Genomic DNA, 115,343 nt, shown 5'->3' with positions numbered 1-115,343 from the left:
GACTGTCATACTCATTCATCTGACACCCTTGCGTTTCGATATACAGTTTTTTCACTGATCCGTCGGCTAGGGTGTGCTGTGGCTGGGTAACAGTGTTTTCTGAAGCAGCTTGGGCACTATTTGGAATGAAAGTTTGAACCGTCATGTAGGCTCCTAAAGGATAAATCGAACAAATCACAATTTAAGATTTTCCCTATTTGAGGATAGGGCTAGCAAATTTTCTTTTTTCATTTCAATTCTTAATTGAAACTTGTTGAAGAAGAAAAAGCTGGCTTAATCTTTTAAGATCGTAATTTGAATACAAGAAAGGCGCATATTTTAGCAGGAATTGAAGCTAAACTTATACAGATAAATAAACCAACAACGAGATTGATTTGTGTAGTAAAAATGATTGAAAATTAATATTGCCTAATCATAAGGTTACACAACAGAACAGTAGAGTAGTTTAATAATATTTAAACTATTAAAAAATGATGAGATGCGACCAAGGCAACATGAAATGACGGAAGGCAAGCATATGTGCAATCAGGTAATCATTAAAAAATATTATAAAATGCTTGCTTTAGGTTTGGCATCAACCGGTTTCGTTTCTATTTCCCATGCCGCAGATGAGGACTTTAATGCGGCTTTACAAGCGGCGAATGCTGGAAATGTGGGATTATTACAACAATATCAAGCCTCAATGCAAAATGATGTGCTCGGCTATTATCCTGAATATTGGTCTCTAAATACCAATTTATCTGCACAACCTTCCAGTAATATTGTGAACTTCGCCCAGCGTTATCCGCAATCCGCCATGGCCGAAAAACTGGCAGCAGATTATGTCGAAGAAAAAGTAAAACAAGCCGATTTCGCCCCAGCGCAACCGGTTTTGCAGTATGTCACCAATCCCGATCAGGCTGAAAGTTGTGCCGTGGCCCAAGTTCGCGCCAAATCAGGTGATCCGCTGGTCTTTGCTGAATATAAAGATGTCTGGCTGACCACCAATACCCAACCCGAATCCTGTACCGGTTTGGGACGCATGATGCTTTCCAGTCCACTTATGACCGAGCAGGATAGACAGCAACGTCTATGGGGACAGCTGCGTGCCGGTCAATCGGGTCAGGCTTTGGCTACAGCACAGACCTTGGGTGTGAGTTTATCGCTAGCGCAACTTAATCAAATTCAAGCCAATCCCTTAAATTATTTGTGGTCTGCACCAAAGTCATCCACAGCTGAGCATGCCTATTTGATTTATGCGATGGGACGTTTAGCAGATAGTGACCTAAATACTGCAATAGCTTCAGTACAGAAGGCGGCCCAAGGCACACCAGTCCAAGTGCAAAAAGCGTTATACCGGGCTGTGGGTTATATTGGCGGTACCACGGTGATGAAAAATAACTTTAACCGTGAAGTGCTGAATTATCTGGATGCCAGTTATGGACTGCCGTTCAGTTCAGAAGAAGCAGAAATTTATGCGCGTCAAGCGATTCGTTTCAGTAGCTGGGAAAGTTTGATTCGTGCCATTGATGCCATGAGCGTGACGCAAAAACAGGAAGATCGCTGGCAATACTGGCTGGCACGCGCATCAGAACAGCGTGGAGATGCCGGTTCTAAACGTACTGCACAGGAAATTTTTAAAAAATTAGCGCAAGGTGATGATTATCATAACTTATTGGCCAAAGACAAGCTGGGTCAGCGTTATAATAATATTCCGAATAATGTTCAACCTTCCAATAGTGATGTGCAACGTTTAAGCCAAGACATTCATTTTAGTCGTGCTTTTGCGTTACGCCGTGTCAATGCACCTGAAAATTACATTAACCGCGAGTGGAACTGGGCGGTTCGTCAAGCCTATTTAAAACATGATGATGGTTTATTGCTTGCTGCAGCGAAACGCGCAACCGATATGGGCTGGTATGACCGGGCAATTTATGCAGCAGATCGGACTGAAAATAAACACAATTATTCTTATCGTTATGCTATGCCGCACCAGAATTATGTGGTGAGTCATAGCCGCAATGCCGGGATCGATCCTGCTTGGGCCTATGGGCTGATGCGCCAAGAAAGCCGTTTTAATACAGGTGCACGTTCACATGTAGGCGCAGGCGGTCTGATGCAAATTATGCCGGATACCGCAAAACTGGTGGCACGGCAAATGGGTGAAACCTATAATCCGGCTGCCTTGACGGATATGAATACCAATATTCGTTATGGCACTTTTTACTTGTCCATGATTCAGAGCCAATTGAGCAATAGTCCAGTTTTAGCCACAGCAGGTTATAACGCCGGTCCAAACCGCGCGCGTCGTTGGCAACCCGATTCTCAGCCTATTGCTGCGGACCAATACACTGAAAGCATTCCATTGACTGAGACTCGTGACTATGTAAAACATGTCATGACCAATGCAACTCATTATGGGGTATTGCTTGGACAAGGCGCACAATCAATTGAAAAAAGAATGAATATCATTCCATTGAGAATAAATCCTTAAATTTTAATTTTGTTGATGGGGTCTAACTTATTAATGATAGTTTTTGACTACACACCAGTTTTAGCAAGATTGACACTATTCGTAATGAGTGGTGCAGGACTGGGGCTCTATTCATCTCAAATTTTTGCAGCGCCAGTGCAAGGGTATGTAATGGTGGTGCAAATGACACCTGCCGTGTGTATGTTAGATACTCAAAAATCAAAAAAACGAAAATGTTTAGAAGGCTATGCGCTTAATATTTCAGGTTTATTGCCCGAAACCTCAGAAACAGAGTGCAAAACGGCAGCTTCAGCAGCTTTATCACCTTTGCAAGCGAAAGTGGTGGCACGGGTCATGCCGGATGAAAATGCCCGCGTCCAACTTTGGCAAGCGATTGGCGGTTGTGTGCCAATGAATGCAAGTCAATATTTTCGTACCATCATTAATTATGCAGAACGCTTGAAAATACCTTCGGAACTCACCAGTCCTGAGAATCGGAGCATGCATATGAGTAATCTCCGCTTACAGTTCTTGCGTTTAAATCCGACTTTACCGGTAAGTGCAATTAGATTTAATTGTGCAGCGCTGAATGGAACACCTACTCTTACAGAGGTCAAACTTTGTTATAAACCGAATGGACAGTACAAACAGTGTTCAACAACAGTTGAAACTAACTGTCCAAACTCCTTTACTATAAAAGGTTCTTACTAAGTTTTTTGTCACATTTTATTTGTATTTCCTATCAGACTTTTGTTGAAGTTCTATCTCTTTTGCATGCATCAGGCCAATGATTGGAGTACAATCTTTGGCGTTTATGATTATTAGATTAAATGGACTAACTATTTAATCGCATTGACTATCCTCAATTGGAGATAATTAGATGAAGCAAGCCGTTCGTGTTGCCGTTACTGGTGCTGCAGGTCAAATTGGTTATAGCTTACTATTCCGTATCGCAAGCGGCGAGATGCTAGGTAAAGATCAACCGGTTATTTTACAATTGTTAGAAGTTCCTTTTGAGAAAGCTCAACAAGCGCTTAAAGGCGTGATGATGGAACTTCAAGACTGCGCATTCCCTCTTTTAGAAGACATGATCGGTACTGATGACCCTAAAGTTGCATTTAAAGATGCTGACTATGCGTTATTGGTTGGTTCACGTCCACGTGGTCCTGGTATGGAACGTGCTGACTTGTTGAAAGTGAACGGTGAAATCTTCATCGGTCAAGGTCAAGCACTCAACGAAGTTGCTAGCCGTGACGTTAAAGTACTTGTTGTAGGTAACCCTGCAAACACGAATGCTTACATCGCAATGAACTCTGCTCCAGATCTTCCAGCGAAAAACTTCACTGCAATGTTACGTCTTGACCACAACCGTGCAGCATCTCAAATTGCTGCTAAAACTGGCAAAGCGGTTAAAGATATTAAAAACCTTACAGTTTGGGGTAACCACTCTCCAACCATGTATGCTGACTACCGTTTTGCAACTATCAACGGTGAAAGCGTTAAAGACATGATCAACGACCAAGAATGGAATGCAAACACATTCCTTCCGACTGTTGGTAAACGTGGTGCTGCGATCATCGAAGCACGTGGCTTGTCTTCTGCTGCTTCTGCTGCAAATGCTGCAATTGACCATATGCGCGATTGGGCTCTTGGCACTAACGGCGAATGGGTAACTATGGGTATCCCTTCAGACGGTTCTTATGGTATTCCTGAAGGCGTAATGTTCGGTTTCCCTGTAACCACTGAAAACGGTGAATACAAAATCGTTCAAGGTCTTGAAATCGATGAATTCAGCCGTGAACGTATCAACGTTACGTTGAACGAGCTTGAAGAAGAGCGCGCAGCAATTGCTGACATGCTTAAATAATTTAATCTTCAAAGATTAAGTTAAAAAGCACTCCACTGGAGTGCTTTTTTTATAAAATACAAATACTTCATAACAAAAGGTAACAAGAAGACATACCTCCGTAATTCTAATTTTTCCTACATTTGTTAAGTTATAAAGATCATTTCATAACAGCAGGAGATAATCGCATGATACTCACGCAACAACCGACATTAGAATTATTATTTGAACAATTGGGTTTGTCTGCAGATAAAGCTGCGATTGAACAGTTTGTTAAAAACCATCAGTTACCTTCTGAAGTGATTTTGCCAGATGCAAGCTTCTGGAGCGAGGGTCAAAGTGCTTTTTTACGTGAGCATTGGCACCAAGATGATGAATGGATTGTCATTATTGATGAACTTAATCAGCTCTTGCATATGGAAAGTGACAAGCTTTCTCCACAATAAATTTTAAATGGATTAGGCCCCTCAACAGGGGGGCTGATTTTTTGCTACAAAAATATACAACAAGCACTAAGTGAAAGCTGGGCTTTGTGCCGCAACTCTTATAACTTGATAGTGAGATAATCATACAAGTTACCGAGGAGAACAGCATGTTTGATCAGCAACCCACACTAGAACTCTTGTTTAGCCAATTGGGTCTCGACGCAAGCCCGGAAGCCATTGATCAGTTTATAGAAACTCATCAATTGACTATGGATATTCCTTTGCATCACGCTCCATTCTGGACGCCGGCACAGCATGATTTCATTATCAGTCATTGGAAAAAAGATGATGACTGGGCAATCGTGGTAGATATCTTAAACGAGCAATTGCATAGTGATTCTCAGCCTCATAAATAAGATGATTTTTTAATCACAAATTGAAACAACATAATTAGAGTGAGGCCTATTATTGTTCGAATATTTCTTATAAGTTAATTGAATAATAAATGACAATTTAACGAATAAGGAGTTTTTAATGATGATGAGTAATAAACCATCCTTAGAATTATTGTTTTCGCAGTTGGGATTGGCCAATAGCCCTGCAGCCATTGAGCTTTTTATACGTACGCATCAATTACCTTCAAACCAAAATTTACATGATGCATCTTTCTGGAATAAGTCTCAGCGTGAATTTCTGATCCGTTATCTGGTTGAAGATGCTGATGAATGGGTGATGTGGATTGACGAGCTTAATCAGCAATTGCATATGAATGCCAACAAATTACAAATGGCTTAAAGTTGGAATATATTTTTTAAGAAGTATACTCATATATAGAAAAGACTCTCCATTTTGGAGAGTCTTATATTTTTTTAAAATTAGTGCAATTTACTTTGTAAGAGTTCTACAAACCAGATTTCTTCGCGTAGCACCCTAAATGAAGGATGTTTTTGTAGTAGTTCTAAATCAAAGTCCACAGATTTACTGTATTTAGTTAACCAGTGTCGAGTCAATGCAGTCTGATTTTTAGAAACTGAGGCATAAGCAAGGAAAAAATAGATATCACTGTGTCCATGTTGTGATAGCGGTTTTAAAATCTGCTCGGTAATTAAAGCAAAACGCTGTTCCTTGGTAATTTCGAAATACAGCATATAGGCTTTAGCCAGATGTAAAGACAGATTCAAATACAAGCGCATTGGCATTTCTTCATATTCAATTCGGCCCTGTTCTAATAGAACCACGGCCTCTTGCAGAAAATGAATCTGTTCTTGACGTGAATTGCTTATAACCACCAGTTGTAAACGTAAATCAGCACGTTCTAAGGCAAGCTCAGGCGTATTGTTTTCCAAATACAATTGATCCGTCTCACCGATACGCTCGATAATTTTTTTTGTATTTTCAAACATTAGCCAATACCTCATTGATGAATAATCAGTATATAGGGGCAAAATCAGGAATTTAAAGGTGAATACAGTATCCTGATTTTATAATAAACAATTAGAACAAGACATTAGCACTACGTAACCATGCGGTGATTGATAAGCGTTGGTGCTTGGATTGAATTACTTCATGCAATAAATCGCTTTGAAACATTGCAATACGATTCGGTTTGGGTTGAATAGTATGCCATTGTCCACTTTTATCCTGTAAGTGGAGCTCTCCACCCCAGCCATCTTGCCAGTCTTCATGTAAATAATAGACTGTAGAAATAATACGACCATTTTTCTCCTGAGGATTGTCACGATGCAAAGCGTAATATTCTCCCGCGTTATAACAGGCAAAATGAGCTTCAACTTCTTGGATGCCTAAATAAAAATTGAAATTTAAGAGTTGAGAGATGTTTTTAAGGGTTTCAATGTGATGTTGTGCAGTTTCTAGTTCTTCGCTAATCCACAGAATATGGTCACTACGGATATTACTGACTACGCCATTTTGAATGGCTGCATCACGAAAACGGTTTAAATTAAATGTGCATTCTTCAGCTAAAGCCTGTACATAATTTTGAGGGTAGGCATCGTCTATGAGCGTAAAACCATGTTGATCTAAATCTTCAATAATTTGATCAACATTCCATGACTTTGGGAGCTGAATTGCATCCATATACATATACTCAAATACAATCTGAAAAAAGGTGGCGTATTCTAGAGCAAGATATCCTTCGGAATGAAACATTTTTTCATGCTAAAATATCCGTTGATTACAGGAATTAAAGAAACATGAATTACCGTCACCATTTCCATGCAGGCAACTTTGCCGATGTTATGAAGCATGTGTTATTGCTCCAACTTTTAACACGTTTAAATGCCAAAGATAAACCGTATCGCTATATAGATACGCATGGTGGTGCAGGTAAATATGATTTATCTACATCTGCTGCACAAAAATCAGGTGAATTTTTAAACGGTATTCATCGTTTAGTAAAGCTTGATGATTCAATTATTCGCAATGCTCCTGAAGGCGTGAAGCAATATCTTAAAGTGGTTGAAAATATGCGTGCCGGTTCAGGTAAGGGTGCTTATCCAGGCTCGCCTTGGTTCGCACTGGAAGGTATGCGCGATATTGATAAAGCAACGATCTTTGAAATGCAGAAAGAAGTTTTTCAAGAATTGTATTTCAATATTCGTGACCGCCGTGCAGGTTTGCATGAACGTGATGCTTATGAAGGCTTGTTGGGAGTTATTCCACCGAAAGAAAAACGTGGTTTGGTGATGATTGATCCTCCTTACGAATTAGAACGTAAAGATTTCCCTCAGTTAGTAGAATTGTTGGCAACTGCACATAAAAAATGGCCTACAGGGTGTTTTGCAGTTTGGTATCCAATTAAAGATCGCGCCATGATTGATCGTTTCGAAAAGAAAATGATGAAAACCGGTATCCGCCGTCAATTGGTGTGTGAAATTTGTGTATGGCCAGATGACACCCCGGTAGGTTTGAATGGTTGTGGTTTACTGGTGATTAATCCACCTTGGAAGTTTTCTGAGGATGCAGATGAGGCATTGCAATGGCTGTTCCCGCATTTGCGTATGAGTGAAAATGGTGGGCATGCTGCTGTACGCTGGTTGGTTGGCGAATAATACAGACGTTTAAAAAAGAGATACGGTTACAGTTAGGATCGATAAGAATGACAAGTATAAATAAACCTGAAAGTGAATCTTCTACACGTGATGAACATACTTTTGATGGTATCACTTTTGAAGTGGAAGAAGAAGAACAAACCCATGAGGGACAAAAGGTAAAACGTCGTGGAATCTATCTGTGGCCGAATCTGATCACGACAGCAGCATTGCTGTCGGGGTTTTACTCTATTATTGCCAGCATGAATGGTGATTTCACCCAAGCGATTTACGCTATTTTTCTTGCAGCGTTGTTAGATGGTTTAGATGGTCGAGTCGCTCGAGCGATTGGCGCACAAAGTGCTTTTGGTGAACAGTATGACTCTTTATCCGACTTGTTAGCGTTTGGTGTAGCACCAGCTATTTTAATGTATAGCTGGAGTTTGCATGATTTGGGTCGTATTGGCCTGGCATGCTGTTTTGTCTATACGGCATGTGCGGCATTCCGGTTAGCGCGTTTTAATGTACAAATTGGCGTAGTTGATAAACGCTACTTTATTGGTGTGGCAAGTCCGTTGGCAGCCATTTTGATTATTACTATGGTCTGGGTAGGGCGTGATTTCCCTGCAATTTTTGATTTACGGGAAGTTGGTATTCAAATTATCAATGCTGTGCTTATAGTAGCAGTGGGTTTGTTGATGATCTCGAATATTAAATATTATTCATTTAAAACATTGGATCGTAAACGTGTTCCTTTTGCGGTGCTGCCAATCGCTGTATTTATCTTTGCCGCGATTACTTATAATATCCCAGTAGGAATCTTGGTGATTTCTATTATCTACGCACTTTCTGGTTTCGTAACGACATTTATAGCTAGAAAAAATAACCCTATATAAAAATGAGACATCTATACCTAAAATAAAAAGGAGCACGATATGCAGTTGTTTCAAGATTTATTTGACCAGTCTAAACAACTCAATCAGGCTCCCTCTCAGGCGCAGTTGGCTTATCATGCGCAAAAAGGGCGATATAAAATTATTCATCAAGGCTTGATGATTCCGAATTTGCCAGCGCCCTTACATTACTTAAACTTTTTAAGTGTGATTGGTCAGCCCAATGTTCCTATGCTTCGCAACGAAAGTGCAATTCATTCCACTGCTTTAGACACAGCAACCATTATTGCCAGTGTTAGTCCACATATGATGGGACAGTTAAATTCCTATTCTGTTGAAAAAGAATGTCAGTTCAAAAAAGAATATTTTAGGTTTGCAGATCGGGAAATGCTTTCTGGAAGTTTTCCGCATTTTCGTATTCAGCGCGAAGATAAAGAACTAAGTTTTGATTTATCTATAACCACTAGCAATCTCATTTCTTATTTTACCAAGTTGCGTATGGGATTGGCAGATCACTGGTCAATAGTATGTCAGTGTGAAGGTCAAATTACTTATAAAGCGCAGAAGTTTGAAATTCAGCAAATGGGCTGTTTTGAATATGCACGCTCCATAAACTTTTCCTATTTACCACTCGCATTTTTTACTTATCAGATTATTAATCTGGAAAACAATCGTCAGCTTCTGTTAGCACAAATTCGTGATCCTTTTAATCGCATTGTGCAATCTCGTTTGTATTTACGGGACGCCCAGACCGGAATAGCACAAATGTTTGATGATAATGTCCGTTTCAAAGTCCATCGTGTTTATCCGAAGGTGAAAACGCCGAATGGACAATACATGTATTTGCCGCGTGAGTTTGAATGGGCTTATATTGGTAAAGATGGCACCTGTATTTCAATTCAAGCACAAAGTCGCGGAGATTTTAAATTTGGTTTGGGTGCCGGTTATGTAGGTAGCTTTAAATATCAAATTAAAATTAATCATCAGGAAGAAATGGGTGAAAGTGGTTACTGCGAATATACGGATTGTCGTTCATTGAACTGGCAGGAAAAAGATAAAGAAGAAAAAATGCGTGATGAATTAGTCAATACCGTACCTTTTGCGTGCAAAAAATAAGAAAACCCCGTCATTTTGCAGAATAAATAAGCGGTCATTAGGTTTTTGCTGAATTATTTGAAAAAGGGGGTTGCAACCCCTCTGAAATACTGTAGAATGCACATCCATCGGCGGTGATGTTGATTAAAACTTGTTGAGAAACAAGGATTTAGCCTAAAGGGTTTAAATCTGGAAGTCTTGAAGAAGTTGAAAATTAATCAATAAAACCTGTTGACTTTCTTTAGATAGAGAGTAATATAGCCGACCTAGCTTGCTGCTGATGAAGTTGCAAGACACTCATTAAGAGATTATGAAGAACAACTTGTGTGGATTTTTACCGGTTGATTGATCGAAATTATTTTCATTGATTGATGGTAGAAATTACTCGAAGTTTATTTGAGAAATATTTGTCAGAAAATTGATGAGCCAAGATTGGTGCCCTTTAAGGCACTAAGCAATATTAAACTGAAGAGTTTGATCATGGCTCAGATTGAACGCTGGCGGCAGGCTTAACACATGCAAGTCGAGCGGGGAAATGTAGCTTGCTACATTACCTAGCGGCGGACGGGTGAGTAATGCTTAGGAATCTGCCTATTAGTGGGGGACAACATTTCGAAAGGAATGCTAATACCGCATACGCCCTACGGGGGAAAGCAGGGGATCTTCGGACCTTGCGCTAATAGATGAGCCTAAGTCGGATTAGCTAGTTGGTGGGGTAAAGGCCTACCAAGGCGACGATCTGTAGCGGGTCTGAGAGGATGATCCGCCACACTGGGACTGAGACACGGCCCAGACTCCTACGGGAGGCAGCAGTGGGGAATATTGGACAATGGGGGGAACCCTGATCCAGCCATGCCGCGTGTGTGAAGAAGGCCTTTTGGTTGTAAAGCACTTTAAGCGAGGAGGAGGCTACCTAGATTAATACTCTGGGATAGTGGACGTTACTCGCAGAATAAGCACCGGCTAACTCTGTGCCAGCAGCCGCGGTAATACAGAGGGTGCAAGCGTTAATCGGATTTACTGGGCGTAAAGCGTGCGTAGGTGGCCAATTAAGTCAAATGTGAAATCCCCGAGCTTAACTTGGGAATTGCATTCGATACTGGTTGGCTAGAGTATGGGAGAGGATGGTAGAATTCCAGGTGTAGCGGTGAAATGCGTAGAGATCTGGAGGAATACCGATGGCGAAGGCAGCCATCTGGCCTAATACTGACACTGAGGTACGAAAGCATGGGGAGCAAACAGGATTAGATACCCTGGTAGTCCATGCCGTAAACGATGTCTACTAGCCGTTGGGGTCTTTGAGACTTTAGTGGCGCAGCTAACGCGATAAGTAGACCGCCTGGGGAGTACGGTCGCAAGACTAAAACTCAAATGAATTGACGGGGGCCCGCACAAGCGGTGGAGCATGTGGTTTAATTCGATGCAACGCGAAGAACCTTACCTGGTCTTGACATAGTAAGAACTTTCCAGAGATGGATTGGTGCCTTCGGGAACTTACATACAGGTGCTGCATGGCTGTCGTCAGCTCGTGTCGTGAGATGTTGGGTTAAGTCCCGCAACGAGCGCAACCCTTTTCCTTATTTGCCAGCGGGTTAAGCCGGGAACTTTAAGGATACTGCCAGTGACAAACTGGAGGAAGGCGGGGACGACGTCAAGTCATCATGGCCCTTACGACCAGGGCTACACACGTGCTACAATGGTCGGTACAAAGGGTTGCTACCTCGCGAGAGGATGCTAATCTCAAAAAGCCGATCGTAGTCCGGATTGGAGTCTGCAACTCGACTCCATGAAGTCGGAATCGCTAGTAATCGCGGATCAGAATGCCGCGGTGAATACGTTCCCGGGCCTTGTACACACCGCCCGTCACACCATGGGAGTTTGTTGCACCAGAAGTAGGTAGTCTAACCGCAAGGAGGACGCTTACCACGGTGTGGCCGATGACTGGGGTGAAGTCGTAACAAGGTAGCCGTAGGGGAACCTGCGGCTGGATCACCTCCTTAACGAAAGATTGACGATCGGTAAGAATCCACAACAAGTTGTTCTTCATAAAGATGTATCGATGGGTCTGTAGCTCAGTTGGTTAGAGCACACGCTTGATAAGCGTGGGGTCACAAGTTCAAGTCTTGTCAGACCCACCAAGTCTACTAACTGAAGAGTTGAAAGATGAAAATCTGGAGATGAAGTTACAAACGAAGAGATACATCGATCTAATGATAAGCTGGGGACTTAGCTTAGTTGGTAGAGCGCCTGCTTTGCACGCAGGAGGTCAACGGTTCGACTCCGTTAGTCTCCACCATAATTACAGAACTTAGTGAAAACTGAATTTAAGATTTAGATTTTATTAACTTCTGTGATTTAAGTATCACGGTATTAAACCTGACCTGACGAAGGCAAGTTTATTCATTAACAGATTGGCAAATTTGAGTTGAAATAAATTGTTTAACTCGTTTCAAACAACCTAACAAGCAATTGTGAAAGTTGAATGAAATGAGAACTAGCGATTAACTGAATCAAGCGTTTTGGTATATGAATCTAATAGAAGCTGTGCAGTGATTAAATTCACAGTACTTCAAACTGTATGTTGGTTGATCTCCTTGTAGGATCAAGCGACTGTTTGGGGTTGTATAGTCAAGTAATTAAGTGCATGTGGTGGATGCCTTGGCAGTCAGAGGCGATGAAAGACGTAATAGCCTGCGATAAGCTCCGGGGAGGCGGCAAATATCCTGTGATCCGGAGATTTCTGAATGGGGAAACCCACTTAGCATAAGCTAGGTATTGCATGATGAATACATAGTCATGCAAGGCGAACGAGGGGAAGTGAAACATCTCAGTACCCTTAGGAAAAGAAATCAATTGAGATTCCCTTAGTAGCGGCGAGCGAACGGGGAAAAGCCCATTAAGTCATATAAGTTCTAGTGGAATGCTCTGGGAAGTGCAACCGTAGTGGGTGATAGTCCTGTACACGAAAGGGCTTATATGATGATGTCGAGTAGGGCGGGGCACGTGAAACCTTGTCTGAATATGGGGGGACCATCCTCCAAGGCTAAATACTCCTGACTGACCGATAGTGAACCAGTACCGTGAGGGAAAGGCGAAAAGAACCCCTGTGAGGGGAGTGAAATAGATCCTGAAACCGCATGCATACAAGCAGTGGGAGCCGGCATTGTGTCCGGTGACTGCGTACCTTTTGTATAATGGGTCAGCGACTTACATTCAGTAGCAAGGTTAACCGTATAGGGGAGCCGTAGAGAAATCGAGTCTTAATAGGGCGTTCAGTTGCTGGGTGTAGACCCGAAACCGGGTGATCTATCCATGAGCAGGTTGAAGGTTGGGTAACACTAACTGGAGGACCGAACCCACTGTCGTTGAAAAGCCAGGGGATGACTTGTGGATAGGGGTGAAAGGCTAATCAAACTCGGTGATAGCTGGTTCTCCCCGAAAGCTATTTAGGTAGCGCCTCGGACGAATACCATTGGGGGTAGAGCACTGTTTCGGCTAGGGGGTCATCCCGACTTACCAAACCGATGCAAACTCCGAATACCAATGAGTACTATCCGGGAGACAGACTGCGGGTGCTAACGTCCGTAGTCAAGAGGAAAACAATCCAGACCGCCAGCTAAGGCCCCAAAATTATAGTTAAGTGGGAAACGATGTGGGAAGGCATAGACAGCTAGGAGGTTGGCTTAGAAGCAGCCACCCTTTAAAGAAAGCGTAATAGCTCACTAGTCGAGTCGGCCTGCGCGGAAGATGTAACGGGGCTAAAACTATATGCCGAAGCTGCGGATTTACACGTAAGTGTAAGTGGTAGGGGAGCGTTCTGTAAGCCGATGAAGGTGGATTGAGAAGTCTGCTGGAGGTATCAGAAGTGCGAATGCTGACGTGAGTAACGACAATGCGAGTGAAAAACTCGCACGCTGAAAGACCAAGGGTTCCAGTCCAACGTTAATCGGGGCTGGGTGAGTCGACCCCTAAGGCGAGGCCGAGAGGCGTAGTCGATGGGAAATTGGTTAATATTCCAATACTTCTGTGTAATGCGATGAGAGGACGGAGAAGGTTAAGTCAGCCTGGCGTTGGTTGTCCAGGTGAAAGGTTGTAGGCATGTATCTTAGGCAAATCCGGGGTACTCTATGCTGAGAACTGATAGCAAGCTGCACTTGTGCAGTGAAGTGGCTGATACCATACTTCCAGGAAAAGTCTCTAAGCTTCAGTTACACAGGAATCGTACCCGAAACCGACACAGGTGGTCAGGTCGAGTAGACCAAAGCGCTTGAGAGAACTCTGCTGAAGGAACTAGGCAAAATGGTACCGTAACTTCGGGAGAAGGTACGCTGTCGACGGTGATGGAATTTACTTCCTGAGCGGTTGACAGCCACAGAAACCAGGCCCCTGCAACTGTTTATTAAAAACATAGCACTCTGCAAACACGAAAGTGGACGTATAGGGTGTGATGCCTGCCCGGTGCTGGAAGGTTAATTGATGGGGTTAGCGTAAGCGAAGCTCTTGATCGAAGCCCCAGTAAACGGCGGCCGTAACTATAACGGTCCTAAGGTAGCGAAATTCCTTGTCGGGTAAGTTCCGACCTGCACGAATGGCATAATGATGGGGGCGCTGTCTCCAGCAGAGACTCAGTGAAATCGAAATCGCCGTGAAGATGCGGTGTACCCGCGGCTAGACGGAAAGACCCCGTGAACCTTTACTGCAGCTTGACATTGAACTTTGATCTTACTTGTGTAGGATAGGTGGGAGGCTTTGAAACCAGGACGCTAGTTCTGGTGGAGCCAATCTTGAAATACCACCCTGGTAATATTGAGGTTCTAACTCTGCTCCATAATCTGGAGCGAGGACCATGTCTGGTGGGTAGTTTGACTGGGGCGGTCTCCTCCTAAAGAGTAACGGAGGAGTACGAAGGTGCGCTCAGCGTGGTCGGAAATCACGCGTAGAGTATAAAGGCAAAAGCGCGCTTAACTGCGAGACCCACAAGTCGAGCAGGTACGAAAGTAGGTCTTAGTGATCCGGTGGTTCTGTATGGAAGGGCCATCGCTCAACGGATAAAAGGTACTCTGGGGATAACAGGCTGATACCGCCCAAGAGTTCATATCGACGGCGGTGTTTGGCACCTCGATGTCGGCTCATCTCATCCTGGGGCTGAAGCAGGTCCCAAGGGTATGGCTGTTCGCCATTTAAAGAGGTACGCGAGCTGGGTTTAGAACGTCGTGAGACAGTTCGGTCCCTATCTACCGTGGGCGCTGGAAATTTGAGAGGATCTGCTCCTAGTACGAGAGGACCAGAGTGGACAAACCTCTGGTGTACCGGTTGTCACGCCAGTGGCATCGCCGGGTAGCTATGTTTGGAAGGGATAACCGCTGAAAGCATCTAAGCGGGAAGCCTACCTCAAGATAAGATTTCCCAAGGACTTTATGTCCTCTAAAGAGCCGTTGAAGACTACAACGTTGATAGGTTGGATGTGGAAGTGCAGTGATGCATGAAGCTGACCAATACTAATTACTCGTGAGGCTTGACTATACAACACCCAAACAGTTGTATACTTCAAAAGATTGATCAGCAAAATGCTTGATTTAGTGAAGCGTTAGTTAGACAATGTTCAACTCAAACAGCCCAATCTGTTACAGATTTGGAAACACAAGTACGGCATGAGGAACACTGTTCCGCAAGATAAGACCCGAACGTATCCATAACAGTTGTGCTGGCGACAATAGCAAGAGTGAACCACCTGATCCCTTCCCGAACTCAGAAGTGAAACCTCTTTGCGCTGATGGTAGTGTGGGGTTACCCATGTGAGAGTAAGTCATCGCCAGCTCATTATTCCAAAAGCCCCGCTTAAATAGCGGGGCTTTTTTTATGCCTCAAAAATAATCACTGAAAGAGCCAGAAAAGAAAACCGCTGTCGCAAATAGTTAGGCTGGAAAAAATCCAGCAAGGGAAAAGCTTTGACGCCTGTTTTATTCCAGCTGTCTTCGGGCATGTTTAAAGGCAGTTCTCAAGCCTTCTTCCAGGGTGGGATGGTAAAAGGGTTTCTCCAGGATCTCATCCAGGCTTAACCCTTCAGAGATCATCCAGCATAATAGATGCGCCATATGTTCAGCAGACTCAACGAACAGTTCGCTTCCCAGAAACTTGCGGGTTGCTGTTTCGATATAAACTTCGACAGCCCCTTGGTTTTTACCCAACACCATGGCCCGGCCCTGGTTTTTGTAAGACACAAAGCCGGTGACAAATTCAGCTTTGGATTGCGTCAGCTGCTGAAAGCTCTGTCCAACAATAGTTATTTCTCATTAGTGTGTTAAGGTAAAAGTAAATTCAATAAACTCTTTACTATAGCCGTGGCATCCAATATTAAGTGAGTGTTGGGGCTATTTTTAGCGCCCCTCTTTGTAATATTCTGGTTTTTAATTGCTATAGCATGTTTATGCATACGAACATGATTAATTTCAATAAAGGTCTATTCTATATCCGCATCATTTGGTAATAAATTTAATATTTTGAATTACTTATTGGTTTTAGACCCTGAAGTGAACTTCTTAACCATGGAGTGGGTTTACCAAAGACCTTCGGTAAATCATGCCAAGGACAGCCTGTTCGATTTCGATAAAGGATGGCTTCAATAAATAATCTTAAATTACATTTAAAATAAATATCGAAATGACTGAGAAGGATGTTCAACTTTGCTAAATGCTAATCAATCTGTAAGGTATGAGGCATAACCAGAAGTAAGTTTGGGTTGCCGATTGAATCTTATTTTCTCGCTAATTTTTTAGTACAGTAAAGGTCAATAAATTCTAATCTTTTCAAACTTTAAAAATTGTATGATTTTTAATAATTTTATGCTATAAAATTATAAATCGGCATAAAAATTGCTTACAATAAGTGTGCAAAGAAGAGTAGGGGTGTTATGAAGTTATCGGTTGGATTAAGAGTTGCGAACTCCTTGTCGTTGACACCGCAGTTGCAGCAAGCCATTCGTTTGCTTCAACTATCTAGTTTAGAACTCGAGCAAGAAATTCAAACTCAACTCGATAGTAATCCTTTATTAGAAAAAATAGAAGAACAGGAAAATATTGAAAGTCTATCTTCTTTGGAAGAACAGGAACATGATAATAAAGACCTAACCAATGAATTAAATGCCAATACTTTACCTGATGATTTACCGGTTGATACCGATTGGGATGATGTTTATACGCATCAGCCCACCAGTCTAGGTTTATCTGAATATGAAGAGCGTGAAGATAATCGTCAAGGGCATTTAGGTTTAAAAGAGCATATGCTTGAACAGATCAATTTGTTGCATTTTTCTCAAGTCGATCAGCTGATTGCACACTGTATTGTGGACTCTTTAGATGAAAAAGGCTTTTTGGATGCAGAAATTACAGAAATAACCACCACCGTTCAGTATTTATTAGAATCTATGGAGTACGACGATGAGGTTGAAGATGATGAAGTGGTTGCGGTTTTAAAGCATATTCAGCATCTTGATCCTGCCGGGGTGGCATCACGTAATCTGGCTGAATGCTTGTTGGTTCAGTTGGAAATTTTACCTGTGCAAACAGCGTATCGTCGTGAAGCAATCAATTTATTAAGTCATTATGAGTTATTGATTTCTAATGAATTGGCAAAGTTAGTCAAGCAGACGGGTTTAAATCCAGATCAATTAAAATGTGCGGTTGATTTGTTAAAAACTTTAAAAGCCTATCCCGGTATGGAGTTTGAAGAAAAAGATTCGGATTATCAAATTCCAGATGTGGTCGTAATGAAAAAAAATGACCATTGGCAGGTACAGTTAAATCCAGATATTATGCCAAAATTACGCATTAATTCTTTTTATGCCAATATGATTAAACGTGCCGATCAAAGCAATGATAATCAATATTTACGTAATCAAATGTTAGATGCAAAAAATTTTATTAAAAGTGTAGATGAACGCCATAAAACCTTATTAAAAGTTGCAACTTGTATTGTTGAACATCAAAAAATGTTTTTAGAAATTGGTGCAGAAGGAATGAGGCCCTTGGTGCTACGTGAGATTGCTGAAGAGGTAGAGTTGCACGAGTCTACAGTATCGCGTGTAACCACCAATAAATTTATGCTTACCCCACGCGGTTTATTCGAGCTGAAATACTTTTTCTCTAGTCACGTGGCAACAACTTCGGGCGGGGAAGCGTCTTCCATTGCCATTCGGGCCAAAATTAAAAAGTTGGTTTCTGAAGAAAATCCACGTAAACCTTTATCAGATAATATTATTGCCAATTTATTGAAAGAAGACGGGGTTGATGTGGCTCGTCGAACGGTAGCTAAATATCGAGAGTCGTTACATATTCCTTCATCTTCTGAACGAAAAGTCTTGATCTAAATTTTAAAGTGTGGCTATTCTAGAGATTCATTATGACAAGATAATGAATCTCTTTTTACTTAAGGAATAGTTGAAATGATTTAATGTTAAATGTGCAGGATTGTATTTTTTGCTGTCATTAGGTCGGCTTGACTATTCTTTTCTAATCCTAAAAAAGGTGAGGGATAGCACTATGCAAATAACAATTCGTGGTCACCATTTAACCATTACCCCTGCAATTGAAGAAAATATTCGCCTTAGATTTACGCAAATGACAAAGCATTTAGATCAAGTAAATAGTATGCAGGTCAAACTTTCAAAAGATCATCAAATAGATAAAATTACTAAAAAAGGTAGTGACAATCACATTGCTGAAGCGATTATTCGTTTACCCGGGATAGAGATGTTTGCCCAAGCCAGTGCCGATGATATGTATGCGGCGATTAAGAAACTAACAGAAAAACTAAAAAGACAATTACACAAATATCGGAAAATGCAGATTGGGTATCAGCCTGTGCTTGTATAGTCTGATTTTTAAACGAAAAGAGGTTTTTTAGAGACCTCTTTTTTTATATATATAAAATGTTATGCGTTAATGATTTATTTTTCATATTTATAGTAAAATGGCAGGTTTTTACACCGTTGGTCCTATAAGAGGTCTTTGTGATGAATAGTGAACAGCTCACTGAAATTTTAAAAGCTGCTTTTCCAGAGGCTGAAGTTGCAGTTAGTGGGCAAGGCGGTAAGTTTGATCTTCGAATCGTCGATGAACAATTCGAAGGTAAGCGCCCAGTCGCACGTCAACAAACGGTTTATGCTCCGTTAAATTCATATATTGCCAGCGGTGAAGTACACGCGGTAACTATTCGTGCAATGACCAAAGAAGAATGGCGTAAAGCAAGCTTATTCGGAGCTTAGAACTAAATGGATAAATTTTTAATTCAGGGCGGTGTTAAGCTCGAAGGTGAAGTGCGTATTTCGGGTGCGAAAAATGCAGCATTGCCTTTACTTGCAGCGATGATTCTTGCTGATACGCCAACCACCTTAACCAATGTGCCTAATCTTAAAGACGTAAATACACTAGTGAAACTGATTGCGGGTCTGGGTATTCAAATGTCTTATGAAGGTGACACGGTTAAGGCTGATACCTCTACATTGAACAATCAGTTTGCACCTTATGAACTGGTCAAAACCATGCGAGCTTCAATTTTGGTGCTTGGTCCATTACTTGCGCGCTATGGTAGTGCACAAGTGTCGCTTCCAGGGGGTTGTGCCATTGGTTCACGTCCTGTTGATCAACACTTAAAAGCATTAGAAGCTTTGGGTGCTGAAATTGAAGTAGAAAACGGTTATGTGCATGCCAAAGTGGACGGTCGTCTAAAAGGTGGCGAAGTTATCTTTGACATGGTGACTGTAGGTGGTACTGAAAATATTCTCATGGCTGCAGTTGTGGCTGATGGAGTGACCACGATTCGTAATGCGGCGCGTGAACCAGAAATTACTGACCTTGCGCAAATGCTGATTAAAATGGGTGCAAAAATTGAAGGCCTAGATACGGATACCTTGGTGGTAACCGGTGTTGAAAGCTTGCATGGCTGTGAATATGCTGTTGTTGCGGACCGTATTGAAACAGGCTCATATCTTGCTGCTGCTGCTATTACGGGCGGTAAAATCAAAGCTACACATACTGACCCATCACTGCTCGAATCTGTTTTAGATAAATTTGAAGAAATGGGTGCGGAAGTAACTCGTGGTGATGACTGGATTGAACTCGACATGATGGGTAAACGTCCGAAAGCAGTCAGCTTCCAGACCTTGCCACATCCAGAATTTCCAACCGATATGCAAGCACAGATCATGGCGGTAAATGCCATTGGTCGTGGTTTTGCCACTATTTCTGAAACGATTTTTGAAAACCGTTTTATGCATGTGCCTGAACTTTCACGTATGGGTGCAAATATTCAGGTTGAAGGTAATGATGCTGTCGTGACTGGAGTAGACAAACTTTCTGCAGCACCAGTGATGGCAACCGATTTACGTGCTTCATTCTCTTTGGTTCTTGCGGCTTTAGCAGCAGATGGGGAAACATTGATTGACCGTATTTATCATATTGACCGCGGTTATGAAGATATTGAAGCAAAGTTACAGGGTTTAGGTGCCCAAATTAAGCGAGTAAGTTAATGAGCGATATGAGAAACGATGATCCAAACTTTGACGTAATGGGCAATTTTGATCATGGTTTAACTTTAGCATTAAGCAAAGGACGTATCTTAAAAGAAACTTTACCCTTGCTTGAGACAGCAGGAATTAACTTGCTGGAAGATCCAGAAAAATCACGTAAGTTAATTTTTCCAACCACACATAAGCAAGTGCGTATTTTAATTTTACGTGCATCTGATGTACCCACTTATGTTGAAAATGGTGCAGCAGATATTGGTGTCGCAGGTAAAGATGTGTTGATGGAGCATGGCGCGCAAAACGTGTATGAACCATTGGACTTGAAAATTGCTGTATGTAAACTCATGACAGCCGGTAAAGTGGGGATGGAACGTCCGAAAGGTCGTTTAAAAATTGCCACTAAATACGTAAATTTAACCCGTCAATACTATGCAAGCTTGGGTGAGCAAGTGGATGTGATTAAACTTTACGGTTCAATGGAACTTGCACCACTTGTGGGTTTGGGGCATTACATCGTCGATGTGGTTGATACCGGTAATACACTGCGTGCCAATGGTCTTGAACCGCTTGAAGAAATTTGTAAAGTTTCTTCACGTTTGATTGTAAATAAAGCCAGCTTTAAACGTAAGCAAACTTTATTGAATCCGATTCTGGCCCAGCTTGAAAAAGCAGTGGATGAGCGTGAAAAAGTAAAACAAGCTTAATTTCTTGTTTTAATAAAAACCGTCCAATTGGGCGGTTTTTTCTATAGATCATAAAAATTTATACAAACATAAGTTTAATCAATTTTACCGAAAGCTATTTCCAATAAAACTCAGAGTGATAGTCAGAGGTAACTACCGACAAATGCAGATAAAACAGGTAAACTAAAGCTTCCCTTTATTTTCATTGTGGATAAATTGATGCGACGTTTATCGACTCAGGATCAAAATTTCAAACAAGTCTTTGCTGATTTGTTGGCTTTTGAAACCGTGAGTGACCCAGAACTTTTAAAAACCGTAGATCAAATTATTGCTGATGTTCGTCAGCATGGTGATGCTCATGTTCTTAAACTCACTCAACAGTTCGATCGACATCCAGCGCATCAGTTTTCAGATCTTGAACTTACCCAAGAACAACTCAAAACGGCTTTTGACGGTTTAGATAACGACGTTCGTGAAGCTTTAGAATTGGCTGCAAATCGAATTCGTGAGTTCCATCACGCACAAAAGCAGGATGGTTGGACTTATGTGGATGCATTAGGCAATACACTGGGACAAAAAATCACGCCGCTTGATCGTGTCGGGATTTATGTGCCAGGCGGCTTAGCTTCTTATCCGTCTTCAGTGTTGATGAATGCTGTACCTGCGCATGTGGCAGGTGTTGCTGAAATTATTATGGTGGTTCCAGCACCGAATGGCGAATTAAATCCATTGGTGTTGGCTGCGGCTTATTTGGCAGGTGTGACTCGTGTATTTACCATCGGTGGTGCACAAGCTGTAGCAGCTTTGGCATATGGTACAGAAACTGTTCCGGGCGTAGATAAAATTACCGGCCCAGGTAACCGTTTTGTTGCAGCTGCCAAACGTGCTGTGTTTGGTCAAGTGGGGATCGACATGATTGCCGGACCTTCTGAAATTCTGGTTTATGCCGAAGGTGAAAATAACGCGAAATGGCTAGCGATGGATCTATTGTCGCAAGCTGAACATGACACCGTTGCTCAAGCAGTATTTATTACACCTGATGAACAGCTTTTAAATGATGTTGAGCAAGCCATTGAAGATCATCTAGCTGAATTGCCTAAAGCTGAAATTGCACGTACATCTATTGCCAATCGGGGGGCCTTGGTTTTGGTGAAAGATCGTACCGAGGCAATTGATTTGATCAATCAAGTTGCTCCTGAACATTTAGAGCTTTGCTTGGATGAAGCCCAGGAAATGGCGGAAGAAATTCGGCATGCTGGTGCAATTTTCATGGGGCGTTATACCCCAGAAGCTATTGGTGACTACTGTGCGGGTCCAAATCACGTTTTGCCGACCTCGGGTACAGCACGATTCTCTTCACCGCTAGGTGTATATGATTTCCAGAAGCGCTCAAGCCTGATCATGTGTTCGCAAGAAGGTGTGAAAACTTTAGCGAAAACCGCTGATGTGTTAGCGCAGCAAGAAAATTTGGATGCCCATGCGAGATCAGCAAGATATCGTTATCAATAATATAAAGTGAAGAGCTCTCTATTCAGTAATGAATGTTCCTCTCTCTGAACGAGCTTTAAGGATTGCTTAAAAGCAAAGTGCAAGAGAGGTTAGGGGGGCAAAGAATTTAATATTCATTTCGATTTGGGATTAAGTTTGACCTCTCCCAAACCTTCTCCTAAAAGGAGAGGGCTTACGTGAAGTAAGTTGAGTGCATTAAAGAGATAAAAACAATGTCTACTATCACGACACAACAAATGCGTTTCTGGAGTCCAGCTGTACGTGAATTAGAACCGTACACACCGGGTGAACAGCCGAAAATTCAAAATTTATTGAAACTGAATACCAATGAAAACCCGTATCCACCCTCTCCAAAAGTAGTAGAAGCGGTACAAGCGGTATTAGAAAACTCAGCAGATGTATTGCGTTTATATCCAGATCCAGATGCCTCTGCATTAAAGCAAGCCATAGCCGCTCAACAAAATGTTGATGTAAGCAATATCTTTGTCGGTAATGGTTCAGATGAAGTGCTCGCCCATATTTTTAAAGCATTTTTTGTGCAAGAGCAGCCATTACTCTATCCTGATATTACTTACAGCTTTTATCCCGTTTATAGTCAATTCTTTGGGGTAAAAACCAAAGTTTTACCCCTCAATGATGCTTTTGAAATTGTGGTGGATGACTATAAACAAGCCAATGGCGGCATCATTATCACGAATCCCAATGCACCAACCAGTATTGCATTGGGATTGTCTGCAATTGAAGAGGTGATGCAAGCGAATCCTGACTCAGTGGTGGTGATTGATGAAGCATATGTTGATTTTGGTGCAGAATCAGCAGTGAATTTAGTGGAAAAATACGAAAATTTAGTCGTGTGCCAAACCACCTCTAAATCACGTTCATTGGCGGGTTTGCGTGTAGGATTTGCGATTGCTCAACCCCATTTAATTGCCGCGCTGGAAGCGGTAAAAAATAGCTTTAATTCATATCCAATGGATCGTTTTGCGATTGCAGCTGCTGTGGCTTCATTTGAAGATCAAACTTATTTTGAAGCACAATGCCAAAAAGTGATTGATAGCCGTGAAAAGGTAGTTACTGATTTAGAAGCGATTGGTTTTAAGATTTTACCTTCAAAAGCCAACTTCATTTTTGCCTCACTCCTAAGTAAAGATGCAGCTGAATTAGCAGCTGAATTACGTGAACGCGGCATTATTGTACGCTATTTCAATAAGCCTCGTATTAATCAGTATCTACGTATTACTATTGGTACAGATGAACAAAATCAACGTCTTGTTGATACTCTAAATGAGATTTTGGCTTAAGGTCTTTTTAAAAGAGCTAATTTAGGATTTTTTCTGCCATGTATTGAGTAAATCGAGCATGGCAGAAACTTTATCAAAACATTCCTGATATTCTGCATCACAATCAGAGGCAATGGTAATTCCACCACCTGCCCAAATAGAAACATCTTCCTGATATTTTTGGATGGAACGAATTAAAATATTCCACGAGCCTGTACCATCAAAATTAAAATAGCCCATTGATCCACAATAAGCTCCGCGAAGCGCCCCTTCAACCTCATCAATAATCTGCATTGCGCGAATTTTTGGCGCACCCGTAATCGAACCTCCAGGTAATGCAGACATTAACACCTTAAAGGGATTAATATCTTGCTTTAATGTTGCAGTGACTTCACTGACCATATGATGAACTTGATTAAAAGATTCGATTCCAAAAAGTTGCGGTGTTTTTACCGAACCTGTTTCTGCATATACACTTAAATCATTGCGCAGTAAATCGACAATCATCACATTTTCAGCCTGATCCTTTTTCGAATGAATCAGGTTTTTTTTGGATTGTTCATCTTGTTTCGGATCAGCATAACGGGGCATTGTACCTTTGATTGGTCGAGTGACAATTTTTCGATTTTCTTCAAAATTAATAAACAATTCAGGTGAACAGCTTAATAGTTCAAAGTCATCAATCTTTAAATAACCAGAATAAGGTGCATCGGTGAGTTTCCAAAACTTTTCAGCTGTAGCTAATAAACATCCTTGAGCTTTTGCTGTAAATTCTTGAGTCAGATTAATTTGATAGCAATCACCGGCTTTAATATAGTCTTGAATTTTCTTAAAGGCAGTTACATATTCATGTTTATTCCAGCGTGCATTGCAAGGTTGATTGAGGGAGAAAGAGGGGTGTCCTTTGTATTTTATTGCGTTCTGAATCACTTGAAAAATGCTTTCAGCTTCATCTTCATCGCTAAAAAAAGTCCACCCCTTAGAGGTAAGTTTAAGATAACTGCGATAAATACCTAAAAAGAAAGACGGCTGCTTTTTTTCTCTAATATAAACTTGTTGTTGTGCTGCATGATCATAACTGATAAAGCCAATCAATCCACCATTAAAATCAGAATGGTAGGTTTGAGTATTTTTTTTAAAAAAATGACTAAAATTAATAGATTGTGATTTTTCTTGATATTGATGGAGCGAAACTCGTGTGAAATTTTGAGTGACCTCGCCTTGCTTAAGCAGATATTCAGATGCAAAAAAAGCGATCACAGGTTGGTTTACATTTTTCAAGTAAACCAGATGACTGAGATGCGATAAAGAAGACAGGATTTGAGCTGTATTAAGCCATTTTTCAGTCAACAGTTTTTTAAAAAAAACAGGATTATCCATACGATGTTAAATTATAAAATGTTATACAGAGATAACGTATTCTATAACAATATTTATGCATAAAAACTGTAAATACCGTTTATCGGTAACATATGGATTACGACCAACAGCAGTTGAACAAAAAATGACACACCTATAACTTTAGTAGGGCAAATAGGCTGCTCAAGGAAAGATTTCATTGTTGTCCAAAAATAAAAAACAACATGGGATATCGAGTGGTTGACAATCAAAAAAATAATACTCTTGGGAGAGTACGAAATGAAAAAATTTACTAAACTTGCTTTAGTTTCTTCATTAGCAATTAGTGCAAATGCGATGGCAATGCAAGCAATGGATGATGCTTCGCTAGGTGCTACAACTGGTCAAGATGGTATTAACATCGGGATTGGTATTTCTAGAATTACCATTGATAAAATGTTTGTTCATGATAATGATGGTTTAAGTACGAAAGATGCTTCTGGTGTAAGTACTCCTGTTACTGCTTTAGGCGGTACTGGTAATGCAGGTGCTATTTCAATCAGAGGTGCAACAAATTCAGAGACAATCACATTAACCAATGGTTCTACAATTGATCGTAAAGACCAAGGTATCTTTATTGGTGCAAACTACCAACAGTTGTTAGCTACTGGTAATCTTGCTGATTTACAAATTGATAGTGATGCTGGGGCAGGCAATGGTAATACTGCATTTATCAATATCGCAGCTCAAGTTTCTGGCTTGGAAATTCACCTTGGTGAGATTGGTGTAACTGCATCTGGTACAAATGATCCTTCAGCTAATATCCGTCGTGGCGGTAATGATGCCAACTACAATGCAATCATAAGCGGTTTGTCTGTTAAAACAGGTAAAATGACTGCAAATATTCAGTTGGGTGCAGCTCCTCAAGGTGCAATGATTAAATTAGACAGTAAAATGATTGGTGGTCTTGAAATTAAAAACTTAGGTATTCTGGACAACTCAACAAATGGTGCCTTAGTTGCACAAATTCCAGGTACTCCTCCAACTAATATTACTACAACAGGTCCGGGTGAAATCTTCATTGAAAGCATCAAGGTTGCTGATGCAGGTACAAATGATTTAACCATGAAAGCCAGTGTAAGTGTGTTTGGCGAGTCAGCAGCGAATAAAGGATTTGTACGTATTGTAAGCACAAATGACAAAATTGATAATTATGTTAAAGGCATCCATTTAGGTAGCCGTGCTGGTGGTTCTATTGGTGATGTAGAAGTTCAAGGTCTACAAACATTCTATGGTGCTAACTATACTAAAGGCTCTGTAATTAGTATTTCTGGTCGTTAATTTTATATAAAAAAAGCGCGTGAAATCACGCGCTTTTTTTTACAAAAATAATGTGAAATTTTTCAAAAAACCTAAAAAAAAGATGTTTTTTTTTATAAAAAAGGGTATCTTCCTTTTTACATGGATGTAGAGCATTAGCTCTAAAAAAATAATGAACAAAGGCGCGTCATGCCGATAACTAGAAAAGTTAAAAGATATGTTAGAGATTGCATTAGGCTCGGCATTGATGTACTACTTTGCCACAGAAGCCTTTGATATTAAGAAAAAACCCGCAGAAGCGGTCTATTACACAGAAACTTTGGATTCTCGACAAGATTCATTTAACCGGATGCATAGAGAGCCTGTCCTTATTAAACCCGCTTTACAAGATCAATTTCGTGGCATTGTTCGCCAAGCCTATGACTATAGTTGTGGATCTGCCGCCTTAACAACATTGTTAAATGGTTATGTAGGAACACAACTGTCTGAACAACAAACTATGGAAGGTCTTCTAAAGTTTGGAGAAACTGAAAAAATCGTTGAACGTCGAAGTTTTTCTTTGCTAGATATGAAGCGCTTTGTAGGAGCGTTGGGCCTAGATAGTGGGGGATATAAAGGTGAGTTTTCAGATTTAATAAAACAGGCAGAACCTGCAATCGTACCAATTTCATATGCAGGGTTTAAGCATTTTGTTGTTTTTAAAGCCTATAAAAATGGCCGCATTTATGTCGCTGATCCTGCACTGGGGAATATCAGTTTTGATGAGCAGCGTTTTAAAGAAATTTGGGAAAACAATACACTTTTTTTAATTAATGTGGCGCCTGAACAGCGAAAAAATTTATTGGCTCTGCATGATTCAGATTTAAGACATGTGGATGATGCCACTGTTAATCGTTATGCTTTTATTAATATACAATATCCGCAATTTTATATGGAAAAGATTGCTGATAAAGCATCAACGATTCGTTTAGATAAAAACTTAAATGAAGAATCAGAGAGCTTTGGTGCACCGACATATAATTTTTTACGACTTTATTACAAGAGTAAATAGCGTTTAAAAGTAGCAGATTAAAAAAATAAAAATGGTGGGATGGGATATGAATCGTAAATGGATGAACAAAACCTTATTGGCCTTGAGTATTCAAATGACAATAGGGATTGCATATGCAGAGGAACCAGCACTGGGGGAATATGAGGTCGTCGATCAACAGGAAACAGAAGTTGAATCTACTCCGTCACAGACTGTAAATGAACAAACGACAGCAGTAGTAAATGCTGAGGTAGAAGAGTCAGCACTCGGCGAATATGAAGCTGTCGAGGAACACCAGGAAACAGGGGCAGCAGTACTACCTGTAAATACTAATTCTCTAGTGCAATCACAGCCGGCAGATGAACGTTCACAAGCATCTTCAGCCTTGCAGCAGCAAGAAGGGGATGCGAGTAAAGAAACTAATTTACAAGAAGTTTTTACTTCTAATGAAAGACAGTATTCATTAATTAAAAAAGGTGATATTTCGTCTTATTATGATATCGATTATACCTATTATCGTGATACACAAATTGATGCTGAAATGGCGAGAGGACAGCTTTACCAACTGCGAGTTCAAGAAAATGCGACCCACTCAATTACTAATACTTTTACTGCACAATACGGCATTTTGGATAATTTGACATTTACGGCTTCGCTCCCTTTAGTCGCAAAAACAGATTTATTAAAAGATGCCTCTACCGCGGGTTTAGGTGATATTTCTTTTGGTGCACGTTGGGAACCTTTCCCACTTAAAGCTGGTCGTTTACCTTTAATCCTGTTTGGTAATATATCTACTAAAACCGGTGATAGCCCATATGAAATAAATGCTGCAGATGATTTATCCACGGGTAAAGGCTATTACTCTGCGGGCGTTGGTGCAAGTACACGTAAATATATAGATCCAGTGGTACTTTTTGCCTCTGTTTCCGCAAATTATGGATTTAAAGAAACTGGACTTAATCAACGCCGTGGTTCGCGCGTTATTGATGAGTTTACACCAGGAATTAGCGGTGGTTTTGCCTTTGGTTTTGCTTATTCATTCAATTACGATGTTTCTATGACTATGTCATATCAGCAAAGTTTTAATACGGGATCAGAGTTTACTTATAGTTCAGGTGAAAGCTATTCACCTGCTGATCAAACCAGTTCTACTTTAGCAATTTCATTAGGTGTTCGTGTTTCACCCGAGACAATTGTAAATGGAACTGTGGGTATAGGCTTAACCGAAGATGCACCTGATGTATCTTTGGGTTTGTCATTCCCACTTGATATTTTAGGTTTCGGCAAGAAACTACGCTAAGAGGGTGGTCGTATGTATAAGATTCGACTTCGCCCGTTAGCCGCAGCAATTATCATATCGGGCTGTTCAAGTGCAACTTTTGCTCAATTAGGAACCAATTTATCTGTTGATATCAGATCATTGAGTATGGGGAATGCGGTTACTGCAGATCCTCCCGGAATTAGTGCAATTCATTTTAATCCTGCAGCCTTGACTAAAATTGAAGGCTTGCAAACTGACGTACAAGGTATCCTTGCTAATTTCGATATTAAGCGAGAATTCTCGGTTCCTCCAGGCTATAACGTATTTGGTTATTCTGATGATCCAATGGTATGTAATGATGGACCTGAGGTGTCTTCAGATTTATGTACCGACTTTAAAGGGACCGTTAGTGGTGATGTAGAATACGTAAGTTTATATGTACCCGTATTAAAAAAGATGGTTGATCTTGGTGAAGGTTTTCCATTGGCAGCACCTACAGCAGGTATTGCTTACAATCCGCCAGGTTCCAAAACAACTTTTGCGACTGCAATGTATGCACCGTTGGTTGCCGGTTTTGGTGCAGAAAATGGAAACCCAGGTAATTATATGGGGCAACAAGTTGCTCTAGAGCGGATTACATATTTATCCCCTTCTATTGCATATGAAGTAAATGACCATTTATCGGTTGGCGCTTCTGTAGGGATGTCATATCAAGCCATTGGGCTAAAAACAGATTTACGTTTTCCAAATGAATTGATTGGTATGTTGCGCATGATCGATGAGGTTGTCTGCACACCTTTTAAAGAAAACTCAGATATCATTACTGATATTTTATTACTCGGTATGTGTAATACCGAAGAGGGGATGAACCCATTTGGCCGATTTGGTCAAATGCAACTAGCTTTAGAACAGTCGCTAAGTCCGAGTTATAACCTCGGTGTTTTGTGGGAGCCGACTGAAGATTTTAGCTTCGGTATGGTCTATCAAAGTGCGGCAAAAATGCGTTTGAAAGGTAAGTATCATATTGATAATGCCAAAGCACCACGTGAATTAATTAAAGGCTTAATGTCATCGCCTACTGGACAAATTCTTGCAGCAATTTTAGGTTTTCCAAATGCTGTACCTGCCAGTGAGTCTGGGCTTGTTTCAATGGACTTTGAATATCCAGCACATTTTCAAGCAGGGATAAAATATAAGCTTTTACCCGATTTACAGGTCAATTTTGATGTAGGTTGGACAGACTATAAGGCTTGGGACAAATTTAAATTTGAGTTTGACCGACAAATTTCAGCATTAAAAATAGCCAAGTTGCTCTCTGAAAATATTGGAGATACTTCATTAGCTTTGCCTATGGAATTTACTTCACCTTGGAGTTTTGGAATAGGTGTTGAATATTCTGCGACGGATCGTTTGAAATTACGTGCTGGATATGAACCACGTAGCAGTGCTATTCCTGATGGTCGAAGAAATACAATGATTCCCATTAACAATGCGCAATTGTTTGGTTTGGGTGTCGGCTATCGTTTTGATGCTGAAACTGATTTAGATTTATCAATTGGTTTTTTACGTAGTAAAGATAATATTCCTGCCAATTCGAGTTGTTTATCTAACTGTACTGGGGTAAATAATATTTTATTGAATCCATATGCGGGTTTAAATGTCAAAACAGATACCAAAATAACGATTTTAGGATTGAACTATAGAACGAGATGGTAAGCGATTTGAAAATAATGAGAGGGAATTCATTTGTGAAATCAATACTTATGCTATGTGTAGCGCAGGTATCTTTTTCATATGCAGGCGAGTTTTATACTATTATTGGCCCTGATGGTCGACCGATGATCGTACAACAACCCATCCAGTCAAAACCTAAGGTTGCTGAAGCTTTAAAGGTGCAGCAACCTCTAACTACAATTCAAAACAATGTACAAGAAACACAAACACAAAAAACTGTAACTGAAATAAAGTTATCTAAACCTGCACAATTACCAGTAGAAAATGGATCAATTTCTGCTGTAACTAAAAAAAATAATTCAGCTCTTGTGAATAAAAAAGAGCATAAGCACCCTCTAGTTCAAGTTGAATCAAAAAATGTAGAACAAGTAAAAGATGTTTCAAATGCCCAACCAAAGCTTAAAAATGAGGAAACGAAAGTTCATTTGTCCGATACTTTAGTCAAGCAAGAAGAATCTGAAAGCACGGATACTTTTACGATGATTTCTGGTGAAAAATATATTAAAAATGAATACTTGGAAAATAAAGAATTTAATTTAGAAGGGAAAAAACGCTTTTACGCTATGCCTGAAGGGATCATTGATATCAAGCATGGAACGACACGTTTACAAACGGTTGAGCGTGAAAAAGGAGTAAGTAAATCTCTGCTGCAATCAATTTTTAAAAAGAATCAAAAACAGAATACTGGCCCGATTACATTGTCATCGACTTATTATCGGGTTTCTCAAGCAGATGCCATTAAAAGTTTAGGTCAACAATGTATTAAGGATAAAAAAATTAGAAATGCGAAAACCCTCAGTTTGGATAAGGACCTTAATATTTGGCCTCGTGCCCCATTAAAAGAACAGTTTGATTTTGAAATTGTGAAAGTTTCCAATGCAATTCAGAATATTCAGATTAGCTCTTATGCATCACGACAACAGAATCCGACCTTTTATTGGCCATTTGTGGTTTTTTTAGATTCGAGTGGTTGCGTGCTTGAGGGTACTGGGGGGTTTAAAAATAATGAAAATGTTCAATCTTTTACAACATATCAAAAGATTGAAGGAATCGTTCATATTCCTGCTCAAAGTCAATATATATTATTGACTCCTTTAGCTAGTGCAATAGATTTGGAAAACAAAGCGCTCACCAATCAGGGGCAATTAAAATTAATAGCAATTCGCTAAGGATATAAGAAGAGAACTAGGATGAAAAATAAGTATTTACTCCCTTTTGCTTTAACAACATTAATGGCTGGTTTAAGTGGTTGTGGTGGTGAAAGCGCCAATATTATCCCGGAAGCTTATGATTCGAGTACGGAAAATGGTGCATGTACTGTAGGTACGAATGGCTGTGTGCAATTTGCATTGGACTATCCGCTGGATGGACTTAACTTTAAATGTAGTAGCGATACAAGCAACAGCTTTATTTCTATTATAGATAGAGCTAATAATGTGGCTACTGGTAGCTGTAGAAATGGTGACAAAATCAGTTTCTTTATAAAAGGTGAAAAAGATAAAGAGATTAATCTAGGGACAGTAGATTTAAGTAAAATTGCACTCGTTAGTACGATAGGGCATATTCCACGTTTGACCATTCTCGATATTGCACAAGGGATTACAGGACAGTCTGCAATAAATCTGGATCAGAGTGATGCGACCGTTAAGGTGGCAATGAGTCTGGTAAAAATTTTGCAAGTATTGGCTTTGGAAGATAATAAAATTGTTGAGCCGACAGATATTCAGGCTTTATATATTACCGATGCAATGCGAACAAAATTAGATCTGATTTTAAAGTCATTAACAACTCAACAAATCATTAACGGCGAATATGTAGCCATCATTAAACCATGGGTAGACGTAAATATAATTACGGATGATCAAGCATTTGAAGTGGTCAAGAAATTAATGATCATTGCCAGTGCAGCAGTATATCAACCAGAATTTTCTCTATTTTCTACCAGTGGTGTAGTGGGGAACTTGCTGTCGGGTTCTGATGGTTTGGTGGGTTGTAATAAAGATGTCTGTACTACAACGGATACATCCATCAAGTTTTTATTTGGGCATTTCATGTTAATTACTGACCGTCAGGGTTATACCTTGGGTAGTGGTTTACAATGGCGAGGTACTATTACACCTTCTTCCCCACCTTCAACTGCACTCAGTTCTATAAATGCTGGATTGATCCGTAAGGCAAGACCAGTACGGATGACCGCTGCAGCACAGTCTCATTGGATTAATCCGGTCAGCAAAAAAATTGATCAGGATTATCAGTTTGATCTAGAGGATGTAAGTTCTCAACCTCTCATCATTAATCAGGGTAAACTTTACAACGATTATATGATTGCCGGAAAAGAAAGTTTTTATAAATTACTGACCAAGAAAACGACACTTACTGACAGTGATTTACTGGATTTGGGTCAATGGCAGCAAAATACCAACTCGGGTGAGGTATATAAAGGTAGTTTAGATCTGTATAAAATTTTCCCGATTACCTATCTTGATAGAAAAGTCTTTAAATCGATTAATAATGTTGCTTTAGGAGACAAGTATGTCTTTCCCCTGTATGCCGATTTAACATTCAAATTTACCACTACTGGGGTAGCTGATGTGAAATTAGGGATTGTTATAGACCGTAATGGGGATATTCGTACCAATATGAAGCCTGATTTTACTGAAAATGATATGTCTACAGATGGAGTAAATGGATGCAGTGGCGAGGATATACTTCCGAATTCATTTAAGGATACAAATAATGTACAGCAATACCGTTTAGGCACCATTGCACGTACCTTTACGCCAGAACAATCGATTTCCATGCGTATGATTTTAGCAGGTGCAGCATTTTCAAAAATTGATGGTGCATTAGTCGGGATGAATTCTACGATTAAAACATCGGCTGAAGCATCAGCTGAAAGTATTGTCGTGGGAGGTGCATTATTGCGTTTGACCAACTTACTGGATCCGTCAATACCCACTGGAATGAAACCAACAACAGTAAGCTTTACTAACTCGGATAATAGTGCTGTGAAATGGGGCAATAGCTTGGCGAGTTTCCAGGGTATTTATAATATAAATAACCCCAGCTTGGTGACAGAGAATGATAAAGTCCTAGCTAAACTGAATGGTGGGACTTTAGAGCTATCTTTGGCTCCGTGTTATACAGTCAAAATTAAGTAATCCCTAAAAAGCCCATCACAGGATGGGCTTTTTAGGAGCTTATTTTTATTAGATGGATTAACCGGTATGATCTAAACGGGTACCTAAAGTTTCTAAATGCATGCTGAAAGAAGCAGTTTTACGATCTTCAAAATAATGCCTTAAGGTGCGTTCTACACTTGGAAAAGCCAGTTCAGACCACGGAATTTCATGTTCTTCAAATAAGCGTGATTCAATAGTTTCTTCGCCCGCGCCGAATATCCCGTTTACCAGATTGGCTTTGAATAGAACATAAATTTGCCCAATTCGAGGAATGTTATACATACAGTAGAGTTGTTCTATTTCAACTTCAGCTTCAGCTTCTTCACGGGTTTCACGAGCTGCACCTTGCTCCATGGTTTCAAATAATTCCATATAACCGGCTGGAAGTGTCCATAACCCATAACGAGGTTCAATGGCACGGCGACAAAGCAAAACTTTATTCTCCCAAAGTACCAGTGCTCCACAAATAACCTTAGGATTGATGTAATGAATATTGCCACAATCTGTACAAACACGGCGTAATTGATGATCGCCGAGTGGGATTTTTTCCGTTGTTTTATGTCCACAAATTACACAGAAATTCATATTCATCGTCAATGATAAAGGTGTGTTCAGCATAACTGAAAAATTCAACTTTGGCATCATTTCTATCTTTTAGAATAAAAATTCAGCTATGATGAAACTAAGAAGAAATGACGGGAGAGTAGAGGTATGGATGACCATTCATTAATACAATCGTTACAGCAAAGATTACGTTTTTCAACACGGGTCAAGCCGGCACAGGCTGCTGTATTAATCGCGATTACAGATGAATCTGATCCAAAAGTTCTACTTACCCGACGTTCTTTATATTTAAACAATCATGCGGGAGAGGTTTCATTTCCGGGAGGGAAAAGAGATCCACAAGATACCAGTAATATCGTCGTGGCATTACGTGAAGCCTATGAGGAAACGGCATTAAATCCATTTGATGTGCAATTGATTGGTGATTTACCGATGCAAAAAGCACGCAATGGCATGTTGGTTAAACCTGTAGTGGGAGTAATTCCAGCTGAAGTCAATTTGACTGCTCAACCGACTGAAATTGATCGTATTTTCTTTGCATCCCTAAATAGTCTAATGAGCGCGCCACCCATTCCCTATGAAGTGCGTTATGCACACCAGTCTTTATATTTTCCCAGTATGCGGGTGGAAAATGAAATTGTCTGGGGCTTAACCGCACGGATGTTGATATCACTATTTCAATATGGTTTAAATTATCAGAAAGAGTGGCCATTTTTGTTAAATTCTCCAGCTTTTCATACTAATAAAATTAAACGCAATAGATAAGGGAATATTACATCATGCTGTACAAATTTAATGGTTATGCACCTCAAGCAACACATCAGCCTTGGGATGGCTGGGTAGCAGACAATGCGACGGTGATTGGTCAAGTTGAAATGGGAAAGCAGGTCAGTGTCTGGTTTGGCGCGGTAATCCGCGGTGATAACAGCAAAATCAAAATTGGTGATTTTAGCAATATTCAGGAGAATGCAGTGCTACATACCGATGCTGGCATTGAAATGCATATTGGCAATTATGTCACGATTGGGCATCAAGCCATGTTGCATGGCTGTACTGTTGGCGATAACACTTTAATTGGTATCAACTCAGTCATTTTAAACCATGCAGTGATTGGTAAAAATTGTATTATCGGCGCGAATGCACTAATTCCTGAAGGCAAGGTCATTCCAGACAATTCTGTAGTGATGGGTTCGCCCGGGAAAATCATCAAAACTTTAGATGGGACTGCTGAAGTTAAACTCAAAATGAGTGCCCTGCATTACGCAGAACATTTTAAGAATTTTCAGAACTTGGAAAGAATTGAACTGTAATTTGATGACTTTATTCAGCCAAGCAAATGCTTGGCTTTTTTGTATTCCCCAGCTGGAAAATCTCGCCTAGTGCGGATGAGTGGAGTATCATATGTCTCGTTTTTTACATTTAAATTAATTAAGGTCGTGCATGAAATTGCTGGCGTTGGAAACTGCCAATGAGCAGTGTTCCGTCTCTATTGTAGATGAAACCCAAGAATTATTTTTCCAATTAGATGCGCGAGCAAAAGCACAAACGCAAACGATTCTCCCGATGATTGAGCAGGCATTTACCCAGCTTGGTCTATCTGCATCTGAACTAACTGCAATTGCATTTAGCCGTGGTCCCGGTTCTTTTAGTGGTGTACGAATTAATGCAGCTGTGACTCAGGCATTGGCATGGGCAAATGACCTGCCGGTTATTCCTGTTTCAACTTTACAAGCCTTGGCACAGGCGGCACACCGCATTGCAGGTTTAACCGCCGTGACAGCAGTCCTCGATGCTCGGATGAAGGAAGTCTATATTGCGAGTTTTGAACTCGATTCACAGGGCATTATGCAGGCTGTGGATGAAGAACGACTGTTAAATTACAATGATGCCAGTCATGCGGTTAAATTTGAACTTGTAGGTTCTGGTTCAGCTTTAATTAAGCCTGAACAAATACAATACAAAGACTTAAGTGCGACTGCGCAAGATATTGCTACCATTGCGCGCGCAGATGTTGAACAAAAAAAATGGGTCAGTGCTGAACAGGCATTACCTGTGTATTTACGTGATAACGCTTGGAAAAAAATTCCAGAACAGGGCAAATCATAATCAGGATTTTGTATGGATCTTTTACTGCTGCTAAAAGCGGCAATTATGGGTATTGTAGAAGGTGTTACCGAATTTCTACCTATTTCCAGTACTGGGCATTTAATTCTCGCTTCAGAATTAATGAATTTCTGGACCAAAGAAAAAAGTGATGTGTTCGTGATTGCCATTCAAATGGGCGCGATTGCAGCAGTGATTTATGAATACTGGGCTCGTCTGTGGGGCGCGGCAACCGGTATGTTTACCGGTGAACCCAAAGGTCGCCGTTTGGGCTTTAGCCTGATCATGGCTTCTATTCCAATCGTATTGATTGGTCTGACTTTTGGACAGGCAGTCAAAGAGTTATTATTTAATGATATTGCCGTTGCGATTGGTTTAATTGTTGGTGGTTTCATTATTATCTGGATTGAGAAAAATCCACCTAAAGTCAATGCTGAAGAAGTCGAGAACATTAGCTATAAAGAAGCGATCTGGATTGGTTTAATTCAAGTGCTGTCTTTAATTCCGGGGACTTCACGTTCGGGTGCAACCATTATTGGTGCAATGTTCTTAGGCATATCCCGTAAAGCGGCAACGGAATTTTCCTTCTTCTTGGGCATACCGGTGATTATTGGTGCAGGCCTGTTAGATCTGTATCAAAGCTACCATGTATTCGAAAGTACACAAGATTGGGCCGTTCTTGCAACAGGAATTATAGTGTCATTTGTTTCGGCTTTGATTCTAATTCGTGTATTGGTGGCCTATGTCGCGAAACGTGATTTTATGGTTTTTGCTTGGTATCGTATTGCCTCGGGTCTTTTAATCTTACTCTTTGCATTTACAGGCTGGAAATTATGGTAAGCGAAATCCGCTTATTTGTAGAACAAGAATTTCAACAGAAAGCACAGCAGTATTCTGCTGTGCTTTCTTCTCGTGGAGTGAAGGTAAATCTTGAAGTCATTGAAAAGCTCAATGCCAGATTTTTGCGTTTTCATCCTGAGCTTGCTTTATGCGTAGATGAATCCGGTCTGTGGTTATGTGCCAATGGAATGAAGATGCAGCCGGACTGGAAAGCAGAGGTGCCACGTTTAAAAAGAGCATCCTTAAAATCTGAAATGATTGCGCGAGCGTGTAATCTGGGGGAAAAACCAAACTTGATCGATGCGACCGCAGGGTTGGGGCATGACAGTTTACTGATGGCATATTTAGGTGCTGATGTCACCTTGGTTGAGCGACATCCCATCTTGTTTACCTTGCTTGAAGATACTAAAACTCATGCTGAACATGATGCTTTTTTAAGTTCAGTGGTTGCACGGATTGATCTGGTTTTCTCTGATTCAGCCGATTACCTGATTCAGCAAGCTGAGCATAATAATATCGTAGATGTGGTTTATCTGGATCCCATGTTTCCACAACGCGATCAAAACCAGCAAGCGATTAAAAAACAGGCTCAAGTCAAAAAGCAGATGCAATTACTGCATATGTTATTACCTGAAGATGGTGAAATGGATCTGGGGGATAATTTATTGATTTTGGCACAAAAAATAGCAAAACGGGTGGTGGTAAAGCGGCCTCGTTTAGCGGTATATTTAGCGAGCCAAGAACCTAATCATCAATGGCAAGGTGATGCATGTCGTTTTGATGCATACTTTCAGCAGCGCCTTGTAGAGTAGTTTGGTAATTGCTTCAATATTGGGCACTAATTTGTTATATAGTTAAAAAACGGCATTGATAAAACTCCCATCAAGCATAAACTTACATTGTGAACCAGCGAGCTACAGCTAACCCTAAATCCTATGATCGACTTTAAACCCTCCATTAATTTTTGGCATGATTTTAAAAGCAACCAAACTGCAGGGATGTGGCTCTTTTTGGGATCACGTCGGTCTTTACAAATTGTTCGACCCTCGATATTACAGCTGATTTTTTGGGGGATTTTAGGCGGTAGTGCCAACAGTTTATTTAGTTGGTTAAGTTCAGGGGAAGTAGGGGAGTTTAATCCTCAAGGCTTGATCAGCTATGCCTTATGGCCTTTTATTGCGCTGATTGTCGGTATTTTCCTATCACAACGGATTAATAATCCGCGTTTGATGTTGGTGCCCGCTTTACTGTGGCTGGTACTGGATACCCATATCGCGCTTTTGCAAAGTCTGATTCAGTATCTGGGTTATATCGACGTATTGCCTTACATCTTTTATGACTATCTACCGATGATATTCATGGTGCTGTTTGTCTGGCAAAGTCTGGCTGTGGTCTGGGTTTTTTCACGTGAATTAAAGTGGCCGTGGTGGGAGCGGGGATTGATTGTCGCGGCAACCCTGTTTACCCTCGTAGTCTGGCAAATGTCGGTCAAAGGTCAACCAATCTGGAAAGTGGAAGAAAGCCCGCCAACGTTTGCCGAAGATGCCTTTTACGCACAAAGTCGAGTATTGAGCAAATCTCTTGAAGCCGTTCAGTATGGTGAATTCGCCCAATCGCATTGGTACTTTTTAGGCGTAGCAGGCGCAGGCTATCAAGACGTTTTTAAGTCGGAAGTCGAGCGGATAAAAGAACAGTTTGATACCCGTTTTGGGACCTTTGGCCGTTCCATCATGCTGGTAAATAATCCTGAGACCCGTACCAAAACGCCGATTGCTTCACGTACCAGTATGGAAATGGCTTTACGCCGTATCGGGCAGCAAATGAATCGTGAAAGCGATGTATTATTTTTATATATGACATCGCATGGCTTGCCAAATCAGTTTGAAATGGAAAATGCACCCATAGATTTAAACGACGTCGATCCAAAATGGCTAAAAGATACTTTGGATAAGTCGGGAATTCGTTGGCGCGTGATTGTAATTTCTGCATGTTATTCAGGCAGTTTTGTTCCTGCCTTGCAAGATGACAATACTTTAATTATTACTGCTTCTGCTGCCGATCGCGCATCCTTTGGCTGTTCGAATGAAGCCGATTATACTTATTTTGGACGGGCTTTCTTTGATCAGTCTATGCGCGAGCAGACTTCAATCAGTGCCGCATTTGAACAAAGCAAAGAGACGGTGGCGCAATGGGAAAAGGCGCAAGGTTTTGAGCCCTCTGAACCGCAATGGTCGATTGGGAAAAATATGGAATTTATGTTGCCACAATTGGAGCAGCGCTTATTTCCGGCTAAAATTCAAACAGATATGAAAATAGAAACACCACAATTAAGTGTTCAAACACCATAAGGAAAATAGACATGGAATTAATCCAACATAACCGATGCTTTGATGGTGAACAGCGCATTTATGCTTTTAATTCCAAGTGGCTAAAGGGCGAAGCTAAGTTTGGCATTTTCTTGCCACCTCAAGCTTTAAGGGGACAGCCATGCCCAGCACTTTTTTATTTAGCCGGTCTGACCTGTACTGAGGAAACTTTTAGTATTAAAGCCCATGCGCAACGCTTGGCCACTCAATTGGGTTTAATCTTGATTAGCCCAGATACTTCGCCAAGAGGTGAGCAGGTTGCACAAGGTGATTCTTGGGATATCGGTCAAGGGGCAGGATTTTATATTAACGCAACTCAAACGCCATGGGCCGAACATTATCAAATGGAAAGTTTTATTGCGGATGAGCTGTATGATTTAGTCACTCAAAATTTCCCCGTTCAAGCAGATTCGATCGGTATTTTCGGACATTCCATGGGCGGCCATGGGGCGTTAACACTGGCATTTAAATATCCAGAAAAATTTAAATCTGTGTCGGCTTTTGCGCCGATTTGTGCACCGAGCCAATGCCCATGGGGTGAAAAAGCCTTTTCGAATTATTTGGGTGAAGATCGGAATGAATGGTTAAAGCACGATGCCACTGCCTTAATTCAAGAAAAAGGTGCATTATTTAAAGAGATTCTAATAGATCAAGGATCGAAAGATCAATTCTATGCACAATTGAATCCGGTATTATTTAAACAGGCCTGTGCAGAAGTAGCTCAGTCGCTCACCTTACGTGAACACGAAGGTTATGATCATGGATATTACTTTATTCAAAGTTTTATCGATGACCATCTGCAATTCCATGCGGTGCAACTTGAAGCATAATATTGCATAAAAAGGGAGAATATAATTCTCCCTTTTTTATTGGTGCTGCCATGTTGCAGCAAATTCTTGTTGAGCCATACGGCTTAAATGATCAAGAACTACTTTTTCTAGTCTGCTTAAGTCTTCTAAAGGACTGTCAATGGAGACTAATAATTGTTCCGCTTGCGGCATTAGCTTTACGGTTGCATCTGGCATAAAAATACTACAATTGCCGTCAGTTTCAGCAACTTCAAATTTATGTTTCCAGTGATTGAGTAAGCGCTTGGCGATGCGGGTAGCTTCTGGAGTAGCGATTTCTGTATTGCTTTTCATTCTCATTTACCTTGTGTTGTGATATCAACATAACAGATTATAAAAATAGCTAAAGTTAAATAATGCAACGCAATGTCGCAGTTTTGGAATGCTGAATAAATAGTATCGAAGCTGGATTGGATTACAGCAGCCAGTTTCAATTTGTTATAATGTGAAAAATCAATTCAAATCTATAGCCAGGTTCTCCCCATGTCCAAGCCATATTTAATTGCACCATCAATTTTATCTGCTGACTTTGCTCGCTTAGGCGAGGAAGTCGAAAATGTACTCGCTGCTGGTGCAGATGTCGTACATTTTGATGTGATGGATAACCATTATGTGCCTAACCTGACATTTGGTGCAGGCGTATGTAAGGCATTAAAGAAATATGGGATTCAGGCACCGATTGACGTGCATTTGATGGTTTCACCAGTCGATCGTATGATTGATGATTTTCTGGAGGCAGGTGCAGACATTATTACGTTTCACCCGGAAGCAACCGATCATATTGACCGTTCATTACAGTTGATTAAAGCCGGTGGTGCGAAAGCCGGTTTGGTGTTTAACCCGGCAACACCTTTGCATTATCTGGATTACGTTTTGGATAAAGTCGATCAAGTGCTCTTGATGAGTGTCAACCCGGGATTTGGCGGTCAAAAATTTATTCCAATGACTTTAGATAAACTTCGTCAAGCACGCAAAATTATTGATGCTTCAGGTCGTGATATTCGTTTAGAAGTGGATGGCGGAGTAACTCCAGCCAATATCCGTGAAATTGCAGAAGCGGGTGCAGATATGTTTGTTGCCGGTTCAGCTATTTTCGGTAAACCGGATTATCAAGCTGTAATTAATGAAATGCGTTCAGAACTTGAAAAAGTCGGTTCTGTAAATATCTAATAATCTACAATTAATTGAAGCTAAGTTGTGGATAACTTTATGGATAACCATATGGATATCTGTGTAGATAACTGTATGGATAACTTGATTAGTTTATAAACGATTATGGAATAATAGTTTAATAATTAGACATTAAACGTATAAAAAGCGCTCGATGGGGTGCTTTTTTGATGTCTTAAGGTATTAAAAAATATGGTTGTTTATTAATCTACGCTTACAAATAAGCCTGTTTAAAAAATAACTTTATTGTTTTAATAGATATAAAAATAGCGAACGATGAATTGTTGAGTATAAATTTAAAGAATTGTGTATAACTTTGTTCTTGGTTATGCTGTTAGATCTAAATCAAAGTAAAATGATTTATATTCATTCTGGAATGATGAAAGGATAATTCTTTGCTGACTTCATTACGCAAACAGGCTTGGTTTGTGCTGCTGATGGTTTTTGCCCTCGGGTGGAGTAGTGTCGCCTTTGCATCAGCAAAGCCTATGCATCAGCAAATGATGAAGCAATCCAGTGTTGCACAGCATCAACAAGCGATGACCGCCATGTCGGGTTGCCATGAGTCAGTCAAGGTTCAATTTCACACTCATCCGAATCCTTCAGAATATGTAAAAGCATCGCATGATCAAGATTGTCACCAGACCATACAGAATCAGGTGCAGCATTCTAGTTGTAATGATTGTGTGCCGTTACATTGTCAAAGTTTAACCAGCTGGTTGGATTCACAAACAACAGAATTACTCAGTTTTGATCATATTCAAGAACATCCCCAGCGCAATTTTGATTATTCCGCCCAGCATTTAATGGGTTTCTGGCAACAAATCTTACGTCCTCCCAAAGCTTAATCTTGATTTAAAAAAACATTTTTTATTTTTAAATTACAGGTTAAGTCATGTCTATTAAGTTAACTCAAAGCCTCTGGGCCGGGGTGTGTCTCGTGTCCTCATCGTGGGCGTGTGCTGCGGTCAAAGAATATCATCTGAGTATTGATGAGCAGCTGGTCAATGTGACCGGGAAGCCTTTAAAACGCATTACCGTGAATGGCCAATTTCCTGCACCGCTTTTGGAATTTGAAGAAGGCGATGATGCCGTTATTCATGTGCATAACAAGCTAAAAAATAAAGATTCCTCCATTCATTGGCATGGATTATTGCTGCCCGGTTTAATGGATGGTGTGCCGGGTTTTAATCAGTTCAAAGGGATTAAACCGAAAAGTGATTTTGTCTATCGTTTTAAGGTGCGTCAAAATGGCACCTATTGGTATCACGCGCATTCCAAAGGTCAAGAGCAGGACGGTTTATATGGTGCTTTGGTGATTTATCCGAAAGATAAAAAGCCAGTCGCAGCGCATGAACAAACTGATCGGGATTATGTAGTGATGTTGTCTGATTTTCATCAGTCCAGCAGTGACCAGATCATGAAAAATCTGAAAAAGTCAGCAGAGTACTATCAGAATCAGCGTGAAACTTTAGCGGATGTATTTAAACAAGTGCAGCGTGACGGTTTGAAAAATACTTGGCAAGACCGTGGCATGTGGAATCAAATGCGGATGCTGAAAACCGATTTGTCCGATGTTACCGGTTATACTTTTCTGATCAATGGAAAAACGCCAGAGCAAAACTGGACGGGCGTATTTAAGCAGAATGAAAAAGTCCGCTTACGCTTTATTAATGCTTCCGCCATGTCTTTTTATGATGTCAGTATTCCCAACTTGAAAATGACGGTAGTGAGTGCAGATGGGCAGCCAGTTCAACCTGTGCCAGTCGATGAGTTTCGAATCGGCACTGCAGAAACTTATGATGTGATGGTTGAGCCGAAAGCCGATCATTACCAAATTGAAGCAGAATCGATTGATCGCAGCGGTTTTGCGATTGGCACATTGCATAATGAAAATTCACCAGTGGCGCACGCGATTCATATGCCAAAAGCACGTCCACGTGCCTTGCTCACGATGGAAGATATGGGACACGGTTCTTCATCGGGTGAGCATGCAAACATGAATCATGCTCAGATGAACGCCAGTCAAGAAAGTGCGCATTCACAAAGCTCGAATCACCTTAATCATCGGGCTATGGATGATTCTAAGATGGATGATTCCATGATGAAACATGAGCCTGCGCCAATGGATCATTCGCAAATGAACCATGCCGAAGGTGCTAATCATTCACAACCCCCAGCCAAGTCTGATTCTAAACCACAGCAGCATATGGATCATTCAGCACACGCAGCAGCGAAACCAACAGTGGATGATCAGGAGCAGCCTGTTTATGGCTGGGCTAATGCGTCAACTCCAGCAGGTCATAAAGCACTGCAATATAGCGATTTGAAATCTTTAACGCCACAGCCCGATACCCGTCCGGCAGAACGTGAATTGGAAGTGCGTTTAGGCGGTACGATGGAGCGTTATATCTGGACCATTAATGGCAAGAAATTTACTGAAGTAGAACCCTTACAGGTCAAATATGGTGAACGTGTTCGATTGAAGTTTATCAATGAAAGCATGATGGCGCATCCGATGCATTTGCATGGTATGTTTATGCAGCTTGAAAATGGTCAAAGTATGCAGGATATGCCCAATAAACATACCTTGGTTGTGCCACCGGGCAAAACCGTGACTGCATTGTTGACTGCGGATGAGTTGGGTGAATGGGCCATTCATTGCCATCTGCTGTATCACATGTCAGCCGGCATGATGAGCAAGTTAATTGTCGCGAATGTTGGTGCAAATCATCCAACCACCAGGGCATCTAAACCAAATTCAGCTCAGCAAGGACAAGGAGACTCACATGCGCATCATTAATTTATTTGCCATGAGTACCTTAAGTGCTTCCTTGCTGCTGAGTGGGCAGAGTTTTGCGAATGGCCATCACACAATGCCAATGCCTACGACTCAGAACCAACAGTCAGCTGACATTCCTGTAAATCATTCACCGCATCAAACAGAGTCAGTGCTACCCAAGACTGCGACTGAGAAAAAACCGCAACCCCTACAACAAGAGCAATCCAGTTCAGATCAGGCAGATCATGCTGCACATATCAAAGAGCATGGTGGGCAGGTTTATCAACACACCACGGTTGAAAGTAAATGGCTGCGCAATGATGATGGCGAAGGTGTTTTAAAGTCGCAACTTGAAACCCGAATTGGCACGGATGAAAACAAGATTTTTATCAAAGTCCATGCCGATCAAGCTGAATCAAAGCAAACTGAATATGAGGCCAAAGTGTTATATAGCCGTATGCTGAATGATTTTTGGGATGTGCAGACCGGTCTGCATTACTTGAATAACCAGAATCGTGAAGTGGATTCGGAGCAGCTAGGAGCCGTTTTAGGTATTCATGGCTTGGCACCGTATTTTTTTGAAACCGATGTCTACTTATATCTGGGAAAGGACAAGCAAGGGTCTTTGAGCTTGGAAACCGAGCGGGATTTATTGCTGACTCAAAAACTGATTCTGAAACCTTACTTAGATGTGAATATCGTATTGAGCGACGATTCAAACTATGCCAAAAAGTCAGGTTTAAGTCGTGCCCAACTGGGGCTGGAAACCCGATATGAAATCAATAAAAAGGTCATGCCTTTCGTAGATATCGCATACGGTTATACTAAAGGGAATCAGCAGACGGCTTGGCAACAACAATCGGATTCCGGAAATGAATGGTTATATGGTGCAGGCATTCGGTTTAAATTTTAAAGTTTTTAAAACTATTTAAAGTTATTTAAAATCAGCAAATCCGATGGACTGATGTCTATCGGATTTTTTATTTGGACATTGTTTAGGTGATCAATGGGTCAAAAAATGTAAATACTGCACCCATTTAAATTAATTATTTATATAATTATCTTAAATAAAAGGAGGAACGACCTCCCTTGGTACAATTTGATTAATCTCTGCACCAAGAAAATTCGTCAGGACGACCTGATTCTCATCAAATGGAGCATAGTCGTCATGGCTTGGGTGGTTCTAATTTTAGCGGGTCTTTTTGAAATTGTATGGGCTTATGGAATGAAACTTTCAGAAGGTTTCACACGTTTAACGCCCAGTATTATTACCTTGGTGTTCATGATTTTGAGTTTTGGTTTGCTGGCTTATGCCATGCGAACCTTGCCGCTCGGTACAGCCTATACCATTTGGACAGGCATTGGCGCAGTCGGTTCGTTCTTGGTTGGAATCTTTATTTTAGGCGAGCCAGCATCAGCAATGCGTATGTTGGCGGCAGTCCTGATTATTTCTGGATTAGTATTGATGAAACTGTCATCATCATAAACTCTGGATCATTTATTTCACTGCAGGAGAAGACAAATGAAACTGGCATTTTTAGAAATGGCTTCTCCTGTGGGAACCTTAAAACTGGTCGCCAATGAAACGGCTTTAGTCGCCGTGCTTTGGGAAAATGAAAACCCTAAACGTGTACGCTCAGCAGAATTAATAGAGCAAATTGATCATCCTATTTTGCTAGAAACCCAAAAACAGTTAACTGAATATTTTGCAGGAAAAAGACAGCAATTTGATATGCCTTTGGATTTTGAAGGAACAGAATTTCAGAAGAAAGTCTGGCAAGCTTTACTCAGCATTCCATTTGGGGAAACCCGAAGTTACCGTGATATTGCAGAACAAATTGGCAATGTGAAAGCAGTTCGCGCAGTGGGGGCCGCCAATGGGAAAAATCCGATTTCGATTATCGCGCCGTGCCATCGCGTAATAGGGATGAACGGAAAACTGGTCGGCTTTGCCGGAGGACTAGGAAATAAAGATATCTTGTTAAAAATTGAGCAGGCTCAATAAATCTAAAACAATCATAAAAATTTATAAATTAAACGATTTAAAGAGTAGCGGGGAATATTTTGGGTCAAATTTTTTCACAGTTCATATCTATGCTCTGGTGGTTGCCTTTATTTTTTATTGTTGCGGCATTATTCAAAATTTTTAAGCCTTTTTTAAAAGGAAAATTTGGAGAGTTCGCTGTTGGTATTCACGCAAAAAAATATTTAACTAAAGAATATATTCTGTTAAATAACTGTACTTTGCCGGATGAACAAAATGGAACTACACAAATTGATCATATTTTATTAAGTCCGTATGGCGTGTTTATTATTGAAACCAAAAACTATAAAGGCTGGATTTTTGGGGGTGAACGCCAAAAAATGTGAACCCAGAAAATATTTAAACAAAGCTATAAATTTCAAAATCCGCTGCATCAAAATTATAAACACCAAAAGGTTTTAGAGCAGATTCTGGTAGACATTATAAGCGCTGAATACTTACATTCCGTGATTGTGTTTATGCCTGACTGTGAATTTAAAACAGAAATGCCCCTAAATGTATTTAGAGGCAAGACTTGGACTACCTATGTCAAAGGTTTTAAAGATGTGGTTATTTCGCCGATGAAACTTAAACGGATTCAATTGCGGATTGAGAAAGAGATATTGGAAAAATCTTAGCTAACAGATCGCTTGCATGTCGCAAACTTGCAACAACGCAAAGATAATAGCTGACCGTCAACTCATTCATTTAAGCCTTAGCTGAGCCATCCGCCAATAGGCTTAAATGAGGGTGTATCAATGAGATTAATTTGTAGTGGTATGAAGTTTTTCAACAATTTCACTGAGTTGCTTAATGCGTTTCACTTCATCCCAAAGTTCTTTTGCTTCCGGATAATGTTTAGACATCATGCCAATCCATTGCTTATAGCGTCCCACCATATTGATTTCTTTTTTATAGGGACCGCTCAAAAAGCGTATTTGTAAGGCTAAAAGCTCATTCCAGCTAATCAAAGCCTCATCTGTATTTTTACGAATACATTGAGTAATGTCCGGTGTGGTCACCGCAGCCCGGCCTATCATTAAATCTTCACAACCGGATTCTACACGACATTTTTTAGCATCTGCATTGGTCCAAATTTCACCATTGGCGATGACATTGATTTTCAATGCTTTACGAATCGGTTGCAGCTGATCCCAAAATGCAGGTGGCGTATAGCCCTCTGCTTTGGTTCGAGCATGTACTGTTAGCCAGGCTGCACCGGCATCTTCAATGGCATGGGCATTCTCTAAAGTGAAGTTTCTGTCCATATAACCCAAACGCATTTTGGCTGAAACCGGGATATGCTCAGGTACGGCATCTCGAACGGCTTTGACCAGCATGTGTACCACTTCAGGTTCATCTAACAGAACTGAACCGCCACGATGACGGTTTACCGTTTTTGCAGGACATCCGAAATTCATATCAATGGCAGGGGCACCCAGCTCTACCGCACGAATGGCATTAGCGGCCAGCATTTCAGGGTTATTGCCTAAAAACTGGACATGAACTGGTGTTCCAGCGGCAGTTTTACCATCGGTTAGTAATTCAGGACAGTAATTATGATAAACATGGTCAGGCAGGACAGAGTCCGTCACACGAATGAACTCGGTTACACACCAGTCAAAGCTGCCGACATGCGTTAATACATCACGCATAATAGGATCGGTTAAGCCTTCCATGGGCGCAAGAACAAGTTTCAAAGTGTCAGACCTGTACAAAGAAAAACAGGGTTATACGTTTTTTTAAGAAGGTTGTCTAGCTTAGGGCTTGAATTACAAAAATCTATACTGGTGATTTAAGTAATTATCTTCGGTATAACAAATTTTGTATTAAATAGGAATATGAATAAAAGTTAAAACTATCATCATGATGATATTAAAAGCCCGATTGTTGAGTTGCCGTAATCCCCAATAAATAAATTTCCATAAATCGTAGTGATATTTTGAAGTCGTTTTAACAGTTTTTTATGTGGCTTTTATCCTTAAAACATCATCAGATATAGTGCATACCTATTTATTCATTAAAATCAATTTAAGTGTTCAGCAAATAATAATTCTTGATATTCTGCCAGAAGCCTGCATTTTCTCGGGTTCTTATTCTTTACTAAAAGACTAAAGCAAGTTTTAGATTTATAGGTGACAGTAAGATAAGACTATTGCGACAAAAATAAGGAGAAAAAAATGTCTGCTCGATTTTTACTGCCCATTTTACTCCCCATAGCGGGCTCTACCATTGTATTGGCATTAGCAGGATGTGCATCATCCTCTACGTCCCCGATTACAGACAGCTATGGTCCGCAACCCCATCTGCCTGCACCCAAATCAAGTTTACTGCCTACAGTGAATATTGCTCCTGCCAAAGGCTGGCCTGCGGGTATGATGCCGACTCCTGCCAGAGGTTTAAAAGTACAGGCATTTGCAAAAGAACTTCAACATCCGCGCTGGCTATATGTATTGCCTAATGGAGATGTATTGGTGGCTGAAACCGATGCTCCGCCTAAGCCGGACGACAGCAAGGGCATTAAAGGCAAAATTATGAAACTGGTGATGAAGCGTGCAGGTTCATCACATCCGAGTGCCAACCGCATTAGCTTGCTCCGGGATAGCAATGGTGATGGTGTGGCTGACCAAAAAACCGTATTTCTACAAAATCTCAATTCTCCATTTGGTATGACACTGGTCGGCAATATGCTGTACGTGGCCAACACGGATTCCCTCATGCGTTTTCCTTACCAAGCGGGTGCTACTCAAATTACAGCAAGTGGCACTAAAGTACTGGATTTGCCGGGTGGCCCCCTAAACCACCATTGGACTAAAAATGTAATTGCCAATTCTGCAGGCACTAAACTTTATATTACGGTGGGTTCAAACAGTAACGTCGCTGAAAATGGCTTAGATAAAGAAGCTGGTCGCGCCCTGATTATGGAGTTTGATATTGCCAGTGGCAAAGCACGTCCATTTGCGACCGGACTTCGTAATCCAAATGGGATGGACTGGCAACCACAAAGTGGCGCGCTATGGACGGTGGTAAATGAGCGTGATGAAATTGGTAATGATTTAGTGCCTGATTATCTAACCTCAGTCAAAGCCGGAGCTTTTTATGGCTGGCCGTATAGTTATTATGGTCAACATGTGGACATACGGGTAAAACCGCAACAACCTGAGCTGGTCGCTCGCGCGATTCCACCTGATTATGCATTGGGTAATCATACAGCGTCATTAGGGCTGACATTTTATAAGGCAGAATTAATGCCACAATACCGCGGCGGTGCGCTGATTGGGCAGCATGGTTCATGGAATCGCAAACCTCATAGCGGTTATAAAGTCATTTTTGTACCGTTTAAAAATGGTCAGCCTTCTGGTCAACCGCAAGATGTATTGAGAGGCTTTTTAAGTGATCAAGGGGATGCTTTGGGGCGGCCGGTTGGAGTAGCCGTGGATCATTCTGGGGCTATTTTGGTCGCCGATGACGTGGGTAATATGATCTGGCGTGTATCACCAGCGACTACAACCATTGATAATCGTTCAATAAATAAAGCTCTAACCACTGCTTCTGCAAGCCATCAATCGGATAGTTCACAACCTGTTGTAGAAAAAGTAAGCAAGCAATAACTGGTTAAAACAGTAAATAATTGATTTTGAGAAGCTCAATCTTTCATCTAACCTTCAAACAGGCTCTTGCTGCTTACAGGTTAGTAGGGTAGTTGAACGAGGATGAAACAAAAAAAGTGAGTCAGGACTTTAATCCATATGTTAAAGGTTTATCGAAGTTTTATTTACCTTTAAACAGCTAATAAAAAAACCCCGACATCCTGTCGGGGTTTTTCGTATTTGATGCTTAGGTATAACTCCTGTCGTACCGCACATTCCTTATGTTGTTTGTTATTGTTTTTATTCTGTGGAACTTCCTGTTCTCTATGTCCCTATCATAGGAAATTGCAGCAAGATCGTATAGCCGCAAAGAGCCGGAATTGTTGTGAGCAAATGCGTACAAAGCTGGCTAAAAACTATCCCTATTTTCTCCTTGAAACTTGGGGATTGTTTCGGGTCTGGAATGATTGATCACTGGTAATGATGTATTGATGTGATCGCTTATTAAGCGATTTTGTAGGTAAAAAATATCGAAATGGATTGAAAAAAGCCGACTTGATTTTCAAGCCGGGATTCTGCTGATCTTTTAATTTATATTAACTTATTGATATTAATATATTATTTAAATTGAATTTCGTATAAGCACAATTATATTAAATAGATAAAGTAAATATATGAACTTTACTTCATTTTGTTGCCCTCTTGATCAATGATCACTTCACCATCTTCTTTGCTAAACGCCTTAAGTTGAGGAGCAGATAATAGATCCAGTACCAACTCAGAGGGTCTGCATAATTTAATACCCAGCTCTGTCACCACAAATGGGCGATTGATTAAAATTGGATGTTCAAGCATCAAACTCATCAACTGATCATCAGTCCAATGCGGTTGATCTAATTTAAAACGCTCATAAGGTTCAACATTTTTACGAATGGCGCCGCGTACAGAAAGCCCTGATTTTTCAATTAAAGTCATTAGCTCTTCTTTACTTGGTGGTGTTTTTAAATATTCAATGACTTCAGGTTCTTGTCCTGTATTTCGAATGAGTTCAAGTGTATTTCTCGACGTTCCACAGGCAGGGTTGTGATAAATCTTAATCTTTTGTGACATGAATTTTCTCAATGCAAAAACAATATTGCATTTATATATGGATATACGTATATTCGCAATAGCAAATATATTGAGTAATCATAAAATGAATCAAACAGATTTTTTTAAGTGTCTTTCTGACACTACCCGTTTGGACATTTTGAAGTTAGTCATGGTCAAACAAAATGTTTGTGTATGTGAACTGACGGAACAGTTGCAACTCAGCCAACCTAAAATTTCTCGCCATTTGGCTTTGCTTAGGAACCTTTCGATTTTACTTGATCAAAGACAGGGGCAATGGGTGTATTACCGTCTGAATCCGAATCTTCCTGAATGGGCAAGTAAGGTTTTAGACATTATCTCCAAACAAAATGATGACATGCTGGAAAATCCTCATGTTAATGCTTCAATTTCAATCCATTGCGAGTAATATCAATGAAATTCTTATTCCTATGTACTGGAAACAGTTGCCGTAGCATTCTTTCAGAAGTGTTATTCAATAGCCGTGCACCTGAAGGCTGGAAAGCTTATAGTGCCGGTAGTAAACCTTCTAGTCAGGTTCATCCATTAACCATGAAGACTTTGCAAAACTTAGGCTTATCTACCGATGGCTTATCCAGTAAGAGCATTGCTGCCTGTGAACAGTATCAGCCTGATGTGGTGATCACTGTGTGTGATTCGGCAGCACAAGAAGCATGTCCACTTTACCTGGGCGGTGCGATTAAGGCGCATTGGGGCCTGTCTGATCCCTCTCATCTAGAGCTACCTGAACAAGAAAAGCTCAACGCTTTTTTTATTACGGTTGATCATATTAATAAACGTCTGGATGCTTTATTTGCATTGGATACCAAGCAGCTTTCTCGTCCTAAGCTGATTGCAGAAATCAATAAAATTTCAAATATTGAGTAATACCATGGCTGCCTCAAAAATGTCATTTTTAGATAAAAATCTGACCATCTGGATTTTTATCGCCATGTTGCTGGGTATTGCGATCGGGGTTTTCTTTCCGCAAGCATCGGTTGCATTAGACCAGATGAGTGTTAATTCGGTGAATATCCCGATAGCAATCGGTCTGATTATCATGATGTATCCTCCACTTGCCAAAGTGGACTATGCGACCTTGCCGCAGGTATTTAAAGACAAGCGCACGCTTACTTTATCTCTGGTTCAAAACTGGCTGATTGCGCCGTGCCTGATGTTTGCATTGGCGCTGATTTTCCTGCAATCCTATCCTGAATATATGACTGGTGTGATTCTGATTGGTTTGGCACGTTGTATTGCGATGGTCTTGGTCTGGAATGGCCTGGCCTGTGGCGATAATCAATATGTTGCCGGATTGGTGGCATTTAACAGTATTTTTCAGATCCTGTTCTTTAGTACTTATGCCTGGCTGTTTTTGACCTTCTTGCCACCTTATTTTGGTGTTGAAGCACAAGTAATTGATGTCAGCTTCTGGACAATTACCCATGCGGTACTGGTTTATTTAGGTATTCCATTTTTAATGGGCTTTCTTACCCGATTGACCTTGGTCAAACAGAAAGGTCTAGAATGGTATCAAACTCAATTTATTCGCAAGATTAGTCCGCTCAGTCTGCTTGCGTTGTTATTTACTATTGTTGCCATGTTTAGCCTGAAAGGTGGCGAAGTGGTCAGTTTGCCACTCGATGTGCTCAGAATTGCAATACCTTTAACCATTTACTTCGTGCTGATGTTCTTTATCAGCTTCTTTATGAGCAAGTGGATGGGAAATGATTATCCAAAAACTGCGGCCATCTCTTTTACCGCAGCAGGCAATAATTTTGAACTGGCACTCGCTGTTGCCATTGCCACTTTTGGTCTGGCTTCACCGGTTGCTTTTACCACCATTATTGGCCCTCTGGTTGAAGTTCCAGTCTTGATTGCCTTGGTCAGCGTTTCACTGTGGCTAAGAAAAAAAGTTTATAAAGAGGCATAACCTGATGAATCTCCCGAATGTAGATTTGGATCTGCTTGAACGACCCACTTTGGACAAAGTTCAGGCCAAAGAACTGCAACATCCACCGCGTATTTTGCTGCTGTATGGTTCAAACCGTGACAGGTCCTATAGCCGGCTCGCTGTTCAGGAAGCAGGCCGAGTACTGGAATATTTTGGTGCCGAGGTCAAAATCTTTCATCCTAAAGGACTGCCCTTACCTGAAGATGCAGACACGACTCATCCTAAAGTTACAGAGCTGCATGCGCTTTTAGCCTGGGCAGAAGGCATGGTCTGGTGTTCGCCTGAACGTCATGGTTCGATGAGTTCAATTTTGAAAGCCCAAATTGACTGGATTCCTCTGGCAGCAGGTGCAATTCGTGCCACTCAGGGCAAGACGCTGGCTGTGATGCAGGTATGTGGAGGTTCGCAATCGTTTAATGCGGTGAATCAATTGCGTGTTTTAGGGCGCTGGATGCGGATGATCACGATTCCAAATCAATCCTCTGTACCGAAAGCGTTTCTGGAATTTGAAGAAGATGGTCATATGAAACCGTCTCCTTATCACAATCGAATTGTGGATGTGATGGAGGAGCTGTATAAATTCACCCTTCTGACAAGAGGACAATCAGCTTATTTGACTGACCGTTATTCTGAACGGGTCGAAAGTGCTGAGCAATTGTCAAAGCGTGTGAATCAAAAGAATATTTAGTTTCCCTAAAATGAAGATCATACAGATTTCCTGAAATTATTTTATTATTTATTTAAAATTATTAGCTTAATTGTTATTAAAAAAGCCTGATCTATAAAGATCAGGCTTTTTCATTAATTTATCCAATTTCACGATAAATATTTAGTTATTGTTCTGCATTTTTACTAAAAAAGAAGTTGAAAGGGGAAATTGTATTTATTTCCCTAAAATCATTTCTAATACAAACTTGGAACCAATAAAACCAATTGCCAGCAGCATAAAACCACTCAGGGTAAAGCGAATCGCTTTTTGGCCCCGCCAGCCAAATTGGTAATGACCAATCAGCAGCGACCCATAGACAAACCATGAAATAATACTGAAGGCCGTTTTATGGGCTAAATGCTGGGCAAAGAAATCTTCAATGGTGAAGAAGCCAAAACCTAAAGCTAAGGTCAGTAAGATAAAACCGGTAATGATTAAATCAAACAGCAAAGATTCCATGGCCTGAAATGAAGGCAATAAATTGACCCAGATTCTTTTCTGCTTGTTTTTTAATTCGCGATTTTGGAACCATAAAATCACCGCTTGTATGGTTGCCATCAGTAGAACCGCATAGGCCGATAAAGACAAAATAATATGAATGTCTAAACCTAGGGAGTGTTGTTCAATCACCTGATTTTGCTTGCTTAAGGCAAAACCTAAAATCAAGCCGGTCGCAGCAACAGGAATGCCCAATAAATTAAGGGCCAAAATGGGGCGGTAAGTACTAAAGATTAAACTCAGCAATAACATCAGACCAGATGTGAATGACAGTAACAGGAATACATCATAATTTACACCTAGCGGTGTCAGCATATCGTTATACAGAACCCCCGTGTGTAGCAGTAAACCTAAACCGAGTACAAGACCTACAAACCAATGGTTCGGATCACGCTTTGACATTAAGTGAATAAACAAATACCAGAAAGATGTGGTATAAGCGATTAATGCTAAGATCGTGTAAACCAAGGGGAGACTGATCATGTCAAACCTTTTTCAGGATGTTGAATATTCATTTATATAAATTCTACGTGAACTACAGTATCCTATAGCATCTTATGCATAAATTTTCTATTTTAAGAAAGATTTTTTTGCAACTGGCAATTTTAAGCGGATTTTGCAATGTTTGATACCTTAACAGAACGACTCACGCAGAGTTTAAGAAATGTTACTGGCTCAGGGCAGCTAACCGAAGACAATATTAAAGATACGTTACGTGAAGTACGTATGGCACTTCTTGAAGCCGATGTTGCGTTACCTGTAACTCGTGAATTCATCGCGAAAGTTAAGGAAGAAGCATTGGGTCAGGAAGTGATGACTCAGTTATCACCAGGCCAGGCATTCGTAAAAATCGTCCATGACGAACTGACAAAAATGATGGGTGAGGCCAATGAAAGCCTCGACCTGGCAGCAAAACCACCTGTGGTGATACTGCTTGCAGGTTTGCAAGGTGCGGGTAAAACCACCACAGCTGCAAAACTTGCCCGTTTCTTACAGGAACGCCAAAAGAAAAAAGTAGCCATGGTTTCTGCCGACATTTATCGTCCAGCAGCAATCAAACAGCTACAAACAGTTGCAGGCGAAGTAGGCGCGATTTTTCTGGAATCGAGCGCTGATGAAAACCCAATTACCATTGCCAATCGAGCAATTGAGCAAGCAAAAATTCAGTTTGCTGATGTTCTGATTGTCGATACCGCAGGTCGTTTACATGTCGATGATGACATGATGGACGAAATTAAAGCGCTTCATGCAGCTATTAAACCTACTGAAACCTTGTTTGTAGTCGATGCTATGACGGGTCAAGATGCGGCAAATACTGCAAAAGCCTTTAACGATGCTCTACCTTTAACCGGTGTGATCCTGACCAAAACCGATGGTGATGCACGCGGCGGTGCCGCGCTTTCTGTACGTGCAATTACCGGTAAGCCAATCAAATTCTTGGGTATGGGTGAAAAGCTTGATGCCTTGGAGCCATTCCATCCTGAGCGTGTGGCACAGCGTATTTTGGGTATGGGTGACGTACTTTCTTTGGTCGAAGAACTTGAACGTAAAGTCGACAAAGAAAAAGCCGAAAAAATGGCGAAAAAGTTGCAAAAAGGCGGTAGCTTCAACTTTGAAGATATGCTGATGCAATTTGAACAAATGAATAAAATGGGTGGCATGATGGGCTTCTTGGACAAGTTGCCTGGCATGAGCAATGCAGGTATCCAAGATGCAATTGCGCAGGCAAATCCTGAAAAGCAAGTGAAAAAAATGGAAGCGATTATTCAGTCGATGACCATTAAAGAGCGCCGTAACCCAGACCTGATGAACCCGAGCCGTAAAAAACGTATTGCAGCAGGTTGTGGTATGGAAGTGGTTGAAGTCAATAAACTGATTAAACAACATGCGCAAATGGCGAAAATGATGAAGAAATTTGCTAATCCGTCAGGTATGGCAAAAATGATGAAATCATTGAGCGGTATGCAAAATAAATTAGGCGGTGGCGGTGGTATGGGACCATTGTTTGGTGGAAATGACAAGAAGTAAGATTGTACTTCTCATCGTAAAAAGGCGCATATAGCGCCTTTTTTATAGCTAAAATTATGCAATACAGAAAATACCCTATGCGAATAACTCTGCATATTTAATCCTAAACGGAATAACAAAAGCGCTAATTAAACGCTAGGCATAAGGCTCAATTAACCAAGTCAAAAATGTAAGAAGAAAACATGCTCTCACTAAAAATAGTTTATCTGATGTAGGGTGATCGCGCCTTAGCTAACGCACCTGATTTTCAAATATGGCAGCAAGCGTTACAGAGGCAAATGCCGGAATTAGATCCAGAAAGTATTATTATTGTCGCGCACAGTTTAGGCCGTCTCGAGAGCTTGCATTTTTTAACTTATAGGCTTAGCCCAACCCCAAATAGAAGGATTGATTTGGGTTACTGGTTTTAAAGATAAATTAACCGCATTGCCTGAATTAGATGGTTTTATCCGACAGGCAAAATTAGACATGGCCATTTTGCAAAAAAAAACAGATTGCGATCCGTTTTTACTATTTTCCTGCAATAATCTTTATGTGTCACCGCCTAAAGTAGTCCTGCTCGGGCATTTTATTAATGCCTAAATGCAAGAGCTGAATCATGCTGAACAATTTATGCCAAGTGAGGATTTTGATGAATTTAGACAAGTTTGCAGTGTAACGAAATTTTTTTCTACGGCATTGATAGAGTTGGGATTTATTTTAAACCTTAAAGGGAGGATTGAGTTACAGGGGAAGAAGTACTTTCTGCGTGGACATTTTTATAAAAAGACCAACAATTAAATCACTCAATTCAGACTAAGCTTATTGCACACCAAAACAGCTTAAGCAGATGGAACAAGAATAATGGCTCAAGTGAATGTGATACATGGTTATACCGCCAGCCCAGAAGAAAACTGGTATCCCTGGATTCAGCAGACAGCAGATCAGCAGTACTACAGTTTAAAAGTATTGCGTTTGGATCCTTCACCGCGACCGGAGCTGTCGGTGTGGGAATCACAAATAAATGAGCAAATAGGAAGTCTGGATGAAAATAGTATTGTGATTGCGCATAGTTTAGGAACTGTCGTGGCATTACATTATTTATCCAAAAATTTAACCCATCAGCGTATTAAACAGTTGGTTTTAGTTGCCGGTTTTAATGGTCGTTTAGGGCGCTTAGAAGAAGTCTATCCTTTTATTGATGCAGCCCAGATTGATTTTGAATTGCTTAGACGCCAGATTGAACATCGTGTGGTGATTTATTCGGAAGGAGATGAGCATGTTCCGCCAAAATTCAGTATTGAGCAGGCCAAAAGTCTAGATACAGAGCTGATTTCTGCCCAATGGCAGGGACACTTTATTGATTCTGAAGGTTGTACGGAACTGCCTGAAGTTTGGCAGGTTATACAACCCTATTTAATTCGACTAGATCAGGCTTCAGCCAAGGAATAAATATAATTCTGCAGACCTTTGAGTAACAGGTCCGGCTCAATTATGGGTTGATACTGTACAAGATATTTTGCAAATAATGGTGCATCACCGCCAGTCAGAATCAATTGACTTGGGTATTTATCCAGTACCTTTTCAATGGTACTCACCAAGCTTAACAAAATACCGTGATGCACCGCATCAATAGTATTTCGACCTGGGCTAAGTTCATCAAATGTGGCATCGGGAATTTTAATGCCTTTGGTATTTTGAATTAAAGAATCCCGCTGTAAATACAGATTCGGCAGGATATAACCTCCCAAGTGTTGCATGCCATCAGTTAGATCAATGGTTAAAGCAGTTCCGCAACTAATGACACAATATTGTTGCTTTGGATCATGGACCACGGCCAGCATTTGTAACCAACGGTCTACACCGAACTTGCTGGTATCTTCATAAGCACAGCGTAACCCTGCATATTTCGCCTGCACTTTGGCAAAGGTCACTGGCACATCTAAAAACTTGAGAATTTTCTGGATACGTTCATTATTTTTCTTGTCCTGAACTGAAGATACGCCAACCTGGTGCAGATCTAGACTTTTAAAATGCTGAATTAAACCCAACAGCAGTTCCGCAGGGGATTGCAAATGCAATTCTGCAGCCTGTTCAATAATCTGATGATTCTCGGTAATCCAATATTTTAGACGAGTATTCCCAATATCTAGCCATAAATTCTTCATTGCATTTCTCTAAAGAGAGGTTTCTAGGCGACGTAAACGTCCTTGATAAAATTGTTTTAAGCCTTCACGGGTTTCAATATTGACCGCACCATCATCCTGAATGCCTAAGAAGATACCTGAGCATAGCCCTGAATGATGCTCAAATTCTACGGCCTGATTTTTAAAAGCAGCATAGTGATTAAAACGCGCAGCCAGGTTATAACAATGATGATCAAACCATTCACTGGCTTGCTGAATGGCCATATATAATTCTGCGATCAATTCAGTACGCTGAATTACTATTAAGCCTAACTCGCGCAGTGAGGTGGCATGCTGGTCAATCTGTTCTTTCGGAATAGGCGCAAGATTAATACCGACCCCGACAATTACCTGATGCGGAGAAATGGGTTCAACCAGAATACCGCCCCATTTACCTTGCTTGCTAAATAGATCATTCGGCCATTTCACTTGCAGCTCCAAGTTCTTAAGACTTGGCATTTGTAAAATATTTAATGCAATTTCAAGGGCAAGCCGGCCATCAATGGGTGTTCGTGTATTTAGCAATGTGCTTAAATAGATGTTCCCTTCAGGGGAGACCCATTGTCGTTGGCGTTGTCCACGACCTTGAGTTTGTCTCAAACTACAGACTAAAACGCTGTGAACGCCTTTGAGTGCAATTTCACGTACATCATCATTGGTTGAAGTCGTGACTGGTTTCAGTATTAAAACTTCAGGGAGCTGATGAGCTTCGTCGAGGATTTTTTGCAGTTGTCGAGTCTCTAAATCCATTTAAATCTAAGAAATAGTTGGAATGTGAAGAATGGAGTTAATCATATATTTATTGATTGGTGCAATGGCTGGTTTTGCCGCTGGACTATTTGGTGTCGGTGGCGGCCTGATTATTGTGCCAATTTTGTATATTGTGTTCACGCAGCTGCATTATGATCCTTCGGTGATTATGCATTTGGCCATTGGTACATCATTGGCAACCATTATTGTGACCTCAATTAGCTCTGTCTCAGCGCATCATAAACGCGGTGCAGTGATGTGGGATGTATTTCGCAATTTAGCACCGGGGCTGGCTTTAGGGTCATTTTTAGGTGCCGGTATCGCTGACTATATGTCAGGTCAGGGCTTGCAGTTGCTGATTGGATTCTTTGCAGTTTGGGTCGCATACGGTATGTTTACCGGTGCAAGTCGGCCTGTTGATCCTTCGCATCATTTGCCTTCTAAAGCATTGCAACTGCTTGCAGGTGGAGGCATCGGGATTGCATCGGCTATTTTTGGTATCGGTGGTGGCAGTCTTACGGTACCGTATTTAATCCGTCATGGTGTGGTCATTCAAAAAGCTGTAGCAACTTCAGCAGCAGGAGGCTTGCCTATTGCAATTGCCGGGGCATTAGGCTTTATGTGGTTTGGCTCGAATACCTCGGTTGAAGTACCGCATAGTATTGGTTATGTGCATATTTATGCCTTCATTGGCATTAGTGTAATGAGCTTTATTACTGCAAAACTTGGGGCAAAAGTGGCACATAAGTTATCACCCGCCATGCTGAAAAGATGTTTTGCCTGCCTTTTAACTGTGGTTGGTTTATATTTTATATATCAAGGATTTTTGACCTATTTTTAATTTTAAATAAGAGAAAAATAGAATGAAAAGGTGTGCTACAGTTCAAATGTTCACACCTTTTTAGATTGGCTTTAAAGACGGATAAATTGTCTGACAATGTCATTTGTTAAATTCATAAAATGAAGTAAAAATAACAAGGTCAATATAAACGTGTGAAATTTTTTCGATTGCATCTTATAAAAACAACATAGGACGAGTATGCAAGAACAGGAAAAGGACAGTTTGTCCGAACAAATTGCAAAGCATATTAGTGAGCAAATTATTCGTGGCGAATTGGTTGAAGGTGAACGCATTCAAGAGTTGCGAATCTCGGCTGAACTCGATGTCAGCCGTGGCTCCGTGCGTGAAGCATTATTGTTGTTGCAACGCACCCACCTAATTGAAATTTACCCACGCCGTGGTGCAATTGTGTCAGAAATGTCTGCACAACAAGTTCGTGCTTTATTTGATATGAGCGCTTTGCTATTGGGACAAATTATTCATCGGGTGGCGGAAACTTGGCGCACTCATGAAGCCGAAAGAATTCAGGCCTTATTGGATCAATTGCATCAAGAGACACGTCAGGGGAATACTGAAAAATTCTACGATTTAATCTTTCAAGGCATGGCGCGCCAGCACGAAATGGTCGGTAATCCTTATTTGATGAAGTTCTATAAAGAGTTGTTGCCATCAATGCGTCGCAGTTATTTTTTAACCTTAAATATTTCTCGTCGTGAGCTAGAGGAATCATTTGAACTGTTTAAGTTAGTGACTGATGCAGTTTTGATCCGAAAATCACAACAAGCTACTTTATTTATGGATGATTTTTGTCGACACTTGCGCAACCTTGTGTTGGAATCTCTGACACGGATGAAACAAATCGAACTTGCATGGGCAAGACGTTCACGACGTTGATCAGGACATTATGCGTTTAAGCAGCTTAAAACTTTCCGGCTTTAAATCTTTTGCCGATAGTACCACTTTACATTTCAAGGCGAATCGTACCGCTGTGGTTGGGCCAAACGGTTGTGGTAAATCCAATGTAATTGATGCCATTCGCTGGGTGATGGGAGAATCCAATGCACGCCAGCTTCGGGGTGGCAGCATGCAGGACGTCATTTTTACCGGTACTGCCAAACGTAAACCAGTTGGGGTAGCAAGTGTAGAACTGCGCTTTGATAATACCTATGGCAAGCTCGGTGGTGCATACAATGCCTATAATGAATTGGCGGTACGTCGTCAGGTCAACCGCGATGGCAAGTCTGAATATTTTTTAAATGGCACCAAATGCCGTCGTCGTGATATTACCGATATTTTCTTAGGGACAGGACTCGGTCCACGTTCTTATGCGGTGATCGAACAGGGCATGATTAATCGTTTAATTGATGCCAAACCTGAAGAAATGCGGGTGTTTATTGAAGAAGCTGCCGGCGTTTCACGTTATCAGGCGCGTCGTCGCGAAACATTATTGCATCTAGATCACACCACGCAGAATTTATCGCGCCTTGAAGATATTGCATCGGAACTCAAGTCACAGCTGAAAACCCTGAAACGTCAATCGGAATCCGCAGTTCAATATAAAGAACTCGAAACCCAGATTCGTACCATTAAAGTTGAAGTGTTGTCTTTTCAATGCGAACAAAGCAGCCGATTACAGCAAGAATATACTCTTCAGATGAATGAATTGGGCGAAACATTTAAATTGGTTCGTTCAGAACTGACTACTTTGGAACATGATTTAACGGCGACCAGTGAACTGTTTCAACGACTGATTCAGCAGTCCACCCCATTGCAAAACGAATGGCAACAGGCCGAGAAAAAATGCTCTGAATTGAAAATGACACTGGAACAGAAACAGTCCTTATTCCAGCAAAATACGACCACTTTAAGTCAGCTGGAACAGCAAAAACTACAGACCAAAGAGCGGCTACAACTGATTGAATTGCAAATTGAAACTTTGCAGTCTCAACAGGAACAGCAGACTGAACAATTACAGCTAAAAGAAAGCCAGGGACAAGACCAGAACCAAAATCTGGGTGATTTAAAGGCGCAGCAACAACAGGTGCAGCAACAGTTTGAACTGGTTAAAGCCCAGGTTGAGAAACAGCAACAGCAAAAAATGCAGATGCTGGCGCAAAGTGAGCAATTAGCTAAAAATATTGCCCGAATCGAACAGCAAAAGCAGACTCTGCAACAGCAAACAGCACAGCTTCAACACCAAGATCAGCAAGATGATATTGCACAACTTGAAAGTGAAAAAGTTCAACTTAGCCAGCAAATTGAACAGTTAGAACAAGCCATTCAAATGCAGAAAAAATCATTAGAGTCAGTGCAAGCGGAGTATGCGCAGCAGAAAAATGATGTTTCGAATTTGAAATCTGCCATTCAGGTGTTGCAATCGGAACAGAAAAACCTGAATCAATTGCTGATTAAGAACAGTCCGAAATTTCAGAATGATGCTGTGCAGTTGATGCAGGTCTTAAAATTAAAAGATCTGGCCAAAGCACATGCCAATTTAATTGAAAAATTTTTGGCGAAATGGCTCTCTGCACACCTCATTGATACCGAGGCTGGTTTTGGTGAGAGTATTGCCCGTCAGTTGAAAAGCAATAGTTCGCAAGATCAGATTCAGATCGCTGGTTTGTCTTGCTTGGCTGACTGGATTGAATCGCCACAGCATTCCATTTGGCAGCAAGTGGCAGTTGCAGACAATCTAAATCAAGCCTTGTCTTTGCAAAGCCAATTAGGCATGGGGCAGTCCATTTTAAGTTTGGATGGCTATCATGTGGGTGCGGATTGGGTAATTGGCCTGTTTTATGATGAAGCAAGCCAAGCCGGACAAGGGGCACTCAGCCATCGTATCCGTTTAGATGAAATTGAAACTGCACTGGCACAGCAGCTACCTCAGCTTGAAACTGCGGAACAGCAATTGCCAGCTGTGTTACAACAGATTCAAAACCTGCAAAAAAAAATTCAGGACCAGCAAGGCCAGTTAAAGCAACAGCAAAAGGCGTTGCAGCAAATGGATGTCAATATTGCCAAAGTACAAAGCACGGCTCAGGCATTTTCAGTCCAAAAGCAGCAATTGCAAAATCAGTTACAACAACTGGATGAGCAGCTGGAAGAAGATGCTATGCAAAAAGATGATCTGGAAATTGATTTGCATGCGTTGAATTTGAAACTTGAGCAGGCCTTACCAAATTATAAAACCCTGCAATTTCAAGTTGAGGCACTGACCGAGCAGCTTGAAAACACTCAACACACCTGGCAACAGGCTCAACAAGAGTTGGAGTTGCTGCGTCGTCAAACGACTCAAACCGGACAGCAAGCTGAATTACTGGAAAAAGATGCATCATTCTTAAAAGCGCAATATCAGCAGATTATTGCGCAAATGGAGCAAGCGAAAAGATTTGTCGATCCGGTACAGCTGGAACTGCCGGCATTAGAGTCGCAATTTAATCAACAATCTCAAGTCACCGAAAAGTTGCAGAAAACCTGGAATGAGTGGCAAGTTGAACTGAATAACATTCAGGAAAAACAGCAAAGCCTGACTGAGCAGCGCCATCAGCATCAACAGCAGGATGAAAAATTACGTGGTCAATTGGAACAAAAACGTCTGGCTTGGCAAGTCGCTAAATCCGATTTTCAACATTATTCAGAACAACTCCATGCTTTGAATAGTCAAGTGATTAGCGGTTTAAATATTGATATCGTTTCACATCAACAACAGCTGGAAATAGCCCAGCAACGCTTTGAAAAATTGGGTGCGGTCAATTTAGCCGCTTCCGAAGAATATGAGGAAGTATCCAAGCGCTTTGAAGAGCTGAGTCATCAAATTGAGGACCTGAAAAAAACGGTTGATCAATTACAAGGGGCGATGAAAAGTATTGATCAGGAAACCCGAAAGCTATTTATGACCACCTTCGATCAGGTCAATCTTGAGCTGCAAAACTTGTTCCCGAAAGTATTTAATGGCGGAGAAGCGAGTTTAAGCCTTGAAGATGACTGGCAATCGGGTGTAAAACTAATGGCTCGACCACCGGGTAAACGTAATAGCTCTTTAGCACTGTTATCGGGTGGTGAAAAAGCATTAACAGCATTGGCATTGGTATTTGCCATCTTCCGTTTAAATCCGGCGCCGTTTTGTGTTCTGGATGAGGTGGATGCTCCTTTGGATGATGCAAACGTGGGTCGGTTTTGTAATTTGGTAAAAGAACTTTCTGAACAAGTCCAATTCATTTACATTACCCATAATAAAGTTGCAATGACGATGGCAACCGATTTGTTAGGTGTTACCATGCCAGAAGCCGGTACATCAAAATTAGTCACTGTCGATTTGGAACAGGCAAAAGAATACGGTTTAGTCGCGGAGTCATAATATGGAAATCACCACCGTCGTTGGTATAGTTATCGCCGTTATCATTATGTTATTCGGTTTAAGAATACTGCTAAAAAAACCTGCTGATGCAGCACCATCATTAGATTCAGAACTTCATGTCGACACAGATAGCCAGAAACCGGTGATTCCTCGCCATGTCCGTGATCAATTACAAAGTACCAATGAGCCATCAAGTATAGAACGTGTTGAACCGACTTTGGCAGAACCCGCTGTTGAGCTTGCTCAAGGTTCACATAAGACAGAAGCAAATAAGACAGAAGGAAAAACTGAGAAGGCTGAAGTTCAGACACCAGTCGCTGCTGCGACAGAAAACACGGATCAGGTCGAATTAACAGCAGATTCAGTCGTCAAAATGGATGATGCTGCATTAGACCTTACAAAAGATAAGGCGAGTCAAGCTGACAAAACTGCAGCCAAAGATTCAGAAGAACTCAGCCTGAACGGAACAATTGAAAAAGCTGAAATTTCAGAGTTTGAGGATGAAAGCAGTATTCTGGATGAACATTTACATGAGCAGCAACGTGTTGATGAAGAAAGTGCTTTATCAACAGCGGTTGATTTTATTGCATTAAATGTTTACCCAGAACGCCGCATTCTGTCAGGTGAAAAAACCTTAAAAGTATTGCTGAAGTATGGTTTGCGTTTTGGTGAAATGGCGTGTTTTCATCGCTACAGTCAAGACGATAGCAAATTACTCTTTTCAGTTTTACAAATTACCGATGAAGGCGCAGCTGGCTTTGACCTTGAAACCTTATCGACTGAACAGGTGAAAGGTTTAGCATTCTTCTTGGCCTTGCCACATAGTGATGTGCAAAATGCCTTTGATACAATGGACAGTCTTTCACGTCTGATTGCACGTGAAATTGATGGCACCGTTTATGATCAGAACAATCAGGAATTTACGCCACAGTTGCGTGAGCAATGGCGCCATCAGGCAATTGACTATCGTTCAAAACAAAATGCAGAAGTTTAGTTTGAAACTGGACAATGCGATTTCTATAATGGCGAGTATATAAAATTTTTTAAGGGCGGAAATAAACCGCCCTTTTTTATGGTGTAGAAATGACTCAAGATTCAACTATCAAAGCGCAAATGCGTCAATTGATTCAAATTTTAGCCAAGCATAATCATGCCTATTATGTGATGGATGAACCAAGTATTGAAGATAGTGAATATGATCAACTCTTTCATCAGCTTAAAACCTTAGAAGAGCAATATCCTGAATATATACAAGCTGATACACCGACCAATAAAGTGGGAGGAAAGGCACTCAATAAATTTGCAAGCGTGACCCATGCGGTGCCCATGCTGTCATTAGGGAATGTGTTTAATCAAGAAGACCTGTATGCTTTTGCACGCCGTGTAGAGGAGCGTTTACCCAATCAGAAAATTCAATATGATGTTGAATTGAAGTTTGATGGCTTGGCCATTTCCCTCTGGTATGAACATGGTATTTTGGTTCGTGGCGTAACGCGTGGTGATGGTGAAACGGGGGAAGATATTACCCATAATGTCAGAACCATTCGTAACTTGCCTAAAGTACTTTCATCTGTTCAAGGTTCAGTTCCCGTGCTACTAGAGGTTCGTGGTGAAGTTCTGATGCCAAAAGCCGGCTTTGAGAAACTCAATGCGGAAAATGAAGCCAAAGGTGAAAAGACCTTTGCCAATCCGCGTAATGCTGCGGCAGGCAGTTTACGTCAGCTTGACCCAAATATTGCCGCATCACGTCCTTTGGCCTTTTATGCCTATGGAATTGCGCAGTGTGAACCACATCATGGTCAAACCACCATGTCTGCCAGTCTGGAATGGCTCACTCAGTTTGGCTTTGCGGTAGGGGAATGCCATTTTATTTGTGACAGCATTCAGCAAGTGCAGCAACGCTATGAAGAAATCAATGCGAAACGACCGAATTTGAGTGTCGAAATTGACGGCATGGTCATTAAAGTCGATAGCTTAAAACAGCAAAAACAATTGGGTTTTTTAAGTCGTGAACCACGTTGGGCAACGGCGTACAAATTTCCGGCGGTTGCCGCTTTAACCACGGTTGAAAATATTGACTGGCAAGTGGGGCGTACCGGTACTTTAACGCCTGTCGCGCGTTTGAATCCGGTTGCAGTGGGTGGGGTAACGGTATCCAATGTGACTCTGCATAATATTGGAGAAATCCATCGTTTAGATGTCCGCATTGGCGATACGGTCAGCGTGTACCGTAGTGGTGATGTAATTCCCAAGGTAGAAAAAGTCTGGCCGGAATTCCGCCCAGAGGATGCAGTTGAAGTTCATCTTCCAGAACAGTGTCCAATGTGTGAATCACCTGTGGTGATGCCGGAAGGTGAAGCACTGGCACGCTGTTCAGGTGGTTTATACTGTGCTGCACAGCGTATTGAAGCGATTCGTCACTTTGTTTCGCGTAAGGCCATGGATATTGAAGGTCTGGGTGAGCGTTGGGTGGAATCTTTATTACACCTCGATTTATTGAAAAATGTGGCTGATATTTATTGTCTGCATGAACATCGGGAACAGTTACTCACCATTGAAAAAATGGGCGAAAAGTCTGTTCAGAACCTGTTTGATGCGATTGAAAATAGTAAGAAAACCACGCTTGCTTCATTCATTTATGCACTTGGAATTCGCGGTGTCGGTGAAACTACAGCGCGGATGCTTGCCAATACGTTTCAAACTTTTGATGCTCTTAAAGCCGCTGATCTTGAAGCCTTAAAGAAAACCCCAGATGTCGGTGATATTACCGCTGAATGGATTATCGATTTTTTCCAAGCCGAACATAATCTGGAAGTAGTGAACCGTTTGCTTGAAGCAGGAATTCACTGGGATGCACCCATTGCACCAACACGTCAGCCACTTAATGGTGAGAGCTGGGTGGTCACTGGTACGCTAAGCAGTATGGGACGTGATGACGCGACACATTTACTGCAAGCTTTAGGTGCGCGTGTCAGCGGTAGCGTGTCGAGTAAAACCAAATGCGTGGTTGCAGGTGAGAAAGCGGGTTCTAAACTTGAAAAAGCTGAAAAGCTGGGCGTACGAGTGATGAATGAAACCGAATTTTTAAGCTTGATGGCTGAATACGGACAAATGTAAAGTTCAACTAAAAAGCCACCGCAAAGGTGGCTTTTTAGTTGGTGAGATTCAATATTTAAAGGTATTTCTTCACCACCCCATCATCGAGTAACTGCTGGAAATGCTCAATCAAACTGGTTTCAATGTTACGGTATTGCATGCCGAGTTGTTGCTGGCTTTTATGGGCATTAAAATAGATCGGATAACCCATATTTAGTTCAACAAAAGATTTGGAAAACCCAGCCAAAGGACCAAACAGTTTGAAAGCCGCTTTCGGGAGCTGGTTACGCGGGAAAGGGAACTTAGGACCAAAGTTCTGACGTAAAATTTTCCCCATTTCCAATAAGCTTAAAGTGCCGCCACTAATAATATAGCGCCCTTTAGCATCAGGGTTAAATGCAGCTTGAACGTGTGCCTCTGCAACATCCCGGACATCGACAATACCATTCCACATAGGCGGTACGCCAAGTAAAGTCATGCCGTTGGCAAACTGCTGTAGAACTTCTACACTGCCTGACTGGGTATTTGCGGTTAATGAGGGACCGAGAACCAGCGCCGGGTTAATACACACCAGATCCCAACGTTGTTGTGCTTTTTGCATCTCCCAGGCTTTACGTTCTGCCATGACTTTAGAATAAGAATAGGGCTGATGTGTTTTAGAACTGGTGGTATTCCAATGCGACTCATCAAACTCATTCTTTGCGGTGTGTTGAATATCTATGGCATCGCCATAAGCCGCAGCAATACTTGAGGTCACGATCACACGCTTCACTGAATCGGTTTTATTAACACTATTCAATACATTTTCAGTGCCTAAAATAGCAGGTTCAATAATATCTTTTACCGCATCTTTAAAGTTGTTCACTACAAAAGGCGATGCCATATGTAACACGATTTCACAGCCCTGCATGGCTTCATCAAATGAATTTGCTTCAAGTAGATTGGCTTTGAAAAGTTTAAGTGTGCCCTTGGTTTCAGCGGCAATTTTATCCAAATGTGCAAAGCTTGGTTTTTTATTCAGGTCGCGGACAGTAGCATGCACGGTATGACCTTGTTCCAGTAAATTTTTAATCACCCAACTGGCGATGTAGCCTGTAGCACCTGTCACAAGAATGGGAGCGCTGTGTTGTGGATTCGTCATGAGGTAAACCATTGTTGTTTTTAAATTTACATATATCTTAGTGGTAAATCACGAGCTTGTCTTTGACTGATTGATGCTTACTTTAGCTAAACTTTGTACGTAGCCATGCGCCTTTTATTATTAATAAATACTGCACATGGATTTAATTCATTTAAACGAGCAGGATATGCTGCTGAACGACAGTCTCGTAATACAGGTATCGCGAAGTTCATGTCTTTTATTGGCTGATGAAATAAGAACCATTTGTACTCGTTACAAATCTTAAAAATATACTTTTACAGTTTAAATAAGCCTTGGGGAAATTGCTTCAATGGCGCAAAGGCTTATTTTTTATATGGAAAGTTTTGTTAAATTACTGCAAATGCGTATGTTTCTCATTTTAATTTTATAAAAATCATAAACTTACATAATTTTTATTTTGCATTCAAGGTTGGTTTTGTCCATAATGTTAGAAAAAGGGTATGGAGTAATTGAAATGCGTGGCAATCCAGAAGTCGTAGACTATCTAAATATGTTGATCGGTGGTGAACTGGCGGCTCGTGATCAATATCTTATTCATTCTCGTATGTATGAAGATTGGGGTTTAACGAAGATTTTTGAACGTATCGATCATGAAATGCAAGAAGAAGCATCGCATGCCGATGCGCTTATTCGCCGTGTATTGTTTTTAGAAGGTACACCGAATATGAACCGTGATGACATCGAAACAGGAGAAGATGTGGTCACGTGTTTAAAAGCAGATTTAAAACTCGAATATCATGTGCGTGAAAAATTGGCGCAAGGTGTGAAACTTTGCGAAGAAAAAGGCGATTATGTGAGCCGTGAGATGCTTCGTCAGCAAATGTCTGATACTGAAGAAGATCATACCTACTGGTTGGAGAAGCAAATTCGTCTGATTGAGCTGATTGGTTTACAAAACTATATTCAATCACAAATGTAAGATTGCAGAGATAGATATAGAAAGCCTGACAAGAGTCGGGCTTTTTTCTATCTTAAATTTTTATTATTTGTGCCGCATCATATTAGACAACTTGTATAAGTCAAAAATGTTCAATACTGGATTTTGAAAATCGGCACTGCCTCCTTTGATTGATTCAATTTTTATGCTTTTGCGTAGGCATTATCTCTATTTTTGAAAGATTAAAATGAGAACATCAAAATATATTTTGAGTTCGCAAGGAAAACCTTTTGTCCCCATGCACGACATCCTGAGTCAGTTTTAAGCACGGCTTTAAAATGCAGCGCAAGGGATAGGGAACGTGTGGCATCCATGCCACATTCATGACTGTAATGCCTACTAAAATTTATTTTTAATTTTGGTTTTAAGAACGACTTATAGTAATTGAAAAATGATTTACGAAAGAAGTATATTGTCTAGATTTTTAATATTTGAATAATCGAAGATCTATTTAGAAAACTTTTGAATATCTGCCAAGACTTGAGCAGCATGCGATTGTGTATCTACGCTATTATAGTGATAAACAATGGTTCCTTTGGGATCAATCAAAAAGCTTTCCCGCTTGGCTATTTTAGTAATGCCCAGATTTCGGACAATCCCGAATTGATCTGCCAATTGATGATTATTGTCTGCCAAAATGGGAAAAGGTAAACCCAATTTCTCTGAAAATTTTTGATGAGACTTCACATCATCCAGACTGACGCCTAATACCACAGCATTGCTTTTTAAAAATTGCGGATACAGTGCCTTGAATTGATTGGCTTCTTGGGTACAACCGGGTGAATTATCTTTAGGATAGAAATATAGAACGATCCATTTGCCTTTATATTGGCTTAGTGAATGCCATTTGCTGTTTTGATCCTGTAATTTAAAAGCGGGAGCTGATTTTCCAACCCATTGTTTTTGAGATGTTTCAGACTTTGAAAAAATGGAACTTTCAGCAGATGCAAGCTGAGAAAAACTTAAGCTTCCACTTATACAGAGCAGAGTGATTATGCATATTTTAGAAAGGTTCATAACATTCTTTTTGTTGTGATATCTCTAAATACTAACAAAATTATATTGATATGAGGTACATGATTTTTGATGGATTTTGTGCAGTTTAAAAACAATGAAATTTTATATACTGTAGTCAGTCAGAGCACGGATTTAAGGATTAACATTGCAGCAACGTATTTTACTCATCACAGGCTGGGGGGGTGGCACCAAATTGCTTAATCCTTTGGAACAGGCATTACAACAACAAGGCCATCAAGTTGAGTTGATCAATATCTTTAATGCCTTGGATGAGCAGATAGTGCAACAACAGGTTGAACTGGCTAAACAGTTTGATGTGATAGTAGGTTGGTCTTTAGGTGGACAATTGGCCGCTTTGCTGGTGGATCAAATTGAACAACAATATACACAACAAAAAGTCCTTATTACCCTCGCTTCTAATCCTCGTTTTGTGGCCCACGACTCATGGCAAACTGCAATGGATCAACTCACCTTTCAGCAGTTTCAACAGTCCTTTGAACAGGATGCCATTGCGACATTAAAGAAATTTGGCTATATGGTCTGTCAGGGGGTGAAAAGTACCAAGGCAGATTTCATCACTTTGCAAAGTTTAATTCAGCCGCAGCAAATTCAGCTATTAAAGCAAGGTTTAAATTTATTGGAGAAATTAAATGTTGCAGATATATTAAAAAAATATCCAGGGAATCAATATCATTTGCTCGCACAGCAGGATGCTTTGGTTAGCTGCAAAGTTACGGAAAACCTTCAAAATTTCAATGCAAAATTTTTAGAAGCGGATCTGATGGCTGGTTCGCATGGCTTCCCTATATTTAATGTAGAAGAAACAACTGACAAAATCTGCCAGTATTTAAAGAAAATAAAACAAACAACTTAAGAAATGGCTTATATCGCAATTTCTTTTTATTCGGTGTCAGTTTAAGATCTGAAAATTAGAATTTTTATGCATTGTTAGAGGTAAGGATGACCCAGTTAACTGATCTGGAATTTGATCTTGAACATATTTGGCATCCTTATACCTCCATGACACAACCATTGCCGACATTTAAAGTGAAACAGGCTTATGGTGCAATCATTGAACTGGAAGATGGACGACAACTGATTGATGGGATGTCGTCTTGGTGGTGTGCCATTCATGGTTATAACCATCCTGAGCTGAATCAGGCAGTAACGGATCAATTGCAAAAGATGTCGCATATCATGTTTGGTGGATTTACCCATGATCCCGCAATTAAATTGGGAAAATTACTCTTAAAAATCACCCCGCCAAGTCTGGATAAAATTTTTTATGCCGATTCAGGGTCGGTCGCTGTTGAAGTGGCGCTGAAAATGGCTGTGCAATACTGGTCTGCAAAAGATGGAGCTTCAAAAAATGGCTCTGCACAAGGTCAGACTCAAAAGACCAATTTCGTGACCCCGCGTTCTGGCTATCACGGCGATACCTGGAATGCGATGTCGGTCTGTGATCCAGTTACTGGCATGCATCAGATTTTTGGTTCCAGTCTGCCAAATCGTTTCTTTGTTTCGGCACCGCAAGTCGGTTTTTATGATGAATGGAATCAGGACGATATTGCTGAACTGGAAAAAACTTTAGCTGAACATCATCAAACCATTGCCGGTTTAATCCTTGAACCGATTGTGCAGGGTGCAGGCGGGATGCGGTTTTATCATCCTGAATATTTACGTCAAGCCAAATTGCTCTGTGAAAAGTACCAGGTGCTGTTAATTTTTGATGAAATTGCCACGGGTTTTGGGCGTACCGGCAAGCTATTTGCATGGGAACATGCACAAGTTGAACCGGATATTATGTGCATTGGCAAAGGTTTAACTGGCGGTTATATGACGCTCTCGGCAACCTTAACGACAAAGCAGGTTGCGGAAACCATTAGTCAAGGTGAGGCGGGTGTGTTTATGCATGGTCCAACCTTTATGGCCAATCCACTGGCATGTGCTGTCGCGTTGAAAAGTACCGAAGTTTTATTGGCACAAGATTGGCAAGCGAATATTCAGCGTATTGAAAAACAATTAGATCAGCATTTACAGCCTCTGTCACAACTTGACTATGTACAGGATGTGCGGATATTGGGTGCCATTGGCGTGGTTGAACTGAGCTTTAATATCGATATGAAAACCTTGCAACAACAGTTTGTTAAGCGCGGTATCTGGATACGTCCATTTGGTAAACTGGTATATGTGATGCCACCGTACGTAATTAGTGAGCAAGAGCTGAATACTTTGCTAGAGCAATTGGTTGATGTGGTTGAGCAGATGCAAGAGGTTTCAGCATGAACCTGTTGAATGACTATGCAGCAAAGCTGGATGAATTAAAGCAACAGGGCAATCTGCGCCAATTTACTTCCAATGTTCAGCATGGTCGTATGATCGAAATTAAGAATCAGAAGATGCTCAATCTTTCATCCAATGATTATTTGGGTTTGGCCTCTGACTTGAGTTTACGTGAACAATTTTTTGATGAAACGCCAAATGAGCTGCGGATCATGAGTTCATCATCTTCACGTTTGCTGACCGGTAATTTTCCTGAATATGAGCAGTTAGAGGCTAGCTTAAGTCAGGCTTTTCATGGTCGCGCTGCACTGTTGTTTAACAGTGGCTATCACATGAATATCGGGATTTTACCTGCACTGAGTGACAGTAAAACCCTTATCTTGGCTGATAAACTGGTACATGCCAGCATGATTGATGGTATTCGTTTATCTACGGCCAAATATGTGCGTTATCGTCATAATGACCTGCATCATCTAACCCAGCTTTTGCAAACTTACCATGCAGATGAAGCTTTTGATCGCATTATTGTAGTGACTGAATCTATTTTTAGTATGGATGGTGATGAAACAGATTTAGCTGAACTGATTCGGATTAAAAAGCAATTTGCTAAAGTCATGCTGTATGTCGATGAAGCACATGCCATTGGGGTACGAGGAGAGCAAGGCTTAGGGTGTGCTGAACAATATGGCGTCATTGATGATATTGATTTGCTGGTGGGGACATTTGGTAAAGCGCTTGCATCCGTTGGAGGCTATCTGATTTGTCATCCCATCATCCGTGAATATTTGATTAATAGTATGCGACCGCTGATTTTCAGTACTGCGCAGCCACCGATCTGTATGGCTTGGACTGATTTTATTTTTCAAAAAGTTTTAACTTTAAAAAATGAGCGCCAGCATTTAAACAATATCAGTCAATCCCTACAGCAAGCGGTTTTAAACAAAGGTTTTGCTTGTCCTTCAACCTCACATATTGTGCCGGTGATTATCGGAGAGTCGCAAAAAACCGTAGAGAAAGCAATGCAGTTACAGCAGGCCGGTTTTTACATCATGCCTGTTCGTCCACCGACTGTACCTAAGCATGGCTCAAGATTACGTATTTCACTGACTACACAAATTAGCCAAACTGACCTTGATCAGCTTGTGACGTTGTTGTGAGTTTGCAAGGTGAATATTGATAAATTACAAGTCGCGCAGCGCTTTGAAAAAGCAGCGCAAAGCTATACTCAACATGCGGTAGTGCAAAAACAGATATGCCAAGATTTAATTCGATTGATGCAAGAACATTTATCTAAAAACAGTTTAGATTGTGTTTTTGAAATTGGCTGTGGTTCGGGAAATTTAAGTCATTTGCTGATGCAGCATTTTGCAATCAAACAACTGTTTTTAAATGACCTGTATCCTGAAGTTCAGCAGCATTTTCAAGCTAAAGAAAATTTGCAATGGCTGATTGGTGATGTAGAACAACTGAATTTTCCACAAACATTTGATCTGATTACTTCCAGTTCAGCTTTGCAATGGATTGCTGATCTGGATGCCGTTTTTAAAAAATGTTCTGAAGCTTTAACGCAGCAAGGCTATTTGTGTTTTTCGACTTTTGGTCAGCAGAATTTAAAAGAGATTAAGGCATTGACTGGACAGGGTTTGGGTTATCTAGGTATTGAATCTATTCAGCAAAAGTTGCTGCAGCAGGATTTTGAAATTTTGCATCTTTCAGAAGGTATGGAAACATTAACTTTTTCACATCCTAAAGAAGTACTGCAACACTTAAAAGCCACAGGCGTTACTGCAACCGCATCGCGGCATCGCTGGACTAAACAGTCATTGCAGCAGTTTTATCAAGATTATCTGCAATTTTCAGAGCTTGATCAGCGTGGCCAACGCCATTATCAGCTGAGTTATCATCCTATTTATTGCATTGCACGGAGCAAGCCATGACCGCAGCGGTTTATTTTATTAGTGGTATTGATACCGGTATTGGCAAGACCTATACCACGGGTTATCTGGCAAAGTTATGGAATGAGCAGGGCAAAAAAACCATTACCCAAAAGCTGATCCAAACCGGCAATACCGATATTTCTGAAGATATCGAACGGCACCGTGAAATTATGCAGATGGGCTGGTTTCCGGAAGATGAAAGTAAACTCACCATGCCAGAAATTTTTACTTATCCCGCATCACCACATTTGGCGACTAAAATTGATGGTCGTGAAATTGATTTTCAGAAAATTGAAGATGCCACTCAGCAACTGGCGAATAAATATGAAGTGGTTTTGCTGGAAGGTGCAGGTGGCTTGATGGTGCCTTTAACCACAGAATTACTGACGATTGATTATGTAGCAAGAAAGAAATTTCCTGTAATTTTAGTCAGTTCGGGGCGTTTGGGCAGTATTAACCATACTTTACTGAGCTTGGAGGCTTTGAAAAGCCGTGGCTTGGAACTTTACGCTTTGGCCTATAACCTAAATGACGAATCACAAGATGAGCTTATTTCTAAAGATACCTCAGAATATTTAAAAGCATATTTGGCGGAAAATTTTCCACATGCACAATGGATCGACATACCCGTTTTACCGTCCTTTTAATCCTTTTTCATGCAAAGCGGAAATAGGAAATAATGGAAGTCATAAAAAACCACTCGAATGAGTGGTTTTTTTACTTTAGAAATTAAAACTTCTTAAAGCCTTTATTGATGCCGAATGGTTTGCGTGGTGCATTTTCATCACGGCGTTCACGTTGGCCATAAGTCACTTGGTTACCAAAATTTTCCGGGCGACGTTCGCGCTGTGTAGATGTATTGGTATTAGTGTCTTGGCGAGTTTCACGCTGCACATATGTACCTTGACTATTGTCTTGACGACGTTGACCAGAGCCATTTGGGTTTTCACGACGTTCGCGGTTGAAAGCTGGCTTTTGAACGTCTTCTTCGTTATCACGACGTTGCTGACGTAAATAACCACCACGACGTGCAGCCATTGGTTTTTCCTGCATACGTTCGTTACGACGTTTTGCCATACCAAACAAGCCCGTACCTTGACGTGGCTTTAACTCAACCGATTTGGTTAAGTTGTCGATGTCGCCTTTATCAAGCTCCATCCAGCGGCCTGTACGAAGTTCGCGAGGTAAAATGACAGTCCCATAACGGGTACGCAGCAAGCGGCTAACTTTAAGACCTTGAGATTCGAAAATACGACGAACTTCGCGGTTACGACCTTCTTTTACCACTACTTGATACCAGCGGTTAATCCCTTCACCACCAATTTCAGAGAATGATTCAAATTTTGCCGGACCATCATCCAGAACAACGCCATTGGTCATATTGTTTTTAAGTTGTGGTGTTACTTCACCCATCACACGCACGGCATATTCACGTTCAATTTCGTTTGAAGGGTGCATTAGGCGATTCGCCAACTCACCATCATTCGTGAACAATAAAAGACCAGTCGAGTTAATATCCAGACGGCCGACCATCACCCAGCGGTCACCTGGAATTGCTGGAAGCTGTTCGAATACGGTCGGACGTGATTCAGGGTCATTGCGTGAACAAATTTCACCTTCTGGTTTGTAGTAAATCAGAACACGACGACGAATTTCGTCTTCAATCTGAAATTGGACTTTACGACCATCGATGCGAAGCTCATCACCTGGTTCAATGCGTTCACCCACTTGGGCAACACGTCCGTTGATACTTACACGACCAGCGGCAATGACTTCTTCCATATAACGGCGAGAACCCAAACCAACGCGTGCAAGCACCTTTTGTAATTTTTCACTCATGACAGCATAACCTTAGAAATTATCATCAACAGTTCACCTATCTATGACTTCGGTGCGTGAGCATCGAGGGCCATAAAAGCTTCCTTGGCATCCTGTAGGGGAGGCAATTGACCTAAAGACGCCAGGCCAAAAGCATTTAAAAATTGTGGCGTTGTAACTAACAACGCGGGTTTTCCCGGTAGCTCTCTAAAACCAGACTCTTTAATCCAGTTCCAGTCAAACAACGATCTCAGTATCTGACTATTATTTGAAACTCCACGAATTTGTTCAATATCTGCTCGGGTTACTGGTTGATGGTAAGCAATCACAGCAAGGGTTTCGAGCATGGTTGGCGATAAGCGAGTTGGTCGCTCTGGCCAAACTTGGGTAATGATATTGCGATATTTAGCACGAACCTGAAAACGGAAACCTTGTGCTGTTTCCACCAGTTCGATCGATCTGCCATGTTGTAGCATAGCAAGTTGTTGCAAGAATTGACGCAATTCTTGTTTAGAATATAGATTCTGGAACGCTTCTTTTAAACGTGCAAGTGAAACAGCTGCTTCACTTGCAAAAATAATTGCTTCCAGTTGCATCAAAACTTCATGTTGGTTATCAGCAACAGATAAAGGAGAGGCTTGATGATCAATCATGCGAGTACTCCTTGAATCGCAAGTGGCGCTTCAATACCGGTTGCAATAATATTCACTTTTTGTTGGCGGGTCAGTTCTAAAATGGCCATAAAGGTGACCACCATCCCCATACGTCCCTGACTCGGTTTCAATAAGGCTTGAAAATGTAGGATTTCACCGGACCTTAAACGATTTTCAATAAAGGCAATCCGTTCTTCAAGCAATACTGGTTCTTGTAAAATTTGATGGGTCATCGGTTCGGGGCGATTAAACACGCAAAATAAAGCATCACGTAAAAGACCAATATCATAGCCTTCATTATTCTGTGCAATTTGACCTAAACTGACATTGGTGGGGAAGGTGTCACGGTCTAAAACGGGCATTTGCCCCAAACGTTCGGCCGCCTGTTTTACCCGTAAATAATTTTCCAGACGATCAATCAGTTGTTGTTTTGGATCTTTTTCAATCACAATGGATGTATTTGCTTTGGGTAGCAGTAAGCGTGATTTAAGATCGGCCAATAAAGCCGCCATCACCATATAGTCAGCTGTTAATTCAATATTGAGTGACTTCATTGCATCCATATACGACAAATACTGGGCTGCAATCGGCGCAATATCTAGTTGTAATAAGTCAAAACCGCTTTTTTGAATCAGATAAATCAGGAAGTCGAGTGGTCCTTCGAAATGCTCTAAAAGAATTTCAAATGCTGCAGGAGGAATATACAAATCCTCTGGAATAGATTCTTGCCACTCATCCAAAATACGGATGGGTGAAGCTTGCTCCATAGGATTATGGATCGGTTGATTCATTACAGTTATAGGCCACGCGAATTTTCAAAGGCATGAAGATGCTATTTCAGATCAGCTTTCAGGATAGGTGCTGTGTGAAGAGAAAAAGCACATAATTAATCTGCGTAGTCTAAAGGAAAATGGCCTTCAAATAAATTACAAAATCTAACAAATGACAAAAAAACCTAAAATAAATAGGGATTTTTTATTGAAATAGAAATAATGCCTTTGATATCATTGTTAAATATGATTTTTTTACTGGTATAAAACAAATCTTTGCGCACTAGAACACTAATACAGACTATGGGATCATCTAGGAAAAATTATCAGAAAGTACAAGAAAATGAATAGAGTCAAATTATTGGTATAGCTGTATCCAATCCTTCAGCAGGGCAGTTTTCAGCAAAAAATCTATATGGAAACAGTGTCACATTACATGATTTGTCTGTGACTACACTCAATGAAGCGTATTTTCAGCAAATGTTGCAATGTATAAATATAAAAGTGGAGCGCAGTTATTGGAACGATTTATCTTACTCAGACCTTAAAGTTGAAGATGAATTACCAATCGCTTTAGCTAATTATTTTGGTTTTAAAAGAAGCATTCATTATTTAATTAAAGTGAATGATACGGTGGCGGTATGGGTGAGGTTAATTAATCAATATCCTGCGGATTAGGTTATAGATCTGGCTAATATTTTTTTCGCCACCAATAAAACAGTCCAATGCCTCGACTGAAGCGATCTATTTATGATTGAAAGCATATTTTGAGCAAGAGTTTGCTAGGTTGAGTGAAAATGTGATGTATTGAATCAATCGTCAAAATATGTGGCTGTAAGGTTTGGATTTCAGTATAAAGCAACCTTTCGTTAACACTTTATAGCCAAACGCCAAAACCGCAATTCTGCCTGGTTTTCAATATTAGATGAAGAATGGATCAATCTTCAAAAAGCTTATCAGAATGATTTCGAGCCAGATAATCTTGATGCAGAGGAAGAGCAGAAAAAAGTGTTTAACTAACTTACAAACTGAATAAGAAAAATAACATAACAATAGGTTTTGTCATTAAGGAAAATAAAAAAGAGTGATACGGTTGGCATAATAATAATTTTTTGATAATTATAAGCAGGCTGAGGATGAATATTAAATTTGTGATTACAGGCACATTTATCATTGCAGTGTTATTTGGAGGGATTGAACTGTATTGGAAGCATAAGTTTCAGCAGCAAGTGCGTGAGACATTAAAAAATATCCGTATGGATGATACGATGCGCCAGCAAATGAAGAGTACAGGATTACCGATCGATGATGGGGATATCTTAAATCACTATCCCAATATTATTACTTATATGTATTTGACAGAATTTAATGGTAAACAAGTTCCGGATCCTATAAAAAACAGTGTCAATCAGCTAGGCTGTTCAATTCTGGAGAAGTTAAAAGGACAGAAACCGGATATGGTAGATGCTTATTTAACGGTCTATAAAGACGATAACGTGACGGCGACTTATATTATTCAGAATAAATTTAGACAAGAAATTTATCAGACCAAGCAAACCCTTACTGAATGTCCAAATTTTAATCAAGCTGTATAAACCAATGCAATCACATTTACAGAGACATCAGAATATCGCCCGTCTCTGAGAAAACGTTGACATACAATAAAAAATGGAAGAGTGGCGCTTGATTTATTCTGTATTCAAGGATGCAGAATAAAGCGCTTACTCGAAAGCGCTTACATCTCCGACCCCATGACGGATCACTTCCGGATGCTCGCCGGATAAATCAACAATGCTGGTGGTATTTAAGATTCCTAGACCCCCATCCACAAACACATCAATCCGTTTGCCCAGTTCCATTTCAATATCATATGGATCATCTAAAGGCTCTGTATGATTGGGAAGAATTAGCGTACTGGTTAACAGGGGTTCATCCAGCTCTTTCAATAACATTCGACAAATCGGATTACTCGGAATACGCAGTCCAATGGTTTTCTTTTTTGGATGCATTAGTCGTTTAGGGACTTCACTGGTTGCAGGTAAGATAAAGGTGGTTACAGCAGGGGTATTATTTTTCAGCAACCGATACATGGCATTGTCCACCTTGGCATAGGTGGCAATATCGGATAAATCACAACATAGAATGGCATATTGATGCTTTGGCCCTAAGCCACGTATTTGTGCAATACGCTCCATGGCATTTTTATTACCGATTTGACAGCCAATTGCATATGCGGCATCGGTCGGGTAGACCACCACATCGCCCGCACGAATACGTTCTACCGCCTGCGTGATTAAACGGGGTTGAGGATTATCAGGATGTACTCTTAAATGAAGCATATTTATTCTCTCCCGATTTATTTTTAGACATTATCTGTTGATTTTACAAAGTCTTGCAATCATGCTTTGATGAGTTTATGTAATTCAGTCCAGAGTTTCGCGTTGAAACTCATCACTTTGTAATGTTTTGCCACTTCGCGTACAGGCACAGATACACTGAATAAAGCGTGCTGCATCGCGGGGAAGTTTGGCTTCACCGTTAAAATATTGATGAACTTGGGCATAAACATTGTCTTTAAAAGTTGTGCCATTACCGCCATCACCAGTTAAATTATCTAAAGATACGCGGAATTTTCGACCGAAAGCTTGAGAGAATAACCATTCAATGGCTTGCGGTTTAATTTCGACCTGCTCAAATAACGCTTGTTGCTCAGCACTTCGGCCATCCGGGGCATACCAATAGCCCAAATCTGCCATTAAGCGTCTTTGGTCGCCCGCAATGCTCCAGTGGCTGATCTCGTGTAACGCACTATTAAAGAAACCATGGGCAAACTGAATGCGGGCAGGGAGGTCTTTATTCGCTGGAAAATATTCAGGTTCAAAATCACCACGAACAAGCGTCACATTTAGGTGGGAAAACCAGTGATTAAAGTGTAGTATAAGCCAATCTACTTGTTGAACTTCTGTTTGCAAATTAGCCCACGGTGAGAGTTGCACATGGTCTAAAAAAACCGCAGAATCTGAGGTTGAATGAGTGGTGAACCGTAATGAAGTAGTGACTTCAGGTTGCGGCTGCAACTGATGCATGACTTGTATTACCCAAATGATCTGTCTAAATAAGTACAAAATTGTATCTTAATCTTTGACAGAGTACCCATGAATTTGTAGAATTGCCGCCTTAATTATGTCAGCAAATACCTTTCCGGCACAGATTGAGCCGTTTAAATGGGCTGAACAAGGCTTTACATGGTCAGGTACCCTGCCATTGTCTCGCTTTGTTCGTATTTCCCGTGAAGCTGTTGGATCAATTGATCATCAATTGATTAACATAGACTGTAAGCTATCAATGGATGCGTATCATCGTATCGTATGGTTAGATGGTCATGTTGAAACGAAAGTTCCAATGGAATGTCAGCGTTGTCTGAATACCGTTGAAATTGCTCTCGTTTCAGACTTTCATTTAGCGCTTGTGGATGATGAATCACTGATAGAGCGCTTGGATGAGGATGCTGATTTCATCGTCCTAGGTGAGAGTGAAGCAACGACCAAAGGTAGCTTTGATGCACCTGCGACTGCTGATTTACTCGCACTGATAGAAGATGAATTGTTATTGTTGATGCCTTTGTCTCCTAGACATGACGTTTGTGAGCATAAGCATCAACCTGCTGCTGATGACATTGCCGAAGAAAAACGGGATAATCCGTTTGGTGTTTTGGCAGGTTTGAAGGGCAAACTTAACTAATTTTTGTGTTATACTGTAAAGTATAAGACAACTGAATTTGTTCTGATCCATTTTTCGATCTTTGTAAGGAGCCATCATGGCCGTTCAGCAAAACCGTAAAAGTCGCTCTCGCCGTGACATGCGCCGTTCACATGACGCTTTAACCGAGAATGCATTAACTGTAGACCAAACATCTGGTGAAATTCACCGTCGTCACCACGTGACTAAAGATGGCATCTACCGTGGTCGTCAATTATTCGCTAAAGCAGCTGCTGCTGAGTAATTGGTGATATTAAGCGTCAAGCTTAGTAGAAAAAATGGGAGCGAAAGCTCCCTTTTTTTGTTGCCGTTTTTTGTTGTATTTGGCAATTACCAAAACAAAAATTAAGTGTTAAATTTCGCTTCGTAAAAGAGCTTAGACTCATGAAAGGATTTTGATATGTCTGCTAAACGACTCGAGCAAGCAGCTCAAGCGATAAAAACTGCATTTGTTTTTCCTGGTCAAGGTTCACAGAAAGTTGGCATGTTAGCTGAACTTGCAGAACAGTTTAGTGGTGTGACCGACACTTTTGCCGAAGCTTCAGAAGCGATTGGTTTTGATTTATGGCACATTGCCCAAAGTGGTGAAGGGTTAAACCAAACAGAATTTACACAGCCTGTATTGCTGACTGCAAGTATTGCCTTGTGGCGTGTGTGGTTGGAATTGGGTGGTGTTGCACCAAAATATCTTGCAGGTCACTCATTGGGTGAATATAGCGCATTGGTTGCAGCTGGAGCGATGAGTTTAGGCGATGCCGTTAAACTGGTACATTTACGCGGTAAACTTATGCAAGAAGCTGTTCCACAAGGACAGGGTGCGATGGCCGCTATTTTGGGCCTCGAAGATGCCAAGGTGATTGAGCTTTGTGAGCAAGTCAATGCACAGGCGAACGGTTCAGTAGAAGCCGCAAATTACAATGCACAAGGTCAAGTGGTCATTGCTGGTGATAAAGCAGCAGTAGAAGCGGTAATGGCTGCGGCAAAAGAACAGTCAGGTAAGGCGATTGCATTACCGGTCTCTGTTCCATCACATTGTTCACTGATGAAACCTGCTGCGGAAAAGTTTGCGGCAGCTTTGGAACAAACTGCCATTGAGCTACCTGGCCTTCCTGTAATACAAAATGTGAACGCAGAAATCGCAACTGATGTGGCAGGCTTGCGTCAGGCATTGACTGCACAATTGTATCAATCAGTGCAATGGACCAAGACCATGCAGTACCTGCAAGATCAAGGTGTAGAGTATGTGGTTGAATGTGGTCCGGGTAATGTCCTTGCCAATCTTGCAAAGCGTTTGCCAAATATTAAAAAAGCATTTCCACTGGACAGTAATAGCCGTCTAGAAGATGCATTAAATGCCATTTTAGTGGCTGAAGGGAAAATTGCATGACACAAGAACGTAAAGTCGCCTTGGTAACAGGTGCGAGCAGAGGGATTGGAGCAGCCATCGCTCAGCAACTCATTCAAGACGGTTATTTTGTCGTTGGTACGGCAACTTCCGAAGCAGGCGCAGAAAAATTATCTGCAAGTTTTGCTGAAAATGGGGCCGGTGCAATGCTTGATGTACGAGATGCTGCTGCCATTGATGCCTTAGTTACAGATATTGAACAAAAATATGGTCCTATTTTGGCACTCGTCAATAATGCCGGAATTACCAAAGATAATTTGTTACTACGTATGTCTGAAGATGACTGGGATGACATTCTCAATATTCATCTGAAAGCCGTATATCGTCTATCTAAGCGTGTTTTAAAAGGTATGACCAAAGCACGTTTTGGACGCATTATTAATATCAGTTCTGTCGTTGCCCACTTTGCAAATCCGGGACAAGCCAACTATTCTGCTGCAAAAGCAGGTATAGAAGCGTTTGGCCGTAGCCTTGCAAAAGAAATGGGTAGTCGCCAAATTACTGTGAACGCTGTTGCACCAGGTTTTATTGCAACAGAAATGACAGAACAGTTAAGTGAAGAAATTCGTAAGAAAATGAGTGAACAAGTGGCATTGAACCGTTTAGGGGATCCACAAGATATCGCAAATGCAGTGAGCTTTCTGGCTAGCGAGAAAGCGAATTACATTACTGGTACTGTTTTACATGTGAATGGCGGTCTATACATGAGCTAATTAGCTGATGTATAAACTTTCAAAAAATTAGATATTCAATTAAACTAACGGCATTAAAAACGCCACAAGCAATGAGGAGAATTCCTGTGAGCGATATCGAACTACGTATCAAACAAGCGGTTGCAGAACAACTTGGTCTTAAAGCTGAAGAGATTAAAAACGAAGCATCTTTTATGGATGACTTAGGTGCTGACTCTTTAGACTTAGTTGAGCTTGTTATGTCTTTCGAAAATGATTTTGACATCACTATCCCTGATGAAGATTCTAACGAAATCACAACTGTTCAATCAGCTATTGACTATGTTTCTAAGAAACTAGGTTAATTGTTGTTTCAGCTTTGCTGAAAATGAAAGCCACCTTTTAGGTGGCTTTTTTAATGAAAATCAAAATGCTTGTTGGATCCCTTTTATTACATACCGTTACCTTTACATGACCAAAGAGCATCTTTTTGAAGCGGAATTTTAGGTATAAAAATAGAACACTATTTTTAATAGCATAAATAACAAGATGGAGAACTAAAATGGGTCTTTTTGATTTTGTAAAAGGTATTGGTAAAAAAAATACTGCACCAGCAGAACCACAGGCAACTCCAGCAGCTTCAACTACTCCAGCAGAGCCATCTGCGCAAGAAATTGCAAATAAATTACTTGGCCATATTAAAGCGTTGGGCTTGCCTGTAACGGGTTTATCTGTGAGTTATAACAGCACTTCTGATCTGGCGACCATTAAGGGACAAGTACAAAGCCAGGCAGACCGTGAGAAAATTGTGCTGGCGGTAGGGAATGTTGATCACGTCGCAAAAGTGGATGATCAGATGACTGTCGCGACATCTGAACCTGCAAGTAAATTTTATACAGTTAAATCGGGCGATACCCTGTCTAAAATTTCAAAAGAATATTATGGTGATACCAATCAATATAACAAAATTTTTGAAGCTAACCGGCCACTGTTAAAAGATGCGGATGATATTTATCCAGGACAAGTACTTCGTATTCCGGTTTAAGTAGACAGTAATAAAAAAGGCGCTATGAGCGCCTTTTTTATTAAAATTTATGCTGTAGTTTTCTTCTGGCAAGTTGTTTTCTATCTAAAAATTTTTTAGGGTCTAAATAATAGTGTTGTACCAGAGTCTTAACCAGTGTTCTGCGGTTATCTTCATTAAACATATTCAGATCAATATGTGCCATTTTAAATTGTTTGCGAAACTCTGGCTTTAAAATAAAGCCGATACTACTCGTTTTCCATTTTTCTTGGTCTAATGCCCTGGTTGTAAGTGGCTTAAGCACACGATACTTTGAGGCATGTGAGGAATAAAGCTGAGCTTTAAACAAGGTGCTACGCTGCACCATGATGTTAAGTTTTATTCCCATATTTTGTATGGATATAGTTTGGCGGGTAACTACAAGTTTTATGTTCATGGCAATACAGGCCAGCAGAATGATCAGTGTCACTAATAACCAACCTGACGGGGGTTGATGTAATAAATACTGAATCAGACTACTAAAATCTTGAACCATATTGAAGCTACTAAGAGAGTGCTGCGCTAAAACAATAAATAGGGCAGGGATGAAGATCAGCCCAATAAAATAACGCGGCAGATAGTGACATTGAAATAGTGGATCTTCAGTTGCTATGTCCATGAACCATCACCTTTCAAGAAAAATATAGGTAGGAAGAGATTGCCATTTCTAGCGCACTGACTGTTCTATTACGAGACAGTGAGTGTTTGGGGTTGTTATAAATTTGACTCCAATTAACTTGCATATCGATTTTTTGACGCTTGTTTTAGCATCTTATTTTCTTACATTTTTTATTTTATTCGTCTTTGTTGTATTCATCTATTTTAAGTTTTTGGTTTGACTTGGGTTTAGCTATTTTTGTTGTAGATTTGAGTATGAAAGTAAATCTTGTTAGGCGATTTTTTAGATTCAAATTTTTACTTTTTCTTATTTTTATAAAATTTTATTCTCTATATTTCACTGCAACGGGGATTTGATATTGATGAGATAGACTGAGTTTATTTGATTATTTAGGCACAATTCTTGCTGTTTCTTATTAAATTTATTTTAATGAATGGTAAAAATGAGCTATCAAATTCATCGATGTACAGGAAATTCAGCAGCTGAGTATTTAATTTTATCTTCAGGTTTGGGTGGTCATGCCAGTTTCTGGAAACCTCAAATTGCGGCTTTAACAGAACATTTTCATGTTCTAACTTATGACCAGGAAGGTTGTCATGCCGATTCAGCTCTTCTTCCACATAAGTATGCAATTACTAACCTGGCATTGCAGTTACTGGAAATTATAAAATTAGAAAAAATTCAGTGTTTTCATTTTATTGGACATGCGATTGGCGCATTTATTGGTGCAGAACTGGCTATATTAATAGTGTCATCTGAAATAAAACTATTAAGTTTAACCTGTATTAATTCATGGGATGAAATCGATCCGCATACCCAAAAATGCTTTGAAGCCAGGGTTCATTTATTAAAATCTGCAGGTGCAGAAGCTTATGTCCGAGCACAGGGATTATTTTTGTACCCACCAGCATGGATTTCAAAAAATTATCAGCATTTAAATACGCTGGAAAATATTCAGCTTGACGATTTCCCACCGGCTCCAAATGTAATGAAGCGGATTCAAACTGCCCGGCAATTTAAAATCAATGATCAGCATATACAAGCGTTGCAGCATAGCCAACTGCATTTCATTGCCAATCAGGATGACTTTTTGGTTCCTGTACACAAGTCGAGTGATCTACAACAGCGACTCGGTCATGGGCAACTCAGTGTGCTTGTTACAGGGGCACATGCATCTACAGTTGCACAGCCAGAGTTATTAAACAAAACCATGCTGCAATTTTTTCACCATCATTTTTTAAAAGTAGTTTTATTCTCGAATTAAGCAGGCTTATTTATAGCAATAACCGGTAAATTTTTTATCAAACCGCGATTTTTAAGATCGCGGTTTTTTTTAATTTACTCTTTCATAAAAATTCGGGATTAATCGGCGCAGAATTTCTGATTTTTAAGGATTGTGCATTTTTTTAGAGCCATTATTACTATAACAGTGCATCTGGTTTATTGCTTATTTTACTATTTGTTAAAATAATATTTTTATAAATTATTGAAAAATATATATTAAATATAATTGGCACAGCATTTGCTAAATATTAACTATAAAAGTTCAAGTGGCTTGCTTGAAGCAAATTTATAACCAAATGGTAAAAATGAGGTGTTAATAATGAAAATAGGCGTCTTTTGTCCAATCGGAAATAATGGCTGGTTGCTGTCTGAAAATGCACCGCAATATAAACCTAGTTTTGAAATGAACAAGCAAATTGTGCAACGTGCAGAACATTATGGTTTTGACTTTGCCCTCTCGATGATCAAGCTACGTGGCTTTGGCGGGAAAACCGAATTTTGGGATCATAATCTCGAAACATTTACCTTAATGGCGGGTCTTGCTGCGGTGACCAGCAAAATTAAAATTTATGCCACAGCGGCAACTTTGGTGATGCCGCCTGCAATTGTGGCACGTATGGCATCGACTATTGATTCTATTTCCAATGGGCGTTTTGGTTTAAATGTGGTGACCGGTTGGCAAGCGCCTGAATATAAACAAATGGGCATGTGGCCAGGTGATGAATACTTTGCCAAACGTTATGACTATTTGTCTGAATATGTCGAAATTTTACGTGAGCTTTGGGCGACAGGACAATCGGACTTTAAAGGCGAGCATTTCCAAATGGATGATTGCCGCGTAAGTCCAGTTCCGCAAGCAGATATGAAAATCATCTGTGCAGGGCAGTCCGATACGGGACTGGAGTTCTCCGCTAAATATGCAGACTACAACTTTGTCTTTGGTAAAGGCCTAAATACACCCAAGGCTTATGCAGATATTAATGATCGCTTAAAGGCACATACCGATAAAACCGGCCGTGATGTGCAAACTTATGTGCTTTTTATGGTGATTGCGGCAGAGACCGATGAAGAAGCTTTTGCAAAATGGCAAAGCTATAACGATGGGGCAGATGTTGAGGCGATTAACTGGCTGATGAACCAAGGCGGTAAAGATACCAAATCCGGTGCAGATACTAATATTCGTCAAATGGCATCCAGTGTTTCACCCGTCAATATCAACATGGGTACCATTGTCGGTTCTTTTGAAAATGTCGCAAAAATGCTGGATGAAATTGCTGAAATCGAAGGAACTGAAGGCATTCTTTTAACCTTTGATGATTTTATTCAAGGCGTAGAAAATTTTGGCCAAAAAATTCAGCCTTTGATGAAATGCCGTGAGCATATTGTGGTTGAAGGTGAAGCAACTCAAGTTTCAGTCTTGGAGAAGTCAGCATGAATATGAATAAATCTGTAGAAAATGTGGTCTGTACAGGCTTTACCCAAGCCACAGCTACTGGAAAAGTGTTAAAGGCAGAACCGGAAGCCATTCAACTTGCACCCGAGCACACAGCATTAATCGTGATTGATATGCAAAATGCCTATACCTCAAAAGGCGGCTATTTGGATTTGGCAGGTTTTGATGTTTCAAAAACCAAACCTGTAGTGGAGAACATCAAAAAAGCAGTCGATGCCGCGCATGCGTCAAACATTCAGGTGATTTATTTCAAAAATGGCTGGGATGATCAGTATGTGGAAGCGGGTGGTATCAATTCCCCGAATTTTCATAAATCCAACGCCTTAAAAACCATGCGTAAGCAGCCTGAATTACAAGGGAAATTACTCGCAAAAGGCGGCTGGGATTTTGAGCTGATTGATGAACTTAAACCTTTGGCCCAAGACATCGTGATTGAAAAATCCCGTTATAGCGGTTTCTTTAATACCGCTTTGGACAGCATGCTCCGCAGCAAAGGCATTCGGAATCTGGTTTTTGTCGGGATTGCCACCAATGTTTGTGTCGAGTCGACTTTAAGAGACGGCTTTTTCCTTGAGTATTTTGGTATTGCACTAGACGATGCCTGTTATCAGGCAGGACCGATTGAAGCGCATGCAGCCAGTTTATATAACATTAAAACTTTCTTTGGTTGGGTGTCGGACACAGTAAATTTTGTCGAAACCTTTCAATCTAAATCGCATATCTTAGAAAAATCAGCCTGAAACTTTATAAGGGAAATATCATGCCAAAAGAAATTATTTTACCCGTAGGAACAGGAAAACCATTGGCACCGTATGTTCCTGCCACCAAAGCGGACAATATAGTTTATGTTTCGGGCACTTTGGCCTTTGATGAAAATAACAATGTCGTACATATCGGCGATGCTGCTGCACAAACTCGTCATATTTTAGAAACCATCAAAAAAGTCATTGAAACTGCGGGTGGGACAATGGATGACGTGACCTTTAATCATGTCTTTGTCAAAGACTGGGCCGATTATACTGCGATCAATACTGTATATGCGGAGTATTTTCCAGGGGATAAACCGGCACGCTACTGCGTACAAACGGGCCTAGTGAAACCCGATGCTTTAGTCGAAATTGCATCTATCGCGCATGTTTAAATGAAGAAACTTCACAAAAAAGATGTAATTTTGATATCAATGAAGGACAAAACTGAAATTCAAATTGAATAATGAACAGTTGAATTCCAGTAATGGAGATGATGATGAACAGCAAAATCATGTCGGTTCAATCGACAAAAGATTTAGTACAACATGCGCAAAATTTTCAGATGATGACTCATGAAACGCATCAAGAAATTGATCAGGCGACTTTTAGGCAGGGTATGTCTAATTTAGGCGCCGCCGTCAATGTGATTACCACAGATGGTGCAGCGGGTCAGGCCGGTTTTACCGCTTCCGCGGTATGTAGCGTCACCGACTCACCGCCGACTTTACTGGTGTGCTTAAACCGCTCGGCATCGGTATTTGAGACCTTTAAATGTAATCGGGTGCTTTGCGTAAATACTCTCGCTGCACATCATGCTGAATTATCGAATATCTTTGGTGGAAAAACACCCATGTCGGAACGATTCTTGCGTGGAAAATGGTCGACATTGCTCACACAGGCACCCGTTTTAGAGGATGCACTGATTTCGTTTGACTGTGAAGTAGTGCAAAGCATGTCGGTTGGTAGCCACGATGTACTGATTTGTCAGGTCAAAGCCATGAAACAAAATCAAGGTATGAATGCATTGATGTATTTCAATCGTGCGTATTGCGAGCCACAACCCATGAACTAATCCAATATTCCTAATTTAGGGGAGGGGAAACCCATGCAAAAAAAAGAATCGTGGTTTCCGGAATTTAAGCCTTACCAAGGCAATTTAGATACAACACCCGTGCAAATAGATGAATATTTACCTGCAGGGAAAAGTATTGTTTTAGGACTGCAACACGCTTTTGCCATGTTTGGTGCAACGGTGCTTGCACCTTTGTTGATGGGTTTTGATCCGAACTTGACCATTTTAATTACCGGTATCGGAACCATTTTATTTTTCCTGATTACCGGTGGCCGCATGCCGAGTTATCTGGGGTCGAGCTTTGCTTTTATTGGTGCAGTTGCCGCGGCAACCGGTTATGCCGGTGCAGGGTCTAATCCTAATATTGCCTTGGCACTTGGCGGAACTATGGTCTGTGGTTTAATTTATGCCGGTATTGGTTTGATTGTTATGAAAACCGGTACCCGCTGGATTGAAAAATTGATGCCACCGATTGTGACGGGCGCAATTGTCATGATCATTGGTTTGAATCTCGCGCCAGTGACCATTAAAAGTGTATCTGCTAGTTCATTCGATACCTGGATGGCAGTGGTCACCATTATCTGTATCAGCGTAGTGGCGGTATTTACGCGAGGGATGGTGCGACGTTTATTGCTTCTACTCGGTCTTGTAGCTGCATATTTTATTTATTTCCTGATGACCAATGTCATGGGGTTCGGTACACCGATTAATTTTAGCATTATTTCAGACGCGGCCTGGATTGGTTTGCCGACTTTGCATAGTCCTGTTTTTAACGCCAATGCCATTTTATTGATTGCACCTGTGGCACTAATTTTAGTGGCTGAAAACCTGGGTCACTTTAAAGCAGTTTCGGGCATGACCGGCAAAAATCTTGATCCATACATGGGACGTGCATTCTTTGCAGATGGTATATGTACTTCAATGTCTGCATCGGTCGGCGGTACAGGTATGACCACGTATGCTGAAAATATTGGCGTAATGGCCGTCACTAAAGTTTATTCAACGACGATCTTTGTTGTGGCAGGTCTGTTTGCGATTTTACTCGGCTTGTCCCCTAAATTTGGTGCCGTGATTAGTACCATTCCTGTGGCATTGTTGGGTGGTGCATCCATTATGGTATTTGGCTTGATTACTGTGGCCGGCGCAAAAATCTGGATTGATAACAAAATCGATTTCAGCAAAAACAGCACTTTAATTATTGCTGCGGTGAGCCTGATTATGGGAGCGGGTAACTTTAGCTTGAAAATTGGCATCTTCGATTTAGGCGGGATTGGAACTGCAACTTTAGCGGCGATTGTACTGAATCTATTTTTGAATCGTGGTGAAGATGCAACCAGTCCAGTTCCAGCCAGGGTAGATACCGAATCAGTCACACATCCATAGGAGTTCATTTTGAATCAGACAATTGCATTTATTGGACTCGGGGCAATGGGATGGCATATGGCTTCCCATCTTCCTAAACTTGGACATGAAGTCTGGGTCTGGAACAGAACCCAGTCCAAGGCGGATCATCATTCAATCAGCTTTCAAACCCAATCTGTGGATATAGAAAAGGCGGTACAAGCTGATTTTATTTTCTCTTGTTTACCGACCAGTGCGGATGTGGAGCAGTTGATTGCTGAGCATCCACCCAAGTCAGGCAGTATCTGGATTGATTGCACCAGTGGTGTTCCAAAATCTGCACAACAGTTAAATCAAGCCTTAAAAAAAATAGGGGTGGAATATCTGGATGCACCGGTTTCAGGTCAAACCATCGGCGCTGAAAAAGGCACCTTAACCGTGATGATTGGTGGCGATGTAGCTGCCTTTGAAAAAGCCAAACCGATTATTGCTGCATTTTCAGGTCTCATTGAATATGTCGGCGAAAGCGGTTCTGGTTTTGCGGTGAAAGCAATTAATAATACCTTGATGGCCACCCACTTATGGGCGTTGGCAGAAGGTCTCACTGTATTGAAATCTAAGGGAGTTGATTTATCGGCAGCTTTGAACTGTATTAATCATTCCAGTGGTAAAAGCAGTATGTCTGAAAATATTATGGGGCAGCGGGTACTCAGTCGAAGTTTTGATAAAACCTTTGCTCTAGATTTGTTGCAAAAAGATATTGGCATTGCAGTCGATTTGATTCAGCAAGAGTCATTGCAGCTTCCAAGTATGCAATTGATTCAGGAACAGTTTACCCACTTTGAAAAAGATGAGGCCAGTAAATTAGATTTTTCCGCTGCTGTACAGGGTTTGGAAAAAATGAATCAAATCGAGTTACGATAAATCTATCACTCGTCAGTTTAAATCACTCATTAAAAACTCGGATTAAAAAGTCCGGGTTTTTTATTTGAAGTGCTTTTGGCATGAAGTTATTAAACTGCTCTATTTTATAAACTGATAGAACAAAAATTATATGTACTGACAGTGGAATATTTTCCGAATAAGGTCTCTATCGATACCTGTTTTAAATTCGAACAATTAAACCTATAATTTAAAAAGATAATATAAAGAAAACTAAGGGTATTTATGAAAGGGCAAATATTGGATTTTTCCATTCAGACCAATTCGGGAGTGATCAGTGGTGATGATCAAAACCGCTATCAGTTTTCTGGGGCGCAGTGGCGTGGGCAAATTCCACCTGTCCGAGGTCAAAAAATTGATTTTAGCGTGGATGGAACCGGTCAGGCCAATGACATTTACATCCTTAGTTCACCGTCAGTATTTCCTACGCAAGTGGGCGATAAAAACAGGATTATTGCAGCAATCTTGGCTTTTTTCCTCGGCGGCTTCGGTATTCATAAATTTTATTTGGGGCAAATTGGCTGGGGAATTGTTTATCTGATTTTTTGCTGGACCTTTATTCCGGCAATCGTGGCTTTCATCGAGTTCATTATTTACTTGTGTACCTCAGATGAAGACTTTGCCCGCAAATACGGCTAAATTTTGATTCAGTAAAAGGGCGTTATCGCCCTTTTTTATCTGCTTTATTTAGCAGGTTGTCCCCATTGGTTGTTTTCCCTTTTTGTATCTGATGCCCACCAGATAATCAGTGGAATAACGCCAATAACCGTTAGGACAATAAGTTGCCACCAACCTGATCGATTTGTGTCATGTAAACGACGAGCACCTACAGCCAAGCTAGGCAGGAGTAGGGCCAGATTTAATAAACTATTTAGAGTTTGGTGTGTACCTAATATCGCATCAATCACTTGTACAATAATGCCTAAAATGAAACAAACGAGCATAAAGAACCAAAATTCCTTACGTCGTGCACGCCCATCAAAGGTGACATAATTTTTTAAACATTTTACGAACCAGTCAATCATGTTGAATTGTTCTTCAGCTTTATTCTGATCGGAAAGTTTGTCTAACTGATTGGAAATATTTTGCACGGGATTGCTATGACCCAATGCTGTAAAAATTTGAGTTGCATTCCCTGTGGTACTGTCGATATCAAAATCCACACGATCGCCACGAGTAGGTGGACGTTGTCCTCGCCATTCTGCACCGGTAAAATTGTAACGGTTTTGGTCATCACCACTAATAATGCCTGAATTGGTTTGGATTGAATAATCTAGAATCTGTCCTTTCATTTTTGCCTCTATTTTTATGGGTATACGTTATAAATTTAGTGTTGTTATTGCATATCATCATAGCAGAAATGTTTAAAATTTCATCTTTTAATAGTTTTAAGTTTATGTATTCAAGGGTTTTTTGTTTTTAATAAAAAATCCCGCTATATAAGCGGGATTTTTTAATCTTTAAATTACCAGCTTAACGCGCCACCAGTTTGGTAGTCCGTAACACGCGTTTCAAAGAAGTTTTTCTCTTTACGCAAGTCCATCATTTCTGACATCCACTGGAATGGATTGTTCACACCAGCAAATTGTTCAGGCAAGCCAAGTTGTGCTAAACGACGGTTTGCAATGAACTTCAAGTATTCTTCCATCATTGCAGCATTCATGCCCAATACACCGCGTGGCATAGTGTCACGTGCGTATTCGATTTCAAGCATGGTACCTTCAAGAATCATTTGAATGATTTCTTCTTGGAATTCAGCTGTCCAAAGACTTGGATTTTCATTCTTGATTTGGTTAATCATGTCGATACCAAAGTTCAAGTGCATAGATTCATCACGTAGGATGTACTGGAATTGCTCGGCAACACCATTCATCTTGTTACGACGACCCATAGACAGGATCTGGCTGAAACCACAATAGAAGAAAATCCCTTCAAGTACACAGTAGAACGCGATCAAGTTACGAAGCAAGATTTGGTCGTTTTCAGGTGTACCGGTTTTGAAAGTAGGATCACTTAAAGACTGAGTGTATTTTAAGCCCCAAGCCGCTTTACGTGCTACTGACGGTACTTCGCGGTACATGTTGAAGACTTCGCCTTCATCCATACCCAAAGATTCGATACAGTATTGGTAAGCATGCGTATGAATCGCTTCTTCAAATGCTTGACGCAAAATGTACTGACGGCATTCAGGGTTGGTAATATGACGGTAAATCGCCAATACCAGATTATTTGCAACCAATGAGTCGGCAGTCGAGAAGAAACCAAGTGAACGCATCACAATAGTTCGCTCATCTTCGGTTAAGCCGTTTTCAGACTTCCAAAGTGCGATGTCATGGTTCATGTTGACTTCTTGCGGCATCCAGTGATTGGCACAACCGTCTAGATATTTTTGCCAAGCCCATTCGTATTTAAACGGCACAAGCTGGTTTAAGTCAGCACGACAGTTGATCATGGCTTTATCATCAACCTGTACGCGCTGTGCACCCATTTCAAGCTCTTCTAAGCCTGGAGCAACATCAAGTGTTTCTAAGGCAGCAGATGCTCTTGCCAGTGAATCGGCTGAATGTTTTGTTCGACCTTTACTGGTTGCAATGGGTTGTGCAATTGCCACATCCGACGATGTGTTGTGTGCATCAGATACCATCTGCGTATCAGCCGCTTTTTGCGGGTTGATGGGCGCAGACTTGTGTTCAGGTGCAGCCGGTTTTTGCGAATCATCTTCGAAATCGTCCCAACTTAGGATAGACATATTAATTCTCTCTACGTTGCTTTATATCTTTTATGAGACATTCAGCTTGGCTGAGATGTCTTACTATACGCTTAAATTGTGTAAGCAAAATTAAGTTTTGCCGATGAAAGCACTAAACTTGTTCGATAGAGCAGATACCCACACTACTTATTTTGCTTGCTCGCTTTATGTGCCTTGAGCCAGAAATAGCCAATCGGGACATAAAAAGTCAGAACAAAGGAAACGACCAGTGCAACAAGTCCTAACATGTAGTTGTGAGTCATATGGAGCATGGTGTTTTCCTATAATTATTTAAAATGTAAATCCTAGCCGAGACTAAGATTCACATTCACAAAATCATTTTTTAGATGATTTTGTAGGTTTAACGGTTTCAGTCACTGTCGTTTTAGGATGCTTTTGTGCATACTTTTCAGTAACAAAGCGACCAGTACCAGCATCACGGGAAACTTTTTTAGTAGCCATAGAGTTATCTCCATATCAAATCAAAATGACTCATACTGGCTCGAGAAAGAATTCAGTGCTACAATTCATCTCGCATTTGCTAATGCCAGCCTCGTCGTGACCATTTTGGTATCACTTCGAGATTGAAAAGCCCTTTAGTTAGTTTTGACGGACGCTATAGGGCTTTTTTATTGCCTAAATTTTGGAATCCCCTAAATCCCCATTTTGCAAAGGGGGACTTGCATCCCGCCATTTGCTTCGAGGAATCCCCCTCCTTTTAGGAGGGGTTAGGGGAGGTCATGGAAACTTACTGACAAGCTTCACAATCAGGGTTGTCAATTGAACAAGCCAATGGCACTGGCGCTGCTTGAGCAAAATCATCTTCCGCTACTGCTTCAGGTTTTTTCACTTCTTCAACCACAGGTGCGCTAGTGACAACAGCAGGCCCCATGTTTGATTTTACTGCGTTCAATGCACCGGTGTTAATGGTCGATTTTTCTGTAGAAGTCGCACCCAATGCACGAAGGTAATACGTGGTTTTAAGACCACGTAACCAAGCCATTTTGTAGGTCATGTCCAGTTTCTTACCATTTGCACCAGAGATGTAAAGGTTAAGAGACTGTGCCTGATCAATCCATTTTTGACGGCGTGATGCAGCATCTACAATCCAGCGTGGTTCAACTTCAAACGCAGTCGCGAAGATGGCTTTAAGCTCTTCAGGAATACGCGAAATCTTCTGAACAGAACCTTCAAAATGTTTAAGGTCGTTCACCATCACTGAATCCCAAAGACCGCGATCTTTTAACGCACGTACCAGGTACGGGTTGATCACTGTGAATTCACCAGAAAGGTTAGATTTCACATACAGGTTTTGGAAAGTCGGTTCGATAGACTGAGAAACACCACAAATGTTTGAAATGGTTGCAGTTGGAGCAATCGCCATCACGTTCGAGTTACGCATGCCGTCTTTTTGAACTTTGCTGCGTAAAGTATCCCAATCCAGACGAGTAGTACGATCCACTTCGAACATGCGTTCTGGACGTGATTTCGCAACGAGATCTAAAGAGTCGATTGGCAAGATACCTTGATCCCAAAGTGATCCTTTAAATGTCTCATACGTACCGCGTTCAACAGCCAAATCGCTTGAAGTTGAAATAGCGTAGTAGCTGATCACTTCCATCGATTCATCGGCAAAATCAACTGCAGCATCAGAACCATAGGCTAGGTTCATTTCATACAATGCATCCTGGAAGCCCATAATGCCCATACCAACTGGACGATGCTTCATGTTTGAAGTACGTGCTTGTGGTACTGCGTAGTAGTTGATGTCAATCACGTTATCAAGCATACGGACAGCAGTTTTTACTGTACGCGCCAGTTTTTCACGATCTAACACACCACCTTGAACATGTTGTACAAGGTTGATTGAACCCAAGTTACATACTGCGATTTCATCTTCATTGGTGTTTAACGTAATTTCTGTACACAAGTTAGATGAATGCACTACGCCCACGTGTTGTTGTGGTGAACGCAAGTTACATACGTCTTTAAATGTAATCCACGGGTGACCAGTTTCAAACAGCATAGACAGCATTTTGCGCCACAAATCTTTTGCACGAATAACTTTGTGCAACATGTTTGTTTCTTTGGCAATGCCTTCATAGTAAGCATAACGCTCAGCGAATTCTGCACCTATTAAATCATGAAGGTCAGGTGTTTCAGAAGGCGTGAACAGGGTCCATTCACCATCTTCAAATACACGTTGCATGAACAAGTCTGGAACCCAGTTTGCAGTATTCATGTCGTGGGTACGGCGACGGTCATCACCGGTATTTTTACGCAGTTCCAGAAATTCTTCGATATCCAAGTGCCAAGTTTCAAGGTATGCACACACTGCACCTTTACGCTTACCACCTTGGTTTACCGCAACAGCAGTATCGTTGGCAACTTTAAGGAATGGAACAACACCTTGTGATTTACCGTTGGTTCCTTTGATGTATGAGTTCAAGGCACGAACTGGCGTCCAGTCATTGCCTAAACCGCCCGCCCATTTAGACAACATTGCGTTATCACGCATTGCGCCATAAATGTTGTACAGGTCATCACCAATGGTGGTTAAGTAACAGCTAGACAACTGGGGACGTAAAGTACCCGAGTTAAATAGGGTAGGTGTTGAAGCCATATAGTCGAAGCTAGACAACAAGTTATAGAACTCGATGGCACGATCTTCACGGTTTTCTTCATTAAGTGACAGACCCATCGAAACGCGCATGAAGAACAATTGCGGCAATTCAAAACGGATGCCATTTGAATGGATGAAGTAACGGTCAAATAAAGTTTGTAGACCTAAGTATGTGAACTGGTTTGAGCGTTCTGGTTGAATCGCAGCGGCCAATTTAGCAAGGTCAAAGTTAAGCAGTTCTGGAGAGAGAAGATCAAGCTCGATCCCTTTCTTCAAGAAGGTTTCTAAAGCATCACCTTCGTTGGTGTCTGTAGAAAGACCCAAGAACTCTAAACCTGTAGCAACCAGATTGTCACGAAGTAAACGTGCAGTTACATAAGTATAATTCGGTTCTTGTTCAATACGGGTACGGGTCGCCATCATCATAGTAGTTGAGATGTCAGACTCTTTTACGCCGTTATACAAGTTCTTGATGGTTTCATCAACGATCGCCTGAACGTCAATTCCTTCCAGGCCTTCAGCAGCTTTTTCTACATGTGCTTTTAGTGCACCTAAATCAAGCGGTTGAAGCTGACCATTTGCAGCGGTAATTTGCAAAGTAGGATGATGGTGTGCGCCAGTTTGTTTACGTGCATCAGAGCGTTGTTCGCGGTAGATGACATACGCACGCGCAACTTTTTGTTCACCTGTACGCATAAGCGCAAGTTCAACTTGGTCTTGAATTTCTTCAATGTGAATCGTGCCACCTGATGGTAAACGACGGTTAAAAGTATTCATCACCATTTCGGTAAGTTGTTCTATACGATCATGAATACGGCTTGAATCAGCGCTTTGTTGACCTTCTACAGCCAAGAAAGCTTTACCTATCGCGACAGAGATTTTCTCTGCATCAAAAGTAGCAACATCACCGGTGCGTTTAATCACCTGAAGTTGACCAGGAATTGAAGTGATTACGCTCATGTTGGCATAGCTCCATTGTCATCTATTGTTATGTGTGTGGACCATTTGAACTGGACGAAATCTCATCTCAGTGTTTGAGGAATAAACACAAGAACTAGTGGTTTAAAATCGAATTGAACACAAGATACGGGAAAAATGAGCTTAGATCAATATTGACATTTTAGTAAAAATTTTTCTATTTCTTCGCAATATCTCATTGCAAAAAAATCTCTATTTTTATGCTTCTTGTATAAGCCTGATTAGACAGGGGTCTAGCATACCAAAGCTCGAATTAAGTGCTTATAGATAACCTTGTGGATAAGTTAAAAGAGTGCGATTAATTACTCATATTCTGAACAAAATGGCAAAATGTATATAAAATCCTCATTTTGTAACATAATGTGTCAAAAAAATAGCTCCAAGCCGCATTAAATGGGAAAATATCAATTAATTCAATAGTTAATAAAAATATAACAAAAAACTACTTTGATGTATCAGTTTGGTGAATGCCATCTTGTTTACAATGTAAACGTGTGTATATTGCTGAATATATTAAAGCGTATCCACCGGATTTTTAAGGATACCTTAATCCATATAACAGGGGCATTTTATGAGCCAAGAAGAAAAGTTACCTAAAATTTTAATTGTTGAAGACGATGAGCGTCTTGCACGTTTGACTCAAGAATACCTGATTCGTAATGGATTAGAAGTTGGGGTAGAGCCTGACGGTAATCGCGCAATCCGCCGTATTATTGCTGAACAACCAGATCTGGTAGTACTGGATGTGATGTTGCCAGGTGCAGATGGTTTAACCATTTGTCGTGAAGTTCGTCCACATTATCATCAACCGATTCTGATGTTGACTGCACGTACTGAAGATATGGACCAAGTTTTGGGTCTGGAAATGGGGGCGGACGATTATGTCGCTAAACCTGTTCAGCCACGTGTTCTCTTGGCGCGTATCCGTGCATTACTACGTCGTACTGATAAAGTACCGGAAGATGAAGTTGCACAACGTATCGAATTCGATGACCTTGTGATTGATAACGGTGGTCGTTCGGTGACTTTGAATGGTGAGTTGGTTGATTTCACCAGTGCTGAATATGACTTGTTGTGGTTATTGGCTTCAAATGCCGGTCGCATTCTATCTCGTGAAGATATTTTTGAGCGTCTGCGCGGTATTGAATATGATGGTCAAGACCGTTCAATCGATGTGCGTATTTCGCGTATCCGTCCAAAAATTGGTGATGATCCTGAAAATCCGAAACGTATTAAAACAGTACGTAGTAAAGGCTATTTGTTCGTTAAAGAAACCAACGGTCTTTAATAGTTGTACCTAATTTTTATAGGACATCCTCTTGTTTAAACACAGTATATTCTTGCGTATTTATGCGGGGTTAGTGATTTTAGTCGCTTTGGTGGCGGTATTTGGCTACCTGCTGGTTCAGATTATTAATTATCAGCGCGCGCAGGAATATCGTGAGTCTTTAACCGATGGGGTGTCTTATATTATTAGTGAAGGCATCGCGCGACAGCCGAATGAGCAACAGAAAAAAGACTGGGTTTCTGATGCTTCAGATTTACTTGAGTTGCCCATTTATTATGTAGATTCAAATAAAGTTGATTTATCGCGTGCCGAGCAAAAGCGAATTAGTGATCGCAAAGCTGCGGTTCGTTATGATGCACAGAACTCGATTGCTTACGTGATTATTGGCTTGAAAGATGATCCAAAACATTTGCTTTATATAAAAGTAGACAAAATTGGTGAACGCCAAATGAAAGCGTTGCCCATTTTTATTCTGGATTATCTGGTGTATTACCCAGGACAAGAAAAAGAATATTTGGCAAAAATTCAATCGAATTTTTCCTATCCCATTCAAATTGAAAAAGTTCAAAACCTGCCACTTGATTCCGAACAGATAGGTCGACTTCGATTAGATCACAGTATTATTTTATATCGTGATAATGCCTCGGTGCGTGGAACCACAATTTCAATTGTTTCCCCTATGCCAAGTTCACCTTCTGAGGTGCTGGTACTGGGTCCGGTACCGTTATTTAACTGGATGCCTTTTCAGCTTGCAGCTGGGATTACCTTGCTTAGCTTATTTGTGTTGAGTTTAGGGGTATATGGTCTGCTTGTGCCGATGCAACGTCGTTTGCGTGAAGTCAATTATGCCTTGCATCGAATGAAGTCGGGTGATATGACCTTGCGTTTACCGATCGATGGTACCGATGAAATGGCAAGTCTGGCGACGAATTACAATAGTATGTCAGATCATATTCAGCGTTTGATTGAAGCACAGCGTGAATTGATGCGCGCGGTTTCGCATGAATTACGTACGCCTGTAGCACGTATCCGTTTTGGTATGGAAATGCTGGCAGAAGAAGATGATTATGAATACCGTTTGCAGCAGGTTGAACAGATTGATAAGGATATTGAAGCGCTAAACACCTTGATTGACGAAATCATGACCTATGCAAAACTTGAACAGGGCACACCTTCGTTAGATTTTGAAAAAATCACCTTATTTGAAGTCTTGGATCAAGTGGTGGTTGAAACTGAAGCGCTAAAAACACAAAAAGAAATTGAGTTACGTGTAGCGCAACCTGGCGTTGTGGTGGATGCAGAGCGCCGTTACTTGCACCGTGTAGTACAAAACCTAGTTGGCAATGCGATTCGCTACTGTGATGACAAGATAATTGTGAGTGGTGGCATTAACGAGGAGGGTCTGGCTTATGTGCAAGTTGAAGATGATGGCGCAGGTATTCCCGAGGAAGAGCGGAAGCGGATCTTTGAAGCTTTTGCACGTCTCGATGACAGCCGAACCCGTGCTTCTGGTGGTTATGGTTTAGGTTTGTCTATTGTAAGCCGTATTGCTTACTGGTTTGGCGGTAATATTCATGTGGATAAAAGCCCGGTTTTGGGTGGTGCGCGTTTTACCATGACCTGGCCTGCACAAAGGTTTAATAAATCAGCCAAGAAATTAGGCATGACCAAAGACGGCATAGAGTCTTAGTAATGAATTAAAAAAAAGCACCAGATTTGGTGCTTTTTTATTGCTTACTCATTACTCGTGAAGAGTAGCATCGGGTTCAATAATCTGTTTTCCTTGTTTCAGGCTTTCTAGCGCATCCGCATTGAAGTCGAGTAATAAGGAATTATTCTTAGGGTCGATCGCATAATGGCTAATCAGCTTTTGATCGCCATTTAATGTTTCAACTTTATATTGATCTGCAAGATTTAAAATAGCATCCAGATTTGTAGTGGCAGAGGCAAAGTCTTGGCGGAAAAGTTCATAAATATCGCGAAGGTCAAAAATTGCATTCTGAGCATCCGGATGTTTTTGAACATACCCTTCCACATGACGCACTAAAAGTTGTGCAAAGAAAAAATACTCTGATTCGTGTTTGTATTCTAAACCCATGTGTTTGCTCCTTATTCTTTGTGTCTACGAATGTAAATAGGAATAGCATAAATAGCAAATGAGGTCATCATGAGAAGCATTAGAGTTGCAAAAAAACACACAAATACGGACTGCAAAGTCATGTTTGTTGTCTTATATAGAGGTTAGGCCTTTAGTACTCCCCTAAAAAGCCTTCCCATATTCTTCATAAGCCTGTTGACCGTACTGATCTTCATGGAAGAGATAAAACAGTAATGATTTGGAGGTGAGCGGGGGCTGGAAAATTTTTGCCAAAGTTTGATCGTTTTATGCCGAATGAAATATGCTTGAATAAATAGATGGCATCAAGATTTGGGTTTTTTATGGGAAATATAAGCCTGAATTACATAAATTTGAAAAAAATAATCAATTTTCTTTTTTTGATTTAATAAAGCGATTGCTAGACAAACAATAGGGCTTAAGCTTTGAAAAAACAGCAAACTGACTAAAATATCATCCAAAAGACTAAGGCTTATAAGCTAGCAAGTGAAATCATAAATCAGGTACAATTGGCGGGATTAATTTTGTGTTTGGTGTATTAGAAGGCCAATACATACATTCTTTGTTAATAAATTAGGCCTGCCAGGAGTTATCCCCGCATGAGTGCCATTACTCCATACGATTGGGCAATTATTGCCTTCGTGATCGGCGTTACATTTCTTTGCGTCTTTATGCTCACAGTTCCTTTACTCCTTGGGGGTAAGTCATGGGGCCGTGCGAAGCAAGAGCAATTTGAGTCAGGTGTGGTAGGTGCGGGTGGAGCACGCATCCGCTTGTCTGCTAAATTCTACTTGGTTGCGATTTTCTTTGTAGTATTTGACTTAGAAGCACTTTATCTCTACGCATGGGCTACATCGGTTCGTGAGGTAGGTTGGTTCGGTTTTACCACTGTGGTGATTTTTGTAGTCGATTTATTGATTGCGTTGATTTATGCAGTGAAAGTAGGCGCATTAAATTGGGCGCCAACCGATCGTCGCAAATCAGCAGCTATGCAACCGAAAATCGGTTCAGCAAATATGAACCTTGCAGACATTACTCGCTTTAACTCTATTGAAGAGTTGGTTATGGACCCTACAGGTCAAATTCCAGCTCAATCTTCTGGTCGTGTGAAAGCAAAAACACCGGCTACATCATCTATTAAGGAGTAACTCGGGATGAAATATACATTAACCCGTGCGAATCCGGATGCTGATCAATATCCACTTCAGGAGCGTCAGATCGTAACCGATCCGCTTGAAGAAGAAGTGAATAAGAATGTATTCATGACTCGTTTAGAGGACGTGATGCATACAGCTGTAAACTGGGGCCGTAAGAACTCTGTATGGCCTTTTAACTTTGGTACGTCGTGCTGTTATGTAGAATATGCAACCACTTTAACCGGTGTGCATGACATGTCACGTTTCGGTGCCGAAGTTATTCGTGCTTCACCGCGTCAGGCGGATTTAATGATTGTTGCAGGGACTTGCTTCGTGAAGATGGCACCTGTAATTCAGCGTTTATACGAGCAAATGTTAGAGCCTAAATGGGTGATTTCAATGGGTGCTTGTGCAAACTCTGGCGGTATGTATGACATCTATTCAGTTGTACAGGGTGTAGATAAAATCATTCCTGTCGATGTGTACATCCCAGGCTGCCCACCACGCCCTGAAGCATTGTTGCAAGCATTAATGCTGTTACAAGACCAAATTCAATTAGAGCGCCGTCCACTTTCAGCGGTGATTGGTGATGATCTTCAGCCAGTATATAAGCCAAAGATGCAGCCAGAACGTGACCGTAAGAATGCTGAACGTATTGCAGTGAAAAACTTACGCTCTATGGATGAAATTAAATAATTTTAACGATGAAATATTGATGCACCCGGTCTGGGTGTAATTGTCGTTAAAGTTGACTTGAATTTGTATTAAATAGGAAGCCAAGCCAATGGCTGAAACTGACATTGCTATGCCAGAATCAACGCCTGTTGATTCACGCCCAGCATTTGCAATTGTAGAAGAGCTCAAAACCAAATTTGGTGAGAACTTCTACGTGCAAGCGACTTTTGAAGATTTTCCAACGGTCTGGGTTGAGCGCGCACGTGTACAAGACGTTTTAATGTTCTTGCGGAAAGTCGCACGTCCATACGTGATGTTGTTCGACTTGTCGGCGGTAGATGAGCGTTTACGTACCCACCGCGACGGTTTGCCTGCATCAGACTTTACCGTGTTCTATCACTTGTTGTCGCTTGAGCGTAACAGTGATATTCGTATCAAAGTTGCGTTGAATGAGAGTGATTTAAATCTTCCCACTGCAACCAACATTTGGCCAAATGCCAACTGGTACGAACGCGAAGCATACGATATGTTCGGCATTAACTTCGAAGGGCATCCAATGCTCCGTCGTATTTTGTTGCCAACCTATTGGGAAGGTCATCCACTTCGTAAAGAATATTCTGCACGTGCCACTGAATATACGCCGTATATGCAGAACCAGGCGAAACAGGATTTTGAGCAAGAACACTTGCGCTTTGTTCCTGAAGACTGGGGTCTAAAACGCGGTAATGCCGATGAAGACTTCATGTTCCTGAACTTGGGTCCGAACCATCCCTCTGCGCATGGTGCATTCCGTGTAATCTTGCAGTTAGATGGCGAAGAAGTGAAAGACTGCGTGCCTGATATCGGTTATCACCACCGTGGTGTGGAAAAGATGGCTGAACGTCAAACCTGGCATTCATTCATTCCGTATACCGACCGTGTTGACTACTTGGGTGGTTGTGCGCAAAACATGCCTTATGTGATGGGTGTGGAACAAATGGCAGGAATCACTGTTCCTGACCGTGCGCAATGTATCCGTGTCATGATGTCTGAGTTATTCCGTATCAATAACCACTTGTTGTATATCGGTACTGCAATTCAGGATGCCGGCGGTATGACGCCAGTATTCTATATGTTCGCCGATCGTCAGAAAATCTATGACGCCATCGAAGCGATCACGGGTTACCGTATGCATCCAGCTTGGTTCCGTATTGGCGGTACTGCGCACGACCTTCCCAACAACTGGCAGCACCTGATTCGCGAAATCCTGGACTGGATGCCGAAGCGTATGAACGAGTATTACACAGCAGCACTGAAAAACTCGGTGTTTGTTGGTCGTACTCGTAATGTTGCGCAGTACGATGCAAAATCTGCATTGGCTTGGGGTGTAACCGGTACCGGTCTTCGTGCAACAGGTATTGACTTTGACGTTCGTAAATATCGTCCGTATAGCGGCTACGAAAACTATGACTTCGAGGTGCCTTTAGAGTACGAAGGCGATGCTTACGCGCGTGTTATGGTGCATTTCCGTGAAATTGAAGAATCACTGAAAATCGTGAAGCAATGTTTAGATAACATGCCGTCCGGTGCCTATAAAGCAGACCATCCACTGGCAGTTCCACCACCAAAAGACAAGACATTACAAGATATTGAAACTTTGATTACGCACTTCTTGAGCGTGTCATGGGGGCCTGTAATGCCTGCAGGTGAAGCATCTGTGATGGCAGAAGTGGTGAAAGGTGCAAGTAACTACTACTTGACTTCAGACAAGTCAACCATGAGTTACCGTACCCGTATTCGTACACCAACTTTCACCCATTTACAGCAAATGCCTTCCGTGATTAACGGCAGTCTTGTATCTGACTTAATCATTTATTTAGCGACAATTGACGTCGTAATGGCTGACGTGGATCGCTAAGGGGTAAACGCATTATGATGATTTTGACTGATAAAAAGCCACGTGTGAATATTGAAGGGATTTTAACTTCGGAAGAAATCCACGATATCGAACATCACATTGAACATTATCCGTACCCGCGTGCTGCATGTTTGGATGCATTGAAATGCGTTCAACGCCGTAATGGCTGGGTAGATGATGCGCAAATGAATGCGATTGCACAAATGCTCTCTATGAGTGTTGCGGATTTAGAAGGTGTTGCAACGTTCTATAACCGTATCTATCGCCAACCTGTTGGTCGTCACGTAATTTTGTTATGTGACTCGATTGCCTGTTTCCTGATGGGTGCAGAAACTTTGGCTGAAGCGTTCCAGCGTGAACTCGGTATTCAGTTTGGTCAAACTACCGCTGATGGTCGTTTTACCTTGCTGCCGATTTGCTGCTTAGGTAACTGTGACAAAGGCCCAACCTTAATGATTGATGAAGACACTCACGGATTGGTTGAAGTGACTTCGGTTAAACAGTTATTGGAGAAGTATCTATGAATACTGAACCAAAACCAATTTACGGTGACGGTAACCCGGAAACTCATCCACTTACTTGGCGTTTAAGCAAACAAGCCAATGTCCGTAATGCTGATGATTACGAAGCGCTTGAAGGTTATGCAGGCTTTAAAAAAGCCATTGCCATGAAACCGGCTGAAGTACTTGACGTGGTTAAAGCTGCAACTGTAAAAGGTCGTGGTGGTGCAGGTTTCCCGGCAGGGATTAAATGGTCATTGATGGCGCCAAATGATGGCGGTCCACGTTACCTGATCTGTAATGCCGATGAAATGGAACCGGGTACCTTCAAAGACCGTTTGTTGATGGAAGATCTTCCACACCAATTGATTGAAGGTATGCTGATTGCTGCTTATACATTAGAAGCAACTCAAGGTTATATCTTCATCCGTGGTGAATACATTGAAGCTGCGAAGTATTTAAACGAAGCGCTTGAACAGGTTCGTGCCAAAGGTTACCTAGGGGACAATATCCTCGGTACTGGCTGGAACTTTGATTTACATGTGCATACCGGTGCGGGTCGTTATATCTGCGGTGAAGAAACTGCATTGATTAACTCGCTTGAAGGTCGCCGTGCCAATCCGCGTACCAAACCGCCATTCCCGCAAGTTGCAGGGGCTTGGGGTCGTCCTACCATTGTCAATAACGTAGAGACCTTTAATAACTTGCCAGCCATCATTCTTCGTGGTCCTGAATGGTATGTCGGTTTATCTGCGGGTAAATCGAAAGATCCAGGCACAAAAATTTATGGCGCATCAGGCAAGGTGAAGTTCCCGGGTTTATGGGAGCTTCCTTTTGGTACGACAGCGCGTGAAGTGATTGAAGATCATGCCGGTGGTATGCGTGATGGTCTTAAATTAAAAGCATGGTTACCTGGTGGTGCTTCTACAGACTTCTTGGCTGCTGAACACATTGACCTGCCAATGGATGCTGAAAGCATCATGAAAGCAGGCTCACGTTTAGGAACTTGTTTGTTAATGGTGGTTGATGAAACCCAATGTATGGTTTCAGCGACACGTAACTTAGAAGAATTCTTTGCGCGTGAATCATGTGGTTTCTGTACTCCATGTCGTGATGGTCTACCTTGGGCAGTAAAAGCGCTTAAAGCTTTAGAGAATGGCGAAGGTAAACAGGAAGATATCGATCACTTACAAGAGTTAACGCGTAAGTTATGGATTGGTAAAACTTTCTGTGCCCACGCCCCGGGTGCAATGGAACCGCTTATGGGCGCACTCAAACATTTCCGTAGCGAGTTTGAAGCAAAAGTGACGAATCGTCCTGCTGCTCAAGCTAGCAACGCAGAACAAGTTTAAGGAATTCGACTATGGCTACAATTCATGTCGATGGAAAAGACTACGAAGTAAATGGCTCGGAAAACTTGCTACAAGCATGTTTGTCTTTGGGTCTGGATATTCCATACTTTTGTTGGCATCCATCCTTAGGTTCGGTTGGTTCTTGCCGTCAATGTGCCGTGACTCAATACGCGAATCCAGAAGATACGCGTGGTCGTTTAGTCATGTCATGTATGACGCCTGCATCTGACAATACCTATATCTCGATTGAAGACAAAGAAGCGAAGGATTTCCGTGCTTCGATTGTTGAATTCTTGATGACCAACCACCCGCACGACTGTCCAGTTTGTGAAGAGGGTGGTCACTGTCATTTACAAGATATGACGGTGATGACACAGCACGACCGTCGTCGCTACCGTTTCACCAAACGTACCCATTACAACCAGGAGCTAGGCTCATTCATTTCACACGAAATGAACCGTTGTATCGCATGTTACCGTTGTGTTCGTTACTATAATGACTATGCAGGTGGTACGGACTTTGGTGTGTATGCGAGCGCTTCTCGAGTTTACTTCGGTCGTCCAGAATCAGGAACGCTAGAATCTGAATTCTCGGGTAACTTGACTGAAGTTTGTCCGACGGGTGTATTTACCGATAAAACCCACTCAGAACGCTATAACCGTAAATGGGACATGCAATATGCGCCAAGCGTATGCCACGGCTGTTCTTCAGGTTGTAACATCTCTCCGGGTGAACGTTATGGTGAAATCCGCCGCGTAGAAAACCGCTTTAATGGTGACGTTAACCAATACTTCCTTTGCGATAAAGGTCGTTTCGGTACCGGTTATGTAAACCGTGAAGATCGTCCGCGTCAGCCACAGTTCCGTTCAGGTGGAAATGTGACTACAGTTTCTGTAGATCAGGCGCTTGATACCGTGATTGCAAATATTCAAGACAAAAAAGTTTTGGGTATTGGTTCTCCACGTGCATCTCTTGAATCTAACTTCGCGCTTCGTGAATTGGTCGGTCAAGAGAACTATTCAACAGGTATGTCTCAAAAAGAACAAAATCTGGTTGAACTGGCTGCATCGATCATGCAAACCGAGGGTGTTTATAACCCGACGATGCGTGAAATCGAAAGTTATGATGCTGTATTGATTTTGGGTGAAGACTTAACTCAAACTGCACCACGAATGGCTTTGTCTGTTCGCCAGGCTGCGAAAAACAAAGCCAAAGAAATGGCTGCAGAACGTCGTACTCAAGAATGGCTGGCTGAACCGGTACAACGTATTGGTCAAGATGCGAAATCTCCCATTTACATCCTTGCTGCAACTCAAACTCGTTTAGCAGATGTTGCGACGGGTGAAGTAGTTGCGTCTCCGAACGACATCGCACGTTTAGGCTTTGCGGTTGCTGCAGCAGTTGCGGGTGAAAATATCACTGGTTTAGATGACGATGCGAAAGCATTTGCGCAAACCATTGCTGACACATTAAAAGCTGCGAAAAAGCCATTGATCATCTCTGGTACAAGCTTACAAGACCCTGCAATCATGGAAGCGGCAGCACAAGTTGCGCAAAACCTGGGTTCAAATGCGGGTCTTAGCTTGACTGTTCCTGAAGTGAACTCAATGGGCTTGGCAATCTTCGGTGGTTTAAGCTTGGAACAAGCATTCGCTCAAGATTATGATGCCATTATCGTGGTTGAAAATGACCTATACCGTCGTTTGCCAACCGCTCAAGTGGACGCGGCATTTGCCAAGGCAAATGAAGTGATCGTGCTTGATCATGCGGAAACTGCAACTGTTGCGAAAGCATCGATTGTACTTTCAGCGGCAAGCTTCGCGGAAGGTGATGGTACTGTGGTATCGCAAGAAGGCCGTGCACAACGTTTCTACCAAGTGTATGACCCAAGCTACCACAAACCAGAGTATGCGATTAAAGAATCATGGCGTTGGTTACATGCCCTTGAAACTGGCTTACAAGGTAAGGCAATTTCATGGACATTGCTGGATGACGTCATTGATTCTGTTGTGAAGAATGTCCCTGCACTTGAAGCCATTCAAGATGTGGCACCAGATGCTGGCTTCCGTGTGCATGGCTTGAAAATTGCGCGTGAACCACGCCGTTATTCAGGTCGTACTGCTATGCGTGCGCCGTTATCTGTACATGAACCGAAACAACCGATTGATATCGATTCTGCATTAACGTTCTCTATGGAAGGTTATGTGGGGAATCAGACCCCGTCTTCGCTTGTACCATTTGCATGGTCTGCAGGCTGGAACTCTCCACAGGCCTGGAACAAATTCCAGGACAACGTGGGTGGTCACTTGAAAGGTGGTGATTCAGGCATTCGTTTATTTGATCGTCTGAAAAAACGTCCTGCACGTACTTTCGTTGCACCAACCCCAGTTGTGGTGAATTCAGAAAGTTTCCGTTTAGTACCGATGCACCACATTTTCGGTTCTGGTGAGTTCACTGTGAAAACTCCGGCGATGGAATCACGTATTCCTGCTGCCATGTTTGCGGTAGGTGAACAAGATGCTGCACGCTTAAATGTTCAAGACGGCCAAAAAATCACGGTGAAATCAGGCGAGGCAACAATAAGCCTTCCAGTTCAAGTGATTGAATACTTACCTACAGGTTATATCGGTTATCCAGTTGGTCTTGCACCGACAGTTTCACTTGCAGAGCCTGTATCAGTCGCGGTAGGAGTGTAATTCATGAATCAAGAAATTATACGTCAAACACCGCTTTGGGCTGAGAACTGGCCAATCGCTTATTCAGTGGTTCAAGCGATTGTGATCTTGCTCGTGGTGGTGCTTGTCGCTGCGTTGATGTCATTCATCGAACGTCGTTTACTGGCATTATGGCAAGACCGTTACGGTCCAAACCGTGTTGGTCCTGGGGGGATGTTCCAGATCGTTGCCGACATGCTGAAAATCATGTTCAAGGAAGACTGGACACCGAAGTTTGCTGACAAGCTTACTTTCCGTTTAGCACCAGCAGTTGCCATGGCAACTGCGGTACTTTCGTTCATGGTAATTCCTGTTAGTCCAACACTAGGTGTTGCTGACATGAGTATCGGGCTATTGTTCTTTATGGCAATGGCCGGTATTGCAGTCTATGCAGTACTGTTCGGTGGTTGGGCTTCAAATAACAAATATGCGTTATTGGGTGGTCTTCGTTCAGCAGCTCAAACCATTTCTTATGAAGTGTTCTTGGGGATCTCATTGATGGGTGTAGTCGCAATTGCGGGTTCATTCAACATGCGTGAGATTGTTGAAGCACAACGTGATGTGTGGTTCGTTATTCCGCAATTCTTAGGTTTCTTGATCTTTATTGTTGCGGGTGTGGCAGTAACGCATCGTCATCCATTTGACCAACCAGAAGCTGAACAAGAATTGGCAGAAGGTTACCACGTCGAATACGGCGGCATGAAATGGGGGATGTTCTTCGTTGCAGAATATGTCAACGTGGTTCTTATTTCGGCATTGATCGTTACTTTATTCTTCGGTGGCTGGCTTGCGCCATTCAACTTAGAAATTCCATTTATTCCACCAGTTTTCTGGTTCATCATTAAAACAGCATTCTTTGTGATGATGTTTGTTTTGGCTCGTGGTTCGTTAATGCGTCCACGTTATGACCAGGTGATGAACTTTGGTTGGAAGATTTGTTTGCCATTGGCGTTGGTCAACTTGTTGGTGACTGGTGCTGTGATTCTGATGAATCAGGCCTAGGACAGCAGGGAGTACAAAATGTATAAAATTCTAGCTGGATTCGGGTCAATCGTACGTTCATTGTGGATGGTATTTAGCCACGTGACACGTAAACGTGACACCATTTTATATCCAGAAGTACCAGGTGAACAAATTGTTCCGCCGCGTTTCCGTGGTCGTATTGTATTGACACGTGACCCAGATGGCGAAGAGCGCTGTGTTGCATGTAACTTATGTGCGGTTGCTTGCCCGGTGGGCTGTATTTCACTACAAAAAGCAGAAAAAGAAGATGGTCGTTGGTATCCGGAATTTTTCCGTATCAACTTCTCTCGTTGTATTTTCTGCGGTATGTGTGAAGAAGCATGTCCAACGACTGCAATTCAGATGACACCGGATTTCGAATTAGGCGAATACGTTCGTCAAGACTTGGTTTATGAGAAAGAAAACTTGCTCATTTCAGGTCCGGGTAAATATCCTGACTATAACTTCTACCGCGTAGCCGGTATGGCTGTAGCAGGTAAAGATAAAGGTCAAGCACAACGCGAAAGCGCGCCTGTTGACGTACGGAGCTTATTACCATGATGTGGCCATTTTATTTGATGGCACTCGTGGCCATTGTCTCTACGATTCGTGTTGTGACCAACGCGAATCCTGTACATGCATTGCTGAGCTTGATCGTGTCATTGCTTGCTGTGGCAGGAATATTCATGATTGTGGGTGCACCATTTGCTGGTGCGCTTGAAATTATTGTTTATGCAGGCGCGATCATGGTGTTGTTCGTGTTTGTGGTGATGATGCTGAATCTGGGTCAACATACGGTTGATCAGGAACGTAAGTGGCTCACTTCATCTGCATGGGCATATCCTGCAATGATGAGTTTCCTGATGGGCCTTGTGCTTGTCTGGATGCTTGGCTCCGATTACACCACTGCTGGTCCTGTGATGGGCACACAGGTGATTGGACCGAAAGTTGTCGGCGCAGCGCTCTTTACTCACTACTTACTACTGGTAGAAGTTGCCGCGATGTTATTGCTTGCAGCCCTGGTTGCAGCATTCCATTTAGGTAAACGTGAACCAAGTGCGGAAAAGGAAAAAGAATAATGGGCAACATCCCTTTAGAACATGGTTTGATCGTTGCAACCATTCTTTTTGCACTCGGTTTCTACGGTGTAATGGTGCGACGCAACCTATTATTTATGTTAATGAGCCTTGAAGTGATGATGAACGCAGCTGCACTTGCGTTTGTTTTAGCGGGTAGCGCATGGTTACAGCCAGATGGACAGATCATGTTCATCCTGATTTTAACCCTTGCTGCTGCAGAGGCATGTATTGGTCTTGCGATCGTCCTTCAGTTCTATCATCGCTTCCATCATTTGGATGTGGATGCTGCTAGTGAGATGCGCGGATGAGTTATTTATATTTAACAGTATTATTTCCGCTCATTGGTTTTGTCCTTTTAGCGGCAGGGCGTAACAAGCTTCCTGAAAATGTAGCTGCAATTATTGGGGTAGGGTCAGTTGGCCTGTCTGCTTTATTTGCTTTGATCGCTGGTATGGGCTTTGTCGCGAATGGCTCGGTTACTCAGGTTCAACATCTTTGGACCTGGTTCAACGTCGGTGGTTTAGCGCCGGGCATGAGTCTGCATCTAGACGGTCTGTCATTACTGATGATGGGTATGGTGACGGGTGTCGGTTTCTTAATCCACATCTTTGCATCATGGTACATGCGTGGTGATGAAGACTTCGCGCGTTTCTTCTCTTACTTCAACCTGTTCGTAGCGAGCATGTTGCTTCTCGTATTGGGCGATAACCTGGCGTTATTGTTCTTGGGGTGGGAAGGCGTAGGTCTATGTTCATACTTGCTGATTGGTTACTACTACCAAAAACCTGAAAATGGTTATGCAGCAATTAAAGCATTTACCGTAACCCGTATTGGTGACGTATTCTTGCTGATCGCATTGTTCTTGCTCTATCAACAATTTGGTACTTTGCATATTGGAACAATCGTTGCCAATGCACCTCAAGTTTTAGCGGGTGACCATTCACTTGCGATCTGGACATCTTTAATGTTGTTCTTGGGTGCTGCCGGTAAATCTGCTCAAATTCCATTACAAACATGGCTCGCCGATGCGATGGCAGGTCCTACACCTGTTTCTGCATTAATCCATGCTGCAACAATGGTAACTGCAGGTATTTACCTGTGCTGCCGTATGTTCTCTGTGTTTGAAATGACCCCTGAAGTGATGATGTTCATCTCGATCACGGGTGCGGTCACATTGATTGTGGCTGGTTTTGCTGCATTGGTTCAAACCGATATTAAACGTATTTTGGCTTACTCAACCATGAGTCAGCTCGGTTATATGTTTATGGCAGTCGGTGCTGAAGCGTATCAAGCCGGTTTATTCCATATGCTTTCACACGCATTCTTCAAGGCATTATTATTCTTGTCATCTGGTGCGGTGATTCTGGCTTACCATCACGAACAAAACATCTTCAAAATGGGTGGCTTGTTCAAACACAATAAATTCCTGTTTGCCTGCTTCGCCATTGGTGGCGGTGCCTTGGCAGCCATTCCATTCTTAACTATTGGTTTCTTCTCGAAAGATGCCATCCTTGGTGCAGTTTGGGCGCAGGGACAAAGTGTTGCAGTTTATAACAGCCTGTATTGGGTGGGTGTTGCTGGTGCATTCTTAACGTCTATTTATACATTCCGTTTAATCTGGGTTGTATTCTTTGGTAAAGAAAATACGCCGTATCACGAAATCAAGGGTGCGACTTATTGGGCTCCGTTGGGTATCTTGGCGGTACTTTCAACCGGTCTGGCTTACTTCTTAAAAGCACCAGTAGAAGCAGTTTTAAACTCTGCGAAGATTCCGGCGTTTATTATTCCTGAAGCACTTGAAGCGGGTGTACACGGTGCCGAATATACTGCAGTCGGTATTGCCCTTGCCGGTCTTGTAGTGGGCGTGATCTTATTTGCCTTTGCTTACAAGGCTGTTAAAGCTTTTGCTGAAACTTCATTTGGTGCCGGTCTGGTCAATATTTGTCGAAATGCACTTGGTTTTGATGCGTTGTATAACATCGTATTTGTGAAACCATATTTGCTGATTGCGAAAATTTTAGGTCGTGATCCAATTGATGGTTTGTGGTTAGTGCTTCCTGCGATTGTTAAAGGTGGCCATAGCTTCACCAGCTCACGTCAAACAGGTTCATTACGTGAATACGCATCAAGTATGTCACTCGGTGTAGTGGTGTTACTGATGATCTTGATCGTGATTCAGGTAGTGGGGAAATAAGATGGAAATCACAAACAACTGGATTTTACCCGCGCTGATTTTGGTACCGTTCATTGCAGGTTTTATTTGTTGGCTCGTCGACAAGTTCGACGACAGAATGCCACGTTATATTGCCTTGTTCGGTATGCTCATTACTTTGGGCTTAACCGTTGCACTTTGGCAATCAGGTACTTTCAACTATGAATTAGGCGCTAAAGTTCCGACTTGGTCTGCCGAATTCATGCTGCCTTGGATTCAAACACTCGGCATTAACATTCACCTCGCAGTGGATGGTCTTTCACTTCTTATGGTGGGCTTAACTGCATTACTGGGTGTACTTGCAGTTGGCTGTTCATGGGGTGAGATTCAAAAGAACGTTGGCTTCTTCCACTTAAACCTTTTATGGTCTTTGGGTGGGGTTATCGGTGTATTCATCGCGATTGACCTGTTCCTGTTCTTCTTCTTCTGGGAGATGATGCTTGTACCAATCTACTTCCTGATTGCGTTATGGGGTCATAAAGGCGCGGACAACAAGTCGCGTGTCTATGCAGCGACCAAGTTCTTCATCTATACCCAGGTAGCAGGTTTGATCATGCTCATCGGTATCCTAGGCCTTGTGGTTTATGGTTACATGATGACAGGCATGATCGGATTTGATTACAACTACTTGCTAGGTGTGGCGAATACGCTTGATGCACAGTTACCATCAGTG

Annotated in this window: 108 protein-coding genes, 2 tRNA genes, 3 rRNA genes and 4 pseudogenes (2 of these 117 running past the window's edge); 90 read left to right on the top strand and 27 right to left on the bottom strand. The window is 41.4% G+C overall.

The genetic code is table 11. From position 1 onward, the window contains the following. Nucleotides 1-145 carry the 5' end (the start) of a tRNA (N6-isopentenyl adenosine(37)-C2)-methylthiotransferase MiaB gene (gene miaB / locus E0H89_RS02770; protein ID WP_131214312.1) on the bottom strand. Its footprint begins 1,310 nt before the window's first position, so only the first 145 of its 1,455 coding nucleotides appear in the window; it begins with the start codon at nt 143-145; its stop codon lies off the left edge, out of view. Nucleotides 146-553: 408 nt separating this feature from the next. Between miaB and E0H89_RS02765 the strand changes: the two genes are divergently transcribed. The 6 genes from E0H89_RS02765 (at nt 554) to E0H89_RS02740 (ending at nt 5,518) form a co-directional block, all read left to right on the top strand. After that, nucleotides 554-2,473, top strand: coding sequence for a lytic transglycosylase domain-containing protein (locus E0H89_RS02765; RefSeq protein ID WP_165494008.1), 1,920 nt, complete (start codon nt 554-556; stop codon nt 2,471-2,473). Between the two features lie 33 nt (nt 2,474-2,506). Next, nucleotides 2,507-3,163, top strand: a complete 657-nt coding sequence (locus E0H89_RS02760; protein WP_131214310.1) for a ribonuclease T2 family protein — start codon at nt 2,507-2,509, stop codon at nt 3,161-3,163. A gap of 169 nt (nt 3,164-3,332) precedes the next feature. Next, nucleotides 3,333-4,319 carry a malate dehydrogenase gene (locus E0H89_RS02755; RefSeq protein WP_131214309.1) on the top strand — a complete coding sequence of 329 codons (987 nt, stop codon included), beginning with the start codon at nt 3,333-3,335 and terminating at the stop codon, nt 4,317-4,319. Between the two features lie 167 nt (nt 4,320-4,486). After that, nucleotides 4,487-4,744, top strand: coding sequence for a DUF2789 family protein (locus tag E0H89_RS02750; protein WP_131214308.1), 258 nt, complete (start codon nt 4,487-4,489; stop codon nt 4,742-4,744). Between the two features lie 146 nt (nt 4,745-4,890). Next, a complete protein-coding gene (locus E0H89_RS02745; RefSeq protein WP_131214307.1) occupies nt 4,891-5,139 on the top strand; it encodes a DUF2789 family protein in 249 nt (82 codons plus the stop codon). Nucleotides 5,140-5,257: 118 nt separating this feature from the next. After that, nucleotides 5,258-5,518, top strand: coding sequence for a DUF2789 family protein (locus tag E0H89_RS02740; RefSeq protein ID WP_131214306.1), 261 nt, complete (start codon nt 5,258-5,260; stop codon nt 5,516-5,518). A gap of 80 nt (nt 5,519-5,598) precedes the next feature. On the opposite strand, the gene E0H89_RS02735 is transcribed toward E0H89_RS02740, so the two are convergent. Together E0H89_RS02735 and E0H89_RS02730 are read right to left on the bottom strand one after the other, a co-directional pair. After that, on the bottom strand, nt 5,599-6,126 hold the full coding sequence (locus tag E0H89_RS02735) for a hypothetical protein (RefSeq protein ID WP_131214305.1): 528 nt from the start codon (nt 6,124-6,126) through the stop codon (nt 5,599-5,601). Nucleotides 6,127-6,217: 91 nt separating this feature from the next. Beyond that, a complete protein-coding gene (locus E0H89_RS02730; RefSeq protein WP_131214334.1) occupies nt 6,218-6,820 on the bottom strand; it encodes a 2OG-Fe(II) oxygenase in 603 nt (200 codons plus the stop codon). Between the two features lie 116 nt (nt 6,821-6,936). On the opposite strand from E0H89_RS02730, the gene E0H89_RS02725 reads away from it, so the two are divergent. The 8 genes from E0H89_RS02725 to rrf all read left to right on the top strand — a co-directional run bounded on the left by E0H89_RS02725 (nt 6,937) and on the right by rrf (nt 15,579). Further along, nucleotides 6,937-7,794: a 23S rRNA (adenine(2030)-N(6))-methyltransferase RlmJ gene (locus E0H89_RS02725; RefSeq protein ID WP_131214304.1), complete on the top strand. Its 858-nt coding sequence runs from the start codon at nt 6,937-6,939 to the stop codon at nt 7,792-7,794. A gap of 47 nt (nt 7,795-7,841) precedes the next feature. Further along, nucleotides 7,842-8,669 (top strand): CDP-diacylglycerol--serine O-phosphatidyltransferase, encoded by an 828-nt coding sequence (gene pssA, locus E0H89_RS02720; protein ID WP_131214303.1) that lies wholly within the window; start codon nt 7,842-7,844, stop codon nt 8,667-8,669. A gap of 39 nt (nt 8,670-8,708) precedes the next feature. Beyond that, complete coding sequence (locus tag E0H89_RS02715; RefSeq protein WP_131214302.1) at nt 8,709-9,782, top strand: DUF6670 family protein; 1,074 nt, start codon at nt 8,709-8,711, stop codon at nt 9,780-9,782. Nucleotides 9,783-10,223: 441 nt separating this feature from the next. Next, nucleotides 10,224-11,761, top strand: a 16S ribosomal RNA gene (locus E0H89_RS02710). 61 nt (nt 11,762-11,822) lie between these two features. Next, nucleotides 11,823-11,899: transfer RNA gene (locus E0H89_RS02705), tRNA-Ile, on the top strand. Nucleotides 11,900-11,981: 82 nt separating this feature from the next. Then, a tRNA-Ala gene (locus tag E0H89_RS02700) sits at nt 11,982-12,057 on the top strand. 330 nt (nt 12,058-12,387) lie between these two features. Beyond that, a 23S ribosomal RNA gene (locus tag E0H89_RS02695) occupies nt 12,388-15,284 on the top strand. Nucleotides 15,285-15,464: 180 nt separating this feature from the next. Beyond that, nucleotides 15,465-15,579, top strand: a 5S ribosomal RNA gene (rrf, locus tag E0H89_RS02690). The 16S, 23S and 5S rRNA genes sit together here with 2 tRNA genes alongside, the layout of an rRNA operon. Nucleotides 15,580-15,721: 142 nt before the next feature. Here the strand turns inward: rrf and E0H89_RS02685 are convergent. Both E0H89_RS02685 and E0H89_RS16905 read right to left on the bottom strand, forming a co-directional pair. Further along, nucleotides 15,722-16,051: pseudogene (locus E0H89_RS02685) on the bottom strand (oxidoreductase dimerization domain-containing protein); the annotation flags it as partial. A 202-nt stretch (nt 16,052-16,253) separates the two neighbouring features. After that, a complete protein-coding gene (locus tag E0H89_RS16905) occupies nt 16,254-16,442 on the bottom strand; it encodes a transposase (RefSeq protein WP_131214300.1) in 189 nt (62 codons plus the stop codon). A gap of 229 nt (nt 16,443-16,671) precedes the next feature. Between E0H89_RS16905 and E0H89_RS02675 the strand changes: the two genes are divergently transcribed. The 7 genes from E0H89_RS02675 (at nt 16,672) to hisC (ending at nt 23,776) form a co-directional block, all read left to right on the top strand. Then, nucleotides 16,672-18,126 carry an RNA polymerase factor sigma-54 gene (locus E0H89_RS02675; RefSeq protein ID WP_131214299.1) on the top strand — a complete coding sequence of 485 codons (1,455 nt, stop codon included), beginning with the start codon at nt 16,672-16,674 and terminating at the stop codon, nt 18,124-18,126. 172 nt (nt 18,127-18,298) lie between these two features. After that, nucleotides 18,299-18,631, top strand: coding sequence for a ribosome hibernation-promoting factor, HPF/YfiA family (gene hpf / locus E0H89_RS02670; protein WP_131214298.1), 333 nt, complete (start codon nt 18,299-18,301; stop codon nt 18,629-18,631). 140 nt (nt 18,632-18,771) lie between these two features. After that, nucleotides 18,772-19,023, top strand: a complete 252-nt coding sequence (ibaG, locus tag E0H89_RS02665) for a BolA family iron metabolism protein IbaG (RefSeq protein ID WP_004650949.1) — start codon at nt 18,772-18,774, stop codon at nt 19,021-19,023. A 6-nt stretch (nt 19,024-19,029) separates the two neighbouring features. Further along, complete coding sequence (gene murA, locus E0H89_RS02660) at nt 19,030-20,286, top strand: UDP-N-acetylglucosamine 1-carboxyvinyltransferase (RefSeq protein ID WP_131214297.1); 1,257 nt, start codon at nt 19,030-19,032, stop codon at nt 20,284-20,286. Next, nucleotides 20,286-20,987 carry an ATP phosphoribosyltransferase gene (hisG, locus tag E0H89_RS02655; RefSeq protein WP_131214296.1) on the top strand — a complete coding sequence of 234 codons (702 nt, stop codon included), beginning with the start codon at nt 20,286-20,288 and terminating at the stop codon, nt 20,985-20,987. Before murA ends, hisG begins: the two co-directional genes overlap by 1 nt. Before the next feature lie 186 nt (nt 20,988-21,173). Continuing rightward, a complete protein-coding gene (gene hisD, locus E0H89_RS02650) occupies nt 21,174-22,475 on the top strand; it encodes a histidinol dehydrogenase (protein WP_165494003.1) in 1,302 nt (433 codons plus the stop codon). A 212-nt stretch (nt 22,476-22,687) separates the two neighbouring features. Next, nucleotides 22,688-23,776 (top strand): histidinol-phosphate transaminase, encoded by a 1,089-nt coding sequence (gene hisC, locus E0H89_RS02645; RefSeq protein ID WP_131214294.1) that lies wholly within the window; start codon nt 22,688-22,690, stop codon nt 23,774-23,776. Between the two features lie 21 nt (nt 23,777-23,797). Here hisC and E0H89_RS02640 read toward each other — a convergent pair whose 3' ends face one another. Continuing rightward, the gene (locus tag E0H89_RS02640; RefSeq protein ID WP_131214293.1) at nt 23,798-25,135 is read right to left on the bottom strand and encodes an anthranilate synthase component I family protein; all 1,338 of its coding nucleotides are present in this window, start codon (nt 25,133-25,135) and stop codon (nt 23,798-23,800) included. A 258-nt stretch (nt 25,136-25,393) separates the two neighbouring features. Between E0H89_RS02640 and filA the strand changes: the two genes are divergently transcribed. The 6 genes from filA (at nt 25,394) to filF (ending at nt 33,599) form a co-directional block, all read left to right on the top strand. Continuing rightward, nucleotides 25,394-26,434, top strand: coding sequence for a putative pilus system protein FilA (gene filA / locus E0H89_RS02635; RefSeq protein WP_131214292.1), 1,041 nt, complete (start codon nt 25,394-25,396; stop codon nt 26,432-26,434). 196 nt (nt 26,435-26,630) lie between these two features. Next, nucleotides 26,631-27,464, top strand: a complete 834-nt coding sequence (filB, locus tag E0H89_RS02630) for a putative pilus system C39 family peptidase FilB (RefSeq protein ID WP_131214291.1) — start codon at nt 26,631-26,633, stop codon at nt 27,462-27,464. Between the two features lie 46 nt (nt 27,465-27,510). Further along, the gene (filC, locus tag E0H89_RS02625; protein ID WP_171459122.1) at nt 27,511-28,743 is read left to right on the top strand and encodes a putative pilus system protein FilC; all 1,233 of its coding nucleotides are present in this window, start codon (nt 27,511-27,513) and stop codon (nt 28,741-28,743) included. A gap of 12 nt (nt 28,744-28,755) precedes the next feature. Beyond that, the gene (gene filD, locus E0H89_RS02620) at nt 28,756-30,420 is read left to right on the top strand and encodes a putative pilus system OmpP1/FadL family transporter FilD (protein WP_131214289.1); all 1,665 of its coding nucleotides are present in this window, start codon (nt 28,756-28,758) and stop codon (nt 30,418-30,420) included. Nucleotides 30,421-30,452: 32 nt separating this feature from the next. After that, nucleotides 30,453-31,607, top strand: coding sequence for a putative pilus assembly protein FilE (gene filE / locus E0H89_RS02615; protein WP_250697816.1), 1,155 nt, complete (start codon nt 30,453-30,455; stop codon nt 31,605-31,607). A gap of 21 nt (nt 31,608-31,628) precedes the next feature. Next, nucleotides 31,629-33,599: a putative pilus system protein FilF gene (filF, locus tag E0H89_RS02610; protein ID WP_131214288.1), complete on the top strand. Its 1,971-nt coding sequence runs from the start codon at nt 31,629-31,631 to the stop codon at nt 33,597-33,599. A 57-nt stretch (nt 33,600-33,656) separates the two neighbouring features. Here the strand turns inward: filF and E0H89_RS02605 are convergent, their stop codons facing one another. Continuing rightward, nucleotides 33,657-34,205, bottom strand: a complete 549-nt coding sequence (locus E0H89_RS02605) for an NUDIX hydrolase (protein ID WP_131214287.1) — start codon at nt 34,203-34,205, stop codon at nt 33,657-33,659. A 126-nt stretch (nt 34,206-34,331) separates the two neighbouring features. Between E0H89_RS02605 and E0H89_RS02600 the strand changes: the two genes are divergently transcribed. The 7 genes from E0H89_RS02600 (at nt 34,332) to fghA (ending at nt 40,323) form a co-directional block, all read left to right on the top strand. Then, entirely contained in the window at nt 34,332-34,949 is a 618-nt protein-coding gene (locus E0H89_RS02600) for an NUDIX hydrolase (protein ID WP_131214286.1), read from the top strand. A 14-nt stretch (nt 34,950-34,963) separates the two neighbouring features. After that, nucleotides 34,964-35,494, top strand: coding sequence for a gamma carbonic anhydrase family protein (locus E0H89_RS02595; RefSeq protein WP_131214285.1), 531 nt, complete (start codon nt 34,964-34,966; stop codon nt 35,492-35,494). Nucleotides 35,495-35,624: 130 nt separating this feature from the next. Continuing rightward, nucleotides 35,625-36,290, top strand: coding sequence for a tRNA (adenosine(37)-N6)-threonylcarbamoyltransferase complex dimerization subunit type 1 TsaB (gene tsaB / locus E0H89_RS02590; RefSeq protein ID WP_131214284.1), 666 nt, complete (start codon nt 35,625-35,627; stop codon nt 36,288-36,290). A gap of 12 nt (nt 36,291-36,302) precedes the next feature. Beyond that, entirely contained in the window at nt 36,303-37,127 is an 825-nt protein-coding gene (locus E0H89_RS02585) for an undecaprenyl-diphosphate phosphatase (RefSeq protein WP_131214283.1), read from the top strand. After that, nucleotides 37,121-37,939 carry a class I SAM-dependent methyltransferase gene (locus tag E0H89_RS02580; RefSeq protein ID WP_131214282.1) on the top strand — a complete coding sequence of 273 codons (819 nt, stop codon included), beginning with the start codon at nt 37,121-37,123 and terminating at the stop codon, nt 37,937-37,939. The genes E0H89_RS02585 and E0H89_RS02580 overlap by 7 nt, the downstream gene beginning before the upstream one ends. A 123-nt stretch (nt 37,940-38,062) precedes the next feature. Next, the gene (locus E0H89_RS02575; RefSeq protein WP_131214281.1) at nt 38,063-39,475 is read left to right on the top strand and encodes a C13 family peptidase; all 1,413 of its coding nucleotides are present in this window, start codon (nt 38,063-38,065) and stop codon (nt 39,473-39,475) included. Between the two features lie 11 nt (nt 39,476-39,486). Further along, a complete protein-coding gene (fghA, locus tag E0H89_RS02570) occupies nt 39,487-40,323 on the top strand; it encodes an S-formylglutathione hydrolase (RefSeq protein WP_131214280.1) in 837 nt (278 codons plus the stop codon). A gap of 36 nt (nt 40,324-40,359) precedes the next feature. On the opposite strand, the gene E0H89_RS02565 is transcribed toward fghA, so the two are convergent. After that, entirely contained in the window at nt 40,360-40,635 is a 276-nt protein-coding gene (locus tag E0H89_RS02565; RefSeq protein ID WP_131214279.1) for a DUF2218 domain-containing protein, read from the bottom strand. 189 nt (nt 40,636-40,824) lie between these two features. On the opposite strand from E0H89_RS02565, the gene rpe reads away from it, so the two are divergent. The 7 genes and pseudogenes from rpe (at nt 40,825) to E0H89_RS02530 (ending at nt 46,954) form a co-directional block, all read left to right on the top strand. Then, nucleotides 40,825-41,511 (top strand): ribulose-phosphate 3-epimerase, encoded by a 687-nt coding sequence (gene rpe / locus E0H89_RS02560; RefSeq protein ID WP_131214278.1) that lies wholly within the window; start codon nt 40,825-40,827, stop codon nt 41,509-41,511. 395 nt (nt 41,512-41,906) lie between these two features. After that, complete coding sequence (locus E0H89_RS02555; protein WP_131214277.1) at nt 41,907-42,359, top strand: hypothetical protein; 453 nt, start codon at nt 41,907-41,909, stop codon at nt 42,357-42,359. A gap of 47 nt (nt 42,360-42,406) precedes the next feature. Next, a complete protein-coding gene (locus E0H89_RS02550) occupies nt 42,407-44,314 on the top strand; it encodes a copper resistance system multicopper oxidase (RefSeq protein ID WP_131214276.1) in 1,908 nt (635 codons plus the stop codon). Beyond that, complete coding sequence (locus E0H89_RS02545; RefSeq protein WP_131214275.1) at nt 44,301-45,206, top strand: copper resistance protein B; 906 nt, start codon at nt 44,301-44,303, stop codon at nt 45,204-45,206. Before E0H89_RS02550 ends, E0H89_RS02545 begins: the two co-directional genes overlap by 14 nt. Before the next feature lie 255 nt (nt 45,207-45,461). Then, a complete protein-coding gene (gene sugE, locus E0H89_RS02540) occupies nt 45,462-45,779 on the top strand; it encodes a quaternary ammonium compound efflux SMR transporter SugE (RefSeq protein WP_131214274.1) in 318 nt (105 codons plus the stop codon). A gap of 36 nt (nt 45,780-45,815) precedes the next feature. Further along, nucleotides 45,816-46,298 carry a methylated-DNA--[protein]-cysteine S-methyltransferase gene (locus E0H89_RS02535; RefSeq protein ID WP_131214273.1) on the top strand — a complete coding sequence of 161 codons (483 nt, stop codon included), beginning with the start codon at nt 45,816-45,818 and terminating at the stop codon, nt 46,296-46,298. 89 nt (nt 46,299-46,387) lie between these two features. Further along, nucleotides 46,388-46,954, top strand: a pseudogene (locus tag E0H89_RS02530) (nuclease-related domain-containing protein). A 126-nt stretch (nt 46,955-47,080) separates the two neighbouring features. Here E0H89_RS02530 and E0H89_RS02525 read toward each other — a convergent pair. Further along, the gene (locus tag E0H89_RS02525; RefSeq protein WP_205755849.1) at nt 47,081-48,016 is read right to left on the bottom strand and encodes a tRNA dihydrouridine synthase; all 936 of its coding nucleotides are present in this window, start codon (nt 48,014-48,016) and stop codon (nt 47,081-47,083) included. A 480-nt stretch (nt 48,017-48,496) separates the two neighbouring features. Here E0H89_RS02525 and E0H89_RS02520 point away from each other — a divergent pair, with 480 nt between their 5' ends. After that, entirely contained in the window at nt 48,497-49,927 is a 1,431-nt protein-coding gene (locus tag E0H89_RS02520) for a PQQ-dependent sugar dehydrogenase (protein ID WP_131214272.1), read from the top strand. 660 nt (nt 49,928-50,587) lie between these two features. On the opposite strand, the gene arsC is transcribed toward E0H89_RS02520, so the two are convergent. Then, nucleotides 50,588-51,016, bottom strand: a complete 429-nt coding sequence (gene arsC / locus E0H89_RS02515; RefSeq protein WP_131214271.1) for an arsenate reductase (glutaredoxin) — start codon at nt 51,014-51,016, stop codon at nt 50,588-50,590. An 85-nt stretch (nt 51,017-51,101) separates the two neighbouring features. Here arsC and E0H89_RS02510 point away from each other — a divergent pair, with 85 nt between their 5' ends. The 4 genes from E0H89_RS02510 to arsH are packed head-to-tail and all read left to right on the top strand — an operon-like array spanning nt 51,102 to nt 53,658. Further along, nucleotides 51,102-51,425, top strand: a complete 324-nt coding sequence (locus E0H89_RS02510) for a metalloregulator ArsR/SmtB family transcription factor (RefSeq protein WP_131214270.1) — start codon at nt 51,102-51,104, stop codon at nt 51,423-51,425. Between the two features lie 5 nt (nt 51,426-51,430). Continuing rightward, nucleotides 51,431-51,904 carry an arsenate reductase ArsC gene (locus E0H89_RS02505; protein ID WP_131214269.1) on the top strand — a complete coding sequence of 158 codons (474 nt, stop codon included), beginning with the start codon at nt 51,431-51,433 and terminating at the stop codon, nt 51,902-51,904. 4 nt (nt 51,905-51,908) lie between these two features. Further along, the gene (arsB, locus tag E0H89_RS02500; protein ID WP_131214268.1) at nt 51,909-52,949 is read left to right on the top strand and encodes an ACR3 family arsenite efflux transporter; all 1,041 of its coding nucleotides are present in this window, start codon (nt 51,909-51,911) and stop codon (nt 52,947-52,949) included. A gap of 4 nt (nt 52,950-52,953) precedes the next feature. Further along, nucleotides 52,954-53,658 carry an arsenical resistance protein ArsH gene (arsH, locus tag E0H89_RS02495; protein ID WP_131214267.1) on the top strand — a complete coding sequence of 235 codons (705 nt, stop codon included), beginning with the start codon at nt 52,954-52,956 and terminating at the stop codon, nt 53,656-53,658. A gap of 195 nt (nt 53,659-53,853) precedes the next feature. Here arsH and E0H89_RS02490 read toward each other — a convergent pair whose 3' ends face one another. Beyond that, nucleotides 53,854-54,660 (bottom strand): cytochrome C assembly family protein, encoded by an 807-nt coding sequence (locus E0H89_RS02490; protein ID WP_131214266.1) that lies wholly within the window; start codon nt 54,658-54,660, stop codon nt 53,854-53,856. 138 nt (nt 54,661-54,798) lie between these two features. Here E0H89_RS02490 and ffh point away from each other — a divergent pair, with 138 nt between their 5' ends. The 3 genes and pseudogenes from ffh (at nt 54,799) to E0H89_RS02475 (ending at nt 57,636) form a co-directional block, all read left to right on the top strand. Continuing rightward, complete coding sequence (ffh, locus tag E0H89_RS02485; protein ID WP_131214265.1) at nt 54,799-56,205, top strand: signal recognition particle protein; 1,407 nt, start codon at nt 54,799-54,801, stop codon at nt 56,203-56,205. A 245-nt stretch (nt 56,206-56,450) separates the two neighbouring features. After that, nucleotides 56,451-56,615 (top strand): annotated as a pseudogene (locus E0H89_RS16900) (hypothetical protein); the annotation flags it as partial. Nucleotides 56,616-57,048: 433 nt separating this feature from the next. Further along, nucleotides 57,049-57,636, top strand: coding sequence for an RBBP9/YdeN family alpha/beta hydrolase (locus E0H89_RS02475; RefSeq protein WP_131214264.1), 588 nt, complete (start codon nt 57,049-57,051; stop codon nt 57,634-57,636). Here E0H89_RS02475 and E0H89_RS02470 read toward each other — a convergent pair. After that, nucleotides 57,615-58,352 carry a type III pantothenate kinase gene (locus tag E0H89_RS02470; protein WP_131214263.1) on the bottom strand — a complete coding sequence of 246 codons (738 nt, stop codon included), beginning with the start codon at nt 58,350-58,352 and terminating at the stop codon, nt 57,615-57,617. The two genes, E0H89_RS02475 and E0H89_RS02470, sit on opposite strands and share 22 nt — an antisense overlap. Before the next feature lie 9 nt (nt 58,353-58,361). Continuing rightward, nucleotides 58,362-59,120, bottom strand: a complete 759-nt coding sequence (locus E0H89_RS02465; protein ID WP_131214262.1) for a biotin--[acetyl-CoA-carboxylase] ligase — start codon at nt 59,118-59,120, stop codon at nt 58,362-58,364. A 31-nt stretch (nt 59,121-59,151) separates the two neighbouring features. On the opposite strand from E0H89_RS02465, the gene E0H89_RS02460 reads away from it, so the two are divergent. The 5 genes from E0H89_RS02460 (at nt 59,152) to ligA (ending at nt 67,435) form a co-directional block, all read left to right on the top strand. After that, nucleotides 59,152-59,961, top strand: coding sequence for a sulfite exporter TauE/SafE family protein (locus E0H89_RS02460; RefSeq protein WP_131214261.1), 810 nt, complete (start codon nt 59,152-59,154; stop codon nt 59,959-59,961). 198 nt (nt 59,962-60,159) lie between these two features. Next, a complete protein-coding gene (locus tag E0H89_RS02455; RefSeq protein ID WP_131214260.1) occupies nt 60,160-60,855 on the top strand; it encodes a GntR family transcriptional regulator in 696 nt (231 codons plus the stop codon). Between the two features lie 10 nt (nt 60,856-60,865). After that, complete coding sequence (gene smc, locus E0H89_RS02450) at nt 60,866-64,318, top strand: chromosome segregation protein SMC (protein ID WP_131214330.1); 3,453 nt, start codon at nt 60,866-60,868, stop codon at nt 64,316-64,318. A gap of 1 nt (nt 64,319) precedes the next feature. Further along, nucleotides 64,320-65,312, top strand: coding sequence for a cell division protein ZipA C-terminal FtsZ-binding domain-containing protein (locus tag E0H89_RS02445; protein WP_131214259.1), 993 nt, complete (start codon nt 64,320-64,322; stop codon nt 65,310-65,312). Nucleotides 65,313-65,401: 89 nt separating this feature from the next. Next, nucleotides 65,402-67,435: an NAD-dependent DNA ligase LigA gene (ligA, locus tag E0H89_RS02440; RefSeq protein ID WP_131214258.1), complete on the top strand. Its 2,034-nt coding sequence runs from the start codon at nt 65,402-65,404 to the stop codon at nt 67,433-67,435. A gap of 55 nt (nt 67,436-67,490) precedes the next feature. Here ligA and E0H89_RS02435 read toward each other — a convergent pair whose 3' ends face one another. Continuing rightward, nucleotides 67,491-68,555 carry an SDR family oxidoreductase gene (locus E0H89_RS02435; RefSeq protein ID WP_131214257.1) on the bottom strand — a complete coding sequence of 355 codons (1,065 nt, stop codon included), beginning with the start codon at nt 68,553-68,555 and terminating at the stop codon, nt 67,491-67,493. Between the two features lie 475 nt (nt 68,556-69,030). Between E0H89_RS02435 and ftn the strand changes: the two genes are divergently transcribed. Then, a complete protein-coding gene (gene ftn, locus E0H89_RS02430) occupies nt 69,031-69,495 on the top strand; it encodes a heteropolymeric bacterioferritin subunit Ftn (protein WP_131214256.1) in 465 nt (154 codons plus the stop codon). Between the two features lie 465 nt (nt 69,496-69,960). On the opposite strand, the gene E0H89_RS02425 is transcribed toward ftn, so the two are convergent. Continuing rightward, nucleotides 69,961-70,530: a peroxiredoxin gene (locus E0H89_RS02425; RefSeq protein ID WP_131214255.1), complete on the bottom strand. Its 570-nt coding sequence runs from the start codon at nt 70,528-70,530 to the stop codon at nt 69,961-69,963. A 145-nt stretch (nt 70,531-70,675) separates the two neighbouring features. Here E0H89_RS02425 and E0H89_RS02420 point away from each other — a divergent pair, with 145 nt between their 5' ends. From E0H89_RS02420 to bioD, 5 genes are all read left to right on the top strand, one after another. Next, nucleotides 70,676-71,404, top strand: coding sequence for a YqiA/YcfP family alpha/beta fold hydrolase (locus E0H89_RS02420; protein WP_131214254.1), 729 nt, complete (start codon nt 70,676-70,678; stop codon nt 71,402-71,404). An 86-nt stretch (nt 71,405-71,490) separates the two neighbouring features. Beyond that, nucleotides 71,491-72,816 carry an adenosylmethionine--8-amino-7-oxononanoate transaminase gene (bioA, locus tag E0H89_RS02415; protein ID WP_131214253.1) on the top strand — a complete coding sequence of 442 codons (1,326 nt, stop codon included), beginning with the start codon at nt 71,491-71,493 and terminating at the stop codon, nt 72,814-72,816. Next, entirely contained in the window at nt 72,813-73,970 is a 1,158-nt protein-coding gene (locus E0H89_RS02410; RefSeq protein ID WP_131214252.1) for an 8-amino-7-oxononanoate synthase, read from the top strand. Before bioA ends, E0H89_RS02410 begins: the two co-directional genes overlap by 4 nt. A 9-nt stretch (nt 73,971-73,979) precedes the next feature. After that, a complete protein-coding gene (bioC, locus tag E0H89_RS02405; protein WP_131214251.1) occupies nt 73,980-74,750 on the top strand; it encodes a malonyl-ACP O-methyltransferase BioC in 771 nt (256 codons plus the stop codon). Further along, on the top strand, nt 74,747-75,397 hold the full coding sequence (gene bioD / locus E0H89_RS02400; protein WP_131214250.1) for a dethiobiotin synthase: 651 nt from the start codon (nt 74,747-74,749) through the stop codon (nt 75,395-75,397). Before bioC ends, bioD begins: the two co-directional genes overlap by 4 nt. A 339-nt stretch (nt 75,398-75,736) precedes the next feature. Here the strand turns inward: bioD and rluB are convergent. From rluB to E0H89_RS02385, 3 genes and pseudogenes are all read right to left on the bottom strand, one after another. Continuing rightward, nucleotides 75,737-76,589 (bottom strand): annotated as a pseudogene (rluB, locus tag E0H89_RS02395) (23S rRNA pseudouridine(2605) synthase RluB); the annotation flags it as partial. A 41-nt stretch (nt 76,590-76,630) separates the two neighbouring features. Beyond that, entirely contained in the window at nt 76,631-77,221 is a 591-nt protein-coding gene (gene scpB / locus E0H89_RS02390) for an SMC-Scp complex subunit ScpB (protein WP_131214248.1), read from the bottom strand. Then, nucleotides 77,218-78,012: a segregation and condensation protein A gene (locus E0H89_RS02385; protein WP_131214247.1), complete on the bottom strand. Its 795-nt coding sequence runs from the start codon at nt 78,010-78,012 to the stop codon at nt 77,218-77,220. The genes scpB and E0H89_RS02385 overlap by 4 nt, the downstream gene beginning before the upstream one ends. A gap of 426 nt (nt 78,013-78,438) precedes the next feature. Here E0H89_RS02385 and E0H89_RS02380 point away from each other — a divergent pair, with 426 nt between their 5' ends. Continuing rightward, the gene (locus tag E0H89_RS02380; protein WP_131214246.1) at nt 78,439-78,669 is read left to right on the top strand and encodes a hypothetical protein; all 231 of its coding nucleotides are present in this window, start codon (nt 78,439-78,441) and stop codon (nt 78,667-78,669) included. A 458-nt stretch (nt 78,670-79,127) separates the two neighbouring features. Further along, nucleotides 79,128-79,586: a hypothetical protein gene (locus E0H89_RS02375; protein ID WP_131214245.1), complete on the top strand. Its 459-nt coding sequence runs from the start codon at nt 79,128-79,130 to the stop codon at nt 79,584-79,586. 126 nt (nt 79,587-79,712) lie between these two features. On the opposite strand, the gene E0H89_RS02370 is transcribed toward E0H89_RS02375, so the two are convergent. Together E0H89_RS02370 and E0H89_RS02365 are read right to left on the bottom strand one after the other, a co-directional pair. Beyond that, nucleotides 79,713-80,330, bottom strand: coding sequence for an L-threonylcarbamoyladenylate synthase (locus E0H89_RS02370; protein WP_131214244.1), 618 nt, complete (start codon nt 80,328-80,330; stop codon nt 79,713-79,715). An 84-nt stretch (nt 80,331-80,414) separates the two neighbouring features. Further along, entirely contained in the window at nt 80,415-81,077 is a 663-nt protein-coding gene (locus tag E0H89_RS02365) for an elongation factor P hydroxylase (RefSeq protein ID WP_131214243.1), read from the bottom strand. Nucleotides 81,078-81,174: 97 nt separating this feature from the next. Here E0H89_RS02365 and E0H89_RS02360 point away from each other — a divergent pair, with 97 nt between their 5' ends. The 6 genes from E0H89_RS02360 (at nt 81,175) to lysM (ending at nt 84,871) form a co-directional block, all read left to right on the top strand. Further along, the gene (locus E0H89_RS02360; RefSeq protein ID WP_131214242.1) at nt 81,175-81,732 is read left to right on the top strand and encodes a YceD family protein; all 558 of its coding nucleotides are present in this window, start codon (nt 81,175-81,177) and stop codon (nt 81,730-81,732) included. 76 nt (nt 81,733-81,808) lie between these two features. Beyond that, nucleotides 81,809-81,994 (top strand): 50S ribosomal protein L32, encoded by a 186-nt coding sequence (gene rpmF / locus E0H89_RS02355; protein ID WP_067870197.1) that lies wholly within the window; start codon nt 81,809-81,811, stop codon nt 81,992-81,994. Between the two features lie 156 nt (nt 81,995-82,150). Further along, nucleotides 82,151-83,137, top strand: a complete 987-nt coding sequence (gene fabD, locus E0H89_RS02350) for an ACP S-malonyltransferase (protein ID WP_131214241.1) — start codon at nt 82,151-82,153, stop codon at nt 83,135-83,137. Beyond that, nucleotides 83,134-83,868 (top strand): 3-oxoacyl-ACP reductase FabG, encoded by a 735-nt coding sequence (fabG, locus tag E0H89_RS02345; protein ID WP_131214240.1) that lies wholly within the window; start codon nt 83,134-83,136, stop codon nt 83,866-83,868. The genes fabD and fabG overlap by 4 nt, the downstream gene beginning before the upstream one ends. Nucleotides 83,869-83,954: 86 nt before the next feature. Beyond that, a complete protein-coding gene (acpP, locus tag E0H89_RS02340) occupies nt 83,955-84,191 on the top strand; it encodes an acyl carrier protein (RefSeq protein WP_004651013.1) in 237 nt (78 codons plus the stop codon). A gap of 197 nt (nt 84,192-84,388) precedes the next feature. After that, a complete protein-coding gene (lysM, locus tag E0H89_RS02335; RefSeq protein ID WP_131214239.1) occupies nt 84,389-84,871 on the top strand; it encodes a peptidoglycan-binding protein LysM in 483 nt (160 codons plus the stop codon). 40 nt (nt 84,872-84,911) lie between these two features. Here the strand turns inward: lysM and E0H89_RS02330 are convergent, their stop codons facing one another. Next, a complete protein-coding gene (locus E0H89_RS02330; RefSeq protein WP_131214238.1) occupies nt 84,912-85,508 on the bottom strand; it encodes a hypothetical protein in 597 nt (198 codons plus the stop codon). Between the two features lie 442 nt (nt 85,509-85,950). Here E0H89_RS02330 and rutD point away from each other — a divergent pair, with 442 nt between their 5' ends. The 8 genes from rutD to E0H89_RS02290 all read left to right on the top strand — a co-directional run bounded on the left by rutD (nt 85,951) and on the right by E0H89_RS02290 (nt 92,988). Further along, nucleotides 85,951-86,772, top strand: coding sequence for a pyrimidine utilization protein D (gene rutD, locus E0H89_RS02325; protein ID WP_131214237.1), 822 nt, complete (start codon nt 85,951-85,953; stop codon nt 86,770-86,772). 339 nt (nt 86,773-87,111) lie between these two features. Then, on the top strand, nt 87,112-88,227 hold the full coding sequence (gene rutA, locus E0H89_RS02320; RefSeq protein WP_131214236.1) for a pyrimidine utilization protein A: 1,116 nt from the start codon (nt 87,112-87,114) through the stop codon (nt 88,225-88,227). Between the two features lie 2 nt (nt 88,228-88,229). Further along, the gene (rutB, locus tag E0H89_RS02315; RefSeq protein ID WP_131214329.1) at nt 88,230-88,985 is read left to right on the top strand and encodes a pyrimidine utilization protein B; all 756 of its coding nucleotides are present in this window, start codon (nt 88,230-88,232) and stop codon (nt 88,983-88,985) included. Between the two features lie 20 nt (nt 88,986-89,005). Then, nucleotides 89,006-89,386, top strand: a complete 381-nt coding sequence (rutC, locus tag E0H89_RS02310) for a pyrimidine utilization protein C (protein WP_131214235.1) — start codon at nt 89,006-89,008, stop codon at nt 89,384-89,386. A 119-nt stretch (nt 89,387-89,505) separates the two neighbouring features. Continuing rightward, nucleotides 89,506-90,066: an NADH-dependent FMN reductase RutF gene (rutF, locus tag E0H89_RS02305; protein ID WP_131214328.1), complete on the top strand. Its 561-nt coding sequence runs from the start codon at nt 89,506-89,508 to the stop codon at nt 90,064-90,066. Nucleotides 90,067-90,099: 33 nt separating this feature from the next. Then, nucleotides 90,100-91,449, top strand: a complete 1,350-nt coding sequence (gene rutG, locus E0H89_RS02300; protein ID WP_131214234.1) for a pyrimidine utilization transport protein G — start codon at nt 90,100-90,102, stop codon at nt 91,447-91,449. Between the two features lie 9 nt (nt 91,450-91,458). Beyond that, on the top strand, nt 91,459-92,331 hold the full coding sequence (locus E0H89_RS02295; RefSeq protein WP_131214233.1) for an NAD(P)-dependent oxidoreductase: 873 nt from the start codon (nt 91,459-91,461) through the stop codon (nt 92,329-92,331). Between the two features lie 243 nt (nt 92,332-92,574). Further along, nucleotides 92,575-92,988 (top strand): TM2 domain-containing protein, encoded by a 414-nt coding sequence (locus E0H89_RS02290; RefSeq protein WP_131214232.1) that lies wholly within the window; start codon nt 92,575-92,577, stop codon nt 92,986-92,988. A 44-nt stretch (nt 92,989-93,032) separates the two neighbouring features. Here E0H89_RS02290 and E0H89_RS02285 read toward each other — a convergent pair whose 3' ends face one another. The 5 genes from E0H89_RS02285 to E0H89_RS02275 all read right to left on the bottom strand — a co-directional run bounded on the left by E0H89_RS02285 (nt 93,033) and on the right by E0H89_RS02275 (nt 98,681). After that, entirely contained in the window at nt 93,033-93,641 is a 609-nt protein-coding gene (locus E0H89_RS02285) for a DUF805 domain-containing protein (protein WP_131214231.1), read from the bottom strand. Between the two features lie 173 nt (nt 93,642-93,814). After that, on the bottom strand, nt 93,815-95,098 hold the full coding sequence (locus E0H89_RS02280) for a ribonucleotide-diphosphate reductase subunit beta (RefSeq protein WP_131214230.1): 1,284 nt from the start codon (nt 95,096-95,098) through the stop codon (nt 93,815-93,817). A 143-nt stretch (nt 95,099-95,241) separates the two neighbouring features. Then, nucleotides 95,242-95,370: a hypothetical protein gene (locus E0H89_RS16825; protein ID WP_284702735.1), complete on the bottom strand. Its 129-nt coding sequence runs from the start codon at nt 95,368-95,370 to the stop codon at nt 95,242-95,244. A gap of 64 nt (nt 95,371-95,434) precedes the next feature. After that, entirely contained in the window at nt 95,435-95,560 is a 126-nt protein-coding gene (locus E0H89_RS16820; protein WP_284702734.1) for a hypothetical protein, read from the bottom strand. 286 nt (nt 95,561-95,846) lie between these two features. Beyond that, nucleotides 95,847-98,681: a ribonucleoside-diphosphate reductase subunit alpha gene (locus E0H89_RS02275; protein WP_131214229.1), complete on the bottom strand. Its 2,835-nt coding sequence runs from the start codon at nt 98,679-98,681 to the stop codon at nt 95,847-95,849. A gap of 589 nt (nt 98,682-99,270) precedes the next feature. On the opposite strand from E0H89_RS02275, the gene bfmR reads away from it, so the two are divergent. Beyond that, the gene (gene bfmR, locus E0H89_RS02270; RefSeq protein WP_067870229.1) at nt 99,271-99,987 is read left to right on the top strand and encodes a response regulator transcription factor BfmR; all 717 of its coding nucleotides are present in this window, start codon (nt 99,271-99,273) and stop codon (nt 99,985-99,987) included. A gap of 31 nt (nt 99,988-100,018) precedes the next feature. Further along, nucleotides 100,019-101,677: a sensor histidine kinase BfmS gene (gene bfmS, locus E0H89_RS02265; protein ID WP_131214228.1), complete on the top strand. Its 1,659-nt coding sequence runs from the start codon at nt 100,019-100,021 to the stop codon at nt 101,675-101,677. Nucleotides 101,678-101,728: 51 nt separating this feature from the next. Here the strand turns inward: bfmS and E0H89_RS02260 are convergent, their stop codons facing one another. Then, nucleotides 101,729-102,085 (bottom strand): hypothetical protein, encoded by a 357-nt coding sequence (locus E0H89_RS02260; protein WP_131214227.1) that lies wholly within the window; start codon nt 102,083-102,085, stop codon nt 101,729-101,731. A gap of 617 nt (nt 102,086-102,702) precedes the next feature. On the opposite strand from E0H89_RS02260, the gene ndhC reads away from it, so the two are divergent. The 12 genes from ndhC to nuoM form a co-directional block, all read left to right on the top strand. Then, nucleotides 102,703-103,251 (top strand): NADH-quinone oxidoreductase subunit A, encoded by a 549-nt coding sequence (gene ndhC, locus E0H89_RS02255; RefSeq protein WP_131214226.1) that lies wholly within the window; start codon nt 102,703-102,705, stop codon nt 103,249-103,251. A 6-nt stretch (nt 103,252-103,257) separates the two neighbouring features. Beyond that, nucleotides 103,258-103,935: a NuoB/complex I 20 kDa subunit family protein gene (locus E0H89_RS02250; protein WP_086199188.1), complete on the top strand. Its 678-nt coding sequence runs from the start codon at nt 103,258-103,260 to the stop codon at nt 103,933-103,935. A gap of 88 nt (nt 103,936-104,023) precedes the next feature. Further along, nucleotides 104,024-105,811 (top strand): NADH-quinone oxidoreductase subunit C/D, encoded by a 1,788-nt coding sequence (nuoC, locus tag E0H89_RS02245; RefSeq protein WP_131214225.1) that lies wholly within the window; start codon nt 104,024-104,026, stop codon nt 105,809-105,811. Nucleotides 105,812-105,825: 14 nt separating this feature from the next. Next, nucleotides 105,826-106,335 (top strand): NADH-quinone oxidoreductase subunit NuoE, encoded by a 510-nt coding sequence (gene nuoE, locus E0H89_RS02240; RefSeq protein ID WP_131214224.1) that lies wholly within the window; start codon nt 105,826-105,828, stop codon nt 106,333-106,335. Then, the gene (gene nuoF, locus E0H89_RS02235) at nt 106,332-107,663 is read left to right on the top strand and encodes an NADH-quinone oxidoreductase subunit NuoF (protein WP_131214223.1); all 1,332 of its coding nucleotides are present in this window, start codon (nt 106,332-106,334) and stop codon (nt 107,661-107,663) included. Before nuoE ends, nuoF begins: the two co-directional genes overlap by 4 nt. Before the next feature lie 11 nt (nt 107,664-107,674). Further along, nucleotides 107,675-110,359: an NADH-quinone oxidoreductase subunit NuoG gene (gene nuoG, locus E0H89_RS02230; protein WP_131214222.1), complete on the top strand. Its 2,685-nt coding sequence runs from the start codon at nt 107,675-107,677 to the stop codon at nt 110,357-110,359. Between the two features lie 3 nt (nt 110,360-110,362). Further along, on the top strand, nt 110,363-111,379 hold the full coding sequence (gene nuoH, locus E0H89_RS02225; protein WP_131214221.1) for an NADH-quinone oxidoreductase subunit NuoH: 1,017 nt from the start codon (nt 110,363-110,365) through the stop codon (nt 111,377-111,379). Nucleotides 111,380-111,397: 18 nt separating this feature from the next. Then, complete coding sequence (nuoI, locus tag E0H89_RS02220; protein WP_067870251.1) at nt 111,398-111,940, top strand: NADH-quinone oxidoreductase subunit NuoI; 543 nt, start codon at nt 111,398-111,400, stop codon at nt 111,938-111,940. Next, nucleotides 111,940-112,458: an NADH-quinone oxidoreductase subunit J gene (nuoJ, locus tag E0H89_RS02215; RefSeq protein ID WP_171459118.1), complete on the top strand. Its 519-nt coding sequence runs from the start codon at nt 111,940-111,942 to the stop codon at nt 112,456-112,458. Before nuoI ends, nuoJ begins: the two co-directional genes overlap by 1 nt. Beyond that, a complete protein-coding gene (gene nuoK / locus E0H89_RS02210; RefSeq protein WP_067726428.1) occupies nt 112,458-112,766 on the top strand; it encodes an NADH-quinone oxidoreductase subunit NuoK in 309 nt (102 codons plus the stop codon). The genes nuoJ and nuoK overlap by 1 nt, the downstream gene beginning before the upstream one ends. Beyond that, nucleotides 112,763-114,652: an NADH-quinone oxidoreductase subunit L gene (gene nuoL, locus E0H89_RS02205; protein ID WP_131214219.1), complete on the top strand. Its 1,890-nt coding sequence runs from the start codon at nt 112,763-112,765 to the stop codon at nt 114,650-114,652. The genes nuoK and nuoL overlap by 4 nt, the downstream gene beginning before the upstream one ends. 7 nt (nt 114,653-114,659) lie before the next feature. After that, nucleotides 114,660-115,343 carry the 5' end (the start) of an NADH-quinone oxidoreductase subunit M gene (gene nuoM / locus E0H89_RS02200; RefSeq protein WP_171459117.1) on the top strand. The gene runs 921 nt beyond the window's last position, so the window shows 684 of its 1,605 coding nt (coding positions 1-684); it begins with the start codon at nt 114,660-114,662; its stop codon lies beyond the right edge, outside the window.

The organism is Acinetobacter sp. ANC 3781 (assembly GCF_004331285.1).
GTDB lineage: Bacteria > Pseudomonadota > Gammaproteobacteria > Pseudomonadales > Moraxellaceae > Acinetobacter.
Note: the sequence above shows the minus strand (reverse complement) of the source record. Positions and strands in the feature narration are given on the sequence as shown.

Coding starts and splice junctions, on each gene's coding strand:
- nuoI (WP_067870251.1), top strand. CDS start 111,398: ATGTATAAAATTCTAGCTGGATTCGGGTCAATCGTACGTTCATTGTGG.
- E0H89_RS02425 (WP_131214255.1), bottom strand. CDS start 70,530: ATGAACCTTTCTAAAATATGCATAATCACTCTGCTCTGTATAAGTGGA.
- E0H89_RS02585 (WP_131214283.1), top strand. CDS start 36,303: ATGGATCTTTTACTGCTGCTAAAAGCGGCAATTATGGGTATTGTAGAA.
- E0H89_RS02730 (WP_131214334.1), bottom strand. CDS start 6,820: ATGGATGCAATTCAGCTCCCAAAGTCATGGAATGTTGATCAAATTATT.
- E0H89_RS02275 (WP_131214229.1), bottom strand. CDS start 98,681: ATGAGCGTAATCACTTCAATTCCTGGTCAACTTCAGGTGATTAAACGC.
- E0H89_RS02260 (WP_131214227.1), bottom strand. CDS start 102,085: ATGGGTTTAGAATACAAACACGAATCAGAGTATTTTTTCTTTGCACAA.
- E0H89_RS02375 (WP_131214245.1), top strand. CDS start 79,128: ATGAATATTAAATTTGTGATTACAGGCACATTTATCATTGCAGTGTTA.
- E0H89_RS02755 (WP_131214309.1), top strand. CDS start 3,333: ATGAAGCAAGCCGTTCGTGTTGCCGTTACTGGTGCTGCAGGTCAAATT.
- E0H89_RS02365 (WP_131214243.1), bottom strand. CDS start 81,077: ATGCATCAGTTGCAGCCGCAACCTGAAGTCACTACTTCATTACGGTTC.
- E0H89_RS02750 (WP_131214308.1), top strand. CDS start 4,487: ATGATACTCACGCAACAACCGACATTAGAATTATTATTTGAACAATTG.
- E0H89_RS16820 (WP_284702734.1), bottom strand. CDS start 95,560: ATGGCTACTAAAAAAGTTTCCCGTGATGCTGGTACTGGTCGCTTTGTT.
- fabG (WP_131214240.1), top strand. CDS start 83,134: ATGACACAAGAACGTAAAGTCGCCTTGGTAACAGGTGCGAGCAGAGGG.
- rpmF (WP_067870197.1), top strand. CDS start 81,809: ATGGCCGTTCAGCAAAACCGTAAAAGTCGCTCTCGCCGTGACATGCGC.
- smc (WP_131214330.1), top strand. CDS start 60,866: ATGCGTTTAAGCAGCTTAAAACTTTCCGGCTTTAAATCTTTTGCCGAT.
- rutD (WP_131214237.1), top strand. CDS start 85,951: ATGAGCTATCAAATTCATCGATGTACAGGAAATTCAGCAGCTGAGTAT.
- E0H89_RS16825 (WP_284702735.1), bottom strand. CDS start 95,370: ATGCTCCATATGACTCACAACTACATGTTAGGACTTGTTGCACTGGTC.
- filD (WP_131214289.1), top strand. CDS start 28,756: ATGTATAAGATTCGACTTCGCCCGTTAGCCGCAGCAATTATCATATCG.
- pssA (WP_131214303.1), top strand. CDS start 7,842: ATGACAAGTATAAATAAACCTGAAAGTGAATCTTCTACACGTGATGAA.
- E0H89_RS02595 (WP_131214285.1), top strand. CDS start 34,964: ATGCTGTACAAATTTAATGGTTATGCACCTCAAGCAACACATCAGCCT.
- E0H89_RS02490 (WP_131214266.1), bottom strand. CDS start 54,660: ATGATCAGTCTCCCCTTGGTTTACACGATCTTAGCATTAATCGCTTAT.
- nuoF (WP_131214223.1), top strand. CDS start 106,332: ATGAATACTGAACCAAAACCAATTTACGGTGACGGTAACCCGGAAACT.
- arsC (WP_131214271.1), bottom strand. CDS start 51,016: ATGTCACAAAAGATTAAGATTTATCACAACCCTGCCTGTGGAACGTCG.
- nuoK (WP_067726428.1), top strand. CDS start 112,458: ATGGGCAACATCCCTTTAGAACATGGTTTGATCGTTGCAACCATTCTT.
- E0H89_RS02545 (WP_131214275.1), top strand. CDS start 44,301: ATGCGCATCATTAATTTATTTGCCATGAGTACCTTAAGTGCTTCCTTG.
- murA (WP_131214297.1), top strand. CDS start 19,030: ATGGATAAATTTTTAATTCAGGGCGGTGTTAAGCTCGAAGGTGAAGTG.
- arsB (WP_131214268.1), top strand. CDS start 51,909: ATGGCTGCCTCAAAAATGTCATTTTTAGATAAAAATCTGACCATCTGG.
- E0H89_RS02575 (WP_131214281.1), top strand. CDS start 38,063: ATGATCGACTTTAAACCCTCCATTAATTTTTGGCATGATTTTAAAAGC.
- hisC (WP_131214294.1), top strand. CDS start 22,688: ATGTCTACTATCACGACACAACAAATGCGTTTCTGGAGTCCAGCTGTA.
- E0H89_RS02520 (WP_131214272.1), top strand. CDS start 48,497: ATGTCTGCTCGATTTTTACTGCCCATTTTACTCCCCATAGCGGGCTCT.
- ibaG (WP_004650949.1), top strand. CDS start 18,772: ATGAATAGTGAACAGCTCACTGAAATTTTAAAAGCTGCTTTTCCAGAG.
- bfmR (WP_067870229.1), top strand. CDS start 99,271: ATGAGCCAAGAAGAAAAGTTACCTAAAATTTTAATTGTTGAAGACGAT.
- tsaB (WP_131214284.1), top strand. CDS start 35,625: ATGAAATTGCTGGCGTTGGAAACTGCCAATGAGCAGTGTTCCGTCTCT.
- E0H89_RS02550 (WP_131214276.1), top strand. CDS start 42,407: ATGTCTATTAAGTTAACTCAAAGCCTCTGGGCCGGGGTGTGTCTCGTG.
- filB (WP_131214291.1), top strand. CDS start 26,631: ATGTTAGAGATTGCATTAGGCTCGGCATTGATGTACTACTTTGCCACA.
- E0H89_RS02605 (WP_131214287.1), bottom strand. CDS start 34,205: ATGAATTTCTGTGTAATTTGTGGACATAAAACAACGGAAAAAATCCCA.
- ftn (WP_131214256.1), top strand. CDS start 69,031: ATGCGTGGCAATCCAGAAGTCGTAGACTATCTAAATATGTTGATCGGT.
- E0H89_RS02740 (WP_131214306.1), top strand. CDS start 5,258: ATGATGATGAGTAATAAACCATCCTTAGAATTATTGTTTTCGCAGTTG.
- E0H89_RS02580 (WP_131214282.1), top strand. CDS start 37,121: ATGGTAAGCGAAATCCGCTTATTTGTAGAACAAGAATTTCAACAGAAA.
- nuoL (WP_131214219.1), top strand. CDS start 112,763: ATGAGTTATTTATATTTAACAGTATTATTTCCGCTCATTGGTTTTGTC.
- nuoG (WP_131214222.1), top strand. CDS start 107,675: ATGGCTACAATTCATGTCGATGGAAAAGACTACGAAGTAAATGGCTCG.
- E0H89_RS02290 (WP_131214232.1), top strand. CDS start 92,575: ATGAAAGGGCAAATATTGGATTTTTCCATTCAGACCAATTCGGGAGTG.
- sugE (WP_131214274.1), top strand. CDS start 45,462: ATGGCTTGGGTGGTTCTAATTTTAGCGGGTCTTTTTGAAATTGTATGG.
- E0H89_RS02330 (WP_131214238.1), bottom strand. CDS start 85,508: ATGGACATAGCAACTGAAGATCCACTATTTCAATGTCACTATCTGCCG.
- E0H89_RS02735 (WP_131214305.1), bottom strand. CDS start 6,126: ATGTTTGAAAATACAAAAAAAATTATCGAGCGTATCGGTGAGACGGAT.
- bioD (WP_131214250.1), top strand. CDS start 74,747: ATGACCGCAGCGGTTTATTTTATTAGTGGTATTGATACCGGTATTGGC.
- nuoH (WP_131214221.1), top strand. CDS start 110,363: ATGAATCAAGAAATTATACGTCAAACACCGCTTTGGGCTGAGAACTGG.
- rutB (WP_131214329.1), top strand. CDS start 88,230: ATGAATAAATCTGTAGAAAATGTGGTCTGTACAGGCTTTACCCAAGCC.
- E0H89_RS02460 (WP_131214261.1), top strand. CDS start 59,152: ATGGAGTTAATCATATATTTATTGATTGGTGCAATGGCTGGTTTTGCC.
- fghA (WP_131214280.1), top strand. CDS start 39,487: ATGGAATTAATCCAACATAACCGATGCTTTGATGGTGAACAGCGCATT.
- filF (WP_131214288.1), top strand. CDS start 31,629: ATGAAAAATAAGTATTTACTCCCTTTTGCTTTAACAACATTAATGGCT.
- E0H89_RS02600 (WP_131214286.1), top strand. CDS start 34,332: ATGGATGACCATTCATTAATACAATCGTTACAGCAAAGATTACGTTTT.
- bioA (WP_131214253.1), top strand. CDS start 71,491: ATGACCCAGTTAACTGATCTGGAATTTGATCTTGAACATATTTGGCAT.
- E0H89_RS02435 (WP_131214257.1), bottom strand. CDS start 68,555: ATGACGAATCCACAACACAGCGCTCCCATTCTTGTGACAGGTGCTACA.
- rutA (WP_131214236.1), top strand. CDS start 87,112: ATGAAAATAGGCGTCTTTTGTCCAATCGGAAATAATGGCTGGTTGCTG.
- nuoE (WP_131214224.1), top strand. CDS start 105,826: ATGATGATTTTGACTGATAAAAAGCCACGTGTGAATATTGAAGGGATT.
- E0H89_RS02285 (WP_131214231.1), bottom strand. CDS start 93,641: ATGAAAGGACAGATTCTAGATTATTCAATCCAAACCAATTCAGGCATT.
- hisG (WP_131214296.1), top strand. CDS start 20,286: ATGAGCGATATGAGAAACGATGATCCAAACTTTGACGTAATGGGCAAT.
- E0H89_RS02475 (WP_131214264.1), top strand. CDS start 57,049: ATGGCTCAAGTGAATGTGATACATGGTTATACCGCCAGCCCAGAAGAA.
- E0H89_RS02370 (WP_131214244.1), bottom strand. CDS start 80,330: ATGCTTCATTTAAGAGTACATCCTGATAATCCTCAACCCCGTTTAATC.
- rutF (WP_131214328.1), top strand. CDS start 89,506: ATGTCGGTTCAATCGACAAAAGATTTAGTACAACATGCGCAAAATTTT.
- ffh (WP_131214265.1), top strand. CDS start 54,799: ATGTTTGATACCTTAACAGAACGACTCACGCAGAGTTTAAGAAATGTT.
- E0H89_RS02675 (WP_131214299.1), top strand. CDS start 16,672: ATGAAGTTATCGGTTGGATTAAGAGTTGCGAACTCCTTGTCGTTGACA.
- rutG (WP_131214234.1), top strand. CDS start 90,100: ATGCAAAAAAAAGAATCGTGGTTTCCGGAATTTAAGCCTTACCAAGGC.
- E0H89_RS02465 (WP_131214262.1), bottom strand. CDS start 59,120: ATGGATTTAGAGACTCGACAACTGCAAAAAATCCTCGACGAAGCTCAT.
- ligA (WP_131214258.1), top strand. CDS start 65,402: ATGACTCAAGATTCAACTATCAAAGCGCAAATGCGTCAATTGATTCAA.
- filC (WP_171459122.1), top strand. CDS start 27,511: ATGAATCGTAAATGGATGAACAAAACCTTATTGGCCTTGAGTATTCAA.
- E0H89_RS02410 (WP_131214252.1), top strand. CDS start 72,813: ATGAACCTGTTGAATGACTATGCAGCAAAGCTGGATGAATTAAAGCAA.
- E0H89_RS02445 (WP_131214259.1), top strand. CDS start 64,320: ATGGAAATCACCACCGTCGTTGGTATAGTTATCGCCGTTATCATTATG.
- rpe (WP_131214278.1), top strand. CDS start 40,825: ATGTCCAAGCCATATTTAATTGCACCATCAATTTTATCTGCTGACTTT.
- lysM (WP_131214239.1), top strand. CDS start 84,389: ATGGGTCTTTTTGATTTTGTAAAAGGTATTGGTAAAAAAAATACTGCA.
- nuoC (WP_131214225.1), top strand. CDS start 104,024: ATGGCTGAAACTGACATTGCTATGCCAGAATCAACGCCTGTTGATTCA.
- E0H89_RS02725 (WP_131214304.1), top strand. CDS start 6,937: ATGAATTACCGTCACCATTTCCATGCAGGCAACTTTGCCGATGTTATG.
- scpB (WP_131214248.1), bottom strand. CDS start 77,221: ATGATTGATCATCAAGCCTCTCCTTTATCTGTTGCTGATAACCAACAT.
- hpf (WP_131214298.1), top strand. CDS start 18,299: ATGCAAATAACAATTCGTGGTCACCATTTAACCATTACCCCTGCAATT.
- E0H89_RS02385 (WP_131214247.1), bottom strand. CDS start 78,012: ATGAATCAACCGATCCATAATCCTATGGAGCAAGCTTCACCCATCCGT.
- E0H89_RS02505 (WP_131214269.1), top strand. CDS start 51,431: ATGAAATTCTTATTCCTATGTACTGGAAACAGTTGCCGTAGCATTCTT.
- E0H89_RS02470 (WP_131214263.1), bottom strand. CDS start 58,352: ATGAAGAATTTATGGCTAGATATTGGGAATACTCGTCTAAAATATTGG.
- E0H89_RS02360 (WP_131214242.1), top strand. CDS start 81,175: ATGTCAGCAAATACCTTTCCGGCACAGATTGAGCCGTTTAAATGGGCT.
- arsH (WP_131214267.1), top strand. CDS start 52,954: ATGAATCTCCCGAATGTAGATTTGGATCTGCTTGAACGACCCACTTTG.
- E0H89_RS02535 (WP_131214273.1), top strand. CDS start 45,816: ATGAAACTGGCATTTTTAGAAATGGCTTCTCCTGTGGGAACCTTAAAA.
- E0H89_RS02510 (WP_131214270.1), top strand. CDS start 51,102: ATGAATCAAACAGATTTTTTTAAGTGTCTTTCTGACACTACCCGTTTG.
- nuoJ (WP_171459118.1), top strand. CDS start 111,940: ATGTGGCCATTTTATTTGATGGCACTCGTGGCCATTGTCTCTACGATT.
- ndhC (WP_131214226.1), top strand. CDS start 102,703: ATGAGTGCCATTACTCCATACGATTGGGCAATTATTGCCTTCGTGATC.
- E0H89_RS02455 (WP_131214260.1), top strand. CDS start 60,160: ATGCAAGAACAGGAAAAGGACAGTTTGTCCGAACAAATTGCAAAGCAT.
- fabD (WP_131214241.1), top strand. CDS start 82,151: ATGTCTGCTAAACGACTCGAGCAAGCAGCTCAAGCGATAAAAACTGCA.
- rutC (WP_131214235.1), top strand. CDS start 89,006: ATGCCAAAAGAAATTATTTTACCCGTAGGAACAGGAAAACCATTGGCA.
- E0H89_RS02565 (WP_131214279.1), bottom strand. CDS start 40,635: ATGAAAAGCAATACAGAAATCGCTACTCCAGAAGCTACCCGCATCGCC.
- E0H89_RS02280 (WP_131214230.1), bottom strand. CDS start 95,098: ATGTCTATCCTAAGTTGGGACGATTTCGAAGATGATTCGCAAAAACCG.
- E0H89_RS02765 (WP_165494008.1), top strand. CDS start 554: ATGCTTGCTTTAGGTTTGGCATCAACCGGTTTCGTTTCTATTTCCCAT.
- E0H89_RS02760 (WP_131214310.1), top strand. CDS start 2,507: ATGATAGTTTTTGACTACACACCAGTTTTAGCAAGATTGACACTATTC.
- filA (WP_131214292.1), top strand. CDS start 25,394: ATGAAAAAATTTACTAAACTTGCTTTAGTTTCTTCATTAGCAATTAGT.
- E0H89_RS02250 (WP_086199188.1), top strand. CDS start 103,258: ATGAAATATACATTAACCCGTGCGAATCCGGATGCTGATCAATATCCA.
- E0H89_RS02745 (WP_131214307.1), top strand. CDS start 4,891: ATGTTTGATCAGCAACCCACACTAGAACTCTTGTTTAGCCAATTGGGT.
- E0H89_RS02715 (WP_131214302.1), top strand. CDS start 8,709: ATGCAGTTGTTTCAAGATTTATTTGACCAGTCTAAACAACTCAATCAG.
- E0H89_RS02640 (WP_131214293.1), bottom strand. CDS start 25,135: ATGGATAATCCTGTTTTTTTTAAAAAACTGTTGACTGAAAAATGGCTT.